The 115,343-nt window shown below is 63.8% G+C and carries 98 protein-coding genes, 1 tRNA gene, 2 rRNA genes and 4 pseudogenes (2 of these 105 running past the window's edge); 69 read left to right on the forward strand and 36 right to left on the reverse strand.

The features are described from left to right. From Q9316_RS03110 to Q9316_RS03125, 4 genes are all read left to right on the forward strand, one after another. Positions 1 to 1,479: ribosomal RNA gene (locus Q9316_RS03110) — 23S ribosomal RNA — on the forward strand (it extends 1,317 nt beyond the left edge of the window). Between the two features lie 186 nt (positions 1,480 to 1,665). Next, a 5S ribosomal RNA gene (rrf, locus tag Q9316_RS03115) occupies positions 1,666 to 1,780 on the forward strand. A gap of 199 nt (positions 1,781 to 1,979) precedes the next feature. Beyond that, positions 1,980 to 2,056, forward strand: a tRNA-Met gene (locus tag Q9316_RS03120). 334 nt (positions 2,057 to 2,390) lie between these two features. After that, entirely contained in the window at positions 2,391 to 2,675 is a 285-nt protein-coding gene (locus Q9316_RS03125; RefSeq protein ID WP_306033798.1) for a hypothetical protein, read from the forward strand. A gap of 132 nt (positions 2,676 to 2,807) precedes the next feature. Here the strand turns inward: Q9316_RS03125 and Q9316_RS03130 are convergent. The 3 genes and pseudogenes from Q9316_RS03130 to Q9316_RS03140 form a co-directional block, all read right to left on the reverse strand. After that, positions 2,808 to 3,911: pseudogene (locus Q9316_RS03130) on the reverse strand (recombinase family protein); the annotation flags it as partial. Positions 3,912 to 3,937: 26 nt separating this feature from the next. Continuing rightward, positions 3,938 to 4,801 (reverse strand): recombinase family protein, encoded by an 864-nt coding sequence (locus tag Q9316_RS03135; protein ID WP_306033799.1) that lies wholly within the window; start codon positions 4,799 to 4,801, stop codon positions 3,938 to 3,940. Between the two features lie 158 nt (positions 4,802 to 4,959). Beyond that, positions 4,960 to 5,757: a hypothetical protein gene (locus Q9316_RS03140; protein ID WP_306033800.1), complete on the reverse strand. Its 798-nt coding sequence runs from the start codon at positions 5,755 to 5,757 to the stop codon at positions 4,960 to 4,962. Between Q9316_RS03140 and Q9316_RS03145 the strand changes: the two genes are divergently transcribed. Further along, the gene (locus Q9316_RS03145) at positions 5,744 to 6,112 is read left to right on the forward strand and encodes a hypothetical protein (protein WP_306033801.1); all 369 of its coding nucleotides are present in this window, start codon (positions 5,744 to 5,746) and stop codon (positions 6,110 to 6,112) included. The two genes, Q9316_RS03140 and Q9316_RS03145, sit on opposite strands and share 14 nt — an antisense overlap. Positions 6,113 to 6,383: 271 nt before the next feature. Here Q9316_RS03145 and Q9316_RS03150 read toward each other — a convergent pair whose 3' ends face one another. Then, on the reverse strand, positions 6,384 to 6,719 hold the full coding sequence (locus Q9316_RS03150) for a hypothetical protein (RefSeq protein WP_306033802.1): 336 nt from the start codon (positions 6,717 to 6,719) through the stop codon (positions 6,384 to 6,386). A gap of 527 nt (positions 6,720 to 7,246) precedes the next feature. Between Q9316_RS03150 and istA the strand changes: the two genes are divergently transcribed. Together istA and istB are read left to right on the forward strand one after the other, a co-directional pair. Then, positions 7,247 to 8,743, forward strand: coding sequence for an IS21 family transposase (istA, locus tag Q9316_RS03155; RefSeq protein ID WP_431522392.1), 1,497 nt, complete (start codon positions 7,247 to 7,249; stop codon positions 8,741 to 8,743). Next, positions 8,740 to 9,498 carry an IS21-like element helper ATPase IstB gene (gene istB / locus Q9316_RS03160; RefSeq protein ID WP_242218626.1) on the forward strand — a complete coding sequence of 253 codons (759 nt, stop codon included), beginning with the start codon at positions 8,740 to 8,742 and terminating at the stop codon, positions 9,496 to 9,498. Before istA ends, istB begins: the two co-directional genes overlap by 4 nt. A 383-nt stretch (positions 9,499 to 9,881) precedes the next feature. Here istB and Q9316_RS03165 read toward each other — a convergent pair whose 3' ends face one another. The 5 genes from Q9316_RS03165 to Q9316_RS03185 form a co-directional block, all read right to left on the reverse strand. After that, positions 9,882 to 10,862, reverse strand: coding sequence for an ABC transporter permease subunit (locus Q9316_RS03165; RefSeq protein WP_371877947.1), 981 nt, complete (start codon positions 10,860 to 10,862; stop codon positions 9,882 to 9,884). A gap of 26 nt (positions 10,863 to 10,888) precedes the next feature. Next, complete coding sequence (locus Q9316_RS03170; protein ID WP_306033803.1) at positions 10,889 to 12,424, reverse strand: sugar ABC transporter ATP-binding protein; 1,536 nt, start codon at positions 12,422 to 12,424, stop codon at positions 10,889 to 10,891. A gap of 64 nt (positions 12,425 to 12,488) precedes the next feature. Continuing rightward, positions 12,489 to 13,424, reverse strand: a complete 936-nt coding sequence (locus tag Q9316_RS03175) for an ABC transporter substrate-binding protein (RefSeq protein ID WP_306033804.1) — start codon at positions 13,422 to 13,424, stop codon at positions 12,489 to 12,491. Positions 13,425 to 13,575: 151 nt separating this feature from the next. Beyond that, a complete protein-coding gene (locus Q9316_RS03180) occupies positions 13,576 to 14,358 on the reverse strand; it encodes a class I fructose-bisphosphate aldolase (RefSeq protein ID WP_306033805.1) in 783 nt (260 codons plus the stop codon). A 283-nt stretch (positions 14,359 to 14,641) separates the two neighbouring features. After that, positions 14,642 to 15,418 (reverse strand): GntR family transcriptional regulator, encoded by a 777-nt coding sequence (locus tag Q9316_RS03185; protein ID WP_306033806.1) that lies wholly within the window; start codon positions 15,416 to 15,418, stop codon positions 14,642 to 14,644. Between the two features lie 286 nt (positions 15,419 to 15,704). On the opposite strand from Q9316_RS03185, the gene Q9316_RS03190 reads away from it, so the two are divergent. From Q9316_RS03190 to Q9316_RS03220, 7 genes are all read left to right on the forward strand, one after another. Then, positions 15,705 to 17,069: an ABC transporter substrate-binding protein gene (locus tag Q9316_RS03190; RefSeq protein ID WP_306033807.1), complete on the forward strand. Its 1,365-nt coding sequence runs from the start codon at positions 15,705 to 15,707 to the stop codon at positions 17,067 to 17,069. Positions 17,070 to 17,141: 72 nt separating this feature from the next. Continuing rightward, complete coding sequence (locus tag Q9316_RS03195) at positions 17,142 to 18,068, forward strand: carbohydrate ABC transporter permease (protein WP_306033808.1); 927 nt, start codon at positions 17,142 to 17,144, stop codon at positions 18,066 to 18,068. Further along, positions 18,065 to 18,886, forward strand: a complete 822-nt coding sequence (locus Q9316_RS03200; protein WP_306033809.1) for a carbohydrate ABC transporter permease — start codon at positions 18,065 to 18,067, stop codon at positions 18,884 to 18,886. Before Q9316_RS03195 ends, Q9316_RS03200 begins: the two co-directional genes overlap by 4 nt. Then, positions 18,883 to 19,914 carry an alcohol dehydrogenase catalytic domain-containing protein gene (locus tag Q9316_RS03205; RefSeq protein WP_306033810.1) on the forward strand — a complete coding sequence of 344 codons (1,032 nt, stop codon included), beginning with the start codon at positions 18,883 to 18,885 and terminating at the stop codon, positions 19,912 to 19,914. The genes Q9316_RS03200 and Q9316_RS03205 overlap by 4 nt, the downstream gene beginning before the upstream one ends. 26 nt (positions 19,915 to 19,940) lie before the next feature. Continuing rightward, positions 19,941 to 21,302, forward strand: a complete 1,362-nt coding sequence (locus Q9316_RS03210) for an FGGY-family carbohydrate kinase (RefSeq protein WP_306033811.1) — start codon at positions 19,941 to 19,943, stop codon at positions 21,300 to 21,302. A 33-nt stretch (positions 21,303 to 21,335) separates the two neighbouring features. Next, entirely contained in the window at positions 21,336 to 22,430 is a 1,095-nt protein-coding gene (locus tag Q9316_RS03215; protein ID WP_306033812.1) for an ABC transporter ATP-binding protein, read from the forward strand. Between the two features lie 19 nt (positions 22,431 to 22,449). Beyond that, entirely contained in the window at positions 22,450 to 24,138 is a 1,689-nt protein-coding gene (locus Q9316_RS03220) for a dihydroxyacetone kinase family protein (protein ID WP_306033813.1), read from the forward strand. Positions 24,139 to 24,293: 155 nt separating this feature from the next. Here the strand turns inward: Q9316_RS03220 and Q9316_RS03225 are convergent, their stop codons facing one another. Then, a complete protein-coding gene (locus tag Q9316_RS03225) occupies positions 24,294 to 25,268 on the reverse strand; it encodes a sugar-binding transcriptional regulator (RefSeq protein ID WP_306033814.1) in 975 nt (324 codons plus the stop codon). 129 nt (positions 25,269 to 25,397) lie between these two features. Between Q9316_RS03225 and Q9316_RS03230 the strand changes: the two genes are divergently transcribed. The 16 genes from Q9316_RS03230 (at position 25,398) to Q9316_RS03305 (ending at position 42,904) form a co-directional block, all read left to right on the forward strand. Then, positions 25,398 to 26,345, forward strand: coding sequence for a sugar ABC transporter substrate-binding protein (locus tag Q9316_RS03230; protein ID WP_306033815.1), 948 nt, complete (start codon positions 25,398 to 25,400; stop codon positions 26,343 to 26,345). A 67-nt stretch (positions 26,346 to 26,412) separates the two neighbouring features. Next, positions 26,413 to 27,927, forward strand: coding sequence for a sugar ABC transporter ATP-binding protein (locus Q9316_RS03235; RefSeq protein ID WP_306033816.1), 1,515 nt, complete (start codon positions 26,413 to 26,415; stop codon positions 27,925 to 27,927). Beyond that, positions 27,924 to 28,913: an ABC transporter permease gene (locus tag Q9316_RS03240; RefSeq protein WP_306033817.1), complete on the forward strand. Its 990-nt coding sequence runs from the start codon at positions 27,924 to 27,926 to the stop codon at positions 28,911 to 28,913. The genes Q9316_RS03235 and Q9316_RS03240 overlap by 4 nt, the downstream gene beginning before the upstream one ends. Positions 28,914 to 28,959: 46 nt before the next feature. Continuing rightward, complete coding sequence (locus tag Q9316_RS03245; protein ID WP_306033818.1) at positions 28,960 to 29,988, forward strand: thiamine pyrophosphate-dependent dehydrogenase E1 component subunit alpha; 1,029 nt, start codon at positions 28,960 to 28,962, stop codon at positions 29,986 to 29,988. After that, positions 29,985 to 30,962 carry an alpha-ketoacid dehydrogenase subunit beta gene (locus Q9316_RS03250; RefSeq protein WP_306033819.1) on the forward strand — a complete coding sequence of 326 codons (978 nt, stop codon included), beginning with the start codon at positions 29,985 to 29,987 and terminating at the stop codon, positions 30,960 to 30,962. The genes Q9316_RS03245 and Q9316_RS03250 overlap by 4 nt, the downstream gene beginning before the upstream one ends. Continuing rightward, positions 30,959 to 32,521 (forward strand): acetoin dehydrogenase dihydrolipoyllysine-residue acetyltransferase subunit, encoded by a 1,563-nt coding sequence (locus Q9316_RS03255; RefSeq protein ID WP_306033820.1) that lies wholly within the window; start codon positions 30,959 to 30,961, stop codon positions 32,519 to 32,521. Before Q9316_RS03250 ends, Q9316_RS03255 begins: the two co-directional genes overlap by 4 nt. Positions 32,522 to 32,530: 9 nt before the next feature. After that, the gene (locus Q9316_RS03260; protein ID WP_226923296.1) at positions 32,531 to 32,866 is read left to right on the forward strand and encodes a carboxymuconolactone decarboxylase family protein; all 336 of its coding nucleotides are present in this window, start codon (positions 32,531 to 32,533) and stop codon (positions 32,864 to 32,866) included. A gap of 31 nt (positions 32,867 to 32,897) precedes the next feature. After that, entirely contained in the window at positions 32,898 to 34,406 is a 1,509-nt protein-coding gene (locus Q9316_RS03265; protein WP_306033821.1) for an FGGY-family carbohydrate kinase, read from the forward strand. Next, on the forward strand, positions 34,403 to 35,173 hold the full coding sequence (locus tag Q9316_RS03270; protein ID WP_306033822.1) for an SDR family NAD(P)-dependent oxidoreductase: 771 nt from the start codon (positions 34,403 to 34,405) through the stop codon (positions 35,171 to 35,173). Before Q9316_RS03265 ends, Q9316_RS03270 begins: the two co-directional genes overlap by 4 nt. A 14-nt stretch (positions 35,174 to 35,187) precedes the next feature. After that, entirely contained in the window at positions 35,188 to 35,943 is a 756-nt protein-coding gene (locus tag Q9316_RS03275; protein WP_306033823.1) for an SDR family NAD(P)-dependent oxidoreductase, read from the forward strand. A 563-nt stretch (positions 35,944 to 36,506) separates the two neighbouring features. Next, on the forward strand, positions 36,507 to 37,490 hold the full coding sequence (locus Q9316_RS03280) for a sugar phosphate isomerase/epimerase family protein (protein ID WP_306033824.1): 984 nt from the start codon (positions 36,507 to 36,509) through the stop codon (positions 37,488 to 37,490). Between the two features lie 37 nt (positions 37,491 to 37,527). Further along, complete coding sequence (locus tag Q9316_RS03285; protein WP_306033825.1) at positions 37,528 to 38,586, forward strand: sugar ABC transporter substrate-binding protein; 1,059 nt, start codon at positions 37,528 to 37,530, stop codon at positions 38,584 to 38,586. 68 nt (positions 38,587 to 38,654) lie between these two features. Continuing rightward, positions 38,655 to 40,190: a sugar ABC transporter ATP-binding protein gene (locus Q9316_RS03290; protein WP_306033826.1), complete on the forward strand. Its 1,536-nt coding sequence runs from the start codon at positions 38,655 to 38,657 to the stop codon at positions 40,188 to 40,190. Further along, the gene (locus Q9316_RS03295; RefSeq protein WP_306033827.1) at positions 40,183 to 41,157 is read left to right on the forward strand and encodes an ABC transporter permease; all 975 of its coding nucleotides are present in this window, start codon (positions 40,183 to 40,185) and stop codon (positions 41,155 to 41,157) included. Before Q9316_RS03290 ends, Q9316_RS03295 begins: the two co-directional genes overlap by 8 nt. Continuing rightward, complete coding sequence (locus Q9316_RS03300) at positions 41,154 to 42,026, forward strand: MurR/RpiR family transcriptional regulator (RefSeq protein ID WP_306033828.1); 873 nt, start codon at positions 41,154 to 41,156, stop codon at positions 42,024 to 42,026. The genes Q9316_RS03295 and Q9316_RS03300 overlap by 4 nt, the downstream gene beginning before the upstream one ends. Then, positions 42,023 to 42,904, forward strand: a complete 882-nt coding sequence (locus Q9316_RS03305; RefSeq protein ID WP_306033829.1) for a PfkB family carbohydrate kinase — start codon at positions 42,023 to 42,025, stop codon at positions 42,902 to 42,904. The genes Q9316_RS03300 and Q9316_RS03305 overlap by 4 nt, the downstream gene beginning before the upstream one ends. Before the next feature lie 163 nt (positions 42,905 to 43,067). Here the strand turns inward: Q9316_RS03305 and Q9316_RS03310 are convergent, their stop codons facing one another. The 6 genes from Q9316_RS03310 to Q9316_RS03335 form a co-directional block, all read right to left on the reverse strand. Next, positions 43,068 to 43,907: an IclR family transcriptional regulator gene (locus tag Q9316_RS03310; RefSeq protein ID WP_306033830.1), complete on the reverse strand. Its 840-nt coding sequence runs from the start codon at positions 43,905 to 43,907 to the stop codon at positions 43,068 to 43,070. Positions 43,908 to 44,002: 95 nt separating this feature from the next. Then, the gene (gene dapA, locus Q9316_RS03315) at positions 44,003 to 44,908 is read right to left on the reverse strand and encodes a 4-hydroxy-tetrahydrodipicolinate synthase (protein ID WP_306033831.1); all 906 of its coding nucleotides are present in this window, start codon (positions 44,906 to 44,908) and stop codon (positions 44,003 to 44,005) included. 68 nt (positions 44,909 to 44,976) lie between these two features. Beyond that, positions 44,977 to 46,746 carry an ABC transporter permease subunit gene (locus Q9316_RS03320; RefSeq protein WP_306033832.1) on the reverse strand — a complete coding sequence of 590 codons (1,770 nt, stop codon included), beginning with the start codon at positions 46,744 to 46,746 and terminating at the stop codon, positions 44,977 to 44,979. 4 nt (positions 46,747 to 46,750) lie between these two features. Next, positions 46,751 to 47,851 carry an ABC transporter ATP-binding protein gene (locus Q9316_RS03325; protein ID WP_306033833.1) on the reverse strand — a complete coding sequence of 367 codons (1,101 nt, stop codon included), beginning with the start codon at positions 47,849 to 47,851 and terminating at the stop codon, positions 46,751 to 46,753. 73 nt (positions 47,852 to 47,924) lie between these two features. Further along, positions 47,925 to 49,007 carry an ABC transporter substrate-binding protein gene (locus Q9316_RS03330; protein WP_306033834.1) on the reverse strand — a complete coding sequence of 361 codons (1,083 nt, stop codon included), beginning with the start codon at positions 49,005 to 49,007 and terminating at the stop codon, positions 47,925 to 47,927. 71 nt (positions 49,008 to 49,078) lie between these two features. Beyond that, the gene (locus Q9316_RS03335; protein ID WP_306033835.1) at positions 49,079 to 50,509 is read right to left on the reverse strand and encodes an FAD-binding oxidoreductase; all 1,431 of its coding nucleotides are present in this window, start codon (positions 50,507 to 50,509) and stop codon (positions 49,079 to 49,081) included. A 218-nt stretch (positions 50,510 to 50,727) separates the two neighbouring features. Between Q9316_RS03335 and Q9316_RS03340 the strand changes: the two genes are divergently transcribed. The 3 genes from Q9316_RS03340 (at position 50,728) to Q9316_RS03350 (ending at position 54,008) form a co-directional block, all read left to right on the forward strand. Continuing rightward, positions 50,728 to 51,876, forward strand: coding sequence for an alpha-hydroxy acid oxidase (locus Q9316_RS03340; protein WP_306033836.1), 1,149 nt, complete (start codon positions 50,728 to 50,730; stop codon positions 51,874 to 51,876). Positions 51,877 to 51,971: 95 nt separating this feature from the next. Beyond that, on the forward strand, positions 51,972 to 52,760 hold the full coding sequence (locus tag Q9316_RS03345; RefSeq protein WP_306033837.1) for an IclR family transcriptional regulator: 789 nt from the start codon (positions 51,972 to 51,974) through the stop codon (positions 52,758 to 52,760). A gap of 219 nt (positions 52,761 to 52,979) precedes the next feature. Continuing rightward, entirely contained in the window at positions 52,980 to 54,008 is a 1,029-nt protein-coding gene (locus tag Q9316_RS03350) for an amino acid ABC transporter substrate-binding protein (protein ID WP_371877948.1), read from the forward strand. A gap of 138 nt (positions 54,009 to 54,146) precedes the next feature. Here the strand turns inward: Q9316_RS03350 and Q9316_RS25645 are convergent. Then, a pseudogene (locus Q9316_RS25645) lies at positions 54,147 to 54,452 on the reverse strand (pyrroline-5-carboxylate reductase dimerization domain-containing protein); the annotation flags it as partial. Positions 54,453 to 54,918: 466 nt separating this feature from the next. Between Q9316_RS25645 and Q9316_RS03355 the strand changes: the two are divergent. From Q9316_RS03355 to Q9316_RS03400, 10 genes and pseudogenes are all read left to right on the forward strand, one after another. Beyond that, positions 54,919 to 55,500 (forward strand): annotated as a pseudogene (locus tag Q9316_RS03355) (ATP-binding cassette domain-containing protein); the annotation flags it as partial. 224 nt (positions 55,501 to 55,724) lie between these two features. Then, entirely contained in the window at positions 55,725 to 56,573 is an 849-nt protein-coding gene (locus Q9316_RS03360; protein WP_306033838.1) for an urease accessory protein UreD, read from the forward strand. Positions 56,574 to 56,583: 10 nt separating this feature from the next. After that, positions 56,584 to 56,886, forward strand: a complete 303-nt coding sequence (locus Q9316_RS03365) for an urease subunit gamma (protein WP_306033839.1) — start codon at positions 56,584 to 56,586, stop codon at positions 56,884 to 56,886. A gap of 18 nt (positions 56,887 to 56,904) precedes the next feature. Further along, a complete protein-coding gene (locus Q9316_RS03370; RefSeq protein ID WP_306033840.1) occupies positions 56,905 to 57,492 on the forward strand; it encodes a HupE/UreJ family protein in 588 nt (195 codons plus the stop codon). Between the two features lie 2 nt (positions 57,493 to 57,494). Beyond that, on the forward strand, positions 57,495 to 57,800 hold the full coding sequence (locus tag Q9316_RS03375; RefSeq protein ID WP_306035193.1) for an urease subunit beta: 306 nt from the start codon (positions 57,495 to 57,497) through the stop codon (positions 57,798 to 57,800). Next, entirely contained in the window at positions 57,800 to 59,512 is a 1,713-nt protein-coding gene (gene ureC, locus Q9316_RS03380) for an urease subunit alpha (protein WP_306033841.1), read from the forward strand. Before Q9316_RS03375 ends, ureC begins: the two co-directional genes overlap by 1 nt. A gap of 11 nt (positions 59,513 to 59,523) precedes the next feature. After that, positions 59,524 to 59,988 (forward strand): urease accessory protein UreE, encoded by a 465-nt coding sequence (gene ureE / locus Q9316_RS03385; RefSeq protein ID WP_306033842.1) that lies wholly within the window; start codon positions 59,524 to 59,526, stop codon positions 59,986 to 59,988. Then, positions 59,972 to 60,643, forward strand: a complete 672-nt coding sequence (locus Q9316_RS03390) for an urease accessory protein UreF (protein WP_306035194.1) — start codon at positions 59,972 to 59,974, stop codon at positions 60,641 to 60,643. The genes ureE and Q9316_RS03390 overlap by 17 nt, the downstream gene beginning before the upstream one ends. Before the next feature lie 29 nt (positions 60,644 to 60,672). Beyond that, positions 60,673 to 61,284 (forward strand): urease accessory protein UreG, encoded by a 612-nt coding sequence (gene ureG / locus Q9316_RS03395; protein ID WP_306033843.1) that lies wholly within the window; start codon positions 60,673 to 60,675, stop codon positions 61,282 to 61,284. Between the two features lie 467 nt (positions 61,285 to 61,751). After that, positions 61,752 to 62,237 (forward strand): hypothetical protein, encoded by a 486-nt coding sequence (locus tag Q9316_RS03400; protein ID WP_306033844.1) that lies wholly within the window; start codon positions 61,752 to 61,754, stop codon positions 62,235 to 62,237. Between the two features lie 158 nt (positions 62,238 to 62,395). On the opposite strand, the gene Q9316_RS03405 is transcribed toward Q9316_RS03400, so the two are convergent. Continuing rightward, positions 62,396 to 62,674, reverse strand: coding sequence for a DUF1905 domain-containing protein (locus tag Q9316_RS03405; RefSeq protein ID WP_306033845.1), 279 nt, complete (start codon positions 62,672 to 62,674; stop codon positions 62,396 to 62,398). A gap of 176 nt (positions 62,675 to 62,850) precedes the next feature. Here Q9316_RS03405 and Q9316_RS03410 point away from each other — a divergent pair, with 176 nt between their 5' ends. From Q9316_RS03410 to Q9316_RS03420, 3 genes are all read left to right on the forward strand, one after another. Next, complete coding sequence (locus Q9316_RS03410) at positions 62,851 to 63,093, forward strand: hypothetical protein (protein WP_306033846.1); 243 nt, start codon at positions 62,851 to 62,853, stop codon at positions 63,091 to 63,093. Positions 63,094 to 63,527: 434 nt separating this feature from the next. Further along, positions 63,528 to 64,535: a hypothetical protein gene (locus Q9316_RS03415; protein WP_306033847.1), complete on the forward strand. Its 1,008-nt coding sequence runs from the start codon at positions 63,528 to 63,530 to the stop codon at positions 64,533 to 64,535. A gap of 322 nt (positions 64,536 to 64,857) precedes the next feature. Beyond that, positions 64,858 to 66,162: a hypothetical protein gene (locus Q9316_RS03420; RefSeq protein ID WP_306033848.1), complete on the forward strand. Its 1,305-nt coding sequence runs from the start codon at positions 64,858 to 64,860 to the stop codon at positions 66,160 to 66,162. A 495-nt stretch (positions 66,163 to 66,657) separates the two neighbouring features. Here the strand turns inward: Q9316_RS03420 and Q9316_RS03425 are convergent. Beyond that, positions 66,658 to 67,847, reverse strand: a pseudogene (locus Q9316_RS03425) (IS3 family transposase). A 93-nt stretch (positions 67,848 to 67,940) separates the two neighbouring features. Beyond that, positions 67,941 to 68,870: a LysR family transcriptional regulator gene (locus tag Q9316_RS03430; protein WP_306035195.1), complete on the reverse strand. Its 930-nt coding sequence runs from the start codon at positions 68,868 to 68,870 to the stop codon at positions 67,941 to 67,943. A gap of 170 nt (positions 68,871 to 69,040) precedes the next feature. Here Q9316_RS03430 and Q9316_RS03435 point away from each other — a divergent pair, with 170 nt between their 5' ends. The 8 genes from Q9316_RS03435 to Q9316_RS03470 all read left to right on the forward strand — a co-directional run bounded on the left by Q9316_RS03435 (position 69,041) and on the right by Q9316_RS03470 (position 76,591). Further along, positions 69,041 to 70,249, forward strand: coding sequence for an ABC transporter substrate-binding protein (locus tag Q9316_RS03435; protein WP_306033849.1), 1,209 nt, complete (start codon positions 69,041 to 69,043; stop codon positions 70,247 to 70,249). Between the two features lie 14 nt (positions 70,250 to 70,263). Next, positions 70,264 to 71,046, forward strand: coding sequence for an ABC transporter ATP-binding protein (locus Q9316_RS03440; protein WP_306033850.1), 783 nt, complete (start codon positions 70,264 to 70,266; stop codon positions 71,044 to 71,046). Between the two features lies 1 nt (position 71,047). Beyond that, on the forward strand, positions 71,048 to 71,740 hold the full coding sequence (locus Q9316_RS03445; RefSeq protein WP_306033851.1) for an ABC transporter ATP-binding protein: 693 nt from the start codon (positions 71,048 to 71,050) through the stop codon (positions 71,738 to 71,740). Positions 71,741 to 71,747: 7 nt separating this feature from the next. Next, complete coding sequence (locus Q9316_RS03450) at positions 71,748 to 72,635, forward strand: branched-chain amino acid ABC transporter permease (protein ID WP_306033852.1); 888 nt, start codon at positions 71,748 to 71,750, stop codon at positions 72,633 to 72,635. 58 nt (positions 72,636 to 72,693) lie between these two features. Then, positions 72,694 to 73,620, forward strand: coding sequence for a branched-chain amino acid ABC transporter permease (locus Q9316_RS03455; RefSeq protein WP_371877988.1), 927 nt, complete (start codon positions 72,694 to 72,696; stop codon positions 73,618 to 73,620). 108 nt (positions 73,621 to 73,728) lie between these two features. After that, entirely contained in the window at positions 73,729 to 75,321 is a 1,593-nt protein-coding gene (locus Q9316_RS03460; RefSeq protein ID WP_306033854.1) for a GMC family oxidoreductase, read from the forward strand. A 68-nt stretch (positions 75,322 to 75,389) separates the two neighbouring features. Continuing rightward, on the forward strand, positions 75,390 to 76,268 hold the full coding sequence (gene mmsB / locus Q9316_RS03465; RefSeq protein ID WP_306033855.1) for a 3-hydroxyisobutyrate dehydrogenase: 879 nt from the start codon (positions 75,390 to 75,392) through the stop codon (positions 76,266 to 76,268). Positions 76,269 to 76,357: 89 nt separating this feature from the next. After that, complete coding sequence (locus Q9316_RS03470; RefSeq protein WP_306033856.1) at positions 76,358 to 76,591, forward strand: serine hydrolase; 234 nt, start codon at positions 76,358 to 76,360, stop codon at positions 76,589 to 76,591. Between the two features lie 63 nt (positions 76,592 to 76,654). Here Q9316_RS03470 and ocd read toward each other — a convergent pair whose 3' ends face one another. Beyond that, positions 76,655 to 77,716 carry an ornithine cyclodeaminase gene (ocd, locus tag Q9316_RS03475; RefSeq protein WP_306033857.1) on the reverse strand — a complete coding sequence of 354 codons (1,062 nt, stop codon included), beginning with the start codon at positions 77,714 to 77,716 and terminating at the stop codon, positions 76,655 to 76,657. A gap of 28 nt (positions 77,717 to 77,744) precedes the next feature. Then, positions 77,745 to 78,665: an arginase gene (rocF, locus tag Q9316_RS03480; RefSeq protein ID WP_306033858.1), complete on the reverse strand. Its 921-nt coding sequence runs from the start codon at positions 78,663 to 78,665 to the stop codon at positions 77,745 to 77,747. 119 nt (positions 78,666 to 78,784) lie between these two features. Between rocF and Q9316_RS03485 the strand changes: the two genes are divergently transcribed. Continuing rightward, positions 78,785 to 79,222, forward strand: a complete 438-nt coding sequence (locus Q9316_RS03485; RefSeq protein ID WP_306033859.1) for an Lrp/AsnC family transcriptional regulator — start codon at positions 78,785 to 78,787, stop codon at positions 79,220 to 79,222. A gap of 10 nt (positions 79,223 to 79,232) precedes the next feature. Here the strand turns inward: Q9316_RS03485 and Q9316_RS03490 are convergent, their stop codons facing one another. Beyond that, positions 79,233 to 80,339 carry a hypothetical protein gene (locus Q9316_RS03490; protein WP_306033860.1) on the reverse strand — a complete coding sequence of 369 codons (1,107 nt, stop codon included), beginning with the start codon at positions 80,337 to 80,339 and terminating at the stop codon, positions 79,233 to 79,235. A 133-nt stretch (positions 80,340 to 80,472) separates the two neighbouring features. Beyond that, positions 80,473 to 83,457 (reverse strand): autotransporter outer membrane beta-barrel domain-containing protein, encoded by a 2,985-nt coding sequence (locus Q9316_RS03495; RefSeq protein ID WP_306033861.1) that lies wholly within the window; start codon positions 83,455 to 83,457, stop codon positions 80,473 to 80,475. A gap of 240 nt (positions 83,458 to 83,697) precedes the next feature. Here Q9316_RS03495 and Q9316_RS03500 point away from each other — a divergent pair, with 240 nt between their 5' ends. From Q9316_RS03500 to Q9316_RS03515, 4 genes are all read left to right on the forward strand, one after another. Further along, entirely contained in the window at positions 83,698 to 83,949 is a 252-nt protein-coding gene (locus tag Q9316_RS03500) for a glycine zipper domain-containing protein (RefSeq protein WP_306033862.1), read from the forward strand. A 155-nt stretch (positions 83,950 to 84,104) separates the two neighbouring features. Continuing rightward, a complete protein-coding gene (locus tag Q9316_RS03505; protein ID WP_306033863.1) occupies positions 84,105 to 84,338 on the forward strand; it encodes a hypothetical protein in 234 nt (77 codons plus the stop codon). A gap of 11 nt (positions 84,339 to 84,349) precedes the next feature. Then, positions 84,350 to 84,496, forward strand: coding sequence for a hypothetical protein (locus Q9316_RS03510; RefSeq protein WP_306033864.1), 147 nt, complete (start codon positions 84,350 to 84,352; stop codon positions 84,494 to 84,496). A 105-nt stretch (positions 84,497 to 84,601) separates the two neighbouring features. Beyond that, positions 84,602 to 86,176, forward strand: coding sequence for a phospholipase D-like domain-containing protein (locus Q9316_RS03515; RefSeq protein WP_306033865.1), 1,575 nt, complete (start codon positions 84,602 to 84,604; stop codon positions 86,174 to 86,176). On the opposite strand, the gene Q9316_RS03520 is transcribed toward Q9316_RS03515, so the two are convergent. After that, positions 86,074 to 87,006, reverse strand: coding sequence for a lysylphosphatidylglycerol synthase domain-containing protein (locus tag Q9316_RS03520; protein WP_306033866.1), 933 nt, complete (start codon positions 87,004 to 87,006; stop codon positions 86,074 to 86,076). The two genes, Q9316_RS03515 and Q9316_RS03520, sit on opposite strands and share 103 nt — an antisense overlap. A gap of 85 nt (positions 87,007 to 87,091) precedes the next feature. Between Q9316_RS03520 and Q9316_RS03525 the strand changes: the two genes are divergently transcribed. From Q9316_RS03525 to Q9316_RS03555, 7 genes are all read left to right on the forward strand, one after another. Beyond that, a complete protein-coding gene (locus tag Q9316_RS03525) occupies positions 87,092 to 87,817 on the forward strand; it encodes an endonuclease/exonuclease/phosphatase family protein (RefSeq protein WP_306033867.1) in 726 nt (241 codons plus the stop codon). 277 nt (positions 87,818 to 88,094) lie between these two features. Next, positions 88,095 to 89,240 carry a polysaccharide biosynthesis/export family protein gene (locus tag Q9316_RS03530; protein WP_306033868.1) on the forward strand — a complete coding sequence of 382 codons (1,146 nt, stop codon included), beginning with the start codon at positions 88,095 to 88,097 and terminating at the stop codon, positions 89,238 to 89,240. 230 nt (positions 89,241 to 89,470) lie between these two features. Next, entirely contained in the window at positions 89,471 to 91,066 is a 1,596-nt protein-coding gene (locus Q9316_RS03535) for an LTA synthase family protein (protein WP_306033869.1), read from the forward strand. A gap of 36 nt (positions 91,067 to 91,102) precedes the next feature. Continuing rightward, on the forward strand, positions 91,103 to 92,341 hold the full coding sequence (locus tag Q9316_RS03540) for a capsule biosynthesis protein (RefSeq protein WP_306033870.1): 1,239 nt from the start codon (positions 91,103 to 91,105) through the stop codon (positions 92,339 to 92,341). Positions 92,342 to 92,578: 237 nt separating this feature from the next. Next, entirely contained in the window at positions 92,579 to 99,964 is a 7,386-nt protein-coding gene (locus Q9316_RS03545; RefSeq protein ID WP_306033871.1) for an SDR family NAD(P)-dependent oxidoreductase, read from the forward strand. A 5-nt stretch (positions 99,965 to 99,969) separates the two neighbouring features. Then, positions 99,970 to 101,355, forward strand: coding sequence for an aminotransferase class I/II-fold pyridoxal phosphate-dependent enzyme (locus Q9316_RS03550; RefSeq protein WP_371877949.1), 1,386 nt, complete (start codon positions 99,970 to 99,972; stop codon positions 101,353 to 101,355). 1 nt (position 101,356) lies between these two features. Continuing rightward, positions 101,357 to 102,148: an SDR family oxidoreductase gene (locus tag Q9316_RS03555; protein ID WP_306033872.1), complete on the forward strand. Its 792-nt coding sequence runs from the start codon at positions 101,357 to 101,359 to the stop codon at positions 102,146 to 102,148. Here the strand turns inward: Q9316_RS03555 and Q9316_RS03560 are convergent. The 5 genes from Q9316_RS03560 to prmB form a co-directional block, all read right to left on the reverse strand. Next, on the reverse strand, positions 102,145 to 102,828 hold the full coding sequence (locus tag Q9316_RS03560; RefSeq protein WP_306033873.1) for an MOSC domain-containing protein: 684 nt from the start codon (positions 102,826 to 102,828) through the stop codon (positions 102,145 to 102,147). The genes Q9316_RS03555 and Q9316_RS03560 overlap by 4 nt on opposite strands. Beyond that, on the reverse strand, positions 102,825 to 103,319 hold the full coding sequence (locus tag Q9316_RS03565; RefSeq protein ID WP_306033874.1) for a redoxin family protein: 495 nt from the start codon (positions 103,317 to 103,319) through the stop codon (positions 102,825 to 102,827). The genes Q9316_RS03560 and Q9316_RS03565 overlap by 4 nt, the downstream gene beginning before the upstream one ends. A gap of 130 nt (positions 103,320 to 103,449) precedes the next feature. Next, positions 103,450 to 104,166 (reverse strand): hypothetical protein, encoded by a 717-nt coding sequence (locus Q9316_RS03570; protein WP_306033875.1) that lies wholly within the window; start codon positions 104,164 to 104,166, stop codon positions 103,450 to 103,452. A gap of 34 nt (positions 104,167 to 104,200) precedes the next feature. Next, the gene (locus tag Q9316_RS03575; protein ID WP_306033876.1) at positions 104,201 to 104,776 is read right to left on the reverse strand and encodes a MarR family winged helix-turn-helix transcriptional regulator; all 576 of its coding nucleotides are present in this window, start codon (positions 104,774 to 104,776) and stop codon (positions 104,201 to 104,203) included. A gap of 174 nt (positions 104,777 to 104,950) precedes the next feature. Further along, positions 104,951 to 105,868, reverse strand: coding sequence for a 50S ribosomal protein L3 N(5)-glutamine methyltransferase (gene prmB, locus Q9316_RS03580; protein ID WP_306033877.1), 918 nt, complete (start codon positions 105,866 to 105,868; stop codon positions 104,951 to 104,953). Between the two features lie 102 nt (positions 105,869 to 105,970). On the opposite strand from prmB, the gene Q9316_RS03585 reads away from it, so the two are divergent. Then, a complete protein-coding gene (locus Q9316_RS03585) occupies positions 105,971 to 106,774 on the forward strand; it encodes a pseudouridine synthase (protein WP_306033878.1) in 804 nt (267 codons plus the stop codon). A gap of 87 nt (positions 106,775 to 106,861) precedes the next feature. On the opposite strand, the gene Q9316_RS03590 is transcribed toward Q9316_RS03585, so the two are convergent. Next, complete coding sequence (locus tag Q9316_RS03590) at positions 106,862 to 107,224, reverse strand: DUF982 domain-containing protein (RefSeq protein ID WP_306033879.1); 363 nt, start codon at positions 107,222 to 107,224, stop codon at positions 106,862 to 106,864. Positions 107,225 to 107,397: 173 nt separating this feature from the next. Here Q9316_RS03590 and Q9316_RS03595 point away from each other — a divergent pair, with 173 nt between their 5' ends. Then, the gene (locus Q9316_RS03595; RefSeq protein ID WP_306033880.1) at positions 107,398 to 108,675 is read left to right on the forward strand and encodes an efflux RND transporter periplasmic adaptor subunit; all 1,278 of its coding nucleotides are present in this window, start codon (positions 107,398 to 107,400) and stop codon (positions 108,673 to 108,675) included. A gap of 10 nt (positions 108,676 to 108,685) precedes the next feature. Beyond that, entirely contained in the window at positions 108,686 to 110,629 is a 1,944-nt protein-coding gene (locus Q9316_RS03600) for a MacB family efflux pump subunit (protein WP_306033881.1), read from the forward strand. Here the strand turns inward: Q9316_RS03600 and Q9316_RS03605 are convergent. The 5 genes in view from Q9316_RS03605 to Q9316_RS03625 are tightly spaced (at most 12 nt apart) and all read right to left on the reverse strand, a layout consistent with a single transcriptional unit that may run on beyond the window. Beyond that, positions 110,616 to 111,989, reverse strand: coding sequence for an FGGY-family carbohydrate kinase (locus Q9316_RS03605; protein WP_306033882.1), 1,374 nt, complete (start codon positions 111,987 to 111,989; stop codon positions 110,616 to 110,618). The two genes, Q9316_RS03600 and Q9316_RS03605, sit on opposite strands and share 14 nt — an antisense overlap. Next, positions 111,986 to 112,300 carry an L-rhamnose mutarotase gene (gene rhaM, locus Q9316_RS03610; protein WP_306033883.1) on the reverse strand — a complete coding sequence of 105 codons (315 nt, stop codon included), beginning with the start codon at positions 112,298 to 112,300 and terminating at the stop codon, positions 111,986 to 111,988. Before rhaM ends, Q9316_RS03605 begins: the two co-directional genes overlap by 4 nt. After that, a complete protein-coding gene (locus tag Q9316_RS03615; RefSeq protein WP_306033884.1) occupies positions 112,300 to 113,310 on the reverse strand; it encodes an ABC transporter permease in 1,011 nt (336 codons plus the stop codon). Before Q9316_RS03615 ends, rhaM begins: the two co-directional genes overlap by 1 nt. Beyond that, the gene (locus tag Q9316_RS03620) at positions 113,307 to 114,296 is read right to left on the reverse strand and encodes an ABC transporter permease (protein WP_306035197.1); all 990 of its coding nucleotides are present in this window, start codon (positions 114,294 to 114,296) and stop codon (positions 113,307 to 113,309) included. Before Q9316_RS03620 ends, Q9316_RS03615 begins: the two co-directional genes overlap by 4 nt. Before the next feature lie 12 nt (positions 114,297 to 114,308). Further along, positions 114,309 to 115,343 carry the 3' portion of a sugar ABC transporter ATP-binding protein gene (locus Q9316_RS03625; protein ID WP_306033885.1) on the reverse strand. It continues 504 nt past the right edge of the window, so only the last 1,035 of its 1,539 coding nucleotides appear in the window; its start codon lies beyond the right edge, outside the window; it ends in the stop codon at positions 114,309 to 114,311.

Raw genomic sequence — 115,343 nt, forward strand, 5'->3', positions numbered from 1 at the left:
GGTGAGAGACCCTCTCGCCGAAAGACCAAGGGTTCCTGCTTAAAGTTAATCTGAGCAGGGTTAGCCGGCCCCTAAGACGAGGCGGACACGCGTAGTCGATGGGAACCACGTTAATATTCGTGGGCCTGGTGGTAGTGACGGATTGCGTAACTTGTTCAGACTTATTGGATTGTCTGGGCGGGGAAGCGGTTCCAGGAAATAGCTCCACCGTATAGACCGTACCCGAAACCGACACAGGTGGTCAGGTAGAGCATACCAAGGCGCTTGAGAGAACTCTGCTGAAGGAACTCGGCAAATTGCACGCGTAACTTCGGAAGAAGCGTGACCCCATGCTACGCAAGTATTGTGGGGTGGCACAGACCAGGGGGTAGCGACTGTTTATCAAAAACACAGGGCTCTGCGAAGTCGCAAGACGACGTATAGGGTCTGACGCCTGCCCGGTGCTGGAAGGTTAAGAGGAGAGGTGCAAGCTTTGAATCGAAGCCCCAGTAAACGGCGGCCGTAACTATAACGGTCCTAAGGTAGCGAAATTCCTTGTCGGGTAAGTTCCGACCTGCACGAATGGCGTAACGACTTCCCCGCTGTCTCCAGCAGAGACTCAGTGAAATTGAATTCCCCGTGAAGATGCGGGGTTCCTGCGGTTAGACGGAAAGACCCCGTGCACCTTTACTATAGCTTTACACTGGCATTCGTGTCGGCATGTGTAGGATAGGTGGTAGGCTTTGAAGCGCGGACGCCAGTTTGCGTGGAGCCATCCTTGAAATACCACCCTTATCGTCATGGATGTCTAACCGCGGCCCGTCATCCGGGTCCGGGACAGTGTATGGTGGGTAGTTTGACTGGGGCGGTCGCCTCCGAAAGAGTAACGGAGGCGCGCGATGGTGGGCTCAGACCGGTCGGAAATCGGTCGTCGAGTGCAATGGCATAAGCCCGCCTGACTGCGAGACTGACAAGTCGAGCAGAGACGAAAGTCGGTCATAGTGATCCGGTGGTCCCGCGTGGAAGGGCCATCGCTCAACGGATAAAAGGTACGCCGGGGATAACAGGCTGATGACCCCCAAGAGTCCATATCGACGGGGTTGTTTGGCACCTCGATGTCGGCTCATCGCATCCTGGGGCTGGAGCAGGTCCCAAGGGTTTGGCTGTTCGCCAATTAAAGCGGTACGTGAGCTGGGTTCAGAACGTCGTGAGACAGTTCGGTCCCTATCTGCCGTGGGTGTAGGAATATTGACAGGATCTGTCCCTAGTACGAGAGGACCGGGATGGACATATCTCTGGTGGACCTGTTGTCCTGCCAAGGGCATAGCAGGGTAGCTATATATGGAATGGATAACCGCTGAAGGCATCTAAGCGGGAAACCAACCTGAAAACGAGTATTCCCTTGAGAGCCGTGGAAGACGACCACGTTGATAGGCCGGGTGTGGAAGCGCAGCAATGTGTGAAGCTTACCGGTACTAATCGCTCGATTGGCTTGATCGTTCTCATTGAATATGCTCATCTCAGGGCAAACGCGGAGCGTTTGTCCCGACAAGACGAAGGCGAAAGCATTCGTCCGGTTGACGTCCAAAGACGTGTTCACAGACTAAACAAACGAAGGCATCCGGTTATTGCGCACGCAAAACACCGACCCTTCTACCAGCTTCTCAATTGATTGCCCTTAGCCGACCTGGTGGTTATGGCGGGGTGGCCGCACCCGTTCCCATTCCGAACACGGCCGTGAAACGCCCCAGCGCCAATGGTACTTCGTCTCAAGACGCGGGAGAGTAGGTCGCTGCCAGGTCTGCTAAAGGCAATCAACGTTCCTGCAACGCAGGATACATCTTCTCGACACACCTTCGGCCCCGCCGAAACTCAAGGGCCGCTCAAAGCGGTCCTTTCTGTTTTGAAAACCTCGACAAATGTCAGGGCCGAGCACAACAACGGTATTTTGCCAAAGGCAAAAACCGGCGGTATTTTGCCAAAGGGCAAAAACCTGGTAACGCGGGGTGGAGCAGCCCGGTAGCTCGTCAGGCTCATAACCTGAAGGCCGCAGGTTCAAATCCTGCCCCCGCAACCAACGAAACTTGCAAATTCGCCCACTCGGGGTATTTGCGACGAAGCTCCTCCTCATATGAGTCGAGGAGCTTTTTTTGTTTCTGCTGCGTGTCGATCTCCCCAGCTTCCAGCTTCTCGATGAAGTCCGCATGCACTTCGGCGACGAAGCGGCGCTCCATCAGGTCCAGCACGTCCATTTGCGCAAGGATGGATGAGATCAGGCCGTGGACTTCGAGGGTAGCCGGCTGGTGGCCCGGGGTCTTGCCGATTACCACTTTCTGCACCAGTGAGCGCACAATCGGCATCACCTGACGCTTGGCATCGTCGTTTTTGCCGCGACGCGCCTGCAGGAAGAAATGGCGCATGCGCAGTTCCGTTTGGGCGGGATTGTGACGCTGCTTCAATTCCTCGATCTTCGCCCGCATGTCCGGCTCGGACGTGGTGAAAGCGTCGATCTCCCTTGCCAGGGCAACACGCTGGAGCTCGATTTGATCGAGGGTATCGTCGAGCGCGGCGAGAGGAGGGCGGCCTTGCATGGCGCGGTCGGAGATCTGCTGGATGATGCTCTTCTGCTTGCGCTCCAACTCGTTCAGTTCGCGCGTCATCTGCTCGCGCTCGGCTTTCGGACGGCGAAGCTTTGATGTTTCCTGTTCGATCACCTTTGCTGACATGGTGTCGAACATCCCCAGGGAGAAGAAGGCGGCCGGCAGACAATCGAGAACGCGGCTCTCCAGTTCCTGGCGGGTAATGGTCTTGCTGTTGCTGCAGCAAGTTCCGCCGAGCTCGTCGATCGGCAGGCGCTTCTTGCGGTTGGTGCAGCTATAGCGGTCCTTGCCGCTAATGGCGTAAGGGCCGCCACATTCCGCGCATTCGAGCAGGTGACTGAGCAGGTATCCCGGGCGGTGCGTTGCATTCAGCCGGTTACTCTGCCCGAAATCAAACAGTTCCCCGACTTCTTTCTGGCGTTCCTTTACCCGCTGCCACAGTTTGTCGGAGACGATGCGCATCTCCGGCACGTCCGTCAGCACCCACTCACTTGCATCGTTGGCGCGCGCGGTGCGGCGTTCAGTCTCCGGGTTCTTGCGGTAGTTGCGTTTGTTCCAGACCATGCGACCGATGTAGCTCTCGTTGTTGAGAATGCCCGTGCCACGGCTGACGTGACCGCGGATGGCTGTGTCGCGCCACTTGCGGCCGCGCGAGCCCGGGATGCCCTCTTTGTTCAAAAGCTGGGCGATGTCGCGTGGTGACATGCCGTCGGCATAAAGCGTGAAGATGCGGCGAACGATCTCGGCCTTCGCAGGTTCGATCTCGCGCAGGCCTTTGATCCGATCACCATTCACATCGCGCTGTTGCGAGATCATGTAGCCATAGGCCAGGCAAGTGGATGCCTTGCCCTTGCGCACGGCGGTCTTCATTCCCTCCCGGGTCCGGTAGCGGATCTGCCCGACAAGCTCGTGACTGAGCATGGCGCGGAACGACATTTCCATGTCCGTTACCGGGGTGCCGGCGTGGACCGTCCAGAGGTCGACATCGCGATAGCGCAAATCCTTGAGAATCTTGTGGCTGTGCTCAATGTCGCGCGACAGTCGATCGACGGTCACGCAGAGCACGACATCAATGCGGTCGCGCTTCACATGCGCCATCAAGTTCTGGATGCCGGGGCGGAGCTGGTAGCTGGTTCCGCTGATGGCGGCATCGGAATAGCTCTCCACGAGCGTCCAGCCCTGCTTGACGATGAACGCCTTGCCGAGTTCGATCTGCGTTTCGATCGACACCTCGTCTTGGCGGTCGGTAGAGTAGCGCGCATAAAACAGGACATTCTTGGTCATTTGCGGAATCCCATATCTATTAATCTCTTCGTGAATACTGGCCGGCATTGCCGGCCAGTTCGTTTGCAGTGGGCTCAGCTCTGCTGCTTGCGGCGCCCTGCCAATCCTGCAGCGCGCTCGGCTGCGGCATCCTGGCGATCCTTCACGCGGTCCCAGAGTTCATCGCTGACGATGCGCAGTGCCGATACGTAATGGTAGTCATCGTCGCCCGCCTGTTTACACGCGCCGATGTAAGCCGGGTTGTTGAGGATCCCGGTTTCGCGAGCGCGGTTGCCGCGGATCGCAGCGTCGCGCCAGATACTGCCGCGGGGACCGGCCACGCCTTCCGCATTGAGGAGAGCAGCGATCTTTGTCGGTGCCATCCCCTCGGCATACATACCGAAAATGCGGTGGACGACGTCGGCGGCAACCGGATCGACGATCTTGAAGCCGAAGATGCGCTGGCCGCCCGCATTGCAGGCGCCGGAATAGCGGTAGCCGAATGGAAGGGGCGCGAAGTGTTTCTCTTCGCGCAGGTCATCGGGCACGTGGGCACTGTGGCTGCCCATGGCAAACATCTTGCTGCGGTCGCTGATATAGTAGTCGGACAAGTTCCGGGCGGTGATACGCTCGCCGGGATCGGCGGCCCAGAGTTCGATGCGCTTGTCAGCGAGTTCGCTCAACAGTCGGCTGGCGATATCAAATCGCGAGCACAACCGGTCCAGCGTATGGCAGAGGACGATATCGACCGTCTCGCGCTCGATATGTGCGAAAAGCTTGCGCACGCCGGGCTGCGCCATGAAGACGACTTCGCCGATATCCTCGTCAGCATAGGACTTTGCGAAGGTCCAGCCATTCGCCTTGATGAAGCGGTGCCCGTAGTAGAGCTGCGTTTCGAGGCAGGCATTGATTTGGTCGCCGGCGGAATGGCGTGCATAGAACAAAACGTTTTTGGCCATGGAGTGATCTCCGTTCGAATGGGCGAAGGCGGGGGACATGGTAACCGGCGGCGGGGGGACTTGAGAGCCCCGCAGCGATGCCAGATCATCATGCTCTGGCGGTTGGCAGGTGTTGGCGGCAATAATTGCCGCGATTAGAAGCGGCTCCTGAGCGCTGGTCAGTAACCCATCGTGGCGCGGTAGGCCGCGGCCGCATCGGTGTTGCCGCCAATCCAGCCATGCTGCTGAAGCTTGAGCAGGCTGTCAGCGACGCCATCGCGCGCGCCGCACCACGTCCAGCCGGAGTCGTCGGGGCGAATGATGAAGACTTCGGTGGCTGTCACCTTGATCCGCATTGCGCCGGTCTCCGCCTTGACGGCTTCGCGAAACAGGCGGTCCAGTTCCTTGATCCGGCGTTTCTGCTCCGTCGTCAGGTGCGCCGGCTGGACGCGGGACGGGGTCCTCGACGGGATCTGCGTCGCGGGGATGCGGTGGGTGAGGACGAACACACGGTGCACTTTCTTGCGCCGCGAGCGTGCCCGGTCGATATCGACCATCAAGCCGTTATTGGTCACGTCGCAAAACAGCTCGCCACTGATCGCGACGCGGTGGTTCCCCAGAAAAACGATGCAGGGATGGCTTTGCTGAATTCCCGTCCTGGCTTTGAGGTACGCAGCAAGGGTCGGACGACGTTCGAAGTCGTGCCATTCTCCCGCATAACCCAGCAATCGCAAGGTGCTCTCGATCTCGTCGTCGCTTGTCGTTGTGATCGCAGGAGTGCGGCGGCGGTCTACCCAGCCTGCGCCGTGACGGACGAGCCGCACGGCATCCCGGACGCGGGACATCGATGCGCCCGTGATGGAGGCCATGGCCACTGTGCCGGAATACAGGCGGGATTTGGTGTCGTTGTCGACGTCGTGGAGGTGGTGCGTTTTAACCGCAACGATGGCAGACGGATGCTGGATGATATTCGACATGGAATCTCCTTGTGCGCGTGGATCGTCGTCGCTTGCGACGGCGATCCACGCGGAGAACTTCCTCGCGCATGCGGCCGGTGCAGATTCCGAGACCGGAATCGTCCTTGCACTCGATGTCCCGGGACGGCTGGATCGTGGCGCCGTCGACATGGATAACGTGAACCATGGGCGCCTCCTTTCCGTTGCGGGCTGGCCTGTTGAACACTTGTCGGCGCCAATAGCGCACAAAGCGCGGCACTTCTCAAGCGTCCTCATCTGTATGGCTTTCGATGCCAGTTTGCCGAAAATTACCGGAATTCCCGAAATGGCACGGCCGGATTCATTGATCTGCGGGGAAACGCCATCACCGACCTAAACGGCGGTAAGTCATTGTTAAGAATAGAGTTATGAAATCTGTGGCTGATGTGCAACACGCTTGTTACCGCGACCTTCCGTCAATCGTGGATCGAGTGCCGGTCCCCTCATACCCTGTGAAAATGGTCGAAACATTCGATTCAGGATAAACGGCGTTTAACCGAGTAATGGGGGGAGGTGTCGTAGAGATTGCAAACGCCGTTAGGCGTTCCCATGGCAGCGTTTGGATGACCAGGGGCCGGGACCGCAGTTGGCAGGTCGAACGAAACCGCTCAGCCGCCCTCGTCGGCACCGTCAGGATAAAGCAGATGGGGCTTGCGGCGGAAGGGCCAGTCGCCATCTGCGTACTTCTCGACGAGCTCATCGACGACGGTGCGGGATGCGCGTTCATCGAAACCCTGCCGAACAAGCATCTCGATGACGAGAGACCGAAAGGCTTCCAGCGCATCGTGGCTCCCCTTCGCCACCATGCTCGAAATCGACATGAACAGTGCCGTGCGGGCCACATCGTCTCGTCCGGGGCGCTTGGCCTTTCTGTCGGCATCGCGCAGCTTCTGCTGTCGCTCGCGCTGCTTGCTGTTGCGGATCTCTTCGGACTTCGCTGGCATGCACTCTTCCCTATCAGGTCTCCGGCTACCGATGCCAGACCGTTGTCGCCACAGCAACGCCGTTTGCATGGAATCGGAAATCCCGGTTTATGAATCGTTTTTTTGGGGTTCTGAATCAAATGATCGCAATTTGAGATCAATTGCGGGCACGTTGAGACAGATCGAGATAAGCTGGCGAGGGACAAACGACGGTCGTGAATCAAATGAACAGCGTTTGGAATCAAAAATATCGAACCTTGAATCAAATGAGCGCAATTTGTCTCGACGTGCGGACACGTTGAAATAACCTGTGGGCAAGCTTGCGGAAATCGCCAGCGGTTCGTGTCGCGCTTGCGCCTGCAGGGCCATCTCCATTCCGGACTATGAGGCGGCGACGAACCAAAAACTTCCCGGTGGGGACATCCGTGAGAGCGGCGGTGCAAAAGTCGGCCACGGTAGCGGCGGCATAATGCTGCTGCGGGCGGAGTAAAATCCGGCCACCTATCTTCCTTCTGCAATGATCGCAGGAGGGACAGGGGATCTACACCGTGGAACTATATCTGAAGGTTCGTCTGGCTGTTTCGGAAGGGATGACGCAGCGTCAGGCGGCGAAGCATTTCAACATATCGCGCGACAGCGTGGCGAAGATGGTGTCGTATTCGACGCCACCCGGTTACCAGCGGCGATCACCGATCCGGCGTCCGAAGCTGGATGCGTTTGTTTCGACGATCGAGCATTGGCTCGACGAGGACCTGAAGGTGCCGCGCAAGCAGCGGCATACGGCCAGGCGGGTATTTGACCGCCTGCGCGACGAGTGCGGGTTCACCGGCGGCTACACGATCATCAAGGACTACATGCGCGAGCGGGATCAGCGCCGGCAGGAAGTGTTCGTGCCACTTGCCCATCCGCCGGGCCACGCGCAGGCCGATTTCGGCGAGGCGATGGTGGTGATCGGCGGTGTGGAACAGAAGGCCCGCTTCTTCGTGCTGGATCTTCCGCATAGTGATGGCTGCTATGTTCGGGCCTATCCGGCGGCGGTGGCCGAGGCCTGGGTGGACGGTCACATCCATGGATTTGCCTTCTTCGGGGGCGTGCCGCAGTCGATCGTCTACGACAACGACCGTTGCCTGGTCGCAAAGATCCTGCCCGACGGTACACGCAAGCGGGCGGTGTTGTTCAGCGGCTTCCTGTCCCACTACCTGATCCGGGATCGCTATGGGCGGCCGGGAAAGGGCAATGACAAAGGGAATGTCGAGGGCCTTGTGGGCTACGCCCGGCGCAACTTCATGGTGCCGATCCCGCAGTTTGCGACATGGGATGCGTTCAACGCCTTTCTGGAGGAGCAGTGCCGCAAACGCCAGCGCGACAGGCTGCGCGGCGAGAGCGAGACGATCGGCGAGCGCCTGCAGCGGGATCTGGCGGCCATGCGTCCATTGCCGACATCACCCTTCGATGCCTGCGATCAGGCCAGCACCAGCGTAACGGCCCAGTCCCTGGTGCGCTACAAGACCAACGACTATTCCGTGCCGGTCGCCTACGGTCATCAGGACGTCTGGGTGCGGGGCTATGTCGACGAGGTGGTGATCGGCTGCCGTGGCGAGATCATTGCTCGCCATCCGCGGTGCTGGGATCGGGAAGACGTCGTCTTCGACCCTATCCACTACCTGCCGCTGATCGAGCAGAAGATCAATTCCCTGGATCAGGCCGCCCCTCTGCAAGGCTGGGACCTGCCGGAAGAGTTCGCTACGCTGCGCCGGCTGATGGAAGGCCGCATGGCCAAGCATGGTCGGCGGGAATACGTTCAGGTTCTGCGCCTGCTGGAGAGCTTCGAGCTCGCCGACCTGCATGCGGCGGTGAAGCAGGCAATCCAGCTCGGCGCAATCGGATTCGATGCGGTCAAGCATCTGATCCTGTGCCGGGTCGAGCGACGGCCACCTCGACTGGACCTGGCGATCTATCCCTACCTGCCGAGGGCGACGGTCGAGAAGACCTCGGCGAAAGCCTACATGCGGCTTTTGTCGTCTGATGCGGGAGAAGCGGCATGAGCACCGAAGCACCCGAGATACTGCTTGCCCACTATCTCAAGACCCTGAAGCTGCCGACCTTCCAGCGCGAGTATCAGAAGCTGGCCCGGTTATGCGCCACCGAGGGCGTCGACCACATCGACTACCTGTTCCGGCTTGCCGAACGGGAGATGATCGAACGCGATCGCCGCAAGGTCGAACGCCGGATCAAGGCGGCCAAATTCCCTGTCGTCAAAAGCCTCGACAGCTTCGACTTCACAGCCATCCCCAAGCTGAACAAGATGCAAGTGCTGGAGCTGGCACGTTGCGAGTGGATCGACCGCCGCGAGAACGTGATCGCTCTCGGCCCCAGCGGCACGGGCAAGACGCATGTCGCACTCGGCCTCGGACTGGCGGCCTGCCAGAAGGGGCTGTCCGTCGGCTTCACCACGGCCGCCGCCCTGGTCAGTGAGATGATGGAGGCGCGTGACGAGCGGCGTCTGCTCCGTTTCCAAAAGCAGATGGCAGCCTACAAGCTGCTGATCATCGATGAGCTGGGCTTCGTGCCGCTGTCCAAGACCGGCGCGGAATTGTTGTTCGAGTTGATCTCCCAGCGTTACGAGCGCGGTGCGACCATGATCACCAGCAATCTGCCTTTCGACGAATGGACGGAAACCCTGGGGTCCGAGCGTCTGACCGGCGCCCTGCTCGATCGCATCACCCACCACGTCAACATCCTCGAGATGAACGGCGACAGCTACCGTCTCGCCCAAAGCCGCGCCCGAAAGGCCGGCTGACGCCTTCTCTGAAAATCGCCGCGCGCGCCTGAGACCCCCGCTCGGGCTACGCCCTCCCGGCGGTCTCAGGCGCGCGCCAAGGTGGCCGACTTTTGCTCCGCCCCGTGGCCGGTTTTTACTCCGCCGTTGACACTTGTGTCATTTATTGAACAAAAACAACAACAGACGCCGTCTCTTGAGATTCTTGTGCGACACGTATGACCGTGTCGCGATTGTAATACGTCGTAGACTTAGGTTTTCAGCGCGGCCATAGCGCAATTGACAATCATATCAGATACTTGGCCGAGCCCTTGTAAGGACACGCTGGTTCGGCTCCTTTCAAGATTCTCAAAGCCTCGCGAATGTCTGAGCCATCATGCCTTCCTAACTGTGGTGTTTGGAGGTCAAGTGCGGCCCCCCTGCAGCCTGAAGCGATCAAGCGCCACAGCAACGATGATAACAAGGCCCTTAATGATGTATTGCCAGATATCGGAAACACCGACGAGGATGAGGCCGTTCGAGAGCACGGCTATAATCAGCGCTCCGACTAGCGTCCCCCAAATAGAGCCCACGCCGCCGACAAAGCTGGTGCCGCCAAGGATAACAGCTGCAATCGCATCAAGTTCATAGGCCTGGCCGAGCTGGAGACCATTGGCTGCGTAGAGGCGCGCGGCGGACATCACACCACCGAGACCTGCGAGCAGGCCGGACACAGCGTAAACGAAAAGAAGCACCCGCGGAACCTTGATGCCTGTCAGGCGGGCCGCTTCGGGATTGCCGCCGATGGCGTAAATCCAGGTGCCGAGGACTGTTCGTTTCAAGACGAACCAGGATACGACGATGGTAAGGAGCGCGATAACCGCCAGCCAGGGAATCCCGAGCAGCGAGCCATTCCCGATGAAATCAAAGGGCAGGTCGGGATTGAAGACGGTCGTGTCATTACCGAGCAACCGGGCGACGCCACGAATGGCGGTCAGCGAGCCAAGCGTCACGATGAACGGAGGCAGGCGCAGGCCCGAGATGATGGCTCCGTTTGCGAGGCCGCAGATGAGTCCGACCCCTAGTGCGGCGGGAATTCCGAGCATCCCGATATCCGGGACCAGTGAGACGATGACCCCGACCATCGCGGCCGCTGCCAGCGTCGAACCAACCGACAGATCGATCCCGCCTGTCAGAATGACGAATGTCATCCCGGCGGCCAGGACGGTGTTGATCGAGGCCTGCTGCAGGACAATCGTGAGATTGTTGACGGAGATGAAGCGGCCGCTCAGGAGATGGAATCCCAGGATCAGCAGCACCAGAACCGGCAGCATCCCCAGGGCGGTCATTGTCGCCCGCAGGTTCGCGCGCTTGATCTCGTCGGTCCCGCTCTTTGTCATCGACATCGTCTCCTCCGTTTCTCACATCTGCGTCAGGCTGCTTTCGAAGAACCTGTCGAGAGCGTCATTATGTGTTCCTGGGAAATCTCGCCGGCTGCATCTGGCAGCACCTCGCCGACGATCCGGCCTTCGCGCATGACCAGAACCCGGTCGCTGATGCCGATGATCTCGGGGAGGTCGCTCGATATGACGACGACTGCGACGCCGCTGGCGGCAAGCCCGTCGATGATCCGGTAGATTTCCGATTTTGCGCCGACATCCACGCCGCGGGTCGGCTCATCGAGGATGACGATCCTCGGTTCGCCGGCGAGAATCCGCGCAATCAGTGCCTTCTGCTGGTTCCCGCCGGACAGGGACCCGACATTCAACGATGTCGACTTTGCCCTGATCGAAAGATTGCTGACGGCAGCATCGGCACGCTCCTTCGAGCGGATGGAATTCAGCACGCCGCCTTTTCGCGCGTCCTGCACGATGACGGAGATGTTGATGTTCTGCTCGATAGACATGTCCAGGAAAAGGCCGAGCCCTTTTCGGTCTTCCGTCAGGTAGGCGATGCCGGCGTCCAGGGCCTCACGCGGGTTATTCACTTCGACCTGACGCCCCGCAACCGAGACAGTTCCGGAAAGGCGTGGATCTGCTGCGAAGATCAAACGCGCCAATTCGGTTCGCCCGGACCCCACCAGTCCGGCGATCCCGAGTACCTCTCCCTGGTAAGCGTCGAACGAACAATCGATGGCCCGCTTGCCGTCACCGACATTCCGGACGCTCAACATTGGGTCGCCTCTGCGGGAATGCCCGTGTTTTTTCTTGTAGAAGGAGGTCAGATCCCTGCCGACCATCATGGAGACGAGGCGCTCCGCGGACAACTCCGCCCTGATCAATGTGCCGACGTATTTTCCATCGCGCAGCACGGAGACGCGATCGGCGAGGCGGTAGATTTCCTCCATCCGGTGGCTGATATAGATCGCTGCGATGCCTTGCGCCTTCAAAGCCGCAATGACCTCGAAGAGCTTTTCCGTTTCGCGCGATGTCAACGATGTCGTCGGTTCATCCATCACGATGATCCGGGCGTCGGCCGCAAGGGCTCGCGCGATCTCGACCATCTGCCGTTCACCGAGCGACAGGTTCGAAACGCGCTCCGTTGCTGAGAAGGATGCCCCCAGCTGCTGTAGGATCGGCTCGGAGCGTTGCAGGATTGCGCGATTGTCCGTGATGCCGAACCTTCGCGGTTCAATTCCAAGAAAGATATTCTGGGCAACCGTCAGGTTAGGCGCCAGCGACAGTTCCTGATAGATGACGGCGATCCCGCCAGTGCGGGACGCGATCGGGTCACCCATCGACAGCGGGTTTCCCGCAAGCAGGATTTCCCCGCCGGCGTCCGGGGTGTAGGCGCCCGACAGGATTTTCATGAGGGTCGACTTGCCCGCGCCGTTCTCTCCCATCAGCGCGAGGGTTTCACCCGCTGACACGGTGAGCGAAACATCGCTCAACGCCCGCGTCGCCCCGAAGGACTTGCTGATACCCCGCATCTCCAGAAGTGGCGCTTCGCCGATGGTTGACGCGCTCATGAACCCTCCCCTGTCCATTGCGATAGAAAAAGGGGCGGCGCCTCTGCACCGCCCCCGCGCAAGATCAGCGCTTGGCGTCCCAGCCGACGTATTCGTTCACATTGTCCTTGGTGACGAGCGTCGTATCGAGGAGCGTGATTTCCTGGTCGGGCTTCTTCCCGTTCAGCAGGTCGACGGCGAGTTCGGCTGCCTTCTTCGCCATGCCGTACGGATCCTGAGAGGACGAGGATACGATCAGGCTGTTGCCGCTCTTCAGCGACGCAACGATGTCGGGCGAGCCATCGACACCGGCGATGATCATCTCCGACCGGTTCAACTGCTTGGCGGCAAGATCGGCGCCAATAGCGGTCGGATCGTTGGCACCGAACACCGCATCGATCTTCTCGTAACGGGTGAGGAGCGCCTGCATGACGGCGAGGCCACCTTCGCGCGAGGCCTTGCCGTCCTGGTTGTCGGAGAGGATCTTGATGTCGGGATACTTGGCAAAAGCCTGCTGGCAGCCCTTCACGCGATCCATGATTGAAGAGATCGGCGGGCCGTTGATGATGACGACGTCGCCCTTGCCCTTGAGGCGTTCGGCAAGATCGGTGCAGGCAAGTTCGCCGGCCTGAACGTTGTTCGTCATGACGGTCAGGTCGGAGCCGGCTGCGGAGACGTCCATCGCCGCTACGACGGCGCCGGCTGCCTTGGCCTTTTCGATGAACGGTTTGACCGCGACGGCATCAACCGCGTTGATCATGACGATCTGGGCGCCGCCGGCGATGAAGCTGTCGATCTGGGATGCCTGCTTGTTGAGGTCGTAGTCCGCGCCGACGACGGTGACGGCTGCGTCGGCGTTCTTGGCCTTCAGGCCATCTTCCGCGCCCTTGATCAGGGGAACGAAGAACGGATTTCCGAGCGTGCCGACGGTGATGCCGGCATTGGTGAGCTTGTCCTGAGCAAACGAAGACGCGGGGATGCTCATGATCGCGACCGTTGCGAGCAATGCAAGTTTTTTCATGTAATTCTCCTCCTTAAGACCATGAGATGGAAACGGACCACTCCTCGTCCGTTTTGTCCGCACAATGCGAACTGAGTATCGCGGCAATGCGCGTATGAGGGATCGCGAAGGCACAGCTTCGCGATCGCGTGTTCAAAAGAGAGGCCAGGAATTAGTCCTGGAACGTCACGTTGCGGGTGAGTTTCGCGATCTCGGCCATCGTCTCTTCGCCCGAATTGCGGTCGCGCTGCCAGATATTCCGGCCGACGATGACGCCTCGGGCGCCGCCACGCAGCGTCTGGGCAACGGCGTCGATGGTTTCCGACGGCGGGCCAGACAGCGGGCCGCCGGCGATGACCAGCGGAACCTTGAGTTCTTCGGAAAGGCGCTTCGTGCGCTCCTCGCCGGGGAAGGCGATCTTGATGATGTGCGCGCCGAGATCATAGGCGATGCGGGCGACCTTCTCCTCCTGGACGATCACTTCCTCCGTGCGCGGCGCGCCCATGATGACCGGTTCGAGAACGAGGGGAATATCCCAGCGATCACAGGCCGCGATGACCTTGCCGACGCGTGCGCACATCTGGGTGCGCTCATAGCGCGACATGTTCCACGGGAAGAGCATCTTGACGGCGTCGACACCCATGCGGACAGCTTCTTCAACGGTCGTGATGAGGTCGTGGGAACCGCCGCCGTCCAGCTCACGGAATTCGTAATAAGTGTCGATCGTGAGGACACGCGTGAGCTGCGGGTTGGCCGCGAAGAATTTCTCGGTCTGCTTGACCTGACCGGGGGTCATCATGAAGCCGGTCACGTCATTGTTTGCCCATGCCGCGAACGGCGCGGACGGCGTCTCCAGGCCCTCGATACGGTCGAAGATGAGGCCGTGGTCAACGGGCATGATGATTGCGGCGCGGTTGCTCGGCAACGTGCGACGAAGACGATATTCCATCGACATGAGATTTTTCCTATTTTCTTGGACGGGCATTGCCGTCCCGTTGGCGCTCCACCCTAGCCTGCCGACAAATCTTGTACGGACAAGACGGACGATACGTATCTAGGCTTCGAATTTGGGAAGTGTCAAGCGGCAAATGCCGCGTCACAGCACAGGAGAAGGTGCGCAACGAGCAAACACAAAGCGCCGCGCAGGACGATCCACACGCGGCGCAAGGAAGGATTGCTTACGAAATCATAGGCTTGAGGCGTCGACGAAAATCCGCCGCGTCAGGTAGACGTAAAATCTACTCAGCGTCGCCGACGGTCGAATTGTCGTCCGTTTGAGCCTCAGCATCGACAGAGACCGTGACGACATCGCTTCGGACAAAGGACCGATAGAAATCGAAGACCCGTCCAGCTTCGGAACGAGACTTAGACTGTACGAACAGAACGGGCGCACCGCGCGCCAAACCAAGTTGGGTCGCCACTTCTGCTGGTGCGCCAACCGCGGCAACCTCGCGCCGAGCGGCAAAAATCGAGAAACCGGCGCTCGCCAGGGTCTGGTTCAGGGATGCCTTGCCCTCAAGAACCGGTTTTCCGATTAGCAAGGCGCCGATGTCGGCCGGTAGATAGTTTGTCGAGTGCATCGCTGCCTTGCCATCCATATGGCGTAGTCGCTCGAGGACAAAGCCGCTTTCTCCGCGCGGGAGGCCGAGCCCTTCTGAAGCGAAATCGGGAAGGGCTTCGAACTCCGCGCGCAACACCGATGTCTCAATGGTTCGATCGGGGGAGTGCGCTTCTGTTTCCAGAAAGCCTTGTGTTACCTGGAGTTTCCATTGGTTCTCGGCAGGATCCGCGACAAAGGCGCCCCGTCTCGGTACCAGCTTGATCAAACGCTGCTGCTCGAGCGCCCTCAGCGTTTCGCGCACAGTCGAGCGCGCAAGGTCGAAGGACCGGCAAAGTTCGGTCTCGCCTGGCACACGGTCACCGATCGCGTATTTTCCGGTCTTGATGTCCGCTTCAATGATGCGGGCGAGCTGGAGATAATACGGCTCGGCTGAGGTTCGGTCGATATTCTGCATGACGTTTCCTGACTCTGTCCGAACAAAACCTACACCGGGAGGCGCAATCCGTCCATCGGTCAGCTTGTTTTCAGTTTCGGCAGGCTTGTTGTGCGCGTTCTGATAGAGAAATGGAGCGTGAGTCCAGATACCAAACAATTTCGTTGACGGAGTGTGAATCTTTTTGTACGTACAGAACATACAGACGGAACTCTAGTGGAGAGAGCCCGGCTGTCGCCCCGGTGAGCGTTCGTCGGCGCGTTGGGTTTCGACAATCGTGTCGGAATTTTTGGGAGAGGAAGTCATCATGTCTACGACTAAGTGGCGATCGGCCGTGGCCGGTTCGCATGTGAGCACGCTTGCCCTGTCGGTCGCCCTCGGGCTGTTTACAGTCCAGCCGGGTCATGCTGAGGAGGTGACCCTGACGGTTGCGCTTGCGGCAAATCCGCAGATGGAAACGGCCGCCAAGCTGATCGACAACTTCTATGCCAAGTATCCTGATATCAAGGTCAAGTTCCAGACGCTTCCCGAGAACCAACTGCGTCCCACCGTCCTGAAGGACGTCGCGACCAAGTCCGGCCAGTTCGACGTCGTCATGATCGGCGCCTACGAGGTGCCCCTTTGGGCGGAAAAGGGCTGGATCACCAACCTCAGCAAGGAATACGTCGCCAAGGACACGGAATGGAAGGCTGACGACCTGCTGACCCCGATCCGCGACCTCGTTTCCTTCAAGGGCGATATGTACGCGACGCCGTTCTACGGCTCGTCGTCCTTCATGTTCTACCGGAAGGATCTCTTCGAGAAGGCCGGCCTGACCATGCCGGAACAGCCAACCTGGGACCAGGTCGCCGAATTCGCCGCCAAGCTCGACGATGACGCCAACAATGTCTCGGGCATTTGCCTGCGCGGTATTCCGGGCTGGGGCCAGAGCCTCGCGCCGCTGACGACCGTCATCAATACCTTCGGCGGCCGCTGGTTCGACGAAAACTGGCAGCCGCAGCTGAGCTCCGAAAAGAGCAAGGCGGCGATCAACTTCTACGTCAACCTGCTCAAGGACCACGGCCAGCCCGACGCTGCCAAGGACGGCTGGCAGGAATGCCTGCAGCTCTTCACGCAGGGCAAGACCGCCATGTGGTACGACGACACGGTATTCGCCGGCCCGGTGATCGATCAGGCCAATGACGAGGTCAAGGGCAACGTCGGTTTCGCGCTCGCGCCGATCAAGGAAAAGCCCGGCTCGGGCTGGCTGTGGGCATGGGGGCTCTCTATCCCGACCACCAGCAAGCATCAGGATGCGGCCTGGAAACTCGTCTCCTGGCTGACCAGCGAGGAATACATCAAGCTTGCCGGCGAGAAGGCCGGATGGGGCACGGTTCCTCCGGGCTCGCGCACGTCGACCTACAAGCTGGCGGAATACGAAGCAGCGACGAAGGACTATGCTGATCTGACGCTCAAGTCGATCAATGCCGCCAACCCGCTGAAGCCGACAATCGATCCGGTGCCCTATACCGGCGTTCAGTATGTCACGATCCCCGAATTCGAGCAGATCGGCGATTTCACCTCCCAGCAGCTCGCCGGCGCGATCAGCGGGCAGATGAGTGCCGACGATGCCATCGCGGCAAGCGAGGAGAAGATCAAGGAGATCATGGAGGACGCCGGCTACATCAAGTAGCCGTGTCCCGGCGGGCCGTCGTCCTCCCGGCGGTCCGCCAAAACTCCAGTACTGTTCTCGCGGATCAAAATCATGACATCGACTTCGCTATCGAGCGGGACCCGGATAAAAACCCGCAGCAATTTCGCCAAGGGCTGGTGGGACCGGCTGCCGCTTCTTCCGGCGCTGTTCCTCGTGCTCTTGGTCACGCAACTGCCCTTCGTCATCACGCTCTACTACAGCCTACAGCGCTGGAACCTCGTTTCCACCAATGCGCCACGTTTCGTGTGGTTTCGCAACTTCGTCAATGCCGCCGGTGATGCCGTCTTCCTGAAGGCGATTGCCAATACGGCGATCATCACCTTCTCGATCGTTATCGCGTCGATCCTCATCGGCGGGCTGCTCGCCGCCGGCCTGAACCGCGAGTTCCGTGGCCGCACGATCGCCCGGACGCTGGCCATCACGCCGTTCTTCATCATGCCGGTCGCCGCCGCCCTGTTCTGGAAGACCGGCGTTTATGACCCGACCTTCGGCATTCTGGGCTGGATCACCGATGACATCGGTATCGGCCGTATCAACTGGATCAGCCAGTACCCGAAGCTTACCATCATCATCCTGACGACTTGGCAGTGGTCGGCCTTCTCGCTCCTGATCCTGCTCGCCGGCATGCAGTCGTTCCCGACTGAAGTCGCGGAGGCTGCGCAGGTCGATGGGGCAAGTCGCTTCTATACGTTTCGCCGCCTCATGCTGCCGCACCTGCGCCCCTTCATTGAACTGACGGGCCTGCTCGTTGCGATGTATGTGCTCGAAAACTTCGCCGCGATCGTCATTCTGACCAATGGCGGACCGGCCTACGCGACCACCAACCTGTCGTACTACGTCTATCTGGAGGCATTCAGCGCCTTCGACCTGGGACGCGCCTCGGCCTTCGGCATGATCTCGCTGGCGCTTGCCATGGCGCTGACCATCCCGATGCTCCGCGTCGTCTCCGGCATCTTCAAAGAAGGAGGCCGCGCATGAGCCGCCGACACAAGAGCCTCCTCGATCCGCTCCTGACCGTTCTCACCTGGGCGGGGACGCTCGTCATGTTCGCCCCGATTGCCTGGATGATCCTGACGAGCTTCAAGACCGAGCAGGACGCGGTCAGTTATCCGCCGAAATTCTTCTTCACACCGACTCTCGAACACTATCGTCGGATTTTCGAGAACGATTTTGCGTCCTTCGCAACGGTGTCCGTCCTTGTCACGCTGGTCTCCACCGCGATCGTTATGGTGCTGGCCGTGCCTGCCGCCTATGCTCTGACGGTCCGGCCCGTTCCGAAATGGCGGGACGTCCTGTTCTTCTTCATCTCGACCAAGATGATGCCGATCGCGGCGGGGATCGTTCCGATCTATCTGGTTGCTCGATCCTTCGATCTCCTGAACACGTCGACCGTCCTGATCATTCTCTACACATCGATGAACCTGCCGCTGGCGATCTGGATGATCCGCTCGTTCATGGTCGAGATTCCGCATGACGTATTCGATGCTGTCGAGGTTGACGGGGCAGGGCGTGTGCGGGAAATGGTTCAGATCATCGTGCCCCTGATCAAGCCCGGCCTCGCATCGACCGCCCTGCTGTGTGCGATTTTCGCCTGGAACGAATTCTTCCTCGCGGTCAATCTGACGACGACGGTCAGCACGCTGCCCGTCTTCCTGCAGAAATTCCTGAGTTTCGGCCAGCTCTACACCGCGCAGGTTGCAGCCGTCGCGACCTTGATCAACATCCCGGTCGTCGTGGCGGGATGGTTGGCCCAGAAGAGCCTCACCCGAGGTCTAACATTCGGAGCAGTAAAATGAGCTTGGATAGCCTCTTCGGTGGCGCACCCAATGGCAAGATGCAGGCCGTCCGCATCACCCAGGATCACAAGATCAGTGTGATCGAGACCACGATACCGACCGTGACCGACGACGAGGTTCTGGTGAAGCCTTCCTGCTGCGGCATTTGCGGAACCGACCTTCATATTCTCAAGCACGGCTTCGTCGGCACCAACTACCCGGTGATCCCCGGCCACGAATTCGCCGGGCATGTCGTCGCCGTTGGCAAGAACGTGCGGAACGTCAAGGCCGGTGACTTCGTCGCCGTCGATCCCAACGTCGTCTGCGGCACCTGCCGCTGGTGCCAGTCCGGGCGGCCGAACCTTTGCCTCCACCTGACGCCGATCGGTGTCGGTCGGGCGGGTGCGGCGGCGGGGTACGTCGCGGTTCCCGGCCGCAATGCCTTCAAGGTGAACGAGGCGATCGGTGCTGACGTTGCGGCGCTCATCGAGCCGCTGGCCTGCGCACTTCACGCTGTCGATTCCTCGCAGGGGATCAAGGATCGAGAGGTTCTGGTTCTCGGTGGCGGCACGATGGGTCTGCTGATCGCTATCGCCGCGAAGCATTCGGGCGCCGGAAAGGTGACGCTCGCCGATCCCGCCTCCGCCAAACTCGACATCGCTTTGAACGTCGGCGTCGATGCGGCCGTTCATCCCCAGGAGCTTGGCGCCGAACGCTTCGATGTCGTCTTTGAAGCAGCCGGCGTTCCCGCCGCCCTCAAGCAAGGTCTCCAGCTCGTCGAGAAGACGGGTGCTTTCGTCCAGGTCGGTGTTCACGACGAACATGCCGAGGCATCCTTCGTGCCGTTCAAGCTTTACGAACACGAACTCCGTTTCATCGGCTCGAACTCCTGCGCCGACAAGTTCGGTGCAGCCGTGGACCTCATGCCCGATATCAGGGAGAAGGCGAAGTTGCTGATCGGCGAGAGCTTCCAGGTATGGGACTTCGATACCGCGGTCCAGAGCATGCAGGCGGGCAATTCGATCAAGACGCAGCTTCACTTCGCTTGAATGCGGCCTGATCCGGAGGAACGTGCATGCTAGTGTGTGGTGTCGATATCGGGACGACCAATCTCAAGGTCTCGATCGTGGACGAAACAGGCGTCTCGAGATGGACTCGGGCCGTACCGACACCCCGCGTTGCACCCTCTGCGGCCTCAGACGTCAACGCGACCGTCCTCCTTTCCGCGATCGAAGGCCTTATCGTCGAGGGATGGACGGCAGTTGGTGGCGGCAAGCCGCTGTCCGCCATCGCGACGACCGGTGTCGGCGAGGACGGAATACTCGTAGACGAAGCGCTCAAGCCTTTGTGCTTCGCGATCCCGTGGCACGACCGTTGTGCCGTTCACGAGGCGGCTGAAATCCGAGAGAGCGCAGCAGCGACGACACGCGCTGGCATCGAGATGGAGCACACCAGAACGGGCGCAAAGTGGCTTTGGCGCCGTCGACACAGTCCAGCATTGTTCGCCGGCCGAAGCGTATGGATCGCTCTCACCGATTATCCGTCCGTCGCTTGGACAGGTCGACCGTTCATCAGCGAGACCCTTGCGTCCCGAACCGGCTGCTATGATGTCGGCCGTCGGGAATGGAACGAAGCGCTTTTGCAAGTCTGTGGCGCTCCGGATCTGCCCGAAATCCTCAAGGCCGGAGAAATCGTCGGCACGGTCGGGCCCGGACCTTTGAAGTCATCGGGCGCGGTCGGAAGCGATACCATCGTCGTCGCCGGCGGGCATGACCACCCAGTCGCTGCCGCCATGATCCAGCGGTTCGACCCGAAGGCACGGGTCGATTCCATCGGGACGGCGAATGTCGTCTATGGCGAATCTGCGACTTTCGCTCTCGACCGCTTCGACCAATATTTGGCCTTCATGGTGCCGGTACAAGCGAAAAGCGGTGTCGCCTGCCTTGGGGTTTTCGAATTCTCTGCGGCCGTCCAGGGTTTGAAAGCGAGGGGCGTAGACATTCGCGCTTTCCTGGATTTGCCGAAGTTGCCCGGCGCGCCAAGGTTTTTTCCCACACCACAAGACCTGCCGGCCCGACCTGATGCTCGTGCCGTCCTCGAAATGGCCGGTGTAACAGCGCGACGGATGTTCAGTCACATGCGGCAGGCAGGGGTAGAAAGCACACCGATCTACGCGACCGGCGGCTGGAGCCGGTCACGCAGCTTGCTGGAACTGCGGGCGAGCATATTCGGTGTGCCCTTGAACGTCCTGAGCGAGCAGGAACCGGCGGTCATCGGCGCGGCGCTCCTTGCCGCCGAGGGCCTGGGCGAGGGCGTGGATTTCACGACCGGCGTCACGGCGCAGACGATCGACCCCGATCCGCGTTGGGCCGAATTCTATCAGGAAATGTATAGGGCGTCCTTTGACGCCGCAGACGGTCAGGCCAACGAGCTTTGAGGCCGGCTCGATCCAGGAACATGGGAGGAAGTTATGTCGGTAATTGCAATTGAAAACCTGAACAAGTCCTTCGGCGCGTTCAACGCGGTCGACAACCTGAACCTCACGACGGAGGATGGAGAGTTCGTCGTTCTCGTCGGCCCGTCCGGCTGCGGCAAGACGACGACGATGCGCATGATCGCAGGGCTCGAAGGCTCGACCTCCGGCGCGATCAGGATCGATGGCGAAGACGTGACGGACCAGACGCCGTCCGAGCGGGATGTCGCCATGGTCTTCCAGAACTATGCGCTTTACCCGCACCTCACGGTCTATGAAAACATGGCCTTCTGCCTGAAGGTCCGGAAGTGGCCGCAGGACAAGATCGATGCGCAGGTGCGCAAGACCGCCAAGGCACTGGACATCGAGAGCTTGCTCGAACGCAAGCCCTCGGCCTTATCCGGCGGTCAGCGGCAGCGCGTAGCGCTGGGCCGCGCCATCGTTCGCGAGCCGCGCGTGTTTCTGATGGACGAACCCCTGTCGAACCTCGACGCAAAGCTGCGCATCGAGATGCGCGCCGAGATCGTCAAGCTTTGCCGCCGCCTCAAGATCACGACCTTCTACGTTACCCATGATCAGTTGGAAGCCCTGACGATGGGGCACCGTATCGTGGTTATGCGTGGTGGCATCGCGCAGCAGATCGACACGCCGCAGAACATCTACGACACCCCGGTGAACACGTTTGTCGCTGGCTTCATAGGCAGCCCGCCGATGAATTTCATCAAGACCGTCGTAGAGAACGGCGCACTCGTCGCAGAAGGCGTCCGACTTGTGCCCGGCGGGGCTGTGGCGGACGCACTGCGGAGCCGAACGGGCACTCTGATTGCCGGAGTCCGTCCCGAGCATCTTACGCCCCAAACCGGGGGGAGCGGAGGCGTTGACGGCACGGTCAAGGGGCGGATCGAACTGATTGAGCCGCTTGGATCGCAGGTGATGATTCAGGTTTCGATAGGAGGCGATCTCATCTCAGCTCAGTTCGAGCGCGGTCCGGACATCGAAGTCGGCAAAGAGGTGACCCTCGTGCACCGGCCCAACAGTATCCACGCGTTCGATTCCGCAAGTGAGCGCTCCGTCCTCGCTGCGGCCAACTGAGCGTTCTAGGGAGATAGTCATGAAGAAGCTGATCAACGATCCGTCCACTGTAGTTCGTGACATGTTGGAGGGCGTAGTCGCGCTGAGCCCTTCGGCGGTACTGCTTGCCGACGAGAACGTGGTGATCCGGTCCGGTCTTCCCGAAAGTGGAGCCCGGAAGGTCGCGGTCTTGTCGGGCGGTGGCAGCGGCCACGAGCCGGCCCATGCCGGCTACGTCGGTGGCGGTATGTTGACGGCAGCGGTTGCCGGTGACGTGTTCACTTCTCCCAGCACCGATGCGGTCCTGGCCGGCATCCGCGCATCGGCGGGACCGGCCGGGGCGCTGGTCATCGTCAAGAACTACACGGGTGACCGGCTGAACTTTGGCCTTGCGGCGGAGCTTGCGCGGGCGGAAGGCATTCCGGTCGAAATCGTTGTCGTCGCAGATGATGTAGCGCTGAAGGACACGGTTCCGGCCGAACGCCGGCGTGGGATCGCCGGGACGTTGCTTGTTCACAAGCTTGCCGGGGCTGCGGCGGAGCAGGGTCTGTCTCTCGAAGAGGTCGCAAGGATTGCGCGTTCCGCCGCCGAGAATCTGTCCTCTATGGGAATCTCGCTTGGCTCTTGCACCCTGCCTTCGGTCGGCAAGCCGGGCTATGTTCTCGGTGAGCAGGAGATCGAAGTCGGCCTTGGCATCCATGGAGAGCAAGGCGTGCGCCGGATGTCGATCGCCTCGGCGGACGAGTTGACCGCGCTCGTCCTCCAGACGATTGAAGCCGATGGCAAGCTCAAGCGTGACGACCGGGTAGTGCTGCTAGTCAACGGCCTTGGTTCAACTCCGCCGATGGAACTGTCGATCGTCGCTCGCTCGGCGGTCGCGTACCTCGAAGGCATGGGGGTCACGGTGGAGCGGGCGTGGGCCGGAACCTTCCTTTCCGCTTTGGATATGCCGGGCTTCTCGCTTTCCGTCATGCATGTCGACGACAAGGCTCTTGCGTTTGTGGATGCCCCGACCGGTGCGGGGGCTTGGCCAAGAGGAGGGGCGGTGAACCGCAACCGTGTACTTCAGTCGACAACGGTCGAGGAACTTGTATCGTCCCCAACGAAGATGACGGCGGCCGGGGAGCGCCTCCGGCGAGCCACCGCAGTCGTGGCGAAGGCGTTGATCGCTTCCGAACCGCAATTGACGGAGTTGGACAGCATTACCGGCGACGGCGATCTCGGCGCCAGCATGACGCGGGGCGGCGAAGCAGTCCTGGCGCTTCCGAAGGAGAGCTTCGGTGACTTTGCCGAGGGACTGATGGCGATAGGTAGTGCAATGCGCAAGGCGATTGGCGGCAGCTCTGGCCCATTCTACGCAACCGGCTTGCTGCGGGCCTCCCGCCAGCTTGCCGGGGTCGAGCAGCCGACGGCCGCGCAGATGGCCGAGGCCTTCGTCGCGGCTGTCGCGGCGGTCTCGGACCTCGGTGGAGCAAAACCGGGTGACCGGACGATGATCGATGCGCTGCATCCGGCTGCGCAGACGTTCCAGGACAAGCTCGCCGAGGGGCTTGCGGTCGACGAGGCCTGGAAGGCGGCAGTCGAGGCTGGCATTGCTGGCGCCGAGGCAACCAAGACGATGAAGCCACGCCTCGGCCGGGCAAGCTATCTCGGTGAACGTGCCGTCGGCTATCCCGATGGCGGAGCAGTCGCCGTCAGCATCTGGCTAAAGGCGATTGAATCCGTGTGAGGTGGGGCTTTCACGCTCAAAAGGTTCGGTATCGAGAGGGGCGCCGTCGAGCGCCCCAAATCTATTTCAGGCGCATGCAGGTAGACAGTAGAAGGCTACCGCATTCCTGAACTCCCTCGGCAAGGTGACTTCAAGAGAAATTCCATCCTTGTCGCCTATTCGAGTAACGCAACCGCTTCGGCCGCATCGCCGTCAATAATCAGGCCATTGACGATGCCGCTCCTGAGCAGCGCCTTGGCCGCCTCGGCCTTCTCCTGTCCTGCGATCAGAAGGATCACCGGCAAGGTCTTCAGTTGCTCGAAACCGAGCGCAATGGTTCGCTGATTGAGATCGTGATCCACCTGCCTGCCGTCCCTGTCGAAGAAGATGCCGTTCGTATCGCCGACGGCGCCGGCGGCCCGCAGGCTTTCCAATTCGGCCTTGCTGATCATGCCTTGGCTTCGCAGCAGGGACTCTTCCGTCAGTTCCCCCGCGCTGATGATGCAGACCGATGCCGTTTCGGCAATCTCCATCGCCTTGACCACCGAGCGCTGGGACAACAGGACGCGCTTGTCCTCGACCGAGTCGGCGATGAAGGGAACCGGCAGGAAGAAGCCCTGCGCCCCGGTGCGGCGGGCAAGGTTATGGACCACCTCGAAGGGATTGTAGGCGTTGTTCGCCGTCAGCGACCCCATGACCGAGATGAAGCGGGCATGGGGTGCGCGCACGCCCGCGAGGTGCAGGGTCATCTGTTCGATTGTTCGCCCCCAGCCGGTTCCGACCGTGATGGTGTCATTCTCCGCCAGGAGCGTCTTCAGGTGGTTGGCCGCGGCCACGCCGACCGCACGAAAGGCGATCTGTCTGCGGATATCGCTGTCGGCGGGAGAGGCGTCATGGAAGCCGAAGGCCGGTGTGGAGATGCAGAAGTCGAGACCGAACCGGCGGCTGAGCAGGTCCTCGATGGGCAGCACGCCGACGCGCTGGTGATCGATCGATATGCTGACGAGGCCGCTTTCCCGCGCTTCCGACAGCATCTTGTTGACCCGCGCGCGCGTCAGGCCGAGCCGGTTCGCAGTCATCTCCTGATTGAGGCCTCCGACATAGTAGTACCAGGCCGCGCGGATCATCAGTTCGTCGTCTTCCAGGGGCATGAGTCGTCCTTTCGAGTACAAATGTAATTTTGTTTGACATTTGTCTCAATGCATATTCTACTCTTCCCATTCGCTTTGAACGCGAATGAGGGAACGGGTCAATCATCGATCCGTATTGGAGGAAATCACATGTCTGGAATGTGGAGGAAAGCGGCGCTCGCCGCCGCTGCAGGATTTCTGTTGTCTGCCGTCAGCGCCAGCGCGATGAACCTGGCCTGGGTGCATGCCAATGCCGCCGCCCAGTCGGAGCAGCGCGTCAAGGCCGGCTTCGATGCGTGGCTGAAGGAAACGGGCAAGGACTGGAACGTCAGCCTGCTGGACAGCGGCGGTTCGGGCGAGCGCACGGCCTCGAACCTTCAGGATGCGGCCTCGCGCGGCGTCGACGCCATCATCATCACCATGGCGGACCTGCGCGCCTCGCGCGCGGCGCTCGATGCGGCGATCAAGGCGAACATCCCGGTCATCACGGTCGACAGCGGTTACATTCCGGGCGTGCTCGTCGACATCACCACCAACAACTGGGCTATGTCCTCGGATGTTTCGCCCTATCTGCTGAACGAACTGGGCGGCAAGGGCAACATCATCTTCCTGCGCATGGCCGAACACCACGGCACCCGCAAGCGCGGCGACGTCATGGAGACGATCCTCAAGGAATATCCCGACGTAAAGGTGCTGGCCGAGCACAATATCGACTACACCGCCTTCTTCGAGGATACGACCTCGACCATGCAGGACTATGCGTCCCGCTTCGGCGAAGAGATCAATGCCGTCTGGGCGCCCTGGGACGAGCCGGCGCAGGCCGCGATCAACGTGCTCCAGGGCGCAGGCCTCAGGAACGTCAAGGTCATCGGCATCGACGGCCATCCGAACGCCGTCGCCGAAGTGTGCAAGCCGGACAGCCTGATGATCGCCACGGTCAGCCAGCCCTTCGAGAAGATGGGCGCGCAGGCGGGCGAATGGATCGAGGCAATCGTCGAGAAGAAGGAAGACCCGGCCAAGGTCATCCCCTCGAAGACCGTCTACATGGACGCCCCGCTCGTCACCAAGCAGAACTGCGCGGACTTCCTCCCCAAGTGACCGCCAGGCCGGCCCGCTTTCGCGGCGGGCCGGCACCCTTTCACGAACAGGTTTCCTGGAGAGACGGATGTCCGTCAGCCTATCCGACATCGTGATGCAATATCCCGGCACGCGTGCGCTCGACGGGGTCAGCGTCGATTTCCGCTTCGATGAGGTGCATGGCCTCATCGGCGAGAACGGCGCCGGCAAGACGACGCTGGTCAGCATTCTCAGCGGCTCGAAGCAGCCGACGGCTGGCCGGATCGCGGTCGACGGCACCGAGGTGACGCTTGCCAGCGCGGGCGACGCATTGCGCAAGGGCATCGCGCATGTCTCGCAGGAAGGCAGCCTCGTGCCGGCCCTCGGCGCCGCACAGAACATTCTTCTCGGCGACGAGCCGCGCCTGGCGCTCGGCATCATCGACAGGCGCGCGCTGAAGCGTCGCGCCGCCGCGCTCATGGCGCAATGGTTTCCGGACGTATCCATCGATCTCGACGCGCCGGTGGAAAGCCTGCCAATGGCCGACCAGAAGGTCATCGAGATCGTGCGGGCGCTGCGCAGCGATATCCGCCTGCTGATCCTCGACGAGCCGACGGCGACCCTGCCCTCGCGCGAGAAGGAAAACCTCTGGGGGATCATCCGGTCGCTTCCGGCGCGCGGCATCGGCATCGTGCTCATCAGCCATTTCCTCTCCGAGGTGAAGGCGCTCAGCGACCGCATCACGGTGCTGCGCGATGGCCGCCATATCGCGACCCGGCCGGCCGGCGAAACGACGGAGGCGCAGCTTGTCGACTACATGCTGCAGCGCTCGGGCAAACCCGTTGCAGTGGAGGCCGAAGCCGCCCGCGAACGTCAGCCGGGCGAAACGGTCTTCGCTGCGGAGGGCTGGCGCGCCGGCAATGTCCATGTCGACCGCTTCGCCATCCGGGCGGGCGAGATCGTCGGGATGATCGGTCTCACCGGCGCCGGGCATTTCGGCTTTGCCCGCTCGATCTATACCGGCGAGGGCGTCGTTGCCGGCCAAGCCCTGTTCAAGGGAGCGCCGCTCGGGCGCATTGACGCGCGCCGGATGCAGAAGCAGGGCGTCGCCTTCATTCCCGACCAGCGCATGGAAAACTCCCTCGTCGCCGACTGGGAGGTGCGGGAGAACCTCGCCATGGTCCATCCCGCGCATGCCGCCGTCGGCGACCTCGGTGTCCTGTCGCCGGCAAGGGAAAGGCGCGAGGCCGCGTCGGTCATGGCGCTGCTCAACGTCAAGGCGCATTCCAGCGCCCAGATGGTTAAGGACCTCAGCGGCGGCAACAAGCAGAAGGTGTCCATCGGCAAGTGGCTCTACGGTGCCGATGCCCGCTACAGCCTGATGATCTTCGTCGAGCCGACCGAGGGCGTCGATATCGGCGCCAAGCGCGAAATCCATACGCAGATCCGGCGGCTGGCGGCGCAGGGCGCGGCGATCATCGTCACCTCGTCCGACCTCATGGAAATCGCGGAGGTCGCCGACCGCGTCATCCCCTTCGTCAACGGCCGGGCCGGCGGCGAGATCGCCCGATCCGACTTTTCCGAAAACCGTTTCATTTCCGCCATGGCAGGAGTGCTCCCGTGAACGCTGCATCCCCCACCGCCGAAGCCAGGGAGGCGTCGTCCAGCCGCATCCGCAAGGACTGGCTGCTTCGCTACAGCACGCTCCTCGTGCTGGTCCTGCTTTTCATCGGCTTCGCGCTGAGCGTCGACCGTTTCCTGACGGCCACCAACCTTCTCAACATCGTTCAGCAGATTTCCATGCTGACGATCGTCGGGGCCGGACTGACCTTCGGTTTCGCGGCGCGCGAGATGGATCTTTCGGTCGGCTACATGGTCGGCCTGTCGGGCATCCTCGTGCCGCTGATGCTGGTCTCCGGCGTTCCGCTACCCGCCGCGCTTCTGGCCGGTGTCGGGGCGGGCCTGCTGGTGGGAACGATCAACGCCGCGCTGGTGACACTCGTCGGCGTGCCGTCGCTGATCGCGACGCTGGCGACCGGGTCCATCCTCTACGGCATCAACTTCCTGACGACCGGCGGGCGGGCGATCTATGGCGGCCTTCCGGAGACCTATCTCTGGTTCGGCCAGGGCCAGCTCCTCGGCGTGCCGGTCCTTGCCTATGCCATGGTTCTCTTCGTGGCGCTGGCATGGTTCGTGATGGAGCGCACGATCTTCGGCCGCTACATCTATGCCGTCGGCGGCAATCTGAAGGCGGCCGAGCTGTCCGGTGTCAACGGGCGCTTCTACCGCGCCGCCGGGCTCATCGTGTGCAGTCTCTTTGCCGCCGTCGCCGGTGCGCTGCTCGCCGCCCGCCTCGGCTCCGGCCAGCCGAATGCGGGGGAGCGCTACCTGCTCGACGGCCTCGCCACCGTGTTCATCGGCATGACGATGTTCCGTCCGGGCACGGCGACGGTCGCCGGCACCTTCTTCGGCGCCCTTTTCATCGGGGTCATCAACAACGGCCTCAACCTCATCGGCATGGACACGTACATCCAGAGCATCGTCAAGGGCCTGATCATCCTCGTGGCGGTCGCCATCGTGTCGCGCACGACGAAGCTCAAGCTGCTCTGATCACAGCCGGTTCAATCTCAACATTGCAAGCAACAGGGAGGGACGCGTGGGCGCTCCTGTCAATTCCAACCTTCTCGAACTCTACAGGACCATGCGGCGCATCCGCACCTTTGAGGAACGGGTCGGCGAACTTTTCATCCGCGGCCAGTCGGCCGGCTCCATGCTGCATCTGTCGATCGGCGAGGAATCCAGCGCCGCCGGCGTCTGCGCCGCCATGAGGCCGCAGGATACGTTCACCACGCATCACCGCGGCCACGGCATCTTCCTCGCCCGCGGCGCCGATCCGAAACAGATGATGGCCGAGATCGGCGGCAAGGAAACCGGCTACTGCAAGGGCAAGGGCGGCTCGATGCACATCGCCGACATGGCGCTCGGCCATCTCGGCGCCAATGCCATCGTCGGCGGCGGCATTCCGGCCGTCGTCGGGGCCGGCCTGTCGAGCAAGTATCTGAAGCAGGGGTCGGTCTCCGTCGCCTTCTTCGGGGACGGCGCCATGCAGCAGGGCATCCTCTACGAGAGCATGAACATGGCGGCGCTCTGGGACCTGCCGGTGCTCTTCGTCTGCGTCAACAACCAGTACGGCATGGGCACTCGCATCGACCAGGCCACGCGCAGCAGCCGTTTCGACGAGCGCGCCAGGGCCTTCGGCCTCAACGGCGCCGTGGTGAATGGTCTCGACGTCGAGGAGGTGGAAACCGCGGCCCGCTGGCTGGTGGACGATGCCCGCGCCGGCAAGCCCGGTTTCCTGTCCGTCGAGGTCTACCGCTTCTTCGGCCATGCCCGCATGGACAAGAGCCCCTATCGCAGCGAGGCCGAGGAGATCGAGGGCCGCAAGAAGGACCCGGTCCTCTTCGCCCGCGAGAAGCTGATCGCGAACGGGCTGGAAACGGACGTCGCGCTTGAGGCGATGGACAAGGAGATTGCCGCCGAAATGGACGCGACGATCGACTTCGCCGTCGAATCCAGAGCGCCGGCGCTCTCCTCCATGTTCCGCGACGTCTACGCCGTCGGGGAGCCCGAGCCGGAGCCGGTCGGCGTCCGGATCGACCGTGTACTTGCCAGGGATGACGCATGATGACCTCCACCACCTACCGAGACGCACTCCGCAAGGCGCTGGACGATGCGATGCATGAAGACGAGACGATCGTGGTGATCGGCGAGGAGGTCGGCCGCTACGGCGGCGCCTACGGCGTCACGAAGGATCTCATCAAGACGCACGGGCCGCAGCGCCTGATCGACACGCCGATTTCCGAGCCGGCGATCATCGGCGCCGCCGTCGGGGCGGCGATGACGGGCCTGCGGCCCGTCGCCGAACTGATGTATGTCGACTTCCTCGGCATGACGATGGACCAGCTCGCCAACCAGGCCGCCAAGATCCGCTACATGTTCGGCGGACAGATCGGCGTGCCGATGGTGCTGCGCACGCAGGGCGGCACGGGCCGCTCGGCCGGCGCACAGCATTCCCAGAGCCTGGAAGCCTGGGTCATGCACACGCCCGGCTTGCGCCTCGCCATGCCGGCGACCGCGGCCGATGCCTATCATCTGCTGCGCCAGAGCCTGACGAAGCCCGATCCGGTCGTCTTCATCGAGCACAAGGCGCTCTATACCCGCAAGGAAGAGGTCGATTTCGATGCCGAACCCCTGCCGTGGGGCAAGGCCGCCGTGCGCCGTCACGGCAAGGACCTCGTGATCGTGACCTATTCCCGGCAGGTGTTCCATGCGCTGGACGCCGCGGAGGCGCTCGCCCGCAAGGGGATCGAGGCGACCGTCATCGACCTTCGCACCCTCAATCCGCTGGATTTCGATACGGTGCGGGAACATGTCGAGCGGCTCGGAAAGGCGCTGGTCGTATCCGAAGGCGTGATGACGGCCGGCGTCGCGGCGGAGCTTGCAGCGCGCATTTCGGAAGAATGCTTCGATTTCCTGGAGCAGCCCGTCGTGCGCATGGCAGGGGAAGACATCCCGATTTCCGTTTCGCAGGACCTCGAATCCGGCAGCGTGCCCTCTGCCCGCTCCATCGCCGACGTTGCGGAAAGAATGCTGTCATGACGGAACGCATCCTGAAGATGCCCCGCCTCGGCGAGACGATGGACGAGGGCAAGGTCGTCGGCTGGCTGATTTCGCCGGGCGACAGCTTCAAGCGCGGCGACCCGATCCTCGAAATCGAGACGGACAAGACGATCGCCGAGTTCCCGGCGCTCGGCGACGGCCGTCTCGAGGAGATTCTGGTCTCGATCGGCGACATGGTGGAGGTCGGCAAGCCGCTGGCGCGCATCGACATCGGCGACGGCCCGGACTGGACGGCGGAAGAGGGCGACGAGACAGGCCCGACGCCCGACGCCACGAACGACGCCGGTGGCTGGATCGAGATCGATCTTGCCATGCCGCGTCTCGGCGAGACCATGGAGGAAGGCCGCATCGCCAAATGGCTGAAGGCGCCCGGAGAGCGCTTTGTCCGCGGCGAGGCGATCCTCGAAATCGAGACGGACAAGACGATTGCCGAGTTTCCCGCGCTGCATGATGGCCGGATGGTCGCCATCCTGCGCGGCGAGGGGGAGATGGTGACGGTCGGGGAACCTGTCGCGCGCATCGAGGCTCCGGCCGATCAGGTCGCGCCGGCCGCCGAACGCCCGGCCCCGGCGGCCCAGCCGGAAACGGCTGTATCCGCCGCCCCTGTTCACATGGCAGCGCGAAGGGAAGGGCGTGTGCGGGCGACGCCGCTGGCGCGCCGGCTCGCCCGGCGTCATGGGCTGGATATCGCGGCCCTCCCCGGGACCGGACGGCGCGGCCGCATCGAGAAAGGTGACGTCCTTGCCGCCGCCGGCAGCGGCCCAGGCCAGTCGGACGTGCGCTTTGCCGCGCTTCGCCGCGGGCGCATGGCCTATTCGGACAGCGGCGCGGCTTCCGGCCGGCCGGTCCTTCTCCTCCATGGTTTCTCGGGAGACCGTACGACCTGGGCCGCCGTCGCCGCCGGCCTGAAGCGCGCCGGCCGCCGCGTCGTCGCCCCCGATTTGCCGGGCCATGGCCTGACCGACATTGATGCGCGGGATGCATCGGACCTCGCGCAGGATCTGCCGGAGTTTCTCGATGCGCTCGGCATCGCCGAGGTCGACGTCGTCGCCCATTCCCTTGGGGCGGTGGCGGCGCTGGACCTCGCGAATGCGGCGTCTGGGCGGGTCGGCTCGCTTTCCCTCATCGCGCCGGCCGGTCTCGGTTCGCAGATCGACGCCGATTTCGTGCGCGGCATGGCGCAGGCAAACGCACCGGGCGAGGTCGTCCATCTTCTGCGGCGCCTGTCCGTCAACGCAGTGGATCTGTCGGAAGCGGCCCTGGCCACCCTTGCGAAGGATCTCGCGCGGGGTCGGCTTGTGGCGCTTGCCGGGGCCGTCACGGGGGCGTCCGGCCAGAAGGTCGACGGCCTTGCCGCGATAAGCAGGCTGTCCGGCACGATGCCCGTCCGGGTCCTCTTCGGTCTCGAAGATCGGATCATTCCCTGGCAACACGTTCTAGCGCTGCCACCCACCGTCGCGATCCATCTTCTGGCGCGCTCCGGCCACATGCCGCAGTGGGACCAGAGCAAGGACGTGCTCGAAATCCTGACCGCCTGAGGAGGCACCATGGCCGATACGATGGAAAGACTGAAGGATGCGCAAAGGCGCATCGGCACGCTCGCCAAGGCGAGCCCCGAACTCTTCGGCGGCTTTGCCCGCGTCAGCAAGGTGGCGGCCAGCGCCGGCACGTTCAGCGCCGCGCAGAAGGAACTGATGGCCGTGGCGATTGCGGTTGCCAAGGGGTGCGAGGACTGCATTCTCTATCATGTCGACGCGGCCCTGAAGCACGGCGCAAAGGAAGCGGAACTGATCGAGGCGCTGGAGGTAGCGATCGAGATGGGCGGCGGTCCGGCCGTCATGTACGGCGCGAAAGCCTTGGAGATCATGCGTTCTCTTCAATAGCACCGAGGAGACGTCTGCCGGGAGGAGAAACATGGCCTATTTCCTGACTGCCGACGGTGGCACCGAAAGCCTCCGCGCGCGCGTTTACGATCTGTCCGGCACCTGCCTTGGCAGCGCCGCGGTGGCGTATGAGACGAAGTTTTCCGCGGGCGCGCGCGCGGAGCAGGACCCTGAGGACTGGTGGCGGGCGTTCGTCGCCGCGGCCCGGCAGGCGATCGAGACGGCGCGGGTCGATCCCGCCGCCATCGCGGCAATCACGCTCGCGACCACGAGCTGCACGGTCGTCGCGCTGGATCGAGAGGGCAAAGCGCTGAGGCCAGCCATCATCTGGATGGACGTGCGCGCCAGCGCGGAGGCCGAAGCGGTTCTGGCGACCGGGGACGGGGCGTTGATCTCCAACGGCGGGGGACGTGGACCGGTCTCGGCGGAATGGATGATCCCGAAGGCGCTCTGGATCGCCCGCAACGAGCCGGAGGTCTTTGAAAAGGCCCATACGATCTGCGAATACCAGGACTTCATGACCTTGCGGCTGACGGGCGAGCGCGCCGCCAGCCTGAACAATGTCACGTTGCGCTGGCATTACCAGACCGACCGCGGCGGCTGGCCCGTCACCTTGGTCGAAGCGCTGGGCCTTGGCGCGCTGCTCGACAAATGGCCGCACCGCATCGTGCCGCCAGGCGGCGTGATCGCGAACCTTTCGGGCAGGGCGGCGGATGAACTTGGCCTTTCGACCCGGGTGAAGGTCGTGCAGGGCGGGGCGGACGCGCTGATCGGCATGATCGGCCTCGGCGTCGCGCATCCAGGCCAGCTCGCCCTCATCACCGGTTCCTCGCATCTGCAGTTCGGCGTGACGGAATCGGCGGTTCACGCGCCGGGCATCTGGGGCACCTACCGGGACTGCGTCTATCCCGACCGCTACATCGTCGAGGGCGGGCAGACCTCCACGGGCTCGATCATCGCCTGGCTCGGTCGTCTGATGAACGGCACGATGGACCTCGAGGAGCTGAACCGGAGGGCGGCGGCGCTGGAGCCGGGTTGCGACGGTCTCCTCGTGCAGGATCATTTCCAGGGCAACCGCACGCCCTATACCGATCCGCTTTCGCGGGGCGCCATCGTCGGCCTGACGCTCGCCCACGAGCCGCATCACATCTTCCGGGCGATCATGGAGGGCATCGGTTTCGGCACGCGCGCCATTCTCGACTCCATGGCCGCCGCCGGCTACCGCGGCACGGAAATCACCGTGGGCGGCGGCGCCGGAGCCTCGGATCTCTGGCTGCAGATCCATGCCGATACCGCAGGCCTGCCGGTTTGCGTGCCCGCCTCGCGCGATGCGCCCTCCGTCGGCTCGGCCGTCCTTGCCGCCCATGGCGCGGGCCATTTCGCGAGCATCGACGACGGGATCGCCGCGATGGTCCGGCCGGGCAAGCGCATCGAGCCGCGCGCCAGGGAAATGGCGCTCTATGACGATATCTACCGGCAGTATCTGGCGCTTTATCCGGCCCTGAAGTCCGTGCGCGGGCAGGAAGGCGGTGGCGCATGAGCGACGCGGATTTCCGGCTCGACGGAAGGCGGGCCGTCGTGACAGGGGCGGCCCGCGGCATCGGCCGGGCGATTGCCGAGCGCCTGGCGCGCGCGGGCGCCGAGGTCCTCGTGGCCGACCGGGACGAGGCGGAAGGCGCGGCGACGGCCAAGGCCATCGCCGGCGCAGGCGGGAAGGCGGCCTTCATCGCCCTCGACGTCACCGACCCTGAAGGGGTGGCGCAGGTGGTGGAGACCATCTACCGCCAGCACGGCGCGGTCGACATTCTCGTCAACAATGCCGGTATCGTGCGCAATGCGCCGGCGGCCGAGATGAGCCTCGACGACTGGAAGTCGGTCATCGACATAGACCTCGGCGGGGTCTTCCTCTGCGCGCAGGCCTTCGGCCGGCGCATGGTGGCGGACGGGCGGGGAGCGATGGTCAATATCTCGTCGATGTGCGGCGAGATCGTGGTCCAGCCGCAACCCCAGGCTTCCTACAACGCGGCCAAGGCGGGCGTGAACCTGCTCACCAAGTCGCTCGCCGTCGAATGGGCGAAAAGCGGCGTGCGCGTCAACGCGGTCGCGCCCGGCTATATCGGGACGGAACTGACCTTGCGCGGCCGCAGCAATGCCGAATGGTTCGAGACCTGGATGCGGATGACGCCCATGGGGCGTCTCGGCGATCCCGGCGAAATCGCCAATGCCGTCCTTTTCCTGGCTGCCGATGCATCGAGCTACATCACCGGAACGGTGCTGGCGGTCGATGGCGGCTATACTGCCCTGTAATCACGGAGACCCTCATGACTGCTTCCCAGCGTACTGCCCTCGTTACCGGCGCCAGCCGCGGCATCGGTGCGGCCATCGCCGTCGGCCTTGCCCGACGCGGCTACGACGTTGCCCTGAACGACATCGCGCGGCAGAAGGATACCCTTTCCGGCGTCGCTGCCGAGATCGAGGCGCTCGGCCGCCGCGCCGTGACGGTTCTCGCCGATGTCAGCGACAGGGCGGCCGTCGAGACCATGGCGAAGGCGGCCATCGAGGCCTTCGGCCACATCGATGTCGTCGTCAACAACGCCGGCATCCTGATCGCCGGCGACGTGGACGGGCTGAAGGAGGAATACTGGGACAGCGTCATGGACGTGAATGCCAAGGGCACATTCCTCGTCATCCAGTCGCTGCTGCCGATAATGAAGGCACGCCGATACGGCCGCATCGTCAACATCGCGTCGATCGGCGGCAAGCACGGAGCGCCCTCGCAGGCGCACTACTCGGCCTCGAAGGCGGCGGTTATGGGCTTCACGCGCGTTCTGGCGCAGGAGGTGGGCGTCGACGGGATCACCGCGAACTGCGTCTGCCCCGGCATCATCCTGACGGCCATGGGCCGCGTGAACCTCGACGATCCCGAAATCCGCAAGAGCTGGCAGGACAAGACCGCCATGCGCCGTATCGGCGACCCGGAGGACGTGGTCGGCGCCGTCGCGTTCTTCGCGTCCGACGACGCGGCATTCGTCACCGGCCAGACGCTGAATGTGGACGGCGGCATCGTCTTCAGTTGATATTCTGCACATGCGTCGCCGGAAGTTCGTGACCGTCTACTCGCCTGCGCCGGTGAGGCCGGATACTCTTCGCCTCATAATGGAAGAACCTATCACGCTGGCCATGATGGGCATCGCCAACGGTGTCGCCACGTGGATTTTCGGCGACCTCACTCTTCTGCGGCGGCAATCTCGAAGCTGTACCAATATTACTCCTCCAGACGATGGTGCTCCGCAGCATCGGCCATATCGTGTTGCGGCTTTCGCGTCGATGCGGACGGTCATCCGTCTTCATTCGAACTGGTCTCTATGTAGACCATCTCGTCCACGACGTAGCCTGTCGTTAGGAATCCCGGTTTCGAGGGACGTGCCGCAATAAATCGGCTCGTCCTCCGCTGTAGCTTATCCACCACCTGCGAGCGGTATCACAAGCGTTGCCCGGCGTTGAGTTTGCCCGCCGCATGAGCATCCATGATCCGTGTTTGGAAGCGGCCCTCCCAAAATGGGCGGCGCAGGCTCGCTCGTGTATTGACAACTTTACAAGAATACGGCAATTAGTAAAGTAATGAATAGCGGAGATTGTTATGGCCATCACTCGTTTTGCGACACGACTCAATTCCTTCGGCTCGGCCCCGCATTTGGCATGGCCCGATCAGAGTGGCAAACCCACATTCATGCAGATGGCAGAGCGCGCTTCCAAGGCTGAAGGCCTTACGGATGTGGATCTCAACTATCCCGATCATGTTTCCAGCGATCCTGTGGCGCTCGGCCTCCGCATCGGCGATCTCGGCCTCAACGTCAACGGCCTTGCGATGCGCTACTATACCAATCCGGGCTTCAAAATGGGCGCCTTCACAAATCCGTCTAAATCCGTGAGGCGGGAAGCCATCGACCTCACCAAGCGCGGGATAGACGCAGCCCGCGCGATGGGCGCTAACCTCATGACCCTTTGGCTCGGTCAGGACGGCTTCGACTACAATTTCCAGCTTGATTATGCGCAGGCGTGGGACTGGGAGATCGAAGGCATTCGCGAGGTCGCCGAGCATGATCCGGAATGCCTGATCAGCATCGAATACAAGCCTGACGAGCCGCGCGCGCAGGCGCTTCTACGCGACGCGGCCACGACGCTGCTGGCGATCCAGGATGTCGGCGCTCCCAATCTCGGCGTCACGGTGGATTTCGCCCATTCCCTCTATTGCGGCGAGCAGCCGGCCTATGCCGCGCATCTGATCCATCGCCGCAGCCGTCTCCTCGGCGTGCATCTCAACGACGGCTATGCCAAGCGCGATGACGGCCTGATGGTTGGCGCGGTTCATATGCGCTCGACGCTCGAACTGCTGCGCCAGATCCGCCGCGACGGTTACGACGGGGCGCTTTATTTCGACACCTTCCCCGATGCGAGCGGGCTCGATCCCGTCGCCGAGTGCGAAGCCAACATCGCCACGGTGAAGCGTCTGCTTTCCGTCGCCGACCGGCTCGATGCCGACAACCGGCTCGGCGACGCGCTCGCCCGTCAGGACGCCGTAGCAAGCATGCGGATCGTCAACGAAGCCCTGATCGGGGCTTGAGCACCAATACCCAGCAACCACCAAAGGAGGAAATGGAATGGGCATTCGTCTGAAATCTCTCGTCGGGGCCTGCGCTTTCGCGCTCGTCGCCGGTCTGGCGCACAGCCAGGATCTGGCGCCTCTCAACTCGGATACCGAACAGGACCGCATGGACTGGACCGAGCTCGAAGCCAAGCTCGGCGCCTTCCCGAAGCTGCCGGACGGCACCAAGGCTGGCGGCGTTTCCAAGACGCTGACCAACGAATACTGGCGCTCGCTCGGTGAGGGCTACCAGAAGTTCGCCGACAAGGCGGGCGTCACTGTCGCCTATCAGGCGGCGCAGAGCGAGGGCGACCAGCTCGGCCAGCTCACCATCGCCGAAGGCATGGTCACGCAGGGCTACAACGTGCTCCTCGTCTCGCCGCAGACCGACGCGAATCTCCAGCCGGTGCTGGAACAGGCCAAGGAGGCCAACGTGCCGGTGCTGAACGTCAACGATGCGGTCATCCCGCAGGCCGAGCACTATGTCGGCAACGTCCAGCGCGACAACGGCGTGCGCGTCGCCAAGTGGTTCATCGAGAACCGCAAGGACGGCGGCAAGGTGGCGATCATTGAGGGCCAGGCTGGCGTCTACGCCGCGGTGCAGCGCACGGACGGCTTCAAGTCGACCATCTCGGAAGGCGGCAAGTTCGAGGTCGTCGCAAGCGTTCCGGGCAACTGGGATCGCCAGCAGTCCTACGACGCGGCGACGAACATCCTCCAGCAGCATCCGGACCTGATCGGCTTCTACTGCAACAATGACGGCATGGCGCTCGGCGTGGTCGAGGCGGTCAAGGCCGCCGGCCTGCAGGACAAGGTCGCCGTGTTCGGCACGGACGGCATTTCCGACGCCTATGCCTCGATCAAGGCGGGCGAATTGACCGGCACGGTCGACAGCTTCCCGGTCCTCACCGGCGAAGTGGCGATGGAAGTGGCGCTGCGCCTCGTCGCCGGCCAGACGATCCCGCGCGTCGTCTCCACGCCGCAGGCGCTGATCACCAAGGACAATCTCGCCAAGTACCAGGGCGAGGGCGTCGATGTGCGCGCCGTGCTGATGCAGGACGCCGCTGGCAAGTAACGCAAAAAGGGACCGGCTCGTGCTTCGAGCCGGTCCTGCTCCATCGGGACGCGGGAAGAGGGACCGATATGGCAACGACCGCAAGACTGAAATTCACCGGCATCACGAAGACCTTTCCCGGCGTGAAGGCGCTGACGGACGTGTCCTTTGATGTCCTGCCGGGCGAGATCCACGCGCTTCTCGGCGAGAACGGCGCGGGAAAGTCGACGCTTCTGAAAATCCTGTCCGGCGTGCAGCGCGCGACGAGCGGTGAATTCTACGTCGATGGCATCGTTACGCAGTTCCGTCGCCCGGAAGATGCGCGTGCTGCCGGCATCGCGATGATCCATCAGGAACTTCAGCAGGTGCCGAACCTGACGGTCGCGCAGAACATGTTCCTCGGACACCCACTGAAGCGTGTCGGCGGCTTGCTGGTCGACCGGCGCGAGCAGGAACGGCGCGCGGCCGAGGCTCTGGCGATGATCGATCCCTCGATCGACCCCGCCCGTCCGATCCACGAATTGAAGGTGGCGCAGCGCCAGATCGTCGAGATCGCGCGGGCGTTGCTCGACAATTCGAAGATCATCGCCATGGACGAGCCGACCTCCAGCCTGACGCCATCGGAATTCGAAAGCCTCGCCGTCATCGTCGAGAAGCTTGCCGCCTCTGGCGTTTCGATCATCTACGTGTCCCACAAGATGGACGAGGTCTTCCGCATCTGCCATCGTGGCACGGTCATGCGCGACGGGCAGGTGGTCGGCGTCGCCGATCTGCGCACCGCGCGGCAAGAAGACGTCATCGCCATGATGGTCGGCCGCGAACTGATGCACGAGGAGCATCATTCCCATGCGAAGGACGAGGTGCGCCTCGAAATCCGCGATCTTTGCGCGGCGCGGACGCATGTGCGCGATGTCTCGTTCGACGTGCGCCGCGGCGAAGTCCTCGGCATTGCCGGCCTCGTCGGCTCCGGCCGCACTGAGCTGCTGCGCCTCCTCGCCGGCGTCGATCCCATCGCCAAGGGAAGCGTCAAGTTCGACGGCAAGGTCCTGGACCTCGCCAATCCGCGCGCGGCCATAGCCGCCGGCATTGGCCTTCTGCCGGAAGAGCGCAAGCGCGAAGGCATCATCCCGATCCGGCCGGTCTCGACCAACATGGCGCTGCCTTCACTTGGAAAATTTTCCACCGGTGGCATCGTGCGCCACTCCGGCATCCGTAAGCGCGCCGAGGAGCTTTTGAAGCGCGTCAACCTGCGTCCCTTCCAGATCGACCGCCCGATCAAGCTGTTCAGCGGCGGCAACCAGCAGAAGGCCATCATCGCCCGATGGCTCGCCGCCGGCTCGCAGGTCCTGCTGTTCGATGAGCCGACGCGCGGCATCGACGTCGGCGCGAAGTCGGAGATCTATCACCTCATCGAGGAGCTTGCGGCGGAAGGGCGCACCGTCATCGTCGTCTCCTCCGAACTGCCGGAGGTCATGCGCGTCTCCGACCGGGTCTTGGTCATGCGCAACGGCCGCATCGCCGCCACGCTCGCCCGCGCCGCGCTCTCGGAGCAGGCCATCGTCATGCACGCCGTCGGCGAGACCGGCGGAAACACCGAAACCAAGCAGGAGCATCGTCATGTCTGATATCGCCTCGAACGCCCCTGCGCGTTCTTCCCGGCTGTTTTCCTCCATCTCCGTCCGCGACGCGGGAACGCTGATCGGCCTCGTCATCATCATGGCCGTCTTCGCCGTGCTGGTGCCGGGCTTCATCTCCGAGCGGAACCTGATCAACATCCTCCAGCAGTCGAGCATCAATGCGTGCCTGGCACTCGGCATGACGCTGGTCATCATTTCCGGCGGCATCGATCTTTCGGTCGGCCCGACGGCGGCGATCGCGGCCGTCATCAGCGCGACGCTGCTCGTCGCGGGGTATCCCATTCCATTGGCGATCATCGCCGGACTCGGCATCGGCGTGCTCTGCGGCCTCGTCAACGGTGTGCTGGTCGCCTATGTCGGGCTCCAGCCGTTCATCGTCACGCTCGGTACGCTCAGCACCTACCGCGCCATCGCGCTGATCTATACCGGCGGCAATCCGGTTCTCGGCATTCCGCCGGGTTTCCGGTCGATCTTCAATGGATCCCTCTTCGGGATTCCGAGTTCCGTCGTCATCGTCACAGCTGTCGCGCTGGTGGCATGGGTGCTTCTGAAGAAGACGCCCATCGGCGAATACTTGCTGGCTGTCGGCGGCAATGAGGAGGCGGCCTATGTCTCTGGCGTGCCGATCGCGCTCACCAAGGTCACAGCCTACGTGATTTCCGGAACGCTTGCCGCACTCGCCTCACTGATCCTGATCGGCCGCCTCGGCGCTGCCGAACCGATCCTTGGCAACCTCTGGGAGCTTGACGCCATTGCGGCGGCGGCCATCGGTGGCGCGTCTCTCATGGGCGGGAAAGGCTCCATCATTGGCACCATCCTGGGTGCGATCATACTAGGCGCGATGCGGAACGGTTTGACGTTGATGAACGTGCAGGCTTTCTATCAACTGCTCGCAACCGGTCTTATAATCCTTGTCGCGATGATGATCGATCGCATGACAAGGGGACGTGGATGAATCTGGAAACCGACCTGAAAGCCGTTGGACCGCGCATCAGGATGATGATGCCGAACCTGACCCCACTGGAGGCGCGCGTGGTGGAGACCGTCTTCGCGCTTCGAACCTTCGATGACGAGACGTCACTGAAGGAGATCGCCAGTGAGGCGGGCGTTTCCGAGGCCATGGTCGTGAAGATCACCAAGAAGCTCGGCTTCGCCGGCTACCGTGAATTTCGCAGCGCGGTCGCTCAATACAATCGTCTGCCGACGGCGGAAATGCACCAGGAGCTTTCGCTGGAGGACACCTCCCGGGAGATCGTCCAGAAGGTGTTTCGGACGTCGATCCAGGCGCTGGAAGAGACCTTGGCCATCATGGACATCGAGGCCTTCGACCGGGCGGCCGATCTGATCTACGGCGCGCGTCAGCGCGATTTCTACGGCGTTGGCGGCTCCGCGCAGATCGCTCGGGACGTGGCGCACAAGTTCCTGAGGATCGGCGTGCGCTCAAGCGTCTACGACGACTCGCACATGATGCTGATGTCGGCGGCGCTGCTTGGCTCCGACGACGTCGCCATTGGGTTTTCTCATTCGGGCAACACGGTCGCGGTCATCGAGGCGATCCAGCTTGCCCGCCGCAATGGTGCCCGCACCATTGCGATCACCAACTACAATGCTTCGCCGCTCGCGCAGCATGCGGATGTCGTTCTCTGTTCAACCGCTCAGGGCTCGCCTCTGATGGGAGAAAACGCCGCCGCCCGCATTGCGCAACTCAACATTCTCGACGCCATCTTCGTCGCCGTCGCCCAGCGCGACTATAAGGCCGCCGAGCGCGGGCTTGCCAAGACGATGTCGGCGGTCGCCTCCAAGCGCAAGGACAAATTCCTATGACCATCGCAGCCCCTTCCGTTGTCGTGTTCGGTAGCCTTCACTACGATATCATCGTGAAGGGGCCGCACCGCCCCAGGAAGGGTGAGACTGTGGCTGGCTCCGCCTGGTATCCGAAATGCGGGGGCAAAGGTGGGAACCAGGCGGTTTCCGCGGCAAGACACGGCGTGACGTCTGCCATGATCGGCGCGGTCGCCGAAGATTCCTTCGGCAATGCCCTGAAGGCGAACCTCGATGCGCATGGCGTAGATATTCGATCGGTAAGGACGGTCGCGGGCGAGGGGTCCGGCATGAGTGTTGCTATCTTCGACGCGGAAGGCGACTATGGCGCAGTGATTGTTTCCGGCAGCAATCTCGCTCTTGGCGAGGAGGACGTCTCGGCCGCAGCGGAGCTGTTCGTGGGCGGCTCCGTCCTTGTTCTGCAGAACGAGGTGCCGGATGCGGCGAATGTGCTTGCGGCACAAGCGATGAAGAAGGCCGGGGGGCGTGTCGTGCTCAATGCAGCGCCTGCCCGGTTGCCCTCACCCGAACTGGCGGCACTTGTGGACGTCGTCGTCGTCAACGCGGTGGAGGCGGAAGAGCTTGCCGAAGTACCGGAAGTGAATTCCCTCGATACGGCCTTGGCGGCTGCTCGCATTCTGGCCAAACATTATCCCGCCGCCGTTGTCACTGCCGGCGGTGATGGTGTGGCTTTCGTGCAGTCCGACGGCTACGAGGCGAAGATTCCTGCGATCAAGGTCGAGCTCGTAAGCACCCACGGCGCCGGCGACGAGTTCATCGGCGCGCTCGCAGCCGAACTGGCGCGGGGCGCAACGTTGGAGCGCGCGGTGAATAGCGGCAACGAAGCTGCTGCCCGCCTGGTCAGCTCACCTCACGCGTGATCGGCCTAGGCTTGAATTCGTTGCCTTGTATTTAAGAGAGAAACTTGCGCCTTAATCCCATGGATTGGCGTTACGCCCAGAAATATTAATCGCTTAGAAACTTGCCTCGGTAGAGCGCCGTCGGTTCGATTCCCATCAAGAGCCCAACGAAGAAACTCCGTCCTTATGGTGTAAAGAGGGTGAACTTAGTCGTCGAGATGGAGGTCGCCGCCACCTGCACATGGTGGGCAAGCTCGGCCTCGACGCGCTCGACGGTCCAGCGGGTGGTGGGCGCGGCGATGTTGACGGCGGCTACGGCCCGGCCATGGTCGTCGGTGATGGCGGCCGCGACGGAAATGTCGCCGAGCACCGTTTCGTTGGCGACGATGGCGTACCCTTTCTCGGCCGCCTCCTGGATGCGCGCGCGCAGGAGGCCCTCGTCCGTCACCGTGGAAGGCGTCAGCGGACGAAGATCCGTCTGGGAGAAAACCTCGTCCTGCTCGGCGCCAGTGCGTCGCGACAGGATCACGGTTCCCGACGCCGTGAAGAGCGCCGGCAGGCGGCTTCCCACCATGATGTCGACATTGACGAGATGCTGGCCGGGGAAGCGGCCGACATAGACGATCTCGGGACCGTCGAGTTCCTGCAGGTTGGCGGTCTCGCCGACGCCGCGGCTGATCTGAAGGAGATAGGGCGCGGCCTTGTGCAGCACCTCATGAGCGTGCAGGTAATTGTAGGCGAACTGCAGGACCCGCGAGGTCAGGGCATAGTTGCGGCTGTTGTGCGCCCGGCGCAGGTAGCCGAGCGTCTCCAGTGTATAGACCAGCCGCTGGGCGGCGCTGCGGTCGAGGCCCGCGGCCTTGGCGATATCGGAGAGCGGCATTTGCCGGGCCGGCCCGTCGAAGGCGTGCAGGATGCGGAACATCTTCTCCGACGACCCCACGAACAACGAAGACTGCCTCGGATCGCCTCCATCAGACTTCGTCTCTTCCTGTGTCGCCGGGATATCGGCCTTGCGTGCCATGCTGGTCTTCCGTTCTCGTCGTCCTGTCGAACGCGCTGTTTCGGATATGGCTGTAAACCCAGCCATATCCGTTGTCCACCGGCGCGGAAAACCTGTCAGGTGGCCTTTTCGAGGCGTTCGAGCAGGCGCCCGTATTCGTCGCGCAGGGCGTTTCGAAGTTCGTCCTTCGGCTGGCGCAGCGGCATCAGCATGCGCGGTGCGTCGATGCCGATCATGTCCATCACCGATTTCATCGGACCCGGATTGGTTTCGGCGAAGGCGAGGTTCATCAATGGGATGAGCTCACGGTGCAGCGCCAGCGCTTCCTGCGTCCTGCCGGAGGAGGCGAGATCGAACAAGCGTCGCCAGGTGCGGGGCAGGAGGTTGGCCGTCACCACGATGCCGCCCTTTGCGCCGGCCGTGACATGCAGCGGAAACAGCGAATCCTCGCCGCTCAGCACCGTGAAGGATGGATCGACGCCGGCGACGACGCGCAGGTAATGATACATGTCCGTGTTGCAGGCCTTCATGCCGATGATGCGCTCGTGACGCGACAATTCGTGCAGCACTTCCGGATCCACGGCGATGCGGGTGCGGTAGGGGATCTCGTAGATGAGGATCGGCAGCGGCGAGTTGTCGGCATAGCGCAGGAAATAGTCGCGGATGCCGGCCTGCGTCGGGTTGGTGTAATAGGGCGTGATGACGAGGAGGGCATCCGCGCCGGCGCTGGCGAAATCCTTGCCGGCGTCGAGCGCATCGTGGAAGCCGGTGTCGAGCACGCCGGGGATGACCGGGCCGGCGCCGGCCATGGCCTTGGCGCTCATTTCCACGAAGCGGTTGCGCTCGTGGCGCGACACGGCGCCGTATTCGCCGGTGCCGCCGAGCGGAACGACGCCGTCGATGCCCTGCTGCTTCAGCCAGGTAAACAGTGCGTCTGTCGCCTTGACGTCGATCGTGTCGTCGGCCTGAACCGGCGTGACGATTGCCGGAAGGATGCCGTGGAGGCCGGTGGAGTCGAGCATGGAAATTCCTTTCTTTCAAAGGGTTGGAAGGGTGCGGCGGCCCGGCACTGGGCCACCCTGGAACTGGATCACCGAGCCAGGCTGCGCCGGCGCATGCGGTCGGCGGTGAAGATCAGCACCGAGATAAAGGCAAGCAGGCAGGTGGAGACCGCCGCGATGACCGGCGAGACCTGAAGCGTCACCTCGTCCCAGAATTGCTTGGGCAGCGTGGCGTTAAGGCCGCCGGACGAGAAAAGCGCGATGGTCAGCTCGTCGAAGGAGGTCGCGAAGGCGAAGAGGAAGGCCGAGAACATGCCCGCGGCAAGGATCGGGAAGGTCACGTAGTAAAGGCTCTTCGCCGGGCTCGCGCCGAGGCTCTGGGCTGCGAGGTCGAGGCGCGTGTCGTAGTTGCGCAGTACGGCCACCATGGTCATGACCACATAGGGAACGCAGACGACCGTATGGCCGATGATGAGGCCGAGCGAGGTACCGACGAGGTTCAGTTCCGCGAAGACGTAGAACAGGCCGACGGCGATGATGATGCGCGGAGCGACAATCGGCGACAGCACGAAGGCGAGCAGCGCCGCCTTGCCGCGGATATTGGCGCGGGCAAGGAGGAAAGCGGCCGGTACGCCGATCAGCATGGACAGGATGCCGGTGCCGAGCGCCACCGTCAGCGAGCGCCACAGCGCCTGCGTCCAGACCGGCGTGTTCCACATCTGCGCATACCATTCCATGGTGAAGCCGGAGGGCGGCCAGTTGAGGCCGGCCTGGCTGAAGGAGATAGGCACCATCAGGAAGGCGGGTACGCTGATCAGCACGAGGATCGTCCACACGAAGACGGTCAGCGGCCATGGCGTCTTGCCGGCGTCCGTGCTCTTGCCGCTGCCTGGCATGAGGCCGATCAGCGCGTCACTGGCGTCGCCCACCATGGTCAGCACCTTGCCGCCGGCACGGCGCGCGGCTGTGTCGCGGTTGGCGCTGGCGGCGGCCGTCTCGCCGGTCAGCGAGGCAAAGCCGAAGATCCGGTCGTAGATGATGAAGACGATCAGCACCACGATGAGCAGCAGCACCGAGATCGCGCCGGCCAACCCCCAGTTCAGCGTCTGCTGCACCTGGTCGATGATGAGCTGGGTGATCATCGTCTCGAAGCGGCTGCCGAGCAAAGCCGGCACGATGAAGAAGCCGATGGCGGTGACGAAGACCATGATCGCGGCGGCTGCGACACCTGGCATGGAGAGCGGGAAATAGACCGTCCAGAAGGCCGCGCCGGGACGCGCGCCGAGCGTCGAGGCGGCGCGCGGCAGGTTGCGGTCGATGTTCTCCATCACGGCGAGCATGGTCATGACGGCGAGCGGCAGCATAGCATGGACCATGCCGACGAGTACCGCGCCGAGGCTGTAGATGAGGTTGACCGGTCGGTCGATCACACCCACAGACAGCAGAAACTGGTTGACGACGCCGTTGCGGCCGAGGATCACCACCCAGGCGAAGGCCCGCACCAGGAAGCTCGTCCAGAAGGAAAGGAGCACCAGGAAGATCAGCCGGCCCTTCATGCGCGGGCTGGCGGTGGAGATGAGATAGGCCACGGGATAGGCGAGCGCCACGGAGAGCAGTGTGGTGATCAGCGAGATCTTCAGCGTGATCCACAGGACCCGCAGATAGAGGTCGGACGCGAAGAGCTGCCTGTAGGCGGCGAGCGAAAAACCCTCCGCATCGACGAAGCTGAGCGAGAGGAGCTTTCCGACTGGATAGACCAGGAAGCCGACAAGCAGCAGCAGGAGCGGCGCGATCATCAGCCAGTTCTTGAGCCAGCCCGGCATCGGCGCGGAGCGGGTGCGGTTGGAAGCGGCGCTCATCGGCTCAGGCCCTCGCGCTTTCCGGGATCGCCACGGCGTCCGTGCCGTGCCAGGCGAGCGCCACGCGGTCGCCCATGCGGAAGGTCTCGCCGCTCGCGCGGGTCGGGAAGGCGGCGACCAGATCGGGAAGTCCCTCTTCGGCGGCCTTCATGTAGACCTTGGTGAGGCTGCCGGTCACCATGACGTCGGTGACGGTTGCCTGCAGCTTGGCTCCGTCCGCGGCGCCCGCCGGGGCGATGGAAAGATTCTGCGGGCGGATCATGATGTGTACGGTCGCGCCCGGTGCGAGCCGGCCGTCGGCAAGCGCACGGCCCCTGACGCCGTTCACGCCGATGGCCACGGCGATTTCACCGCCCTTGACCGCCTCGACCTTCGCCGGCAGGAGGTTCGACTCGCCGAGGAAGTCGGCGACAAAGAGAGTTTGCGGGCGGAAGTAGAGGTCGCCCGGCGTGCCGAGCTGCTCGATCCTGCCCGAATTCATCAGGCAGATGCGATCCGACATGGTCATCGCCTCTTCCTGGTCGTGGGTGACGTAGATGATCGTCGCGCCGAGCTCGCGGTGAATGCGCTTGATCTCGAGCTGCATGTGCTCGCGCAGCTTCTTGTCGAGCGCGCCGAGCGGCTCGTCCATCAGGATGATCGAGGGCCGATAGACCATGCAGCGGGCCAGCGCCACGCGCTGCTGCTGGCCGCCCGAAAGCTCCCTGGGGTAGCGCTGGGCGATATGCGGCAGGCGGATCATCTCCAGCGCCTCGTGCGCGCGGCGCTTGGCCTCGCCGGCCTCGACCTTGCGCATCTTCAGTGGGAAGGCGATGTTTTCCAGGATGGTCATGTGCGGGAAGAGCGCATAGTTCTGGAAGACGACGCCGATGTCGCGCAGGTGCGGTGCGCTGTAGGTCACATCGTCGCTGCCGATCAGCACCGCGCCGCCGTCAGGCCGCGCCAAGCCCGCGACAAGGCTGAGAAGCGTCGTTTTTCCCGAGCCGGACGGCCCGAGCAAGGTAAGGAATTCGCCGTCTGCGACGATGAGGTCCGTCTCGGCGAGTGCGACGAAATCCCCATAGTGCTTGGAGAGTTTCTGCACGGTCAGGCTGGATGACGACATGGGGTGCCCTGCTGAAGAGAAAAGAGAGGGACGTGGCCTGCGCCGCGCGCAGGCCACGGTGCGGATCAGCCGATCAAGTAAGCAGCCAGCTGTTGTAGCGCTCGATGACGGCGGCCTGGTTGTCGAGCCAGTACTTGGCGTCGATCTGCACCCCGCTCTCGATGTTGTTCGGGAAGGTCGGCGAATCCTGCGCGACCTTAGGGTCGATCATGTCGAAGGCGGCCGGCTGGGTGACGCCGGCGGCGAAATATTCCATCAGCGCGGCCTGGCGCTTGGCGTCGGAGGCGAATTTGGTGAACTCGCGGCAGGCGTCGGCGTTGGGCGTGCCGGCGAGGATCGACCAGCTATCGAGGCCCCAGATGTTCTGATCCCAGACAATGCCGACCGGCGCGCCGCCGGCGCGGGCGGACTGGGCGCGCGAGACCCAGGTCGGGATGAGATCGACTTCGCCGGAGGTCAGCATCTGCTCCACCTGCGCGCCGCTGGTCCAGAAGACGTCGATGTTCTGCTTGATCGTGTCCAGCTTCTTGAAGGCGCGGTCAATGTCGCAGGGATAGACCTCCTTGGTGGAAAGGCCGTCGGCCAGCAGCGCCTGCTCGATCGTGTCGAAAGGGTGCTTGCGCAGCGCCCGGCGGCCTTCGAAGCTCTCGGCATTGTAGAAATCGGCCCAGGATTTCGGCGCTTCGCGACCCTCGAAGACATCCGTGCGGTAGGCGAGGACTGTGGTATAGACGTTGTTGCCGACACCGTATTCCGACATGTACTGCTTGGGCATCGTGGCGATGACCGGGTCGCTTTCGAGGCCGTGCGGCTCCAGGTACTTCTTGTCGCCGGAGGTCAGCATCAGGATGGCCGGCTGGCTGATCTTGGCCATGTCCCACGTATAGGAACCGGCATCGACCATCGAGCGAATCTGCGCGGTCGGCTCGGCATTGGCCTGGACACCCACAACCTCGATGCCCGTCGCCTCCTGGAACGGCTTGTAAAAGACGGCGCCATAGGCCTTGGTGTAGATGCCGCCGTCATCGCGCACGACGATGCGCTTGCTCTGAGCGCGCGAGGGCGTCCAGACTGCGGGGGCGGCGAGCGCGGCGCCGGCAATGGCGGTGGTCTTGAGAAGCTGGCGGCGCGACCAGCCCTGATTCAGAATGCTCATTTCAGTTCTCCTCTTGCACTGTTGATCGTTGGAGCCGGTATTGCCGCCGGCACGGTTCTGTCGCCGCCGGATCAGGCGTCCGGCGGAATGAGGCGGCCTGGGTTGAACAACCCCTTCGGGTCCAGGGCGGCTTTGACGGCGCGCATGAGCGCAAGGTCCGCGGGGCTCTTGTAACGGGCCATTTCCTTCAGCGAGACCTGCCCGACGCCGTGCTCGGCGCTGAACGTGCCGCCGAGCGCATGGGCGGCATCGTTGACGGCATGGCGGATCGCTTCCGCCAGCGCGTCTCGATCCTCCAGTTTATCCCACTGGTCGAAGGTGAAGAAGGGAATGAAATGGACGTTGCCGTCCCCCATATGGCCGACGACGACCAGTTCGGCCTTGGGCGCGAGCGCCCCCACGGCGGCGCTTGCCGCGCGGATGAAGTCGGCGGTCGCGGAAACAGGCACGGCGCAGTCGGTGGTGAGGCCTATCCCGCCTTTCTTGTTGGCCTCCGAAACGCTGTGGCGCACCTCCCACATGTCGGCGCGCTGACGTTCGCTCGCGGCGATGACGGCGTCGGCGATGAGGCCGTCATCCAGCGCCTGCGCGAGGATGCCCTCGAGTGTGGCGTCGAGGTCGTCGTTGCCGCCGGTGTCGGAAAGCTCGATCAGGAGGTGCCAGTCGTGTGCGTCTTCCAGCGGCGAGCGTCGCTGCGGCACATGGCGCACGACGAGGTCGAGCTGGTTGCGGTTCATCAGCTCGAAGCCGGAGAGCTTTGCGCCGTCGCGCTCCTGCACCAGCGTCAAGAGCCGCACGGCGGACTCGGGATCGGCAAGGCCCGCCCAGGCGACGGCGTGGCGCGTCGGGAGCGGGTGCAGTTTCAGCACGGCGGCGGTGACGATGCCGAGCGTGCCTTCCGAGCCGATGAAGAGATGTTTCAGGTCGTAGCCGGTATTGTTCTTGCGCAGCGCCGTAAGGTTCGTCCATACAGTACCGTCCGGCAGAACGACTTGGAGGCCGAGCACGTTCTCGCGTGTATTGCCGTAGCGTAGCACCGAGGTGCCGCCTGCATTGGTGGCGATGGTGCCGCCGATCTGGCACGACCCTTCCGCGCCCAGGCTGACGGGATAATAGCGGCCCGCCGCACGTGCCGCCTCCTGGACATTGGCGAGCATGCAGCCTGCCTCCACTTCCATCGTGTTGTTGACCGGATCGACTTTGCGGATGCGGCGCAGGCGCTCCAGCGCGACGATGACGGGCGCGGGGCCTTCGGCTGCCGGGACCGAACCGCCGACCAGGCCCGTGTTCCCGGCCTGGGGAAGGACCGGCACGCCGTGGCGCGCGCAGCAGGCGACGATGCCGGCAACCTGTTCGGCATTGGCCGGACGGGCGACGCACAACGCCTTGCCGCGATATCGGCCACGCCAGTCCTCGGTAGCAAAGGCCATTGCCGCCTCGTCGGTCGTCACCGCGTCGATACCCACTAGGTCCGCAAGGTCTTCAAGGAGGGTCCTGATCATTTCTCTCCCATCTAATCGTATTTCGATTATAGTAATTGAAATACGATAACCGATAACAACCGCCTTGACAAGGTCCCTCTCATGTTCCGCAGAACGGTCGGGAAAGGCGGCGATAGGACTCGCTTTCGCGTTGACAGAACTGCATGACAAATCGTATTGAAATCTAGTAGAATTGCATTGCGATTATTCTTTTGCGTGGTTCGAACTCTGGTGGAAATATGAAACCGCTCAACGTCGCCGATTACCGCCTGGCCGCAAAACGACGGCTACCCCGTGGCATGTTCGAATATATCGACCGTGGGACGGAGGATGAGGTGGGGTTGCGGGGCATCCGCACGGCGCTCGACATGACAAGGCTCAATCAGCATGTTCTGAATGATGTTTCCGTGCCCGACACGTCGACGGTGATCTTCGGAGAAAAGCTGCCGCTGCCGGTCATCATCTCGCCGACGGCTGTTGCGGGGCTCGTCTGGCATGATGGCGAGGTGCAACTCGCTCGCGCCGCACGGGCGGCGGGCATTCCCTTCTGCGTTGCGACACAGTCGATGACCTCCATGGAGGACATCGCGGCCGGCGCGGCCGGCGCCAATCTCTGGTTCCAGCTCTATGTCTTCGAGGATCGCGGCCTGACGCGCGATCTCCTGCGGCGCGCCAAGGCGCTCGGCATCCGCAACCTGCTTTTCACGGCCGACACGCCGCGGTCGCCGAAAAAGGAATGGAACACCCGCAACGGCTTCGGCATCCCGATCAAGCCGTCGCTGGCCGGCGGACTCGATCTCCTCGCGCATCCGCGCTGGTCGCTTGCCGTGATGCTGCGCTACGTGATGACGACGGGCGTGCCGACCTATGCGCATTATCCGCCAGCATATCGCACCAGCGTCACACGGGCCGCGGTCTGGGACAATGTCAAGCTGGCACGGCGACTCACCTGGGACGACTTCGCCGAGGTCCGCCGGGAATGGGACGGCAATCTGATCCTCAAGGGCGTGCTTTCCCCTGATGACGCCGAGCGCGCGCTGTCGCTCGGCGCCGATGGCGTCGTCGTCTCATGCCATGGCGGACGCAATCTCGATTCCGCCCCGATGGCACTCGACGCCCTGCCGCGGATCGCCGATGCGGTCGGCGGGCGGATGACCATCCTTGCAGACAGCGGCGTCCGCCGGGGTAGCGATATCGTCAAGTACATTGCGTCGGGCGCGGACGCCGTGCTCGTCGGCCGGGCGCCCCTTTACGGGACGGCGGCGGGCGGGGAGAAGGGCGCAAAGGCCGTGATCGACATCCTGCGCGAGGAACTCGACCATTGCATGGCCTTTACGGGGCGCTCGCGCCTCTCGGAGATCACGCGCGAGGCGATCTGGCGGCCCTGACCGGCGATCTTCACACCTATCTCGCCTCGTCCTCTCGACGCGGTGCCGGCGGGCAGGCATTGTCGGCGCGTGGGCCGAACGGAGTGGATGGACGCATGACTGAACATAAGAAGGATACGGATGATCACCTGCTGGTCGGCAGCGTCGTCAAGGCTTTCCGTGTTCTTGAAGCGTTCGATCGTCAGCACCGTGGCATGGGCTTCTCGGAAATTTCCCGCGTAACGGGGCTTGAGAAGAGCGCGGCGCAGCGGGCCGCCCATACGCTCTGGCGCCTCGGCTATCTCGACAAGGCGCCGGGCTCCGGCGAATATCGGCTGTCGCTCCGTTGCCAGGATATCGGCACGCGCTTTGCGGAGGCCAGCCGTATCGTCGACGCGGTCGCCCCCTATATCACGCTGCTGAGGCGCAAGACCCAGGCTTCTGTGAACCTTACCATGCTCGACCGCACGGAAACGGTGTTCGTGCAGCGGCACACGACGGTCGACATGCTCGGCAACAAGCTCGGCGTGCGCGCCCGCCTGCCGGCCTATTGCACGGCGACCGGCATCGCCATGCTGTCGCGATTGCCGGACGCGGAGGTCGAGGCGATCCTCGCCGAAAGCGACCTGAAACCGCATATGCCCAACACCGTCTGGCAGGTCGACGAGATCATGGCGCGCATCCGTATGGCGCGGCAGCAACGCTTCGCCTTCGGCATAGAGGAGGATATCGCCAGCGACATCACCCTCGCTTGCGGCTTCACCGACCCGGCGACCGGAGACGTGGCGGCAATTGGGCTTTCCTATTTCAGCGGCACGACGACGGCGGCGGAAGTGCAGGCGCAGGGGCGCGACCTCCTGATCAGCGTCGTCGACAATCTCGCCCGCGAGCTTGTCGACGGCTGACGGCTGACGGCATTTTCTCTCATCTTGCGATTTTGAAAGAGTGACCTGAACGTGTTCCACGACCACGAACCTGGCGTCTGTCGCGCTATGTTAATTACAATGCAATTGTAAATAAACGTATTGTAATTTGTATGATTTGCTATACGATCATACGCGTGAGGCGAGGGCATATGGACGCGCCCGCGAACCGAGAAATCACGACAAAAGGGGATCTGCGCTGTGAAGAAAATCGCGATGTGGGGTGCGGCCTGCTGGACCGTGCTCGCTATGGCCGGTGCCGCCTCGGCAGGCACGCTGGAGGACGTCAAGTCGAACGGGGTTCTCAAATGCGGTGTGACGACCGGCAATGCCGGCTTCTCCGCGCCGGACGAGAAGGGTGACTGGGAAGGCTTCGATGTGGACTTTTGCCGCGCTGTCGCCGCGGTCGTGCTGGGCGACCCGACGAAGGTGCAATTCACGCCGCTCTCGGCAAAGGACCGGTTCCCCGCGCTCCAATCCGGCGAGATCGACATCCTGTCGCGCCAGACGACCTGGGTACTGAGCCGCGAGGCGAGCCTTGGCTTCCTCTTCGGGGTGGTGACCTACTACGACGGCCAGGGCTTTCTTATCAACAGCAAGAAGATGCCCGACGTGACGTCGGCGACGCAGCTTGGCGGCGCGACCATCTGCCTGCTTGCAGGCACCACGACGGAGCTGAACATCGCCGACTACTTCAAGGCGAACAAGCTGGAATATTCGCCGCTTGTCTTCGAGAAGATCGAAGAGGCCAAATCCGCCTACGACGGCGGCCGTTGCGACGTCTATTCCGACGACCAGTCGAACCTCTATAGCGCTCGCCTCTCGCTTTCGGCGCCTACTGATCACGTGGTCCTGCCGGAAATCATCTCCAAGGAGCCGCTCGGCCCCGTCGTGCGCCAGGGTGATGACCGCTGGTTCAACATCGTCAAATGGACCCATTTCGCCATCGTGCAGGCCGAGGAGTTCGGCATTACCCAGGCCAATGTCGAGGAGATGAAGAATTCTCCCAATCCGGAAGTCAAGCGCCTGCTCGGCATGGAAGCGGATGCCAAGCTCGGAACCGACCTCGGCCTGACGGAGGACTGGGTGGTGCGCGTCGTCAAGGCCGTCGGCAACTACGGCGAGGTCTTCGACCGCAATATCGGCTCGGGGAGCCCGCTGAAGATCGCGCGAGGCCTGAACGCGCTGTGGACCGACCACGGCCTCCAATACGCCATGCCGGTTCGCTGAAAGCTGTGGTTTCGGGAGGCAGGCAGCCCGCCTCCGGTCTCGTGCCTGCTTCATCTGTCGGGCGGATTGTCTCCCGCCCAGCTCGATCGCCCGTCGATGCGCTGAAGCCGTCGCCTCTCGTATCAAGCTTTGCAGGGCCTCTCCTCCCATCAGAAGGTTCAGTGCGGCCTCCGCCGTGCCGCCGGGGCTGGTGACCTGCCGGCGCAGGTCGGATGGTGCCATCTCTGTCGCCATGGCGAGTGCACCGGCTCCGTCAACCGTTTCCCTGGCAAGGGCAGGGGAGAGCTTCGGAGGCAGACCCAGTTCTATACCGGCGTCAGCGAGGCATTCTACGAGATAGAAGATATAGGCGGGGTCGAATCCGGAAACAGCGGTTGCCGCGTCGATCGCCGCTTCGCCTTCGACCCGGTGCACTGCCCCGTTTGCCGACAGGAGGTGCGTCACGCTTGCGATCTGCGCCTGGCTTGTCCGTTCGTTCGCGGTGATCTTCGCGGGATATCTGGCCGTCGCGAGGATGGATTAACCGGAATTCCAGCGCAACTTCCTCAACCTCAACCTCAACCTCAACGTCGACGTCGACGTGCCGATCAACCATTCCGAGATCGACGCGGCGCCGATGCGGCTGCTGCTCGGCTTGGCGTTCCGGGCCTTTAGCCTGTTCTCCATGATCATGTTGGAGTAGGTGCCCCCCAGCGCAGGTCACTGGGCAGAGCGGTGACGGTGATGTGTAGGATCGCGCGCGAGCGCCTTCGCGAGGTGCGCATCGTCGATGACATAATTTCGCGTACAGGCTACCACACGCCCGGGAAGATGAGGCCAACGTGACGGTCGAGAATCCGATTTGCATTGCGGCGTGGCACAGGCGCTGTGCGCGACTTGTTGACCGCCTGTGTGGGAAAACGTCATCTGAGTGCTTAGCCGCAACGGCTTGGACAAGTTGAGCCTGCTGCGGGCCATCACCGGCGAGCAGCCGCTCTCCTTCGGCAGCATCGCTTTCAACGACATGAATCTGGACAGCATGACGCCCTCCTACCGCGCCAAGCAGGGCATTGGCTACGTGCCACACGGCCGGAGATCTTTCCGCTGCTGCCGGCCAGGAAAACCTCGAATCCGGTTTTGCGCCCCTGAAGCGCTCTGAGCGCTTTATCGCGAACGAGATTTTCATCCTTTTCCCGGTGCTGCACACCGTGCTGAGCCGATGTGGCGGTGACCTCTCGTGTGGACATCAGCGGCTTGCCATCGGCCAGGCACTTGTCACGCGACCCTGATTCTGGACGAGCCTACGGCAGGATTTGACCATCGATCATCAAGGATATCGGCCGGGCGATTTGCTATCTGCTCGAGACCACCGGCATGGTCATCCTGCTCATCGAGCAAATATTTCGACTCTTGCCGCGAACTCGCCGATCACGTCTGCATCATGGATCGCGGCGAAATCGCGCATCAAGGGTTGGTCGAGACAATCGAAGCCCGCCAGCATCTCACGGCATGACGATGCTGAAAGATGAAGCTTGTGCAGATGCCTAATTTTAGTGCGGCGATCTTTCGCGCGGAGGTGGCCGCGGCTTTCGGTACGGCCAATTGCCAATAGTTCAGTTGCGACAAAGATGGCATGGCCCTTGCATCGTGGCTGAGACAATCAGCGGGGCTGTAGGATATGATGGGCGATTTCAACAGAGCATGTATATGTGATCACAGCGCCGAACGGGACCGCCGGTGATCGCGTTTCCCGCTCCGGATGTGTCGGATGGCTCGGCCGTGCCGGTGCGGATGCAGCGCGCGGAGGGCAGTGCGCAGCTTGCGTTTCATCGACGGCACGGCGCGACGCGGCTGAAGACACTCTATCAGGACGGCTGCCTCAAGATCCGCCTGCCGAGGTACTTGCCCGGTTCGCCGCCGGAAGCGATTCTGATCAACACGGCGGGCGGGCTTGCGGGCGGCGATCGGGTCGCCACCGAAGTCGACATCGCCGGCGCCACGGCAGCGACGATCACCACGCAAGCCTGCGAGCGGGTCTATCGCTCTGCGGGCGAGGCGGCAACGGTGAGTAACAGGCTGACGGTCGGTGCTGGAGGCTGCCTTGCCTGGCTTCCGCAGGAAGCTATCCTCTTCAATGGCGGGCACCTTTCGCGTCGGCTGGATGTCGATCTTGAAGGCGATGCCGAGCTGGTGGCGGTGGAGGCGGTGCTGTTTGGTCGTGCCGCCATGGGAGAGACCCTTTCCCATGGTGTGCTGCACGACCGCTGGCGCGTCCGCCGCGATGGCAGGCTGGTGTTCGCCGAAGACTTCAAGGTTTCCGGCGATATCGCCGCCCAGCTTGCCCGGCCTGCCGTGCTTTCCGGCCACGCCGCCATGGCGACCGTCCTTTATGCGGCACAAGAGCCCGAGCGGCTGCTCAACGCCGTCCGAACAACGATCGGCCCGGCGGGCGGTGCGAGCGCTTGGAACGGCAAGCTGTTGATACGCCTCGCCACGGCCTCGGGCCTTGCGCTACGCCAGCGCCTCGAGCCGCTTCTCTCGCTTCTGCTCGCCGGACGGCCGCTGCCGAAAGTCTGGCAATTATAGGAACAGGCCCATGAACCTTACCCCCCGTGAAAAGGACAAGCTGCTGATCGCCATGGCCGCCGTAGTGGCGCGCAAGCGGCTGGAGCGCGGCGTCAAGCTCAACCATCCCGAGGCCATCGCGCTGATCACCGATTTCGTCGTCGAGGGCGCGCGCGACGGCCGGCCGGTCGCCGACCTGATGGAGGCGGGCGCGCATGTCGTCAGCCGCGACCAGGTGATGGAGGGCATCGCCGAGATGATCCACGACGTCCAGGTGGAAGCGACCTTCCCCGACGGCACCAAGCTGGTGACCGTGCACCAGCCGATCCGCTGATCTTTGAAGGGCAAGCACATGAAAAGACTGATCCTCACCCTGCTCCTGACCGGCGCGGCCGCAAGCCCCGCCTTCGCCCATCTCGATCCGGCCGCACACGGTTCGCTCAGTGCCGGTTTCTCCCATCCGCTGACGGGCGCCGACCACCTGCTCGCCATGGTCGCTGTCGGCCTCTGGGCCTCGCTGATCGGCGGGCGGGCGCTGTGGGCCGTGCCCGCCGCCTTCGTCGCGGCGATGAGCGCCGGTTTCCTTGCCGCGCTCGGCGGCCTCGGCCTGCCCTTAATCGAGCCGGCCATTGCTGCTTCCGTCGTGGTGATCGGTCTTCTGGCGCTCGTCGCGCTGCAGGTGCCGACGGCGGTCGGCATGGCCGTGGTCGGCTTCTTCGCTCTGTTCCATGGCTATGCCCACGGCCTGGAGCTCGGCGGGGCGAACGGCCTTGGCTTCATGGCCGGCTTCGTCGCGGCGACCGCGCTGCTGCATGGCGCGGGCGTGGCGCTGGGCCTCGGCATCAGCGCGGTGGGGGGCGGACGCGCCGGCCGCATCGCGGCGCGGCTTGCCGGCGGGCTGACGGCGCTCGGCGGCCTGTGGCTCGTCGCGGGGGCATGAGCATGATCCCGGGCGAAATCCTCACCATCGAGGGCGACATCGTGCTGAATGCCGGCGCGAAGACCGTGACGCTGACGGTCGCCAATACCGGCGACCGCCCGGTGCAGGTCGGCTCGCACTATCATTTCTTCGAGACCAATCCGGCGCTCGCCTTCGACCGGGCGCTGGCGCGGGGCATGCGCCTCGACATCGCCGCCGGCACGGCAGTGCGCTTCGAGCCGGGGCAGGAGCGCGTGGTGCGGCTCGTGCCGATCAGCGGCAAACGCGAAATCCATGGCTTCCGCCAGCACGTGATGGGGAAACTCTGATGGCCGCTCACCTTTCCCGCGCCGCCTATGCGCAGATGTACGGCCCCACCGTGGGCGACCGCGTGCGCCTTGCCGATACCGAGCTCTTTATCGAGGTCGAGAAGGATTTCACCGTCTACGGCGAGGAGGTGAAGTTCGGCGGCGGCAAGGTGATCCGCGACGGCATGGGCCAGAGCCAGGCGACGCGCGCCGAAGGGGCAGTCGACACCGTCATCACCAATGCGCTGATCGTCGACCATTGGGGCATCGTCAAGGCGGATATCGGCCTGAAGGACGGGCGGATCGAGCGGATCGGCAAGGCCGGCAATCCCGATACCCAGCCGGGCGTCGACATCGTCGTCGGCCCCGGCACTGAGGTCATCGCGGGTGAGGGGCGCATCCTGACGGCCGGCGGGGTCGATGCACATATCCACTTCATCTGCCCGCAGCAGATCGAGGAGGCGCTGACCTCGGGCGTGACCACCATGCTCGGCGGAGGAACCGGGCCGGCGCACGGCACGCTCGCCACCACCTGCACGCCGGGGCCGTGGCATCTGGCGCGGATGATCCAGTCCTTCGATGCCTTCCCGATCAATCTCGGCCTCTCCGGCAAGGGCAATGCCTCGAAGCCTGCGGCGCTCGTCGAGATGATCGAGAGCGGGGCCTGCGCCCTCAAGCTGCACGAGGATTGGGGCACGACGCCCGCCGCCATCGACAACTGCCTCGCGGTCGCCGACGACTACGATGTGCAGGTGATGATCCACACTGACACGCTGAACGAAAGCGGCTTCGTGGAAGACACCATCGCCTCCTTCAAGGGCCGCACCATCCATGCCTTCCACACGGAAGGGGCGGGCGGCGGCCATGCGCCCGACATCATCCGCGTCTGCGGCCTTTCCAACGTCATCCCGTCCTCGACCAACCCGACGCGGCCCTACACGAAAAACACCATCGCCGAGCATCTCGACATGCTGATGGTCTGCCACCACCTGTCGCCGTCGATCCCCGAGGATATCGCCTTTGCCGAAAGCCGCATCCGCAAGGAGACCATCGCGGCGGAGGACATTCTCCACGATATCGGCGCCTTCTCGATCATTTCCTCCGACAGCCAGGCGATGGGCCGCGTCGGCGAAGTGCTGATCCGCACCTGGCAGACCGCGCACAAGATGAAGGTGCAGCGCGGGCGTCTGCCTGGCGAGAGCGGCGACAATGATAACCTGCGCGTGCGCCGCTATATCGCCAAATACACGATCAACCCGGCTATCGCACAGGGGCTGTCGAAGCATGTCGGTTCCATCGAGGCCGGCAAACGCGCCGATCTCGTCCTGTGGAACCCGGCGTTCTTCGGCATCAAGCCGGATATGGTTCTGGTCGGCGGCACCATCGCCGCGGCACCCATGGGCGATCCGAATGCCTCCATCCCGACGCCGCAGCCGGTACACTACCGGCCGATGTTCGGCAGCTACGGCCGGGTTCCTGCGCTGTCTTCCGTCACCTTCGTCAGCCAGGCGGCGTTGGATGGCGGACTGAAGGCGCGGCTCGGCGTGACCAAGGACATGGTGGCGGTCGAAAACACCCGCAGCGGCCTTTCCAAGGCGTCGATGGTGCTCAATGATGCGACACCGCATGTCGAGGTCGATCCGGAAACCTATGAAGTACGCGCGGACGGAGAGCTTTTGACCTGCGAGCCCGCCACCGTGCTGCCCATGGCGCAGCGCTACTTCCTGTTCTGAGAGAGATCGTCTTGCCCTATCGCTCCACCGAAATCCTGCCGCCGGGCGCCGGCGGCGACCGCCTGCCCATCGACGTGGTGGTGCTGGCGCACGACCAGCGCCACATCCGCCGCAAGCTCTTGCACATGCAGCATGACGACGTCGTCATGCTGGACCTCAAGGCGCCGGTCCTGCTCGCCCATGGCGACCTCATCCTCACCGAGACGGGCGAGACCATCGAGGTGATCGCGGCGGAGGAACTGCTCTACGAGGTGACGTCGAGGGATGGGCTGCATCTCGTCGAACTCGCCTGGCACCTCGGCAACCGCCATCTGCCGGCACAGATCGAGGTGGCGCGCATCCTCATCCTGCGCGACCACGTCATCCGCGACATGCTGGCGGGGCTCGGCGCCTGCGTCCGCGAGATATCCGAGCCCTTCCATCCGCTGCGCGGCGCCTATCACGGCCACGGGCATCATCATCATGGCCATGGCTGAGACGGTCGTTCTTCTCCGGCTGATGACCTGGCTGTCACCGGCCTTCCCTGTCGGCGCCTTCTCCTATTCCGGCGGGCTGGAGCAGGTGGTGGCCGATGGCGACGTGGGGGATGCCGACACCTTGCGGGACTGGCTGGAGAGCCTCCTCGCGCACGGCAATCTCTGGAACGACGCGGTGCTCTTCGCCGAGGCGCATCGCGCCGCAGGCGACGCGGGCCGGCTGGCGGAGGTGGTGGAACTCGCCGAAGCCCTGGCGGGCTCGGCGGAGCGGCATCGCGAGACCATGCTGCAGGGCGAGGCCTTCCTCGCGGCGGCGGCAAGCTGGCCGCATCCGATCCTCGCGGGCCTCGGCGGGGCGGCGGCCTATCCTGTCGCCGTGGGCGCGGTCGCGGCCGCCCATGGCGTTACGGCGGAGGCAGGGCTTGCCGCCTATCTCCATGCCGTTTTGTCGAACCTAGTCTCGGTCGCCATCCGCTGCGGCGTCGTCGGCCAGCGGCATGGCGTAGCGGTGCTGGCGACGCTGGAGGCGCGGATCGCCGCGCTGGCGGCGGCCGCCGCTCGCTCCACGCTCGACGATCTCGGCTCCACGACCATGCGGGCGGAGATCGCGAGCCTCAGGCACGAGACCCTGCCGACACGGCTCTTCCGCTCATGAGCGGGCATTCAATCCCAAGGGAGGTTTCAATGACATCGAAGAACGGCCCCTTACGCGTCGGCATCGGCGGCCCGGTCGGTTCGGGCAAGACGGCGCTCACCGAAAAGCTCTGCAAGGCGATGCGCGAGCTTTATTCCGTCGCCGTCGTTACCAACGATATCTACACCAAGGAGGATGCCGAGGCGCTGATGCGCATGCAGGCGCTGCCGTCCGACCGCATCGTCGGCGTGGAGACCGGCGGCTGCCCGCACACGGCGATCCGCGAGGACGCCACGATCAACCTGCAGGCCATCGCCGATCTCAACCGCCGGTTTCCCGATCTCGACGTGGTCTTCATCGAATCGGGCGGCGACAATCTCGCCGCCACCTTTTCGCCGGACCTCGCCGACCTGACGATCTACGTCATCTCCGTCTGCCAGGGGGAGGAAATCCCGCGCAAGGGCGGGCCGGGCATCACCCGCTCCGACCTCCTCGTCATCAACAAGAAGGACCTCGCCCCCCATGTCGGCGCCGATCTCGAAGTGATGGAACGGGATGCGACGCGCATGCGCGCCGAACGCCCCTTCGTTTTCTCCGACATGAAGCGCGGCGACGGCGTCGACCGCATCGTCGATTTCCTTCGTGTTGAGGGCGGGCTGTGAGGTTGCAGTCCTTCGCGGCCTGAAAGGCTTGCGAGATCATCCCAACGGCATCGTCGGTACCATGTCAACAATCTGAAGACGCTTGGCCTTGTTTGCGACTGAGCCAGCCCGAGTCGTCCTGGAACGCGCAGATATGGCGATCGTCGATCCGCTTATGGTCGACGGCTTTTGAACGAGCTGTGGTCCTCCGGCCGTTCGAGCCGACGGTATATTTCAGTAGACGGCCCACATGCCCGTGCCGTCGTCGCGGAGACCGTGTCGCGTTTCGGTGTGCGGAAGCTTCGGCCTTTTCGTCATGATGTGCCCTCGGGATACGATAGCGCGATTTGGTAGCGGCGCAATAGCGTGCAGCGGCTTACGGGATCGAAACCAGTCAGCGGGATACCGCCCAGCACTAGCTCTTTTTGCCGAATTGCATCGTTGCCCCGGTGAGCGCCACAATCGGGTGCCCATGGGGAGGCTTAACCATGATCAAGCTCGCTCTATTCGCGGCAATGTGCGCCCTTGTCCCGTCAGCTTGTCTTGCCGGACCGCTCGCCGTCGCGGTCGCAATATACGAGTTCTACGATAATGCGATCACCCAAGGCCGCGCCTGGCAAGACCAGCAGAATTGGGGAAGGATGAGTTCCTGGCGTGCAGGTGGACGCGTCTTCATAGGAAACCTCACCGACGGCGTCGTGACGTTCTCATTTGTAGACGAGGACGAGGAATGCGAGTCTTTACAGGAAACGTTGCAGCCGGGAGGGTATGTGACGCTTTGGTGCGATGGTGGCGGCAACGGGATCATGCACTATTACATTTCCTTCGCCGGGAAGAGTTATCACCTGGAAGGCTGGAAACACTACTCTTTTGAACATAGCGCTCAAATTGCTGCAACGGATCTGTTTTTTGCTGGCACGGCGGATGAATTGATTCAAAAGCGCGATGGGTGGGCCCGTGCGGCTGGCCGGTGAAGAGTAGCCGAGCGGAAGGCGGTTCCAGGGCAGAACACCACCAGCAGGCTATCAGCCAGCGCCTCGGCTCTTGAGAGGGGCACCGACGCTCCCGCACGCTCGCTGGGGGCCGTGTCTTCGAAGAGTGGTGCCCGGCGATCAATCTCGGCCGAGCAGGCTTATGTGATCCGCTCGACAAGCGTAATCGTCACGCGGTCACCAGGTTGCTTTCCTATCGATCGTAAAATCTCCGACTTGAGTGGGAGCTTGTGCGTCCCGTCACCTAGGGCCATGAACGAGGTTTGGAAAGGCACGCCTTCGGCGGTCGCGCGAACCTTTACCAACCCTCTGGTTCCGAAAAATTCGGCGGAGTGGGGCCAGACTACGTAGCACCAACCGCCCTTGGCAGGACTTTGCTGTATCGTGACTTCGAAAGATTGGTCGAGGCTGTATGGCATGGTGGGTCTCCTAGACGGTTTATCTCTAGGACGCGCGGAGGTTCATGGATCCGACAGCAAGCATGAAATTTCATAGGGAAGAGCCCCGACAAGCCCACCCATAAATGGGCGCTGCGGGCGGAACATCGCGACGGCATCTTTGTTTTCAATGAATAACGAAAACAAGGGAGGACGAGATGTTTCAGGCATCTCTCGGCGGCGGCTTCGGCGCGCAAGGATACGGGCTGCGCGCGTCGATAAGTGCCGCGATCGCGTACGATGAGCTATGCGCTCAGCACCAAATCGAACTTGTCTTTGAGCCAAATGCGGTAATCATCCACGGACGTATCCCGGCCAATGTGGCGCGTCGTGTGCGAACGATCATCGGTGAGGTTGCCGGTCCAATCCCCGTCTGGGATCGATCGTTTTGGCTTGATTGACCCCGGCGTACAGCACGTGTCCGTTAACAATCCGGCGCGCTTCTGCGTGCAAAAGATAACCATTCATAAATAGAAGGCCTTCGCAGACCGGACGGGCGCGCGGCTGCGCATCGTCACGCAGTTCGGTTTCGACGCGGAAAAGACCATCGCATGGGCGGAAAACCTTCTCCGTCTTGGGCTCGACATGCCTGTTCACATCGGTGTCGCCGGGCCGGCGAAGATCTCGACGCTCATCAAGTACGGAACGCTGTGCGGGGTCGGCAATTCCCTTTCGATGCTGACACGCCACGCGGGCAACCTCATGTCGCTGGCGACAGGCTACACTTGCACTCGCAGTTGATAGCAGGATTTTGTTTCGGTAGAGATATATGACGCGGAAACTCATGTTTCGTGTCGACAACAAGTTCACGTTGGCTACAGGGGCGCCCTCGCATATGATCGATACAACCACAGTCCTCGACATCGAAGCTGACCTCGGCCTGACGATGCTGAGAGCGCGGGCAATTGAGGGATCTCGACCGCATGAGACGGTGCTGGATGGCCTGATCATTCATCTGCCTTGGGGGGACGTCGAGGCAGTCAAGGTCGAGTCCGGTTTGCGCTTTACCTTGTCGGCGGATGATCGCGATAGGCTTTTTCTGTTGCAGGAAGTGGTCGACAAACGGCTCGATCAGGCCGGGATTGCGCTTGATCGGCGATGGTCACTCAATGATCTGGGCGGGCTTCCGCCGAACCTCGCTTTCACAAAAGTCGATGCGGTCTACCGGCTATCTCCCTCTTACTATCGCGTGCGACTAGGCGACACGGATCTCAGCCGTTTCTTTCGTGATGGTCTCCATTTCCGTCTGCTCTTCGGGCCTGACCTTCATCCCGGCGCTTGGCCCACTATCGGTTCGGATGGTCGTATCGAATGGCCCGGTGGTATCACGTCTTGGCACCGCCCCGTCTACACTGCACGAGTCGTAGGGGATATTCTCCCGATCGCAGATTTTGGCAAGACCATTGCCGCTGATCCCATACTCCTCCGCCAAGCGCGACAGCGGCGTTGTCCACACCGCGCCGTAGAGTTCCTCTCGTGTCATCGTCGTCGGTTGTGTTGGACGTGGCTTTGGCGAGGCTTGCACTGGATCTTCGACAGGGGGCACAAGAACCTGTTGCGTATCAACGGACACGGAACCAGCATCTGGGTGAGCTTCGACATATTTCAGTTTGCGCTTAATGCGCGGCTTCTCGGTATCCAGAATAAGTGGCTCGAAACATCCAGTTGGTGTTGGCGGCAAAGGCGGCTGCTCGACAGGCTTTCCGAACTCCTTTCGTATCCAATGTCCGGGCGATGGCGTTGGAATATCGGCGCGTCGCAGCAACGCGCTGAGATTGCCCGTAGTCGTCCCGAGTTCGACAACCAAGTGCGAGATGGGCTTGGACCAAACGCGGTCATATAGCTCTTGGCGGGTGAAGTGGTGTTCCATGGCAAGGAGAATATGTGGGTCATTAAGAAAAAGGGATGAACGGCGTCATTTAGAACAAAAAAAGAACGCAAGGCAACCTAGGTCGTCCCAAAATTCACTATTCGACAGAACGCAGCATCCCTATGTAATGGAGTGGTAGTTCGTCGAGGGAACAACCGCGATAGGCGAGCGGACGCCGGAGCAATGGCAGTTGGACGCTTTCGGTCAGGTCAAGCTTGGCTGCATGCAATGGGGCTCGCTGAATGACGGCGCTTGCTACGACATCTGTTACAGTAAGAGGGAGTAAGTTTTGGGAATGAAGGTATTTTGGTCCTGGCAGAGTGATCGCGATCAGACGCTCCACCATTATTTTGTCCGTGATGCCCTGAAAGAGGCCTGTAAGCTGATTGCCAGCGATCCCGATTACGAGGAAGCAGAGCGGCCAGAAGTCGATCACGACATGAAAAACGTGCCAGGCACGGAGGACATCGCCTCCACCATCCTGGCCAAAATCGCTTCAGCAAACGTCTTTGTCGCAGACATGACGCCGGTCGGCGTCACTGACCCGGCCGCCCTGCAGCCGGGTGTTCCGGAGGGAAAACGCTCCGAGCCGAAGTATCTCCAAAACCCGAATGTCATGTCGGAGCTCGGCTATGCCGAGCGCGCCGTTACTACGGGCCGTATCGTTCTGGTCGCCAATGCAGCGCACTATCCCGGTCCAGAGGCGCTGCCTTTCGACTGGCGCCACCGCAGTGGTGCCAAGACCTACAAGCTTGCCGACGGCGCGACCAAGGCGGAGATTACAGAGGAAAGGAAGCGGTTCGCCAAGGTCCTCAAGGACCAAATTCAACCGATCCTCGCAGCGCAGGTACCCGCACAGTCGGCGCCTCCTGCGATCGCTTGGCAGCCAGCCAGCGGCGACGATCCTGCCATCTGGAAAGGCGCCGAGAAAAATCTGGAATTCCGCAACGGTTCGATGGGCGAGCCGCAGCGCCACGTCAAGCTGCACTCTGGCCGACGGATTTTCGCCCGTATAGCTCCCGCGCAATGGACGCCACCGCCGCGCAGCGACCTCGAGTCACGGATCTCGAACGTCGGCCTCCACATCCGCAGCCGCGATGGCGACTGGGGACTCAATCGAGACGGCGCCTTGTCGGTCTGGGGGCGTATCGAATCCGAGCGCAACGAGATGGACGTCTGGAACGCCACGCAATGGTTCCAGCAAACCGGCGAACTTTGGGCAGTCAACTGCAACAGCTTCAGTGAACATGAGGGCAAGACGTACTTCTCGTCCGCGATCCCGTTCGGGCAGCTCGATGAATTCCTTCGCAAAGGCATCGTGGCGATCCGCGAGATGGGCGGCAAAGGGCCTATCGGTATCAAGCTCGGAGCAACCGATCTCAGCCAGACTGTTCTCCCCGATCCCTACAGGAACTTACGTTACGAAGACGTCGCGAGCCACGCTGCAGCGGAGCAGGAGGCGGAAGACTGGACCCCAGGTGTACGCCGCGAGCTCCTCCTTCGGTTCTGGAACGAGCTGCGGGATGCCTACGGGCAGCCACCGATGGACATGGACGAGTTCGAGCGCGCCGCTGAAATCCGGCCACTAGAAAAGCCATAGCACGCGCCGGAGATAGCCGCTTCAGAACGATCGCCCGGACCGACGCTTCCACGTCCGCAGTCCGGGCGGCGCCACTTTCGTGAACCCGGTGTTCTCGCTCGCGAAACAGATTTTTGGCCTCGAACGAACACATCGCCGCGAGCCTATGCTAACGACATCTGATCACCGGAACTGGCGAACAGTGCGGATCGAAAGAGCCGTCTTATCTCGCCGGGACCAGCCGCGTGTGCCGTCTAACGCACCAGCAGTCACTATTGTCCATCAGCGTGATGAGGTCGTCGGAGGCCGCGACTTCTGAATCGGATGGAGTTGTATGAGCAGACCGGCGTAAAAGCTTCACGCCACCGCCCGAAAAAGCCCGATACAATGCTCGGCGGCGCGAAACTCCAGCATTGCAGTAGGCCTAGGCGAAGATCGCAAGTTAAGATGAAATCCTGCCCCCGCAACCAATGCCAAAAAGCCCCCGTCGCAGAAATGCTCGGGGGCTTTTGGCGTTCAATGGGCAAAAGGACGCCAAACGCACTCCGCCGTCGCCCGCCTAATGACCTGAGCCCCGACTTCCCTCCAGTTTTTGGGAGAGTCTTGGGTTTTCAATCTGGCTTCATGCGGCCTGTTTTCCATAGCCATTTTCATTGCGAACTCGCTGGGAGTGATGTTGCCCAGCGATGAGTGCGGTCTGTTTCTATTGTAATCCTCCTTCCATGCGGGGATAGCGGCTCGTGCGTGGGCGAGCGACGAGAACAGGGTTTCGTTGAGGCATTCGTCTCGAAAGCTGCCGTTGAAGCTCTCGAAGAAACCGTTCTGTATCGGCTTGCCGGGGGGCGATGTAATGCCACTCGACACTTGTTTCCTGGCGCCATTTGAGAACGGCCATACTGGGCATCTCCGTGCCGTTGTCCGAGACGATCGTCTTCGGCTTTCCCCGTCTGGCGATGAGGCTGTCCAGCTCGCGAGCAAGCCGCGCGCCCGACAAGGATGTGTCTGCGATCAGGCACAGGTATTCCCGGGTGAAGTCGTCGACGACAGCCAGAACACGGAAGCGGCGACCATCCGTGAAGGCATCGCTGACGAAGTCCAGGCTCCAGCGCTCGTTGGGGCGTGACGGCAAAGCCAGGGGACGCCTCGTCCCTAAGGCCCGTTTGCGACCGCCGCGCTTGCGCACCGTCAGCTTCTCCTCCCGATAAAGCCGCCTGAGCTTCTTCAGGTTCATGACGATCCCTTGCCGGTCCAGCATGACGTGGATGCGCCGATAACCGAAGCGGCGGCGCTCCGACGCAACCTTCTTCATCGCCTCCCGAATGGCCGTATCGTCAGGCCGCACGCTGCGGTATCGCATGGTGGACCGATCAAATGACAACACCTCGCACGCCCGACGCTGGCTCACCCCATGCTGCGCACAGACATGAGCCACCGCATTCCACTTCACATCGGGCGTCACCATTTTTTGAGGCCACGTCCTTCAGGATCGCATTGTCCAGCATGGTCTGGGCGAGCAGTTTCTTTAGCTTGGCAGCGCCTTCAATTGCGGGCTCGGAAACGTCCATCCCGCCATACTTCGCCATGTATTTGTAGAAGGTTGCATCCGAGATGCCGTGCTTGCGGCAGACATTGGTCGTCTTCGCACCCACCTCCTGCTCCTTAAGCATCCCGATGATCTGTTCTTCCGTGAACCGGGAACGCTTCATGTCGTCCATCTCCTCAATGTGACGGACTCTACCAAAATTTGGAGCAAGTTCAGGGGCACAGGTCAGCGGGCAAGGGCCGTCCGGCGATTGGCGTTATCGCCGGTGGTCGTCGTCGAGTTCCCGGAGGAAGGAGGGCATGTTCGAGCGAACGATCCTGAAGAGGAAGTCGATCACCATTTTCACCCGCGGCACATTGCGCAGGTCATGGTGGCAGATCAGCCAGTAGGTGCGCCGAAGCTCGATCTCGTCGGCAAGGGCGATCTGGAGTTCGGGGTGCTGCTTGGCGACGAAATGCGGCAGGATGCAAAGGCCAAGATCGTTCCGCGTCGCCGTCAACTGGGCGAAGATGCTGGAGCTCTGGAAGCGCGCCTTGATACCGGGGTGAACGTCGCCGAGATAGTCGAGGCCCGGCGCGAAGATCATGTCCTCGATGTAGCCGATGAAGGGATGCTGGAGCAACTCGTCACGGTTTCGAATCGGACCGTTCTGCTCGAGGTAGCGGCGGGAGCCGTATACATGCAGGCTGTAGTCGGTGATCTTCTCGTAAAAGTATGGGCCGGCTTTCGGCGGGTCGAGGGAGACCGCAAGATCGGCCTCCTTGCGCGAAAGCGACATGATCTGCTGGATCGTCACCAGTTCGAGCGCGAGGTTCGGATAGCTTGCCGTGAAGTCACGCAGCTGGTGGGTCAGGAAGAAGTTGGCGAACCCTTCGGGCGCGCTCAGGCGGATCACCCCGCGCTGTGCGGTGGCGCCTCCGGAAATTTCCGCCTGAAGCCTGTCCGTCTCCGCCTCGATCTTTTCGGCCGTATCGACGAAACGCTGGCCTATCGAGGTCAGGACATAGCCGCGCGGGTTGCGCTCGAACAGCTTCACCTTCAGCGCAAATTCCAGCCGGTCGATACGGCGCGACACGGTGGCGTGGCTCGTTCGCAGCTGTCGGGCGGCCGTCGACAATTGTCCCGTCCGGGCGACCGCCAGGAAGTACATCAGGTCGTCCCAGGTGAATTGCGGGTAAGCCGAGATGGGTGCCTCCTCTGTTCAAAAATGAACAGACCCTGTTTGCAATTAATTTCAAACGGGCCTTGCGTCAATCGGGCTTTTTGGGAAACTGGCGGCGGGAGGGTCGCTGTCGGGAGAACGGTCGGCCAATTTTTGAACAGATCGCATTTCCAATAATCTCGGGGAGGAGATACATGCGTAAGAGTCTCATTGCGTCCACAGCCATCCTGCTCTCTATGGGTACGGCTGCTAGCGCCGCCGACATATCCGACGGCAAGGTCAAGATCGGCATTCTCAACGACCAATCCGGCGTCTATGCCGATTTCGGTGGCAAGTGGTCCTACGAAGCGGCGAAGATGGCCGTCGAGGACTACGGCGGCAAGGTGGCCGGTGTACCGGTCGAGGTCGTCACCGCCGACCACCAGAACAAGGCCGACATCGCCTCCAACATCGCCCGCCAGTGGTACGACACCGAACAGGTCGACAGTATCATGGAGCTGACGTCCTCGTCGGTCGGCCTGGCGGTCCAGGCGCTTTCCAAGGAAAAGAAGAAGATCACCATCAACACCGGCGCGGCGACGACCGAGCTGACCGGCAAGCAGTGCAGCCCCTACGGCTTTCATTGGGCTTATGACACCCACTCGCTTGCCGTCGGTACGGGCGGCGCGCTTGTGAAGCAGGGGGGCGACAGCTGGTTCTTCCTGACGGCCGACTATGCCTTCGGCTATTCGCTGGAGGAGAACACGTCGAACTTCGTCAAGGAGAATGGCGGCACCATCGCAGGTTCGGTCCGCCATCCGCTCGCCACGACGGACTATTCGTCGTTCCTCCTTCAGGCCCAGTCGTCCGGCGCCAAGGTCATCGGCCTTGCCAATGCCGGCCTCGACACCGCCAACGCCATCAAGCAGGCAGCCGAGTTCGGCATCGTTGCCGGCGGCCAGCGCCTTGCGGCGCTTCTCTTCACGCTCGCCGAAGTTCATGGCCTCGGCCTTGAAGCGGCCCAGGGCCTGACGCTCACCGAGGGCTTCTACTGGAACCGCGACGAGGAGTCGGCAAAGTTCGGCAAGCGCTACTTCGACCGTACCGGCCGCATGCCGAACATGGTCCAGGCGGGCACGTATTCCGCCGTCACCCAGTACCTCAAGGCTATCGACAAGGCGGGTACGGACGATGCCGATGCCGTTTCCAAGGCGCTGCACGAAATGCCGGTCAACGACGTCTTCGCCAAGAACGGCACGGTCGCAGCGAACGGCCGCATGATCCACGACATGTACCTGCTCGAGGTGAAGAAGCCTGGCGAGAGCGATGTCGCATGGGACTATTTCAAGGTCCTGGCGACCATTCCCGGCAAGGACGCTTTCATCGATCCGGCCAAGAGCGGCTGCGATCTGGTCAGCCAGTAAGTCTGGGCTCAAATATGGCTATGTCTGAACGACAGACGCAGCCGGATCCGCGGGTGGTACTTTCCGCCCGCGGCCTTCGGCGCGATTTCGGCGGCTTCTCTGCGGTGAAGAACGTCGATCTCGATGTCCATCACGCCCGCGTTCACGCCCTGATCGGGCCGAACGGTGCCGGCAAGACGACCGTCTTCAACCTTCTGACGAAATTCCTGCAACCGACGGCAGGCACGATTACGCTGCTTGGGACCGACATCACAAACATGCCGCCGGACAAGGTCGCCCGCATGGGCCTGGTCCGATCCTTTCAAATTTCCGCGGTCTTCCCGCATCTGACCGTGCTGGACAACGTTCGCGTGGCGCTGCAACGTCCGAACGGTCTCGCCACGCAGTTCTGGAAGCCGATGGCGTCGCTGAACAGCCTGAACGCCCGCGCCGACGAGCTGATTTCCATGGTCGGCCTCGACCGGTGGCGCAACGGCGTCGCTGCCGATCTGTCCTACGGCCGCAAGCGTGCGCTGGAGATCGCCACCACGCTGGCGCTCGATCCGAAGGTGCTGCTGCTGGACGAACCGATGGCCGGCATGGGGCAGGAAGATGTCGGCGTCATCGCCAGCCTCATCACCGAACTTTCCAAGGACCGCGCCATCCTGATGGTCGAGCACAATCTCACTGTCGTGGCCAACATCTGCCATCACGTCACCGTTCTTCAGCGGGGGGAGATCCTGGCCGAGGGCGACTATGCCGCCGTCAGTCAGAACGAGCAGGTTCGCGTCGCCTATATGGGCACGGAGGAGGCCTGACATGCTAGAGGTCAAGGGCCTTAACAGCTGGTATGGCGAGAGCCACGTCCTGCACGGCGTCGACATGACGGTGCGCGAGGGGGAGATGATCACCATTCTGGGCCGCAACGGCGTCGGCAAGTCGACGACGCTGCGCACGATCGTCGGCATCCTGCGCGAGCGGAAGGGGCAGATCCTTTTCGACGGCAAGGACATGATGAACGTGCCGTTGCACAAGACCGCGCATGCCGGCATCGGATTCGTGCCGGAGGAGCGCGGCATCTTCGCCACGCTGACTGTAGAAGAAAACCTCATGCTGCCGCCGGTGGTCGCCAAGGGCGGCATGTCGCTCGACGAGATCTACGAGCTCTTCCCGAATCTTGCCGAACGCCGCACCAGCCCCGGCACCAAGCTGTCCGGGGGCGAGCAGCAGATGTTGGCGATGGCCCGCATCCTGCGCACCGGCGTGAAGATGCTGCTTCTTGACGAACCGACCGAGGGATTGGCCCCGGTCATCGTGCAGCGCATCGGCGAGGTGCTGAAGAAACTGAAGGAGCGTGGCATGACCGTGTTGCTGGTCGAGCAGAACTTCCGTTTCGCCAGCAAGATCGCCGACCGCTTCTACCTGATGGACCATGGCCAGATGGTGGCGGATTTCCCGGTGTCGGAACTGCACGACCAGATGCCGATGCTCCACAAAGTTCTGGGGGTCTGACTGCGCGATGACCATGATTTTCGGAATTCCGGTACAGGCGCTCCTGGGACAATTGCTGATCGGCCTGATCAACGGTTCGTTCTATGCGCTTTTGAGCCTCGGGCTCGCCGTCATCTTCGGCCTGCTTCGCGTGATCAATTTCGCCCACGGCGCGCAATACATGCTGGGCGCCTTCGTCGCGTTCCTGCTGCTGCAGTATTTCGCAGTCGGCTACTGGGCCGCCCTCATTCTCGCGCCCGTCATCGTCGGGCTCCTCGGCGCGGTCGTTGAACGCACCATGCTGAGCCGCCTCTACAATCTCGATCCGCTCTACGGCCTGCTCTTCACCTTCGGCCTGGCGCTGACGATCGAGGGAACCTTCCGCTATCTCTTCGGCGCTTCCGGCCAGCCCTACGCGGCGCCGCCTTTGCTTGCGGGCGGCACCAACCTCGGCTTCATGTTCCTGCCGAACTATCGCGGCTGGGTCGTCGTCGTCTCGCTGCTCGCCTGCCTGGGAACCTGGCTGTTGATCGAGAAGACCAAGCTCGGCTCCTACTTGCGCGCGGCGACGGAGAACCCCGTCCTTGTCCAGGCTTTCGGCGTCAACGTGCCGCTGCTCCTGACCTTTACCTATGCGCTCGGCGCGGGGTTGGCGGCCTTCGCCGGCGTGCTGGCGGCGCCGGTCTACCAGGTCTCGCCGCTGATGGGCACCAATCTCATCATCGTCGTCTTCGCGGTGGTCGTCGTCGGCGGCATGGGATCCATCATGGGGGCGATCGTCACAGGCTACATGCTCGGTATTGCCGAGGGCCTAACCAAGGTCTTCTATCCGGAGGCCTCCAACATCGTTATCTTTGTGATCATGGCGATCGTACTTCTGCTGCGCCCCGCCGGCCTGTTCGGAAGGGATGCGTGACATGGTGGAGCTTTCTGAAAAAATGGCGACGAATGTCCAGCCGGAGCGCAATGCCTCCATGATCCAGGTCGGCTTGCTGGTTGTGGCTGTGGGCTGCCTGGCCGCGGCCCCGCTGTTCCTCTACCCGATCTTCCTGATGAAGCTCTTGTGCTTTGCGCTGTTCGCCTGCGCCTTCAATCTGCTGCTCGGCTATACCGGGTTGCTCTCCTTCGGCCACGCCACCTTCTTCGGCGGCGCGGCCTATTTCACCGCGCATGCGATGAAGGAATGGGGCGTCACCCCCGAGGCCGGCATTCTCATCGGCGTCGCGGGCGCGGCGCTGCTCGGCCTGGTGGTCGGGTTCTTCGCCATCCGCCGGCAGGGCATCTATTTCGCGATGATCACGCTGGCGCTCGGGCAGATGTTCTACTTCTTCTGCCTTCAGGCGGCCTTCACGCATGGCGAGGACGGCATCCAGTCGGTGCCGCGCGGCCATCTGTTCGGCCTGATCGACCTCAGCCGGCCGACCAACATGTACTACTTTGTCCTGGTCGCCTTCCTGATCGGCATGGCGATCATCTGGCGCTTCATCAACTCGCCTTTCGGCATGATCTTGAAGTCTATTCGGGAGAACGAGCAGCGCGCGATCTCGCTCGGCTATTCGGTTGGCAACTACAAGCTCGGCGCCTTCGTCATGTCGGCCGCGCTCACGGGGCTTGCCGGCGGTCTCAAGGCGCTGGTGTTCCAGTTCGCCACGCTCACCGATGTCGGCTGGCAGATGTCGGGCGAAGTGATCCTGATGACGCTGCTCGGCGGCATCGGCACGATGATCGGACCGGTCGTCGGCGCCGGCCTGGTCGTAACGTTGCAGAATTACCTCGCCACTTCCGACTTCCCGGTCACGATCGTCACCGGCATCGTCTTCATGGTCTGCGTGTTGCTTTTCCGCCGCGGCATCGTGGGAGAGTTCTACGCCTCGCGACTGGGCAAGAAGCTCGGCTTCTAGGCGAACCCTCTGGGATAGGGTGCCGGAAGCCGGCTCCCAAGAAATGGAACGGAGACACCCCCTGCGGCGCCGAACGGCACGCCGGAAGGACCCTGCTTGGAGTTCGACATGGAACAGTTCGACTACATCATCGTGGGTGCCGGCAGCGCCGGCTGCGTTCTGGCCAACCGGCTGTCGGCGAAGCCCGGCAATCGCGTGCTGCTGCTGGAAGCCGGTGGAAGCGACAACTATCACTGGATCCACATTCCCGTCGGCTATCTCTATTGCATCAACAACCCGCGCACCGACTGGTGCTTTTCCACCGACAAGGAAGCGGGCCTCAACGGCCGGGCGCTGAACTATCCGCGCGGAAAAGTGCTCGGTGGATGCTCGTCGATCAACGGCATGATCTACATGCGCGGCCAGTCGCGCGATTACGACCTGTGGCGCCAGCTTGGTTGCACCGGCTGGGGGTGGGACGACGTGCTGCCGCACTTCCGCAAGTCGGAGGATTTCTACAAGGGGCCGAGCGACATGCACGGCGAAGGCGGAGAATGGCGCGTGGAGAGGGCGCGCGTGCGCTGGGCCGTGCTCGACGCCTTCCAGAAGGCGGCGAGCGAGGCCGGCATACCCGAGACCGAGGACTTCAATCGCGGCGACAATGAAGGGTCCGGCTATTTCGACGTCAATCAGCGTTCGGGCATCCGCTGGAACACGTCCAAGGCCTTCCTGAAACCGGCACGCAACCGGCCCAATCTGACCATCCTCACCAAGGCGCATGCGCGGCGCCTGATTGTCGAAGGCGGTGACGTCAGGGGCGTCGAATTCCAGCACCAGGGTATCGCAAAACGGGCGTATGCGGCCCGGGAGACCGTGCTTTGCGCCGGCGCGATCGGCTCCCCTCATCTCCTCGAACTCTCCGGCATTGGCCAGGGCGATGTCCTGAAGAATGCAGGCATAGAGGTCACAAAGGATGTGCGCGGCGTTGGCGAAAACCTGCAGGACCATCTGCAGCTTCGACTGGTCTATAAGGTCACCGGCGTGCCGACATTGAACGAGAAGGCAAGCACGCTGCTCGGCAAGGCGTCGATCGGGCTCGAATATCTGGTGAAGCGCTCCGGCCCCATGGCGATGGCGCCGAGCCAGCTCGGCATCTTCACTCGCTCCGGGCCGGACAAGGAGACGCCCGACCTGCAATATCACATCCAGCCGGTATCGCTTGAGAAGTTCGGCGAAGGCGTCCATCCGTTCCCGGCGATGACTGCGAGCGTCTGCAATCTGCGCCCCGACAGCCGCGGCACGGTCCATGTCAAAGGGCCTGACTTTGCCATGCAGCCGCAAATCCGCCCGAACTATCTCAGCGAACAGAGCGATCGTGACGTGGCCGTCAGCGCAATCCGCCTGACCCGCCGCATTGCGCGGCAGCCTTCCTTCGCCCGCTTCAAGCCGGTCGAATACAAGCCCGGCCTCTCCTTCGAGACCGACGCGGACCTCGAAAGAGCGGCGGGCGACATCGGCACGACGATCTTTCATCCGGCCGGCACCTGCAGGATGGGTGCCGATCCGGAAAGTGTCGTCGATCCGCAATTGAAGCTGCGGGCGCTCGGCAGGCTTCGCATCGCCGATGCCTCCGTCATGCCGCGCATCACCTCCGGCAACACCAATTCGCCGACGATCATGATCGCGGAGAAAGCCGCCGCCATGATCCTGGCCGAGAGGTGAGGCCGGCGATTTCCGCGCTGGCCGTGCTCGCTCCGCAATAACACACATGCCACGAAGGACTGTCAGAAATGGCGTACATCGCATTCATCGGACTGGGCAATATGGGCGGCCCCATGGCTGCAAATCTTGTCAAGGCCGGGCATCGGGTTTCCGGGTTCGACCTTTCCGAAACCTCGCTCGCTGCCGCTGCGCTGACCGGCGTCGATCCGGTCACCACCCTGACCGAGGCCGTGACGGGGGCGGAGATCGTGATCACCATGCTGCCGAAGGGCGAGCATGTCGTTGCCGTTTGGGAGACGCTGGCAGGCGTGGTTAGCGCGGGAACCCTCCAGATTGACTGCTCGACCGTGGATGTCGAGAGCGCGCGCAAGGTCCATGGCATCGCCCAGGCGGCCGGGTGCCTCTCGCTGGACGCACCGGTTTCCGGCGGCACGGGCGGTGCGGCCGCCGGGACGCTCACCTTCATGGCCGGCGGCTCGGCCGAAGCTTTCGCCGCCGCAAGGCCGTTCCTGGAGGCGATGGGCAGGAAGATCGTGCATTGCGGGGCGGACGGCGCCGGCCAGGCGGCGAAGATCTGCAACAACATGATCCTCGGCATCTCCATGATCGGCGTCAGCGAGGCCTTTGCGCTGGGTGAAAGGCTTGGCCTTTCCCATCAGGCTCTGTTCGACGTGGCTTCGGCATCTTCCGGCCAATGCTGGTCGCTGACCTCCTATTGCCCTGTCCCCGGTCCCGTTCCGTCCTCGCCCGCCAACCACGAATACAAGCCCGGCTTTGCCGTTGCCCTGATGTTGAAGGATCTCCTGCTTTCCCAGGAGGTTGCCGATGCGTGTGGGGCCACGACGCCGCTCGGCGCGGCCGCGGCCGAATTGTACAGAACCTTCGAAATGGAGGGGAACGGCGGCCGGGATTTCTCCGCCATCATCGAGATGCTGCGGCGACAATAGGAGCGTCGGGGCGTTCGATGTCGGATAGCGCGAGCGTCACTCGTCCTTTGCGCATCGAGACATCTTGCAATTGTCGAAGAGAACGAGAGATGGAACTCAATCGGCGTGAAACACTCGGATTGCTGGACGCTTCGGGCGCGGCGATGATGCTGCCGGAGGCCGCGCGGACCATCGGCTGGAGCGGCGGCTTCGGCACCAAGTGGCAAAGCGATCCGGCAAAGCGGCTGACGACGATCCTCCTGACCCAGCGCATGTTCGACGGCCCCAAGCCGGTGGCGATCTTCAACCGGTTCGAGCAGGATGCAAGGGCATTGGCCGGCTGAGCAGGCGGCCGCGTCCGCCCGGCTTTGTGCGTCGAAGCCGGGCGGAAATGCGTTCTGACTGCGTTACGCCGCCGCCATCTTCGCTTCGCAGCGCAGCAGCATGCCGTAGAGATCGCGGGGCTCGTCGGGGTCGGCGAGGAGGTCGAGCTCGGTGAACATCTCGAACTGCGCGATCTTCTCGCGCACGTAGCGCAGGGCCGAGAAGTCCTCGATGGCGAAGCCCACACCGTCGAACAGCGTGATCTGGTCGGCGCTCCTGCGGCCTTCCGTCTCGCCGGTCATGACCTGCCAGAGTTCGATGACGGGATGTTCGGCCGGCAATTGCTGGATTTCGCCTTCGATGCGCGTCTGCGGCGGATATTCGACGAAGATGTCCGAGCGCAGCAGGATGTCCTTGCTGAGTTCGGTCTTGCCGGGGCAGTCGCCGCCCACCGCGTTGATGTGCACGCCGGGGCCGACATGGTTGTCGGAGAGGATCGTCGCATATTGCTTGTCGGCGGTGACGGTGGTGATGATGTCGGCGCCCTCGACGGCCTCCTCGACGGAGGAGCACTCCACGATGGTGAAGCCGAGGCCGGCGAGGTTCTTCGCGCATTTGTGGATCGCCGCTGCGTCGATATCGTAGAGGCGGAGCTTGTCGATCCCGAGAAGCGACTTGAAGGCGCGGGCCTGGAATTCGCTCTGCGCGCCGTTGCCGATGATCGCCATCGTACGGGCGTTCGGGCGGGCGAGGTATTTCGCCGCGACTGCCGAGGTCGCCGCGGTGCGCAGCGCGGTCAGGATCGTCATCTCGGTCAGGAGCATCGGGTAGCCGTTGCCGACATCCGAGAGCACGCCGAAGGCCGTCACGGTCTGCCGGCCGTCGCGTGTGTTCTTCGGATGGCCGTTGACATATTTGAAGCCGTAGAGCGTTCCGTCGCTCGTCGGCATCAGCTCGATAACGCCTTCCTGTGAATGGGAGGCGACGCGCGGGGTCTTGTCGAAGACCGGCCAGCGGCGGAAGTCCTCTTCGATCGTCGCCGCCAGTTCCGTCAGGAACCGGTCGATGCCGACCTTCAGCACCAGCTTCATCATGTGGTCGACGCTGACGAACGGCACCACGTTCAATTTCGGTTCAGTGTTCATTTTCCCTCCAACCAAAGAACAGCCGTACTCAGCCTGCGCGGGTCGGGCGATCCATCACCCGCTTGCCCATCAGGCTGGCAACAAGATCGACGAGGAGCTTTGCGGTCTTGCCGCGCTCGTCGAGGAACGGGTTGAGCTCGACGATGTCGAGGCTCGTCACCAGGTCGCTGTCATGGAGCATTTCCATGATGAGGTGCGCCTCGCGGAACGTCGCCCCGCCCGGCACCGTGGTGCCGACGGCCGGCGCGATATCCGGCTCCAGGAAATCGACGTCGAAGCTCACATGCAGCAGCCCGTTGACGGCGCTGACGCGCTCCAGGAACGTGCGCACGAGGACGGCGACGCCATGCTCGTCGATCACGCGCATGTCGTGCACGGTAATGCCGGTTTTGCGGATCGCGGCCTGCTCGGCGGGATCGACGCTGCGAATGCCGATCATGCAGACGTTTTCCGTCGGCACGGCATGGGCGAGCGCGGGGAAGTAGCCGTCGAAGCCGGTCTGGCCGGTATAGTAGGAGACGGGCGTGCCGTGCAGGTTGCCGCTGACGGTCGATTCAAGGCTGTGGAAGTCGGTGTGTGCATCCAGCCAGAGCACGAAGAGCGGCCGGCCGAGTTCGGCGGCGCGCCGTGCGAGACCCGGAACGGTGCCCGCCGATATGGCGTGGTCGCCGCCGAGGAAGATCGGCATGCCGGCCTTGCTGTGCTCGTAGGCGGCAGCAGACAGCGCCTCCACCCAGGCGACCGTCTCGCCGAGATGGTGCACCGCCGCGTTCGGATGCGGCATCTCCTCGAAGGCGCGGGGAACGAGGTTGCCGGTATCCTTCACCGTGTGGCCCAGTTCCTCCAGCGCCGTGTGAAGGCCGGCGATGCGCAGGGCGCTTGGGCCCATCTCGCAGCCGAGTTGTCCCGCACCGATTTGCAGGGGCGCTCCGATCAGCGTGCACTCCATGATGTACTCCCGTTTGTTTTCCCCGACTCTAGAAGCGCCGGATGGCAGAATGAATATTGAATTTTGGCATGTCGGAATAGCATATTGATCATATTGGCAAGCGTGGGAGCCAAATTGGCATGGACGAACTGGACCAGAAGATCGTGACGCTGCTGCGCGGCAACGGACGCCGCAGCGTTTCGGACCTTGCGATCGAAGCCGGCGCGTCACGGGCGACCGTGCGGGCGCGCATCGAGCGGATGGAGGAGGACGGCACCATCCTCGGCTATACGGTGATGCTGCGCGCCGATGCCCTGGAGGATGTGGTTCGCGGGGTGATGATGATCGAGATCGAGGGTCATGTGACCGATCGCGTCATCCGGACGCTGGGCGGCTTTGCGGAGATTTCGCAGATCCATACGACGAACGGCCGATGGGACCTGCTGGTTGAGCTCAGCGCCTCGAGTCTCACCGAGTTCGACGCGGTGCTGCGCAAGATCCGCCTCGTTCCCGGCATCACCGGGAGCGAGACGAGCCTTCTCCTGTCGACGCCGCGGTCGACGAAGGCAAAGCTGTAGCCGGTGTTTGCTACTTCCAGCTCTGATAGTCGGCGGCCGTGCAGCCGAAGGGGGCCAGGCCATCGCCGAAGCGCTTCTGCAACTGGTCGCAGCCCCAGCGGTTGAGGGCCTCCGGCATCATGTTGTTGATGTCCATTCCCGGCGAATTGTACTGCGAGGGCGCGCTGGTCACGTACCAGAGCCAGTAGCCGAAAAAGCCGCCGACGATGAGCGCGAGGACAAGGAAGAACAGGCCGAGCCGCCGTGCGAACGAAAGACCCTTCTTTGCCGGGGCCGTGAGCGGTGCTGCCATCGGCTGGCCGCCGGCAGAGGATGCGGCTGCCAGGATCGGGGCGAGGGCTTCGGCGCGTTCCTGCTCGGTCATCTCGATGCGCTCCAGGCGATCGTCGAGAAGAACCGGCAGGGAGGTGTCGCCATGCCAGACCGCCAGCGCAACAGCGTTGCTGCCGGCATCGCCGACGATGATCGGTTCCTGCCCGGCCTCGAACCGGGTAAAGGCGACGCGCTTGGTCTTCCGCTCGCTCACCCGGTCGGCATAGGTGATCGCCAGGCGGTTGCGCTTGTTGTCGACCGCGGTGATTTCGACCGGGACCGGCGTGAGGACAGCCGGATGTTTTAACTGCCCGCGCACACGCAGGATGCGCAGGGCAAGGAAGATCATCACCAGCGACCCGCCGCCGAGCAGAACGGCGAAGACGGCCAGCGTGACGATCCGGTTCCACAGCATGTCGAGGCCGAGGCTGATCGTGGCGAGGTCCGGCTTGTCGGCGGAAATCACGAGGCCCGTCTCATAGTCGCCGGAGTGGAAGTCGACGAACATGATCTCGACGTCCTTCTCATAGCGTTGGCCGCCGTGCTCATAGGCGAGATCGACCTCGCAGGTCGTGAAGACGGCCTTGCGCGTCTTGCAGCTGCCGTTGATGTCGCCGTTCTCGATGACGAGCGGATTCTGGCTGATCTTGTAGTCGCGCAGGATCCCCGGTCCCTCGGCCACCACCATGAAGACGGCGATCGCCAGGAGGATCGGCGTGGAGAAGTAGTAGGCGAGCGGCGTGGAGATAACCCCGCGCTTCAAGGTGAGAGGACGGGTGGGAAGCTTGATGGTGGGAAATGCCATGATCTACCTGAAAAAATATGTCGTCTATCGTGCGTATCTGCACGTTGGAGACGGCGGTAGCCACCCTTTCATTCGAAAAAATTTGCGTAGTGCAGCGCGTCCTAGGTGGGGGCAGGGATAGATTTGCCCGCGCCTAGAACTTCACCAGCAGGTTCGCCTGTGCAGCGTTCGACCGCAGGCCTTCGGCGAATTCGCCCGAATAGGTCAGCGTAAGGCGGGTGGATTTGGAGAGCTTGGCGGAGACGCCGGCCTTTACCACCACCGCGTCGCGCGGCATCGCCACCCCTTCGATGAGGAAGGGTGTGCCGCCCGCGAAGGCGAAGCGGGAGGATGGCGTCAGGTCGCCGGCGGCGTGCCGCCAGCCCAGCATGCCCGAGAGGGTGACGGGCAGGCCGTCCGTCGGCAGGTCCGCCGACCAGCGCAGACCCACGGTCGATATCGCCACATCGTCCGAACTGCCGGCCGCCGACAATGCCGCAGCACCGCCGCCTTCGCTGAAGTCGTCCGTACGGAGATTGACATAGGCAAGGTTGGCGAAGGGCTGGAGCGTGACGTCGTCCATATCGAACGTCCAGGAAACATCCCCGAAAACCTGCATGGTGGCGCTGGCATAGTCTCCCGTCAGCCGATCGGCGAAGGTGCCGAAGGCGACGTCGCGCCGGACCGATGCGTCGTTCCGGCTGTAGAGCGCGCCACCGGTTATATCGAGCGGCCCGACGTTGCCGGAAGCGTAGAGCCCGACATGGTAGGAATCCGCGTCCGCCTGCGGTTGCAGGGATAGATGGCTGTAGCCGACCAGGCCGCCGAGGCGCCATTGGTCGGAAACGACGGCATCCGCCCCGAACACGCCGCCGGCAACGCGGCTCTCGATGCCCTTGGCATTGCCGTCGTCCGAGAAGCGGTTTGCGGCAAGGAAGCCGGACGTCCAGAACGTCAGCGCTTCGCCCTGTGCGGAACGCCGCTCGCCGGACGTGGTCATCCGGTCGAGGATCGCCTCGCGCGGGAAACGGCTCTCCCAAAGCAATTCGCTCTTCAGGGAGGCGTGGACCTCGCCGCTTAGCTGCGGGAACGCGCCGGCGGCGCTTTGCGCGTCGAGCGGCAGAACGGCCAGGAAGAGCGGATTCGTCGCCCCGAGGGATTCGACGGCGGCTGCGGTCGCGCGGCCGTTCGCGGTTTCCGCGATGTCGGAGAACCGCACATCGTTGCGGTCGAGCGCCAGATCGATACTCGTCGCGCCATAGGTCAGCGTCGGCGACAGGAAGGCGAAGTCGCTCGCAATGCTGTCGAAGGTGCCGGTGATGCTGCCGGCGGTCAGGATCGTGTAGTCGTTGGTCAGGCCGTAGCTGCCGCTTGCGGCGCGAAGTTCCAGCGTGCCGCCGTCGATGACGAGCGCACCGGATGCGTTCACCCGGTCGGAAAGCCCAGGAGCACCGATCTCGACCTCGTAAATCGATCCGGACCGGAATGTCACGTCCCCGTTGACGGCCAGCGTCTGGATGCCCGGCCCGGGCGAAAGCACGCCGCCCGCATTGACGGTCAGCCCGCCGGCAACGCCGCTGCCGGTCAGGAGGCCGCCGTCGAAGATGTCGATCACGCCCGCGACCGTCCCCTGGTTGGTGAACGTGCCGCCCGTGACGGTTGCCGTCCCGCCGATCGTGCCGGTGTTGGAGAAGGTGCCGCCGGTGTTGACCAGCGCGGCGATCGTCCCGTCACTGGCGGCATCGCCGGCATTGGTGACGGAGCCTGCCGTTGCCCCGCCATTGTTGGTGAAGGTCCCTTGCGCGCCGACATCGACGTCGGCCAGTGCCGCATTGTTGACGACGGTGCCGCCGCGGATCGTCGTCGTGCCGGCGACCGTGCCGCCACCATTGTTCGTGAAGGTTCCGGCATCGTTCTCGAGGGCGGCGATCGTCCCCGCATTCGAGACGGTCCCGGCATTCCGGATCGTGCCGGCCGTCGCGCCGCTGTTGTTGACGAAGGCCGCCGCCGCGGCGACGTCCGCGTCGGTGATGACGAAGTTGTTCGTCACGGTCCCGCCGGAAACTGTCGTTTTCCCGGTGATCGTGCCGCCGGCATTGTTGGTGAAGCTTCCTGCCGTATTGGTCAGCGAGGCGAGCGAACCGGCATTCGAGGCATTGCCGGCATTGGTGATCGCACCGGCGGTGGCGCCGCTAGTGTTGGTGAAGGTGCCGGCCGCACCGACATCGACGTCGGCAAGGCTCGCATTGTTGGTGACGCTGCCGCCGGCAACCGTCGTTTCGCCGGTCACCTCGCCGCCGAAATTGTTGGTGAAGGTGCCGGCATCGTTCTGAAGCGAGCCGATCGTGCCGGCATTGGAGACGGTGCCGGAATTGCGGACCGCGCCGGCCGTCGCGCCGTTGTTGTTGACGAAGGCCGCCGCGGCCGCGACATCGGCATCGGTGATGACGAAGTTGTTCGTCACGGTGCCGCCCGAAACCGTCGTCTTTCCGGTGATCGTGCCGCCGGTATTGTTGGTGAAGTTGCCCGCCGTATTGGTCAGGGCATCGAGCGTGCCGGTATTGTTGGCGGTGCCGGCATTGGTGAGCGTGCCGGCGGCAGCCCCGCTGTTGTTGACGAACGTGCCGCCTGCGGAGACGGCGACGTCGCCGACCGTGCCATTGTTGGACAGCGATGTCGCCGTGCCGACCGCGGCGCTGCCGAGCGTGCCGTTCACCGTGACGTTTCCGCTGTCGAGCGTCAGCTTGCCATTGAGCGTGCCGTCGACGAACAGGTTGCCGCCGTCGAGATCGACGTCTGAATTCAGCACGCCGCCGGCATTGATGCCGATGCTGCCCGATTGGATCGTGCTGCCGTTCGTCACGGTCAGCGCGCCCGTATTGCCGATCGTGACATTGCCGCCGTCGACGCCCAGCGTGCCGATCGTGATGTCGTTCGTCACCTGCGGGGAACCGGTGTCCACAACCGCGGCGTCGCCGGCTTCCGGCAAGGCGGGGTTCCAGTTCGCCCCGTTGCTGAATTCGTTGTCCGCGCTGCCCGTCCATACGGACTGGGCGAGGGAGGGCATGGTCAGGGCGAGGGAGGCCAGAGCCGTGAACAGCCCGAGACGACGGGAACCCGGAAGCAGTTGCTTCATCATTGATCGACCAATGCTTAGCGAACGCCGCCATACATCGGCGGAATAGATCCAATCCCTACCCAAACATGGTTAATGAATGCCTACGCGGTACGCGCTTGCCCCGCCGGGTTCCCGAAGACCGCGTCCGATCTGCCGGTGAATGTGGCGCTCTCCATCGGCACCGATGTCCTCGTGATGGTTGCTGCATGGAACTTATCCCCGGCAGGATAGTTACGACTCGGTCAAAACCGGGAGGCTATCATGAAGAAGATCATCCTTATCGCCTGCATGGGTCTGTCCCTGGCGGCTTGCACGGCAACCGAACGGGGCGCCGGCGTGGGCGCAGCGACGGGCGCGGTCGTGGGCGGCGTTGCGACGGGCAATGTGCGCGGCGCTGCCGTTGGCGCGGCGGTCGGCGGCGTGGCCGGGGCGCTGATCGGCAATGTCGCCGAACAGCCGGGCCAGTGCTACTACCGCGACCGCTACGGCAGGCGTTATATCGACCGCTGCTGAAGTCGGCCGGCTCGAAGACCGGCACAAGGAATGACCTCGCGGGCCGGCGGCGGCTCGGGCTGGGAACCAATCCTCGCTGATCGCCGTTTCTCCCGCGCACTGATGTTCCCGGCGCCCCGCCTGTGAGCGGGGCGTCCTTTTGTTCGAGGATCGCAATGAACGCACATATATCATCGCCGAAGGGGCGGTCGCCGGCCGCGTACACATTGCGCGAACGCTGTCAGGCCATCCAGGGCGCCGTGCGCGATCTGGCCGATCAGGCGATTGCCGACGGCTTCGCGCCGGATGCGGCTTGCAAGATCATCGAGGACGCAGCCCGCCGGCATGCGCGGGCGGACCAGCCGCTTAGCGGCCGCAAGCGTCTTTCCTTCTCGCCCGTCCCGTTCTGAGGATCGCCTGCATGCGCGCCAGATCGAACCTCATAGGAATGTCGCTCCTCGCGACCTTCATCGTCATTTTCGGCTCGATCTTGAGCATGGCGCTGTTTTCGGAGGGTCGGCAGCCGGAGGCCGTGAGCATCGATGCGCTGGCCACCCCGACGCAGTGATCGCAGCGGCAATCGTTCCGGGGCTTCGCGCCGATCGGGAACCAAAACCGTTTCCGCGAATTCCCGCGCTGGATGAGCGACTTCACCAGACAAGGCGGTAAAAGAGTGCGAAACGAAACGTTCCCGTTGCACGGCATTGATAGCGACACTTTTTCCCCCATCGTCCGGCCCGGCCGCAATGCCTGGCGCGTGGCGAGGGCCGACCGGCTGCGCGTGCTCGTCGACGGCCAAGCCTATTTCCAGGCGCTCGAGGGCGTGCTGGAGCAGGCGCGCAAGAGCGTGTGGATCATCGGCTGGGACTTCAATCCGGATATTCCCATCCGGCCCGAAGAACCGGGCTCGCCGACGCTCGGCGCCTATCTTTTGAAGCTTGTGGAGGAGCGGCCGGAGCTCACCATCCGCGTGCTCATCTGGGCGATGGGGCCGGTCTATTCCGGCAAGTCGCTGAAGATGTTCCGCAAGCGGCGCTGGTCCTCCCACCCGCGCATCGTGCTTGCCTTCGACAGCCGCCATCCGCTCCGCGGCTCGCATCACCAGAAGTTGGTCGTGGTGGACGATAGCGTCGCCTTCGCCGGCGGCATCGATCTTACCGCCAAGCGCTGGGACACGACCGATCACCGGGTCGACGATCCCCGCCGCATCCTGCCCTCGGGCGCGCGCTACGAGCCGGTGCACGACATGCAGGTGGCGCTGGAAGGTGAGGCGGCGCGGGCTGCCGGCGACATTGCGCGCCGGCGCTGGCTGTTCGCCACCGACGAGACCGTGGCGGCAGATGACGGGCTGGCGCATGTCCGCCTGGCCGGAACGGCCGTGGACATGGTGAAGGTGGATGTCGCCTTCGCCCGCACCGAGCCGGCGATCCGCGGCCATGAAGCCGCGACCGAGGCGATGGACCTCACCATCGCCGCCCTCAAGTCCGCCCGCCGGCACATCTATATAGAAAGCCAGTATTTCGCCTCCAAAAAGGTCTGCGACGTGCTCTGCGAAAAGCTTGCCGAGCCCGATGGCCCGGAGGTGGTGGTCATCTCGACGCTGAGTTCGCACGGCACCATCGAGCGCCTGGTGCTGGGCGCCAACCGCGACCGGTTCGTCCGGCGCCTCAGCCAGTGCGACAGGCATGGCCGCATGCGCGCCTTCTATCCCGTCGTGCCCAAGCCGGACGGCACGGAGCAGGAGATCATCATTCATTCCAAGCTGGTCATCGTGGACGATGCGTTCATGCGTGTCGGCTCCTCGAACCTCAATCAGCGCAGCGAGGGGCTCGACACGGAACTCGACGTGGCGATCGAGGCGCGAACGGATGCCGAGCGCCAGGCCATCCTCGCGCTGCGCGACAGGCTGCTGGCGGAACATCTGGAAGCGGACCCGCAAGCGTTCGGCGCGGCCGTCCGGGCTGACGGCCTGCTCGGTAAAACGATCGATGCCTTCAATACGCATGCCCGAGGCCTGCGACCCTTCCGGGACGCGCGCGGCAAGGGCGCCGTGGCGTCGGTCATGGGAACCGGGCTCGTCGATCCGATCGCGCCCTGGTGGCCGATTTCGGCCTTGCCGGGCATTGCGCGATCCTTCCTGCGTCGTCAGCTTGCACGGTTGCTGAGGCCTGCCTCCTCGTTCCGTCCGAGCAAGGCCTCGCTGGCGAGCAGCAAGACGAGCCCCAGCGGCAGCGGGATGAAGAAGTAGACGGCGCGGAAGGCGATCAGCGCGCCGATGGACGCCGCGCCGCCGAGCAGGAAGCCGATCGTCGCCTCCAGCACGCCGAGGCCGCCCGGAACATGGCTGACGAGGGCCGTCAGGTTGCCGACCACATAGGCGGCGGTGGTCTCCATATAGCCGACATCGCCGTTCAGCAGTTGATGCAGGCAGGCCGCGACGAAAGCGAAGTTGACCGTCCCGACGAGGATCTGGAGGGCGGCGAGGCGCAGTTCCGGCAGCGCGAACCGCCAGGACCGCACCTTCAGTTCGCCGCGCACGAAGGCGGCAAGCGCCAGATAGGCCGCTCCGAGCGCAAGGCAGGCGATGCCGAGGGCGGCGGACGCGGCCGTTCCAAGCCCCGCGACCTTTCCCGCGGTGCCGGGAAGCAGAAGAAGGCAAAGGCCTGCGAGCGTGATCAGCCCGAGACCCACCGTCACCCCGCAGAAGACGATCAGTTTTGCGATCTCCTCCGCGTCGAGGCCCCAGCGCGAATAGAAGCGATACCGCACCGCGCCGCTGCTGAGCGCCGCGACGCCGACATTGTGGCCGATGGCAAGGCTGGTGAAGGAGGCGAGCGCCGCGCGCGGATAGGAAAGCGGCTTTCCGACATAGCGCAGCGCCAGGAAGTCGAAAAGCGTCAGGCAAAGATAGGAGCAGGCGGCAAAGGCGAGCGCCAGGGCGAAGTTCACCTTGGGAATGGCGGCGAGCGACCCGCGGATATCCTCCCACGAATATTGGCTTAGCGTGCGATAGATCAGCCAGCCGGCGACGAGAACGGCGCAGGCGACAAGCGCGTGGAGGATATGGGTTCGTTTCATTCTCGGCTCTTCCTCATGTGTGGGGCCGGAACGAAAACGAGGCTTTTCGTGTTCCCAAGGCATTGGAAAGAATGGAAGGAAAAGCATGGGCAGCCGGCTCAGGATCATGACATACAATGTGCATAGCTGCTTCGGCACCGACCGAAAGCTCGATCCAGGCCGTATCGCGGAGGTGATTGCCGAATGCGAGGCGGATATCGTCGCGTTGCAGGAGGTGGACGTGGCGCGCGCCCGCAGCGGCGGCATCGACCAGGCGCAGACGATCGCCGAGCACCTGCGCATGGTTTCGCATTTCCACCCGGCGCTGCACCTGGAGGAAGAGCGCTACGGCGACGCGCTGCTGACTGCGCTTCCTACGCGCCTCGTCAAGGCCGAGGGCTTGCCGTCACGCGGCGAGCCGCGCGGCGCTCTCTGGGTCGAGGTGCCGGTCGACAAGATTAGGCTGCAGATATTCGTCACCCATCTCGGCCTGCTCGGTGCCGAACGCGTTCGTCAGACCGAGGCGCTGATCGGGCCGGGCTGGCTCGGCGCCGAAATGGCCGAGGATTCCCGCATCATCTTTGCGGGAGACCTCAACGCCGTCTCCCGCTCGGCGTCCTATCGCCTGCTGGTACGACGCCTGAAGGATGCGCAGGTGGAATCGGGCGGCAGAATCAAGGCCACCTTTCCCTCGCGATTGCCGCTCCTGCGCATCGACCACATCTTCGTCGGCGACGGGATTTCCGTCCGCAATGCCTTCGTGCACGACACGCCGCTCGCCCGCCGCGCCTCCGATCATCTGCCGCTCTGCGCCGATCTGGACATCGAATAATTTGTCGACTGTGTCCCAAATCCACTTGAGGAATCTGTCCGTTTGCGGGTAATGCCGGTCATCCGTCCGTTCTCGAATGGCCGGTGGCGGCAAGTGACTTTTCTCTTTGGTAAGGTTTTTAATTCACTTGTTTCAAAATGGACGGAAACGGAGGGGATCGACATCGATTGAATGTTGATCAACCTCTTCGGCTGCTGTAACCATGCCTCGCAATCCGCGAGGCGACGCAGCGGGCATGATTGAAAGTTGAAAGTGGATGCGATCGTCTAGTCGATTTTTGCTTGTTCCCGCCTCGCTGGCCGCGCTTCTGACGGTATCGGCCTGTACCGTCATTCCGAGTTCCGGTCCGAGTGCCGGCGCCATCGAATCTGGTGCCAAGGCTGCTGAAACGCCCTATGTGCTGGTCAATGTGACCCAGGCCGTTGCCGACATGCTGTCACGGGATCAGGAGCGCCCGCTTTCCGTCGCCTTCGGTTCCGCGCGCAAGCAAAGCTCGTCGCGCATCGGTGTCGGGGACGTCGTATCCGTCGTCATTTGGGAAGCCTCGCAAACCGGTCTGTTTTCTTCCGGTGAAAGTAATACGGGCGCTGCGCAGATTCCTCCGCAGCCCGTTTCGGAAAACGGAACGATCGTCGTTCCCTATGCCGGCGTCGTGCGTGTCGTCGGTCGCTCGCCGCAGGAAGTCAAAGCGGACATCGAAAAGGCGTTGAGCGGCATGGCGGTCGAACCGCAGGTCCTCGTCAACGTCATTACGAACAATTCCAACACGGTCACTGTGACCGGCGAAGTGGCCAGGAGCGGGCTCATTCCCCTGTTGCCCGGCGACAACCGTCTGATGGACGTCATCGCGACCGCCGGCGGTCCCCGCATGGAATCCCATCAGCTTGCCGTGCAGATCACTCGCGGCTCCAGATCGGAAACGATTCCGATGGAGCAGCTCATCTCGGATCCGCGCGAAAACATCTACGTGCAGTCGAACGACATCATCACGCTCATCCGCCAGCCGCGCAGCTTCACCGTTTTCGGCGCGACGATGGCCAACGCATCCGTGCAGTTCGACGAATCCCAGCTCTACCTCAACCAGGCGCTCGCCAAGGTGGGCGGTCTCAACGACGACCGTGCCAATGCGAAGGGCATATTCGTCTACCGCCGCGAGCCGGTCGAGAGGGTACGCGGCATCGCTCCCTCGGCGCGGGCAATGCACGCCGATGGAACGGTCAACGTCATCTATCAGGTCGATCTGAAGGACCCGAGCGGCTTCTTCATCCTGAAGGGCTTCAAGGTCAGCAACGGCGATCTCATCTATATCGCCAATTCCTCGCTCGCCGAGATCCGGAAATTCTCCACGCTCATCAGCACCACCGTATCGCCGATCGTCCAGGGCGCGGCGGTTGCCAACAATATCAGCGATCTCGGCAACTAGCCGGATTTGAGGGCATGGTCTTCCTCGCGACCTTACCGTCCGCGAGGCATCCGGCCCTGCGAGTGATGCCTCGACCACTGCGGTAGTCCGCCTCCGAAGCCGGGCAAACTCCTTGTGCGGGGGTTGCCTGCCGGCGCATAAATTGCCAGAACCGGATGCATAGGGTTCCATTGGCCGTTTTCCATGTGCGCCTGCCTGGGGACAATCACGAAGCGCATGAGCACCGAGCAATGAATTGGTTTGGCAATCCCTGGCAGTTGACGGCCGCCTGTTATGCCTGGGCCTGTACCGTCGTCTATCTGACGGATCCTCTCGCGCTTCCCCGCGCCGTCGCCGCCAGGCACCGCATCGAACGCTCCCCGCTGCGCGCAATCATCGAAACGCTCGCGCGCCTGCCGATCATCGCACTCGTCTTCGCCGGTTTCTTCGCGATTTCCTGGCGCCCGATCTATGCTGCGCAGGGCACGCTGAGCTTCTTCGTCATCTTCACGGCCATCTCGCGCGCCAAGTTCATCTTTATCCGCGAGCCGCTGGTTTTTTCGGACATCGCCCTCGTCGCTGACGTCTTCAAGCACAAGGAGATATTCTACGCGACGAAGCTCAACGTGGTCTTCTGGATTGCTTCCTGTGGCTACGTCTTCGGAGCGTCGGCGCTCTTCTACTATTTCGAACCGAGCATCCTGCCGGATCGCAACCGGCTATTCTGGATCTTTGTCGGCCTGTGCGTCGCGTTCGGTCCGTATGTGCTGCTCTTCGTCAAGCCGATCAACGTGCAACTGCGCAGCATCAGCGAAAGCCTTCTCCAGACCCTTGACGTTTTCGTCAACACAGTCCGTTTCGGCACCTACACATCCGTCGCCTATCATTTCCTCATCTGGGTCGGCACGCGCCGGGACCAGATCGTCGCCGAACTCATGGCGACCCTGCAGCATGCCTTTCATGAGATCGTCCACGCCGATGACGCGGCAGACAGCGAGAGCGCGCCGCTCGTCGTCGTCTGGCAATCGGAATCCTTCTACGACCTGCGTCATTTCGGCATGCCCCATCTCGACCTTCCCAATATCGACCGCCTGCGCGAGCGCGCGGTACAGGCCGGGCGCATGACGAGCGTTTTCGAGGGCGGTTACACGCTTCGCACGGAATTCGCCGTGCTGAGCGGTCTCCAGCCGGACGACGCGCATGTCGATGCGAGCTATCCCTATCTGCGGGCGGCGCACTATTCGGATATCGCCTGGCCCATGCGGCTCAAGCGGGCGGGCTGGCTCACGCATTTCGTCCATCCCTACGAGCGGACCTTCTTCTTCCGCGACAAGGCCATGCCGCTCCTCGGTTTCGACAACATGACCATGCTGGACGGTTTCGCGCACGATCCTTCGGTTGATGGCCCCTATGTCTCGGACGGGAAGCTGACGAAAATGGTCGTCGACATCATCGAGGGCATCGGCAAGGAGCAGTCGGCGCTTGTCTTCGTCGCATCCATGGGCAATCACGGGCCGTGGCTGCCGGGCCGATGCGGCGAGCTGACGGATCCCGTCGAGATCTACACCGAACTGCTGCGCAAGACGGACGAGGCGCTCGGGCACCTGGTTTCCTACCTCGATAGCCTCGACCGCCCCGTCTGGCTGGCTTTCTACGGCGACCATGCGCCCCTGCTGAAAACCCTTGCCGATCCGTTCCCCGATCCGCGCACGGACTACGCCCTGGTGCCGCTGGCCCGGGCGGGGGAAGGGCGGGTGGATGTGCCGGTCGACAAGGAAGAGGCGCCGTGGAACCTGCTCGGCACGCTTTTCACGCATGCCGACGTGCAGCGGCGGAGAGTGCCATGACGCTGGAGACAGTTAAGCCGGGGGCTCCTTAAAAAAATGCGCACCTTCCTCTTCCTGCAAGGGCCGTCGTCCCCGCTCTTTTCCAAATGCGCCGCAGCGTTGGAGGCGCGGGGGCATACCTGTCTGCATATCAACCTCAATGTCGGCGACTGGATCTTCTGGCGCCGGCGCGGCGGCACCAACTATCGCGGCCGGCCGGAGCGCTGGCCGCAATTCGTGCGCGACTTCATGATCCGCAACGGCGTCACCGACCTCCTGCTGCTCGGCGAGGAGCGCCCCTATCACAAGACGGCCGTCGCGGCCGCCAAGGCGCTCGGTATCGATGTCTACGTCATAGAGCTGGGGTATCTGCGGCCCGACTGGGTAACGCTCGAGCGCGACGGCATGTCGTCCAATTCCCATTTCCCCCGCGAGCCGCAGCGCATCCTCGCCGAGGCGGAAGGCCTGCCCGAGCCGGATTGGACGGTCCGCTATCGCCAGAGCTTTACGGTGGAGGCTTGCTGCGACCTTCTCTACAATCTGCCGAACGTCTTCCTCTGGTTCCTCTATCCCCACTATCGCCGGCATGGGCTTTTCCATCCGCTTGCCGAATATGCCGGATGGATCCTCCGGCTCCTGCGTAAGAAAAGGACCGAGCGGGACGCGCAGGAGACCTGCGACCGGTTGCTCGCAAGCGGCCAGCCCTTCTTCATATACCCGCTTCAGTTGCAGACAGACTATCAGTTGCGTGCCCATTCCCCGTTCGCCAGCCAGCAGGAAGCGATCACCCTCGTCCTGGCTTCCTTTGCGGCTCATGCGGCGAACGACGGCCAGCTCCTGGTCAAGCTGCATCCGCTCGACAATGGTCTTATCGATTGGCGGGCTTGTGTAGAGAAGGAGGCGCAGCGCCATGGAATCGGCGGGCGCGTGCACGTCATCGACGGCGGCAACCTCGACCGGTTGATCGACAGCGCGACGGGCCTTGTCACCGTCAATTCGACCGCCGTGCTCGGCGCCTTCAAGCGGCACAAGCCGGTCAAGACGCTGGGCGCGGCGGTGTTCGATACGCCCGGCCTCAGTTATCCCGCTTCGCTCGACGCCTTCTGGGGCAACCCGTATCCCGCCGAGAAGACGCTGGAGGATGCCTTCTTCAGGCTGATTGCCGCGAAATATCAGGTACGCGGCAACTTCTTTTCGGACGCCGGCACCTCTGCCGCGGCCGAGGCGATCGCGCAGCGCCTCGTGGATGAAAAGGAAGGCGACATGGCGGGAGCTGCACAAGGCATCGCCGTGTGACACTCGCCCGAACAGATCGCTCGGCTCAATTTCTCTTACCCATATTTGTGTAGTGTGATCGGCAAATCGCCTTGTTTATGGCACAGTGCGCACTTGCATTGGCGGGCAGGCGTCCTGTATTGGCATTATTATATTAGGACGGCGAACAACTCAGGGTGTAGCCATGCGAGGTCTTCGGAAACAACTGTTTCCCGACAGGCCTTTAGGACTAGGCGATAGTGACGATGTTTGGTGCTCATGACCGTTGAAATTATCGGATATGCCGCTGTTGCTCCGGGAGCCGGTTCCGCTTCGCAGTTGTTCGATCTGCTGCGCCGGGGCGAATGCGCCGTTACCGAAGTTCCCGCGGATCGCTGGGACCGGTCGCGCTTCTGGCATCCCGTCGGCAGCGCCGGCAAGACCTATACGTTCGCGGCCGGCGTCGTCGATGATATCGATACGTTCGATGCGCGTATTTTCGGCCTTTCGCGACGCGAGGCGATGGCGATGGATCCGCAGCAGCGCCTGCTGCTGTCCGTGACCTGGCGCGCCCTGGAGGATGCGAACCTCTCCATCTCCTCCCTGCAGAAAGAAGCGATCGGCGTCTATATCGGCGCGTCCAGTCTCGACGGCGCCAACTTGTCCACGGAAGATCCTGCTGCGGGCGGCCCGTATTTCATGACGGGCAACACCTTGTCCATCGTCGCCAATCGCATCTCGCACATCTTCGGCCTCAGCGGGCCGAGCCTGACGATCGACACGGCCTGTTCGTCCTCCCTGGTCGCGCTCGACCAGGCGGTGCGGGCGCTCAACCGGGGCGAAATCGACACGGCAATCGTCGGCGGCGTCAATCTGCTGATCCACCCGCTGCCGTTCGTCGGCTTTGCGCAGGCGCGCATGCTTTCTCCCGAGGGCCGCTGCCGCGCCTATGACAATGACGCGTCTGGCTATGTGCGCGCGGAAGGGGCGGTGGCCGTCGTCCTGCGCCGTAGCGACAGGGTGGACGCCGCGGGAGACCGCAGCCGTGCCCGCATCCTCGCGACCGGGGTCAACTCCGCCGGCAGGACGAACGGCATTTCTCTGCCCTCCCAGGAGGCGCAGGCACGCCTTCTCCAGACGATCTATGCCGATCCGGCGATCGACCCGAACCATGTGGCCTTCATCGAAGGCCATGGCACCGGCACGAAGGTCGGCGATCCGGCCGAGGTCTGGGCGATCGGCCAGGTTCTCGGCCAGAAGCGCCACGCGCCTATCCCGCTCGGTTCCATCAAGACCAATATCGGCCATACGGAGCCGGCATCGGGCCTCTTCGGCGTGTTGAAGGCCGTCATGGCGCTCGAGCATGATTATCTCCCGGCATCGCTGTTTTTCGATACGCCGAACGATGCCATCGACTTCAACGGCCTCAATGTCAGCGTGACGTCGACGCCGCTGCCGCTGCTGCGCAGCCAGCGCCCCCGCCTTGCCGGCATCAATTCGTTCGGCTTCGGCGGAACGAACGCGCATGTCGTCGTTTCCGATCCGGTTTCCCGTCAGGGCGCTGCCGCGGGCAATGCGACCGAGAGCGGCTACTTCATGGTTTCGGCCCATACGGAAACCGCGCTTCGCACGCTGCTGGAAGACTATCGCGACCGGCTCGCCGGCACGGCGGACCAGGCATCTGCACCGGCGCTCGTTGCCGCCGCGACCGCGGGCCGGACGCCGATGCGCCATCGTTTCGTCACGCAGGTAAGAAAGCCCCGCGACATCGTCGCGGTGATCGACGACCAGCTTGCCGGGCTGGCCGGCATGGCTGCCGCCGTGGGCGAGGCGCCGGTCGGCGAACCCAGGGTCGCCTTCGTGTTTGCCGGCAACGGCGCGCAATGGGCCGGCATGGGTGTAGACGCGCTGCGCACCAACCCGGATTTCCGCCGGCATTTCTCCGCCATAAGCGCGCTGTTCGAGGATCAGATCGGTGAAAAGCTCACGGCGCTCCTCGTCGCAGACGATCTCGCCGAGCGCCTTGCCGATACGCGCGTCGCCCAGCCGCTTCTGTTCTCGATCCAGGTGGCGCTGGCACAATGCCTCATCGGCGCCGGTATCCGCCCGGCGGCAGTCCTCGGCCACTCGATCGGCGAAGTCGCCGCCGCGCATATCGCCGGCGCGCTGTCGCTGGTCGATGCCGTGGCGGTCGTCGCCGTCCGCTCCCGCTGCCAGCACATCACCAAGGGCAAGGGAACGATGGCGGCGGCGCTATGCGGCGAAGAGGCCGCCCGCGATTTCATCCGTCGTAACGGTCTCGACGGCCTCACCGTCGCTGCCGTCAATGCCGGCAATTCCGTCACGATCTCCGGTCCGAAGGACGAGATCGCGGCATTGCGTACCATCGGCCGCCGCCAGAAGCTGGCGGTCCAGCTGCTGGAAATCGACTATCCCTTCCATCATCCGCTGGTCGACGAGGCGAAGGAGGAGTTCCTCCGCACGCTGCCGAAGATCGCGCCGCGGGCGACGGAATACGATTTCATCTCCACCGTGACGGGAGAGCGGATCGACGGCATCGAACTCGACGGCGCCTATTGGTGGCGCAACGTGCGCGAGCCGGTCTATTTCATGCAAGGGGTCGCGCAGGCGCTGGCGCAGGGCTGCAACCTGCTGATGGAAATTTCGCCGAGGCCGATTCTCACCAACTATCTAAAGGATGCCGTGAAGACGAGCGGCGCGCCTGCGCAGCTCGTTCCGACGCTCGACAAGAGCGAGGATACGGGTGATCCGGTTGCGAACTGTATCATCCGTGCCCTGGCGCATGGCGCGGCCCTGCCGCGGGCGCAGCGCAATGCGGTGGTCGACCTGCCGGGCATCCCCTTCGAGCCGGAATGCATGACCGGCACGCCGACCACGGACAGCTACGACCTGTTCGGCCGGCACATGACCCGGCCCTATTCGCTGGCCGGCTGGCGCGCGGACCCGAACAGCTATGCCTGGAAGAACCATCTCGATGCACGCCTCTTCCCGGACCTTGCCGAACACGTCGTCGATGGCCGGGCGATCATGCCGGGCGCCGGCTTCATCGAGATCGCGCTCCAGGTGGCCCAGCAGGCGCTCGGCACCGAGGCCGTGCAGCTCACGAATATCGAGCTGTTGCGTCCGCTCGAACTCGGCGCCACCATGGTCGAACTGTCGACGGTCATCTCTCGGGAAACCGGCACGATCGAAATCCGCTCGCGCGAGCGGCTGAGCGCGGACGACTGGACCCTGCACGTCGTGTGCCGCTGCCAGAAGGTGCTGCCGGCCATGCGCACGCCGGCCCTCGAGGCGCTCGGCCCGCGGGCCGAGGACGTGTCGCCGGAGCGGATCTACACCATCGCATCCTCCTTCGGCCTGGATTACGGCCCGGCATTTCGCCTCGCCACCGGCGTCAGGACCGACCAGCACAAGCGCATCGATGTCGTGCTCTCTCCCGGTGCAGCGCCCGCCCATCCGATGCTGGCCTGGGGCATCAGCCCCATGCTGCTCGACGCTGCCTTCCACGGCCTTGTCGGACTGTTCGACCGGTTTTCGGGCGATGCCGAGGGCGCGCCCTATATTCCGGTCCATTTCGGCTCCGTCGCTCTTCTGGCGACCGGCGTCACGCCGTACCGTGCCCGCATCGAAGTCCAGCGGGTCAGCGCCCATTCCATCAAGGCGCGCTTCGTGCTCGAAACCGAGGATGGCCGGCCCGTTGTCCTCCTGGAGGATTGCCGCTTCCGCCGGACCTGGCTCCAGCAGCACCATACGCCGGCATCGCTGACCTTCCACTACGAGGCGGTGCCCGTCGCGGAGGCCGTCGTCGGCAACCCGTCGCAAACCGCTCCCGCCTTCATGATGACGGCGCCGGAGCCCTCCACGCCGGATGACGCTTCACTTCTCCTCCAGGCCGCGGTGCTGCGGGCCTGCCACGATATCGTGCTGCCCCTCGTGGATGCGGCCGGCCGCTTGTCGCCCGCCGGCCTGCCGGGCGACCGGGCGTTCCAGGATTTCCTGTCCAACGCGCTCTATCTCCTGAGCGAGGCCGGCCTTGCCTCGCAGGGCGACGGCGTATGGACCGTTCAGGCCGCATCCGACCTGCCCGAGACGGGCGAAACCCTGGCCGAATTCACGGCGGAGCGACCTGATCGTGGCGCCGAAGCCGTGCTCCTTGCCGAGATTCGCGCCGGCGTGCTGCGCCATATCGATTACCTGCGGTACGGCGGAACGGATGCGCTGGAGCTTGGCGGCAAGACCATGCGCCAGGCCCTTCGCCTGCATTCGCCGCAGGCCCGCGAGCGCAACGCGCTGGTCTTCGCGGCCGCCGAGAAAGCGGTGGCGGATGGCGCGAGGCACGCTCCTGTCATCGTTCAGGTCGGCGCCACGGCGCCGGGCTTCAGCCGCAGGCTGGCGGATCTTGCTGCCCGCGCCGGCGGCAAGCTGGTCATCGTCGAGCCCTCTGACGACTTGCGGCGCGCGGCGGAGGTCGCCTTCGCGACGAGCGGGCGGGTCACCGTCGCCGGCGCGGCGGATGCGCTGCGCGGCGCCGATGTGATCGTCAGCACCTGCGACCGTCTGCATGCCATGCTGGACGCGGACGAAGCCCTGTCCGGCGCACTTGCCGCGGGGCTTGCAAACGGTGCGCGGCTGCTCGCCGCCGAAACGCCGGCTTCGCTGCTTTACGATTTCTTCTTCGGCCTGACGTCCGGCTGGTTCGCGAACGGCCTGTCGCAGGGCTTCCCCGTCGGCCGCCTTGCGAGCGAGGGGGACTGGAAACGCCGGCTCTCGTCGCTTGGCGCAGAGCGCAATGCGCTCCAGACGGTGCAGCGCCCTTATGGCTCGCTTCTTTTGATCGAGGTTTCTCCGGCCGTCGAAGCTGGCGAGGCAGGCTTGCCGAAGGATACCGTCCCGTTCCTGCCGCTCGGCGCGGTTGCCGGCTCGCTGGCCGCCATGCCGGCGATAGACCTTCACCAGCCGGTGGCGGATCTCGGTGAATCCATCACGCAGGCTCTTGCCGCGGAACTGCTGCTGTACGTCGCGCCGGCGGGTGGCGCTGACGACGAAGCGGCGCTGGCGCGTGACGCCCACGGCCTCTCGAAGATCGTCGAGGCCTTGCAGGCAAGCAACGCGAAGCGCCGGCCCAAGCTCGTGCTTCTCCTGCCCGGCGGCGCGCCGGACGGCGCCCGTGAAGGCGGGGTCGCCCCGTCGCCGCTCTCGACGGGGCTCTGGACCTTCGCGCGCGTGCTCGCCAACGAGTTCAGCGAAGTGGACGTACATCTGGTGGATGCGGGGCCCGACGACTGGCAAAAGGCGCTGGACCTTGCCGCCGCCGGCCACGGCGAACGGGAATGGCGCATCGTCGACGGCGGCAGGCACGCGGAGGCGTTCCGCGCCGTAAGCGGCCCCGTCGCTGCCAGCGATGTCTCCCATCTCGACTTTGCCGCCGCCACCGTGCGTCAGCGCGCGCCCTCGCGCGTCGACAGCCTCTATTGGGAAAGCATGGACCGGCCGGAGCCGGCGGCCGGCGAGGTTCTCGTCGAGGTCGCCGCGGCGGGCCTCAATTTCCGCGATGTCATGTGGGCCATGGGCCTTCTGCCGGAAGAGGCGCTGGAAGACGGCTTTGCCGGCGCCACGATCGGCATGGAGTTCTCCGGCCGCGTGGCGGCAGTCGGCAAGGGTGTGGACGACCTTGCCGTCGGAGACCGCGTGATGGGCATCGGCCCGGCGGCCTTCTCCACGCACACGTCGATCAGGCGCGCCGGCCTGGCGAAGCTTCCCGACGAGCTCGATCTCGTCGCCGCCGCCACGGTTCCCGTCACCTTCCTGACGGCCTGGTACGCGCTGGTCGAGCTCGGCCGCGCCCGGGCCGGCGAAACGCTGCTCATCCATGGCGCTGCCGGCGGCGTCGGGCTGGCCGCGATCCAGATTGCCAAGGTGCTGGGCCTCACCATCATCGGCACGGCCGGCAGCGACGAGAAGCGCAGCTACCTGCGCTCGCTCGGCGTCGACATGGTCTTCGATTCCCGCTCGCTCTCCTTCGTGGCCGACGTGAAGGCGGCAACGGGCGGGGAGGGCGTCGATCTCGTGCTGAACTCGCTGTTCTCCGACGCGATGGAGCGCAGCATCGAGCTGGTCAAGCCGTTCGGCCGCTTCCTCGAGCTGGGCAAGCGCGACTACTATGCCGACCGCAAGATCGGCCTGCGCCCGTTCCGCCGCAATGTCAGCTATTTCGGCATCGACGCCGACCAGTTGCCATTGAAGGCCCCGGCGCTGACGAAGGCCATCTTCGCCGATCTCGGCGCGCTGTTCGCCAAGGGCGATCTTCGCGCCTTGCCTTACCGCACCTTCAAGCATGACGAGATCGCCGATGCGTTCCGCCTTATGCAGAATGCCGGCCATATCGGCAAGATCGTGCTGCTGCCGCCGCAGGCGGGCCAAGACGCCGTGGCCGCGGCGGCCGGCAAGCCGGTCGCGTTCGATCCCGATGGTATCCATGTCGTCGTCGGCGGCATCGGCGGCTTCGGCCTCTCGGCGGCCGACTGGCTGGCGGCGCGCGGCGCAAGACGCCTTGCGCTGGTGACGCGCCGCGGCACGTCCGATGCGGAAACCGACGCCGCCATCGCGGCCTGGAAGAAGCGGGGCATCAGTGCAAGCCTTCATGCCTGCGACGTGACCGATGCGAAGGCGGTCGACACGCTGCTTGCCGGCCTGCGCCGGCAGGCGCCGGTCAAGGGCGTCGTCCACGCCGCCATGGTGCTCGACGATGCGCTCCTGCCGAACCTCACGGAAGAGCGCTTCCGGCGGGTCATCGACGTCAAGGCGCGCGGGGCCGCGATCCTCGACAAGGCGACGCGCAAGGACAAGCTCGATTATTTCCTGATGTTCTCCTCGGCGACGACGATGATCGGCAATCCGGGGCAGGGCAATTATGTCGCCGCCAACGGCTACCTCGAAGGCCTGGCGCGTGCGCGGCGGGCGGAAGGGCTTGCCGGCCTTGCGGTCGCCTTCGGCGCGATCTCCGACAGGGGCTACCTCGCCCGCAACGACGAGGTCGGCGATCTTCTCGCCCGCCGCATCGGCAACACCGCGATGAAGGCGGCAACCGCCCTTGCCATGGTCGAGGCGCATATGCGCAGCGATCCGGGCACGGTCGAGGCGGCCGTGGTCGTCTGCTCGCCCATCGACTGGGCCGCGGCGCGCAACCTGAAGATCGTCGGCACGCCACTGTTCGAGGTCCTGCTGCGCCAGGCAGGCCCCGCCGGCAGCGGCAGCGGCGGCGATACCGTGGACCTGACGGCGCTCGTTGCGGAAAAGGGCGAGGCCGAGGCGCTGGACGCGCTCTATGCGCTGGTTGCCGAGGAGATGGCGACGATCCTTCGGGTTCCCGAAAGCTCGCTCGGCCGCGACAAGGTCCTGAAGGATGTCGGCCTCGACAGCCTCATGGCCGTCGAGCTCGCGCTGAGCTTCAAGGAGAAGACCGGCTTCGATATTCCGATCACCAGCGTGGGCGACACGACGACCATCGAAACCGTCGTCCGCAACCTCTATGAAAAGGTTGCGCGTGCCGAAGAGGCAGAGCACGATGGCGAGGAGATCGATCACGTCGAGGCGCTGGCCGAGCAGCATATGGGGTCGTCCCCGGCCGCATCGAGAGGAAGATGACAAGCATGGACGATACGTCCGCAAGCCGCATGGCGCGGGAGCGCAAGGCCGCGCTCCTGCAGAAGATGCGCGGCGTCTCCGCCATGGATGCCCGCCCGACCGCCGCCACGGCCCCGGCGGAGCGGCCGGTGCCGCGGTTCGAGGACCTGCCCGAATATCGCCAGATCCGAATGCAGGAACTGGCAGGCGAGCTGACGCAGATTGGCAATCCCTTCTACCGGATGCATGATGTCGGCGCCGGCGCGCAGACCGAGATCGACGGCCGCCGCGTCGCGAACTTCGCCTCCTACGACTATCTCGGCGCCAACCAGCATCCCGCCGTGCATGCGCGGGTCCGCGAGGCCATCGATCGCTACGGGATTTCGGCCTCCGCGAGCCGGCTCGTCGCCGGCGAGCGCCCGGCCCACCGCGAGCTGGAGGAAAGCCTTGCCGCCTGCTACGGCGTGGAGGCGGCGGTCGTCTTCGTCAGCGGCTACCTGACGAATGTGACGGTGCTCGGCACATTGCTCGGCCCGGAAGATCTCGTCATCCACGACGAGTTCATCCACAACAGCGCGCTGGCCGGCATCAAGCTTTCCGGCGCCGCCCGGCGCTTCTTCCGCCACAACGATACGGCCCATCTCGAAGAGCTGCTCGTCGATTTCACCGGCAAGTTCCGCCGCATCCTGGTGGTCGTCGAAGGCATCTACTCCATGGATGGCGACGTCGCCGACCTGCCGCGCCTCGTGGACCTGCGCGCCCGCTACGGTTTCTGGCTGATGGTCGACGAGGCCCATGCGCTCGGCGTCCTCGGCGCCGGCGGCCACGGCACCCATGAACATTTCGGCGTCGACCCGACTAAGGTCGATATCTGGATGGGCACCCTGTCGAAGACGACGTCGAGCTGCGGCGGCTATGTCGCGGGCAGCGCGGCGCTGGCGACGGTGCTCAAGGGCTCGGCCGGCGGCTTCATCTACAGCGTCGGCCTGCCGCCGGCGCTGGCGGCGGGCGCCGTCGCGAGCCTCGAATTGCTGGCCGCCGAGCCGGACCGCGTTGCGCGCCTCCGGCGCAACGGGCATCTCTTCCTCGATCTGGCGCGCGAGGCCGGCCTCGATACCGGCCTCAGCGAGGGCCATTCGGTCGTCCCGGTCCTCGTCGGGGATTCGCTACGCGCCGTTCGCCTGTCGAATGACCTGCTTGCCGCGGGGATCAACGTGCTGCCGATCATCCACCCGGCCGTCCCCGAAGGGCAGGCGCGGCTGCGCTTCTTCATCACCAGCGAACACACGCAAGAGCAGATCCGCGAAACCGTGGAGAAGACCGCCGAGCTGCTCGGCGCGCTCGTGCGGGACAATTTCGGCCTCAATTCCATCGACCGCAGCCAGATCGCGCGTCTCATGACGGGTCTCTAGCGTGCGGCACGTGCTCGTGACGGGCGGGTCGAGCGGCATCGGTCTTGCCGTCGCCGGCCTGCTTGTCGAGCGCGGCGACCGTGTTTCGCTGATCGCGCGGGACGAGGAACGGCTCGCGGAAGCCGTCCTGTTTCTGTCCCAAGGCGACGAGGCCCGCGCCGGGCGGATTTTCACCATTTCAGCCGATGTCGGTGATGGGGAGGTGACCGCCCGCGCCGTCGCGCATGCGACCGCCCGCTTCGGTCCGGCGGACGCGCTCGTGGCATCCGCCGGCATCGTCGAGCCGGGCCGTTTCCTGGAGCAGGACGCGGCTGCCTTCGACCGTCAGATAGCCATCAACCTGACGGGCGTCGCCAACAGCGCGCGCGCGGTGCTGCCGGATATGCGCGCGAAGGGCAGGGGGCGGGTGCTGATCGTCTCGTCGGGCGCCGGGCTGATCGGTATTCCCGGCTACAGCGCCTATTGCGCCTCGAAATTCGCCCTGCGCGGCCTTGCCGCCGCCTTGCGGGCGGAGATGGCGCCGGCCGGCATTTCCGTCTCCATCTGCTTTCCGCCGGATACGCTGACGCCGCAATTCGAGCGCGAGCTGCCGCTGCGCCCGCCCGAGGCGCAGGCGATGATGGGACGCGTCAAGCCGCGGGAGGCTGCGATCGTGGCGCGGGCGATCGTCGCCGGCATGGACAGGGGACGGCGGGAAATCCATTTCGGCCTCACGCTGCGCCTGCTCGGCTATTTCGGCCCCTTCGCCGCCTCCTATCTCGATCTGCGTAATGCGTGGCCGAGGAGAGATTAGCCCGAAAGACGGCGCGTCCAGTCCTCGACCTTGTTGCTTTCGAGCCGCCGGACGGCATGGTTGCGCCACCCCTCGGCGAGCCGGTCGAGCGCGGCAATGCCCTCGAGTTCCTTCCGGTTGAGCGGATTGACATAGAAGGTGCGCCAGATACGCGTCAGCGTCCATTCCGGCGCATGGCTTTCGATGCGCACGAGGCCGTCGCCTGGCGCGACGGTGCCGGGTTCGAGCACGCGGTAATACCAGCCCGTCCGCCCGGTCGTCTGCACCGCCCGCGCCATGTCCGCCCGGCCGAAACGCTCGTTCAGCCTCCAGCACGGCTGGCGGCCCTGGCTGACTTCCATTATCGCCGTGCCCAGCCTGAAGACGTCGCCGATCGCGACCGTGTCTTCGGTGAGCCCGACCGTCGACAGGTTCTCCCCGAAGGCGCCGGGAGTGGCGAGCAGCGGATGCGGGCCAAGATCGCGCAGCCAGGCGGCGTAGTGGTCGAACGGATAGTGGTGCACGGCCTTTTCCGGCCCGCCGTGCCGCACGGTATCGCCCTGCATGTCGCCGGCAAATCCGGTTTCCGACAGGGCAAGCGGCCCGGCGACGGCGGTTTTTGCGATGCCGCTCGGTGCGCCCCTGGTTCCAAGCGGCGCGACTTCGCCGATGCGCAGGCTGAGCAGGGGCGTTTCCGTCATGCCCCGGTCTCCGGGACTGGCGCGGCGAGCGCCATCGCGATCCGCGCCCCGACGGCGATGTCGTCTTCCACGCCGAAGACGTGGTGCAGGATCGTGCCGTCGCGCCCGATCAGCACGGAGGACGGCGTGCCGCGCAGCCCGAACCGCCGCATCGTCACGGGAATATCCGATCCCTCCTCGGCAAGATCGACCGCGACGGGGGATTTCAGCCGGTATTCGTGCAGGAAGGCCTGCAAGGTGACCGGCGTCATCGCCGCATGGTGCTCGAAGACGGTATGGATGCCGATGACGGCGAGGTCCGTCTCGGCGAAGACCCGCTCGATGCGCTGGACCTGCGGAATGGCCGTGGCGACGCATCCCGGGCACAGGAGCTGGAAGGCGTGCAGGAAGACCGGCCGGCCGCGAAGGCCGGCAAGTGTCAGCGGCTGGGGCGTGTTGAACCACGCGCTTGCCGCAAGTTCCGGTGCGGGCCGTGATTCAGTGGCAGACATGGCGGCCTCTCCTGCTGGCCGTTGCGCTCAAGGCCCCGATGGGGGTAATCCTTGCCATGTTCTTTCCTTTCATTGCCTGGAGGGGAGGAATTGCCGGCCCGGCGATGGCAGTCGCCGGGCCGGCGCAGGTCTATTCGGCCGGCGTCACCTTGCCCGGCAGGCTGAGATCGCCGGACGCGACCTTGAACACGTTGCTGACGCAGAGCAGCGGCGCATGCAGGTTGCCGTTGACCTTGAGGCCCGCGGTCACGCCGTCATAGGAGGCGCCCGCAATGCCGCCGATCAGCGAGAGCGGGATTTCCACGTCCACCGTGTCGCCTTCGAATGTGGTCGGATAGTCCGGGCTGTCGATCAGGAGCGGCACACCCGGCCATGTCTCCGGCACCTTAGGCTTTGCGCCTTCGGGGATGTCGATCACCTTGAGGCCGCCGCCGCAGGCCTTGTCTTCGGCCAGCACCACCCAGTGCGGGTGCCAGACATGCCGGTTCTTTCCGCCGCGGGCGGCATCGTCGAAATCGGGATGGAAGGTGACGGCGAGCGCGACGATGCCCTGCGCCTTCTCGAAGCCGATATCGCCGCTGTCGAGGCTGGTCGGCCAGACATAGGCATAGACGCCGGAGCCCTCGAACTTGCCCGTCGCATCGGGCTTGTCCTTGCCGGCCTCGCCGCGAACGCGGGTGGTGAAGACGGCCGTGTCGCCCTTTGTCGCGATCGTCGTCTCGATGATGTCGAAGGCGGCCTGAACCGCCTCGGAGGGTTCTGCCTTGATGGAATGCGCGGCGGCCGTCGTCAGCCATAGCGCGGCCATTCCGGCGATGAGGGCGCCGGCTGCATGTCTTGCAAACATGGTGGTCTTCCTTTCGTTTGCCTGGAGGGTTGGATTATCCCGGTTGAAAGGCTTTCCGGGTGGCAGCCCGGAAAGCGGGATCGGCTTCTTCGTGGTCGCGGCAGTCGAGGCGCAGGTCCCGCTGGCCGAAGGCCGCGTCGACGAAATGGCAATGATGGGGACGCGCCGCGTCGGCATGCGCGAAGGGCGCGAAGTGGCGACAGGTGACGCACATGCGCTGGACGGGGATGGCGTCGGTCTCCTGCAGGTGCCGGATCATCTTGATCAGCGTGAGCAGCAGGTCTTCCTGTTCCCGGTCGTAGAGGCAGCCGATGGCCCGTTCGGCAAGCCCGTCGCCGGCATTGGCCGTTTGCAGCACCGCGATGCCGTCCGCCGTCGGCACCACGCGCACCGCGCGCCGGTCCGTCTCCCCCGGCCGCTTGGCGAGATACCCCTTGCGTTCGAGAGCGTTGATCGAATCCGTCGCCGTCGGCTGCGAGACGCCGAGATGGGCGGCGACCTCCTTGACGCCGAGGCCGCCCTCCCGGCGTCCCTCCAGAAGGGTCAGGATCGCAAGCTGCGTTGGGTTCAGGCCGGTCGTCTTCGCCCTGTCCCAGTCGTCGACACGCATCGCCGTCGCTAGCCGCGAAAGTCCTTCACGGATGCGGGCGCTGATCGAAAAGGGGTCCTTCGGCGTCTCCATAAGTAAACAATATAGGATTCCTATATTGTTGCAAGCGCCAAGGACGACAAAGCCCCGGCGATGGACCGGGGCTTTCTGCAACACGGATCGATATGCGGCGTATCACGCCACGCCGAGCGCTTCGGCGGAGATCCAGAAGACGGCATCCTGGGATTCGGCCGTTTCCAGCCAGACGAAATCGAGATGGGGAAATTCGTCTTCGAGGATTTCGCGTCCCGAACCGATCTCGCAGATCATCCCGCCGTCGGGATTGAGGTAATCCGCCGCTTCCGCCAGGATCCGGCGGACGAGGTCGAGCCCGTCCTCACCGCCGTCATGCGCCATGGCCGGCTCGGCGCGGAATTCCGGCGGGTAGCCATCAAGCGCCTCGTGGTCGACATAGGGCGGGTTGGTGATGATCAGGTCGTATGTCCTGCCGGCAAGCGGGGCGAAGAGGTCGCCCTGATGAAGGCTGACCTGGCCCGCGACATCGTGCTCGGCGACATTGAGCTTTGCCACCTCCAGGGCGTCGGCGGAGAGATCGACCGCGTCCACCTCGGCATTGGGGAAGAACTTCGCGGCGAGAACGGCAAGGCAGCCGGAGCCGGTGCAGATGTCCACGGCGCTTTCGACGGCCATGGGATCGGGCAGGAAGGAGGAGCCCTGTTCGCCGAGATATTCGCTGAACAGGATTTCCCCGATATGCGAGCGCGGCACGATCACCCGCTCGTCCACATGGAACCGTACGCCCTGGATATAGGCGCGGCCGGTGAGGTAGGACGAGGGCTTGCGGGTGGTCACGCGCGCCTCGATGCGTGTCGCGAGCAAGCGGCGCTCGGCCGGCAGCAGGCGGGCGTCGAGGAAGGGATCGAGCGCGTCGATCGGCAGGTCCAGCGAATCGAGCAGCAGGAACGCGGCATCATCGCCGGCCGTCGTCGTGCCGTGACCGTAGCTGAGGTCGGCCGCGTTGAAGCGGGAGATCGCATAGCGCCAGTAGTCGCGCAGCGTTACGAGTTCGCTTGTAATATCGTCCTGGGTCAACGGCGTCTCACTTCGATGGAGTTTTTGCTGGACGACCCCGGCTTTAGAATGGCAAGGGCCCCAGGGTCAACCAAGGACAATGTGTCAACCAAGGACGGCGTCATGAAGGGCATCCGCAAACCGTTAAAACCGGTAGCCGGCCGCAAGGCGGCTGCACCCGCCGGCGGCAAGCGGGTAACGCTGCCGCGCGCGCTCTCCAAGCTCGGCTTCTGCTCGCGCACGCAGGCGGAGGAGCTGGTGCGCGCCGGCCGCGTCACCGTCGAAGGCCGCGTCGCCACCGATCTCGAAACCTGGGTCGATCTTTCGAGCGCGGCGATTGCGGTGGACGGCAAGCGCATCGCCGCTGAGGCGCGCGTCTACCTGATGCTGAACAAGCCGCGCGGCCTCGTTACCACGCGGCACGATCCGGAAGGCCGCCCGACGGTCTTCGATTGCCTCAAGCATCTCGACCAGACGCATCTCTCGCCGGTCGGCCGCCTCGACAAGGCGAGCGAGGGCCTGCTGCTCTTCACCAACGACACGGAATTCGCGCAGGCGCTGCTCGATCCCGAGACCCATGTCGCCAAGACCTATCACGTCCAGATGGACCGTATCGTTGGCCGCGAGGTGCTCGACGCCATGGTGGCGGGCGTCAGGCACGACGGCGAACTGCTGCGCGCGCGGCGGGTGCGGACGGTTCGCGAGGGCGACCGGAATTCCTGGATAGAGGTCGTGCTGGACGAGGGGAAGAACCGACAGATCCGCCGCATGCTGGAAGCGCTGGACATCGCTTGCCTGCGCCTCATCCGCGTCGCCATCGGCAATCTGCCGCTGGGCGATCTGGAAAAGGGGACGGTTCGCCCGCTTTCGAACGAGGAGGTCGAAGACCTGCGCCGGCTCGTCGCCTCACCCCGCCGCGTCCGCTAGAGCATTTCCAGCCGAAGCGGCGTCGGATAATGCGGAAAAACAAGAGGCTAGAGCATTTCCGGTGAACCCGAGTTCGCCGGAAGTGCTCTAGGCCGGCCACCAGAAACGCCCGTGCGAAATGGGCGGCGTGTCGTGCAGCACGCCTTCAGCCAAGGCCTGTTGCAGGTCGGTCTCGAACAGGTCGGCGCCGGCAGGGGAGCGCGCCGTCACGAGGGGCAGGTTTGCCTCCCGCACGGCCGTCATGAAGCAGAGATAGGCGGCGCAGCCGCTGACCTGTCCTTTCAGCGCTTTCGCGCAGGATTCCACGGCCGTCCGGTAGGATAATGTCCTTTGCGCCGACCAATGGTCGAGCAGGTAGCGGGCGGCGTCCTCGGTCGTCTGGATATGCGTATAGCTATGCGCGATGCCGTCCGTCTCGATGGTGACGATCTTGTCCCAGGATTGCGCCATATCAGCCTCGTCTTCTTCGCTAAATTAGTGCGGCAAAATCCTTGAGCGAGGCTGGCGGCGGCGCAAAACATTACAGAAATATAATGATCCCAAGGGCTTCTCCTGAAGGGCTTCCGGTGTCACATGTCATTCAAAGGGACGCGAGAGGCACGGCCTCGACCTATGGAACGCCGATGAGCAAGACCGCACGACCGAAAACAGAAGAGAAGGCCGCCGACGCGGCGAGCCCGACGAACGTCACCTTCATGCCCGGCGCCGTGCCGCCGGCCCGCCGCAAGCGGCGTTCGCGCGCCTGGCTGTGGCTGCCGGTCATCGCCATCCTTGCCGGCGCCGGTTATTACGGCTGGCGCGCCTACGCCCCGGCCGAGACGACGACGGCCGTCATCACGCAGGCCGTGGCGCGTGGCGATATCGAGAATGCGGTGACGGCGGTCGGCACGCTGGAGGCGGTGAAGTCCGTCGATGCCGGCGCGCAGGTCTCCGGCCAGCTCAAGGTGCTGCATGTCGCCATCGGCGATACGGTGACGAAGGACCAGCTTCTCGCCGAGATCGATCCCGCCACCATCGAGAACCGCATCGAGATCAACCGGGCCGAGCTTGCCAATCTCCAGGCGCAGCTCGTCTCCAAGAGGGCGCAGCTCACCTTCAAGGAGGCGAACATCGCCCGCCAGCGCAACCTGGTCGCCGGCAGCGCCGCCGCCCAGCAGGCGCTCGACCAGGCGGTCGCCGATCTTGCCGCGGCGGAGGCGGACGTCAACGCCACCGAGGCGCAGATCCGCAAGCAGCAGGCGACGCTGGCCGGCGACGAGGTCGACCTCGGCTATACCAAGATCTACGCGCCGATGGCCGGCACCATCGTCGCCAGCCCTGTGAAGGAAGGCCAGACGCTGAACGCCGCCCAGACGGCGCCGACCATCGTCACCATCGCCGACCTCTCCACCATGACCGTGCGCGCCGAGGTCTCCGAGGCCGATGTCGGCCGCCTCAAGGCGGGCATGGAGGCCTATTTCACGCTGCTCGGCCAGCCCGGCAAGCGCTTCAACGGCAAGCTCCGGCAGATCGAGCCGACGCCGACCGTCGAGAACAATGTCGTGCTCTACAATGCGCTGTTCGACGTGCCGAACTCGGAGGGCGAGCTGATGACGTCGATGAGCGCGCAGGTCTTCTTCGTGCAGGCCGCGGCGCGCGACGTGCTCGTCGTGCCGGCCGGCGCGATCTCGATGACGCGCCCCGAAGGCGGCGGCAAGCCGACGGCGGAAGTGACTGTCGTCACGGCCTCCGGTGCGCGCGAGGCGCGGCCGGTCGAGACCGGCATCCGCAACCGCGTCAGCGTCGAGGTGAAGAGCGGCCTTGCCGAGGGCGATCAGGTCGTCGTCACCGCAGGCGGCGGCAATTCGTCCGGCGGGGACCGGAATTCGCGGCGCGGCATGCGTATGCCGCCGATGTTCTGAGGGCGCGGCCATGACGGCGCTCATCTCGCTTAGGGACGTCACCAAGACCTTCTACAACGGCGACTTCGCCGTGGAGGTGCTGCACGGCATCTCGCTCGATATCGAGGCGGGGGAATTCGTCGCGATCATCGGCCAGTCCGGCTCCGGCAAGTCGACGCTGATGAACATCCTCGGCTGTCTCGACCAGCCGACATCGGGCGACTACCTGATCGACGGCGAGCCCGTCGCCGGTTTCGAGAGCGACGACCTTGCCGCGCTGCGCCGCCGCACCTTCGGCTTCGTCTTCCAGAGCTACAACCTCATCCCGACCGCAAGCGCCCGCGAGAATGTCGAGGTGCCGGCGATCTATGCCGGCCTTCCGGCACGCGACCGGCAGGAACGGGCGGAAGCGCTGCTCGGCTCGCTGAAGCTCGGCGACCGGCTCGATCACCGCCCGAACCAGCTCTCGGGCGGCCAGCAGCAGCGCGTCTCCATCGCCCGCGCGCTGATGAACGGCGGCCGCGTCATCCTCGCCGACGAGCCGACGGGCGCACTCGACAGCCAGAGCGGCGAGGAGGTGATGGCGCTCCTGCGCCGGATGCACGAGGACGGCCATACGATCATCCTCATCACCCATTCGCGTGAGGTGGCGGAAGCCGCCGACCGGCTGATCGAAATCCGTGACGGGCGCATCATCGCCGACCGCGCCCGCAAGGCCCGCCCGTCCGCCGAGGCGGCGGCCGGCCTGCAAAGGGCGGTGAAGGAAGGCTCGGCCGCCATCGCCGATATTTCCGAAGCGATCAAGATGGCTTTCCGGGCGCTCCACGCCAATCTCTTCCGCACCGTCCTGACGCTGCTCGGCATCGTCATCGGCGTCGGTTCCGTGGTGGCGATGCTGGCGATCGGCACGGGCGCGCAGAATTCCGTGCTCGACCGAATTTCCGCGATGGGTTCGGACCTCCTGCTGGTGCGGCCAAGCATGGCGAGTTTCCGCGGTGGCAGCGGCAGTTTTCCCGTAACCCTTGTTCCCTCGGATGCCGACGCCATCCTCGAATTGCCGAACGTCGCCTTCGCCGTGCCGGAAATGACGAGTTCCGTGACCGTGCGCTACGGCAATATCGATTACCAGACGACGGCCAACGGCACGGTGCCGGCCTTCCCGCGCGCGAAATCCTGGGCGGTCGGCTCGGGCGAGTTCATCAATGCCGACGACATGGACACGTATGCGCCGGTGACCGTGCTCGGCCAGACGGTGGCCAAGACGCTGTTTCCCGATGGCGGCAATCCGCTCGGCCAATATGTGCTGGTCAACAAGATCCCCTTCCAGGTGATTGGCGTGATGGCCGAGATGGGTGCGAGCGCCGGCGGCAACGACCAGGACGACGTGATGCTGGTGCCGCTCTCGACCGGCAGCATGCGGCTGTTCGGCCAGCGCAACGTGCGCACCATCACCGTCCAGGTCGAGGATGCCTCCGCCATCGACCTGACGCAGGACGCCATCCAGTCGCTACTCAATAAGCGGCACAAGGCGGAGGACACGCAGATCACCAACATGTCCTCGGTGCGCGAGGCGTTCACCGAGACGTCGAACACCATGAAGCTCTTCCTCGGCTCCGTCGCCGCCATCTCGCTTCTGGTCGGCGGCATCGGGGTGATGAACATCATGCTGGTGAGCGTGCGCGAGCGCACGCGCGAGATCGGCGTGCGCATGGCGACCGGCGCGCGGCGGCGGGATATCCTGCTGCAGTTCCTGATCGAGGCGCTCGTCGTCTCGGCGATCGGCGGCGCCATCGGCGTGGTGCTGGGGCTTTCCATCGGCGGGCTCGCCAAGGTCTTCGGCATGCCGGTCAGCTTCACGGTCGGCCCCGTGGCGCTCGCCTTCGCCTGCTCGTTCCTGACGGGCCTCGTCTTCGGCTACCTGCCGGCGCGCAACGCCTCCCACCTGCAGCCGGCCGTGGCGCTCAGCGCGGATTGACGGCCTGAAGCCAGGCCGCGCGATAGGCGCCCAGCCCGGCGATGACGCGTGGCGCGACCTCAGTTTCCGGTGCCGAAACCGGCTTGATGCCGGTGAGCAGCGAGGCGCCCTGGCTGGTGCCCGTCGAACCGGGAACGGCGATGACGGGGCGCGCCGTCAGCGCGGCCAGGAGAGTGAGATAGAGGCCGTTCGTCGCGAAAGGGCCCTCGACGATCGTCGGTCCCCTGGCGCCGATCAGGCCGAGGCAGGCCTCGTTCATCAGCGCGAGATAGAGGCGGGCCGCGGCCTGGCGCTCGGCGGCGCTTGCGCCCTCGGCATTCACCCATCGCCGTTCATGGCCGGGGAAGGGGCCGGAGCCCGGCGCGACATTCGGCGTGAGCATGCACGCCTTTTCGATCACCACCGGCAGGGCGGCGCGCACGTCCTCCTCCGCGACGTCGCCGATTTCCGCCGACAGGATCTCGAATTCCCGCCCGCCCATGAAGCGGGAGGAGGGCACGGCGCGGCCATAGGCATCGACATTAGCGAGCGTGTCGCGCCGCGGGTCGAGATGGTCGAGATCGCCGCCGACGGCGAAGTTGATCACCCATGTGCCGGTCGAGACGACGGAGAAGGGCGCAGCGCGGGCCACCAGATGCGGCAGCAGCGAGGCGTTGGAATCGTGGATGCCGCAATAGACCGGGACCGAGACGCCGATCACCTCGGCGACCGCCGGCAGCGCCGGGCCGAGCGCATCGAACGCCGGGCGGATCGGCGCCATCAGCGGGCGGATGCCGAGTGTATCCACCAGCGAGGAATAGCCGCCTTCCTGCGGGTTCCACAGGTCGGTGTGGCAGCCGAGCGAGGTCACCTCGTTGGCGGCGATGCCGGTCAGGCGCGCCGCCCAGTATTGCGGATAGGTGACGATGGCCGCCACCCCGGCGAACGCTTCCGGAAAGGCGGTCTTCTGGTAATGCAGTTGCGCGCCGACATTGAGCCCCATCGACAGGCGCGGCGAATGCGTCTCGCCGAAGGGCGGACGGAGCGCGTCGTAGGCGTCACGAATATCCTGCGGATAGTCGTACTCATAGTCGAGCACCGGCAGGGCAAGCCCGCCATCGGCATCGAGCAGCGCGGCCGAGGCGCCGTGCGTGGTGATCGAGATGGCGTCGAAGCCCGGCTTACCGGCGAAACGCCTGAGGGCGTCGAGCGTGAAGGCCCAGAGCGCTTCCACGTCGTAATGCGGGTAGGGGCCATCCTTTCGGACCGCATTGGCCATCCGCGCGACGGCGATCTCGCCGCCCGTCGCGGCGTCGAGCACGACGACCTTGGCATTGGTCTTGCCGATATCGAGGACGGCGATGCGGGAATAAGCGGTCATGGCATGTGGAAGACAGGAACGAGGTCGCTCTGGACGGGGGAATTGTCCGGGTTGGTCTCCATGATATCGGCCATGTGTGCCCACCAGCGCTTCATCACCGGATGTTCGGGCAAAGCCGCCATGGCGTGGTCCTTCGGCCGGGTCAGGACGCCGAAGAGGATGTTGGTCTCCGGGTCGAGATAGATGGCATAGTCGGATGCGCCCGCCTCATGCAGCAGGTCGACCAGCTCGGGCCAGATCTCGTCGTGGCGCTTCCTGTATTCCGCCTCCATGCCGGAATGGAGCTTCATCTTGAAGGCGTGCCGTTCCATCAGGCTCTCCTTGCATGTTTTATCCGGCGCGCAACGATCGGCAGGGCGATGGTGACGATCAGCAGCAGGCCGATGAAGATGGACATGACGATGCCCGGCACGTTGAGCAGGCCGAGGCCGAAGGTGACGAGACCCATGACGAAGGCGGCGATGACGACGCCGGCAATGGTTCCCGCCCCGCCGAGGATCGAGACGCCGCCGAGCACGACCATGGTCACCACCTCCAGCTCCCAGCCCTGCGCGATCGAGGGGCGGGTGGAGCCGAGGCGCGAGGTGAGGCAGACGGCGGCGATGCCGCTCATCAGGCCGGTCAGCAGGAACAGGATGAACTTCACCCTATCGACCGGAATACCGGAAAAGCGGGCGGCCATCGCATTGTTGCCAATGACATAGACCTGGCGGCCGAAATTCGTCCTGTGCAGCAGCACGCCGAAGAGGACGGCCGAGACGAGGAACAGCACGAATTCGAAGGAGAACACCCAGACGACGTAGCCCTGCCCGAAATAGGCGAAGTCGGCGGGATATTTGCCATAGGCCTGGTCGCCGAGCACGATATAGGAGATGCCGCGGAAGAGGCTCATCGTGCCGATGGTGACGACGATGGAGGGCAGTTTGAGGCCGGCGACGAGCAGGCCGTTGAACGCGCCGCAGGCAAGGCCGGTGCCGATGCCGATGGCGACGAGCCCCGGCGTGCCCACGCCCATCTGCACCGCCGCGCCCATGGCGGTGGAGGCGAGCGCGATGATCGCGGCGACGGAAAGGTCGATCTCCCCGGCGATGATCAGGAGCGCCATGGCGAAGGCGATCAGCGCCTTCTCGGTGAAGTTGAACGTCGCGTCCGAGAGGTTCCAGGCGTCGAGGAAATAGGGCGAGGCGAGCGAATTGGCGATGAAGATGACGACCGCCACGCAGAACAGCAGCACCTCCCAGCTTGCGAGCAGCCGCTTCAGCGGCGTGCCGAGCCGGTCGGGAATCTGGCGGCGGGTTTCGCTTGATGTCACGGTGCTCATGCCGGCGTCTCCTTGGCGGCGCGGTCGCGCAGGATGATGCGGCCCTTCTTCTTCTCGGCCCGCGCGTTGAAGACGACGGCGAGGATGATGACGACGCCCGAGATGGCCATCTGCGCGAAGGGCGAAATGCCGATGACGGGCAGGGCGTTCTTGATGACGCCGAGGAAGAGCGCGCCGAGCACGGTGCCGATGACCGTGCCGATGCCGCCGGCAATCGAAATGCCGCCGATGACGCAGGCCGCGACGCTGTCGAGTTCGAAGCCGGCGGCGATGTCGACATAGGCGACCGCATAGCGTGACACCCAGAGATAGCCCGACAGGCCGGCAAGCGCGCCCGACAGCACGAAGGCGAGGAAGCGCGCGCGGCCGACATCGATTCCGGCATAGACGGCCGCCGTCGGGTTGCCGCCCGAGGCATAGGTCGAGCGGCCGAAGGGCGTGCGCGTCAGCACGAACCACATCATCAGCACGATGGCGATGGCGACCCAGGAGAGGATCGGCAGGCCGAGCACCGGCAGGCGCGGCAGGTTGAGGAAGTCGGGCGTCATCTGGTGGGCGTTCACCCAGCTGCCGCCGGACAGCACGAAGGCCATGCCGCGATAGATGGTGAGCGTGCCGAGCGTCACGACGATGGGCGGGATCTGTAGCAGCCAGACGAGGAAGCCGTTGATCGCGCCGAGCGCCGCGCCGATACCGATGGCAAGCACGATGAGCAGCGCCAAGGGCAGGCCGGGATAGGCCGCATCCAGCATGGCGATCGCCATGCCGGTGAAGGCGAGGTTGGCGGCAACCGAAAGGTCGATGGATTTCGTCAGGATCACCGTCATCTGGCCAAGCGCCAGGATGATCAGGATCGACGTGTCGTTGAAGATGTTGGCGAGGTTGCCGGGGGCGGCGAAGCCGGCCGCGCGCGTGGCAAAGCCTGCGATCATCGCGGCGATGATCAGCGCCAGCAGGAGTTCGCGGTTCTTGAAGAGACGCTGCATCATCATCCGCCCCTACGCATTGCCGGTCGCCGCGCGCACCAGCGTTTCCGCCGTCAGTCCCGCGCGATCATGAATGCCGGCCATCAGGCCCTCGCGCATCACCATGACGCGGTCCGACATGCCGAGAATTTCCGGCAGCTCGGAAGAGATCATGATGATCGAGAGGCCTTCGCCGGCCAGTTCCGAGATGAAGGCATGCACGGCCGCCTTGGAGCCGATGTCGATGCCCTTGGTCGGCTCGTCGAGGATGATGACCTTGGGCTTCGTGGCGAGCCACTTGCCGATCACCACCTTCTGCTGGTTGCCGCCCGAAAGCGTGCCGACCGGCACGGAGAGCGCGGCGGCGCGAAGATCCAGCCGCTCGGCATATTTGCGCGCCAGCGCGAATTCGTTGATGGCCTTGAGGAAGCCGCGCGCCGAGGTGCGGGCGAGCGAGGGCAGCGACATATTCTGGTAGATCGGCATTTCCAGCGCCAGGCCATGGCGGCCCCGCTCTTCCGGCACATAGACGATGCCGGCGGCAATGGCGTCTGCGGAGGAGCGGATCGATATTTCGCGACCGTCGAGGAAGGTCTTGCCCGAGGCGGGAACCGTCATGCCGAATAGCGACTGGCAAAGTTCCGACCGGCCCGCGCCGATGAGGCCGTAGACGCCGAGGATTTCGCCGCGCCGGAGATCGAAGGAAATGTCGCGGAATTCGGTGTCGTGACAGTAGCCCTCGACCTTGAAGACGGTCTCGCCGATCGCAACGGCGACCTTGGGGAAGACGTCGTGCACGTCGCGGCCGACCATCAGCCGCACGATTTCCTCCTGCGGTGTCTGCATGAGCCTGCCGCCGCCGACCATGCGGCCGTCGCGGAAGACGGCGTAGTTCTCGGCGATCTCGTAGAGCTCGTCGAACTTGTGGCTGATGAAGAGGATGGCTTTGCCCTGCCGCTTGAGGTTTTCGACGATGCGGAAGAGGTCGTCGATCTCCTTGCGCGACAGCGCTGCCGTCGGCTCGTCCATGATGACGATGCGCGCCTCTACCGAAAGCGCGCGGGCGAT

Source organism: Shinella zoogloeoides (genome assembly GCF_030733845.1).
Classification (GTDB): domain Bacteria; phylum Pseudomonadota; class Alphaproteobacteria; order Rhizobiales; family Rhizobiaceae; genus Shinella; species Shinella zoogloeoides_C.

Bases quoted from the DNA above. Each gene is read 5' to 3' on its own strand.
- Q9316_RS03145 (WP_306033801.1), top strand. From the start codon at position 5,744: ATGATATTCGACATGGAATCTCCTTGTGCGCGTGGATCGTCGTCGCTT.
- Q9316_RS03180 (WP_306033805.1), bottom strand. From the start codon at position 14,358: ATGTCGATGGAATATCGTCTTCGTCGCACGTTGCCGAGCAACCGCGCC.
- Q9316_RS03125 (WP_306033798.1), top strand. From the start codon at position 2,391: ATGGCGCATGCGCAGTTCCGTTTGGGCGGGATTGTGACGCTGCTTCAA.
- Q9316_RS03205 (WP_306033810.1), top strand. From the start codon at position 18,883: ATGAGCTTGGATAGCCTCTTCGGTGGCGCACCCAATGGCAAGATGCAG.
- Q9316_RS03260 (WP_226923296.1), top strand. From the start codon at position 32,531: ATGGCCGATACGATGGAAAGACTGAAGGATGCGCAAAGGCGCATCGGC.
- Q9316_RS03320 (WP_306033832.1), bottom strand. From the start codon at position 46,746: ATGAGCGCCGCTTCCAACCGCACCCGCTCCGCGCCGATGCCGGGCTGG.
- Q9316_RS03230 (WP_306033815.1), top strand. From the start codon at position 25,398: ATGTCTGGAATGTGGAGGAAAGCGGCGCTCGCCGCCGCTGCAGGATTT.
- Q9316_RS03450 (WP_306033852.1), top strand. From the start codon at position 71,748: ATGACCATGATTTTCGGAATTCCGGTACAGGCGCTCCTGGGACAATTG.
- Q9316_RS03560 (WP_306033873.1), bottom strand. From the start codon at position 102,828: ATGACGGAAACGCCCCTGCTCAGCCTGCGCATCGGCGAAGTCGCGCCG.
- Q9316_RS03370 (WP_306033840.1), top strand. From the start codon at position 56,905: ATGAAAAGACTGATCCTCACCCTGCTCCTGACCGGCGCGGCCGCAAGC.
- Q9316_RS03210 (WP_306033811.1), top strand. From the start codon at position 19,941: ATGCTAGTGTGTGGTGTCGATATCGGGACGACCAATCTCAAGGTCTCG.
- Q9316_RS03440 (WP_306033850.1), top strand. From the start codon at position 70,264: ATGGCTATGTCTGAACGACAGACGCAGCCGGATCCGCGGGTGGTACTT.
- Q9316_RS03510 (WP_306033864.1), top strand. From the start codon at position 84,350: ATGCGCGCCAGATCGAACCTCATAGGAATGTCGCTCCTCGCGACCTTC.
- Q9316_RS03550 (WP_371877949.1), top strand. From the start codon at position 99,970: ATGGACGATACGTCCGCAAGCCGCATGGCGCGGGAGCGCAAGGCCGCG.
- Q9316_RS03265 (WP_306033821.1), top strand. From the start codon at position 32,898: ATGGCCTATTTCCTGACTGCCGACGGTGGCACCGAAAGCCTCCGCGCG.
- Q9316_RS03455 (WP_371877988.1), top strand. From the start codon at position 72,694: ATGATCCAGGTCGGCTTGCTGGTTGTGGCTGTGGGCTGCCTGGCCGCG.
- Q9316_RS03445 (WP_306033851.1), top strand. From the start codon at position 71,048: ATGCTAGAGGTCAAGGGCCTTAACAGCTGGTATGGCGAGAGCCACGTC.
- Q9316_RS03185 (WP_306033806.1), bottom strand. From the start codon at position 15,418: ATGCAGAATATCGACCGAACCTCAGCCGAGCCGTATTATCTCCAGCTC.
- Q9316_RS03565 (WP_306033874.1), bottom strand. From the start codon at position 103,319: ATGTCTGCCACTGAATCACGGCCCGCACCGGAACTTGCGGCAAGCGCG.
- Q9316_RS03470 (WP_306033856.1), top strand. From the start codon at position 76,358: ATGGAACTCAATCGGCGTGAAACACTCGGATTGCTGGACGCTTCGGGC.
- Q9316_RS03535 (WP_306033869.1), top strand. From the start codon at position 89,471: ATGAATTGGTTTGGCAATCCCTGGCAGTTGACGGCCGCCTGTTATGCC.
- Q9316_RS03415 (WP_306033847.1), top strand. From the start codon at position 63,528: ATGATCGATACAACCACAGTCCTCGACATCGAAGCTGACCTCGGCCTG.
- Q9316_RS03570 (WP_306033875.1), bottom strand. From the start codon at position 104,166: ATGTTTGCAAGACATGCAGCCGGCGCCCTCATCGCCGGAATGGCCGCG.
- Q9316_RS03175 (WP_306033804.1), bottom strand. From the start codon at position 13,424: ATGAAAAAACTTGCATTGCTCGCAACGGTCGCGATCATGAGCATCCCC.
- Q9316_RS03605 (WP_306033882.1), bottom strand. From the start codon at position 111,989: ATGACCGCTTATTCCCGCATCGCCGTCCTCGATATCGGCAAGACCAAT.
- ureC (WP_306033841.1), top strand. From the start codon at position 57,800: ATGGCCGCTCACCTTTCCCGCGCCGCCTATGCGCAGATGTACGGCCCC.
- Q9316_RS03375 (WP_306035193.1), top strand. From the start codon at position 57,495: ATGATCCCGGGCGAAATCCTCACCATCGAGGGCGACATCGTGCTGAAT.
- Q9316_RS03365 (WP_306033839.1), top strand. From the start codon at position 56,584: ATGAACCTTACCCCCCGTGAAAAGGACAAGCTGCTGATCGCCATGGCC.
- Q9316_RS03330 (WP_306033834.1), bottom strand. From the start codon at position 49,007: ATGAGCATTCTGAATCAGGGCTGGTCGCGCCGCCAGCTTCTCAAGACC.
- Q9316_RS03200 (WP_306033809.1), top strand. From the start codon at position 18,065: ATGAGCCGCCGACACAAGAGCCTCCTCGATCCGCTCCTGACCGTTCTC.
- Q9316_RS03490 (WP_306033860.1), bottom strand. From the start codon at position 80,339: ATGGCATTTCCCACCATCAAGCTTCCCACCCGTCCTCTCACCTTGAAG.
- Q9316_RS03410 (WP_306033846.1), top strand. From the start codon at position 62,851: ATGTTTCAGGCATCTCTCGGCGGCGGCTTCGGCGCGCAAGGATACGGG.
- rhaM (WP_306033883.1), bottom strand. From the start codon at position 112,300: ATGGAACGGCACGCCTTCAAGATGAAGCTCCATTCCGGCATGGAGGCG.
- Q9316_RS03585 (WP_306033878.1), top strand. From the start codon at position 105,971: ATGAAGGGCATCCGCAAACCGTTAAAACCGGTAGCCGGCCGCAAGGCG.
- Q9316_RS03225 (WP_306033814.1), bottom strand. From the start codon at position 25,268: ATGCCCCTGGAAGACGACGAACTGATGATCCGCGCGGCCTGGTACTAC.
- Q9316_RS03335 (WP_306033835.1), bottom strand. From the start codon at position 50,509: ATGATCAGGACCCTCCTTGAAGACCTTGCGGACCTAGTGGGTATCGAC.
- Q9316_RS03255 (WP_306033820.1), top strand. From the start codon at position 30,959: ATGACGGAACGCATCCTGAAGATGCCCCGCCTCGGCGAGACGATGGAC.
- Q9316_RS03285 (WP_306033825.1), top strand. From the start codon at position 37,528: ATGGGCATTCGTCTGAAATCTCTCGTCGGGGCCTGCGCTTTCGCGCTC.
- Q9316_RS03275 (WP_306033823.1), top strand. From the start codon at position 35,188: ATGACTGCTTCCCAGCGTACTGCCCTCGTTACCGGCGCCAGCCGCGGC.
- Q9316_RS03590 (WP_306033879.1), bottom strand. From the start codon at position 107,224: ATGGCGCAATCCTGGGACAAGATCGTCACCATCGAGACGGACGGCATC.
- Q9316_RS03150 (WP_306033802.1), bottom strand. From the start codon at position 6,719: ATGCCAGCGAAGTCCGAAGAGATCCGCAACAGCAAGCAGCGCGAGCGA.
- Q9316_RS03250 (WP_306033819.1), top strand. From the start codon at position 29,985: ATGATGACCTCCACCACCTACCGAGACGCACTCCGCAAGGCGCTGGAC.
- ocd (WP_306033857.1), bottom strand. From the start codon at position 77,716: ATGAACACTGAACCGAAATTGAACGTGGTGCCGTTCGTCAGCGTCGAC.
- Q9316_RS03500 (WP_306033862.1), top strand. From the start codon at position 83,698: ATGAAGAAGATCATCCTTATCGCCTGCATGGGTCTGTCCCTGGCGGCT.
- dapA (WP_306033831.1), bottom strand. From the start codon at position 44,908: ATGCTCGACTCCACCGGCCTCCACGGCATCCTTCCGGCAATCGTCACG.
- Q9316_RS03600 (WP_306033881.1), top strand. From the start codon at position 108,686: ATGACGGCGCTCATCTCGCTTAGGGACGTCACCAAGACCTTCTACAAC.
- Q9316_RS03310 (WP_306033830.1), bottom strand. From the start codon at position 43,907: ATGGCACGCAAGGCCGATATCCCGGCGACACAGGAAGAGACGAAGTCT.
- Q9316_RS03400 (WP_306033844.1), top strand. From the start codon at position 61,752: ATGATCAAGCTCGCTCTATTCGCGGCAATGTGCGCCCTTGTCCCGTCA.
- Q9316_RS03420 (WP_306033848.1), top strand. From the start codon at position 64,858: ATGAAGGTATTTTGGTCCTGGCAGAGTGATCGCGATCAGACGCTCCAC.
- Q9316_RS03290 (WP_306033826.1), top strand. From the start codon at position 38,655: ATGGCAACGACCGCAAGACTGAAATTCACCGGCATCACGAAGACCTTT.
- mmsB (WP_306033855.1), top strand. From the start codon at position 75,390: ATGGCGTACATCGCATTCATCGGACTGGGCAATATGGGCGGCCCCATG.
- Q9316_RS03190 (WP_306033807.1), top strand. From the start codon at position 15,705: ATGTCTACGACTAAGTGGCGATCGGCCGTGGCCGGTTCGCATGTGAGC.
- Q9316_RS03270 (WP_306033822.1), top strand. From the start codon at position 34,403: ATGAGCGACGCGGATTTCCGGCTCGACGGAAGGCGGGCCGTCGTGACA.
- Q9316_RS03615 (WP_306033884.1), bottom strand. From the start codon at position 113,310: ATGAGCACCGTGACATCAAGCGAAACCCGCCGCCAGATTCCCGACCGG.
- Q9316_RS03545 (WP_306033871.1), top strand. From the start codon at position 92,579: ATGACCGTTGAAATTATCGGATATGCCGCTGTTGCTCCGGGAGCCGGT.
- Q9316_RS03215 (WP_306033812.1), top strand. From the start codon at position 21,336: ATGTCGGTAATTGCAATTGAAAACCTGAACAAGTCCTTCGGCGCGTTC.
- Q9316_RS03140 (WP_306033800.1), bottom strand. From the start codon at position 5,757: ATGTCGAATATCATCCAGCATCCGTCTGCCATCGTTGCGGTTAAAACG.
- Q9316_RS03540 (WP_306033870.1), top strand. From the start codon at position 91,103: ATGCGCACCTTCCTCTTCCTGCAAGGGCCGTCGTCCCCGCTCTTTTCC.
- Q9316_RS03575 (WP_306033876.1), bottom strand. From the start codon at position 104,776: ATGCGTGTCGACGACTGGGACAGGGCGAAGACGACCGGCCTGAACCCA.
- Q9316_RS03520 (WP_306033866.1), bottom strand. From the start codon at position 87,006: ATGAAACGAACCCATATCCTCCACGCGCTTGTCGCCTGCGCCGTTCTC.
- Q9316_RS03595 (WP_306033880.1), top strand. From the start codon at position 107,398: ATGAGCAAGACCGCACGACCGAAAACAGAAGAGAAGGCCGCCGACGCG.
- Q9316_RS03305 (WP_306033829.1), top strand. From the start codon at position 42,023: ATGACCATCGCAGCCCCTTCCGTTGTCGTGTTCGGTAGCCTTCACTAC.
- istB (WP_242218626.1), top strand. From the start codon at position 8,740: ATGAGCACCGAAGCACCCGAGATACTGCTTGCCCACTATCTCAAGACC.
- Q9316_RS03435 (WP_306033849.1), top strand. From the start codon at position 69,041: ATGCGTAAGAGTCTCATTGCGTCCACAGCCATCCTGCTCTCTATGGGT.
- Q9316_RS03165 (WP_371877947.1), bottom strand. From the start codon at position 10,862: ATGTCGATGACAAAGAGCGGGACCGACGAGATCAAGCGCGCGAACCTG.
- Q9316_RS03505 (WP_306033863.1), top strand. From the start codon at position 84,105: ATGAACGCACATATATCATCGCCGAAGGGGCGGTCGCCGGCCGCGTAC.
- rocF (WP_306033858.1), bottom strand. From the start codon at position 78,665: ATGGAGTGCACGCTGATCGGAGCGCCCCTGCAAATCGGTGCGGGACAA.
- Q9316_RS03220 (WP_306033813.1), top strand. From the start codon at position 22,450: ATGAAGAAGCTGATCAACGATCCGTCCACTGTAGTTCGTGACATGTTG.
- Q9316_RS03495 (WP_306033861.1), bottom strand. From the start codon at position 83,457: ATGATGAAGCAACTGCTTCCGGGTTCCCGTCGTCTCGGGCTGTTCACG.
- Q9316_RS03235 (WP_306033816.1), top strand. From the start codon at position 26,413: ATGTCCGTCAGCCTATCCGACATCGTGATGCAATATCCCGGCACGCGT.
- Q9316_RS03525 (WP_306033867.1), top strand. From the start codon at position 87,092: ATGGGCAGCCGGCTCAGGATCATGACATACAATGTGCATAGCTGCTTC.
- Q9316_RS03170 (WP_306033803.1), bottom strand. From the start codon at position 12,424: ATGAGCGCGTCAACCATCGGCGAAGCGCCACTTCTGGAGATGCGGGGT.
- Q9316_RS03405 (WP_306033845.1), bottom strand. From the start codon at position 62,674: ATGCCATACAGCCTCGACCAATCTTTCGAAGTCACGATACAGCAAAGT.
- Q9316_RS03485 (WP_306033859.1), top strand. From the start codon at position 78,785: ATGGACGAACTGGACCAGAAGATCGTGACGCTGCTGCGCGGCAACGGA.
- Q9316_RS03300 (WP_306033828.1), top strand. From the start codon at position 41,154: ATGAATCTGGAAACCGACCTGAAAGCCGTTGGACCGCGCATCAGGATG.
- Q9316_RS03135 (WP_306033799.1), bottom strand. From the start codon at position 4,801: ATGGCCAAAAACGTTTTGTTCTATGCACGCCATTCCGCCGGCGACCAA.
- Q9316_RS03620 (WP_306035197.1), bottom strand. From the start codon at position 114,296: ATGCAGCGTCTCTTCAAGAACCGCGAACTCCTGCTGGCGCTGATCATC.
- Q9316_RS03345 (WP_306033837.1), top strand. From the start codon at position 51,972: ATGACTGAACATAAGAAGGATACGGATGATCACCTGCTGGTCGGCAGC.
- Q9316_RS03340 (WP_306033836.1), top strand. From the start codon at position 50,728: ATGAAACCGCTCAACGTCGCCGATTACCGCCTGGCCGCAAAACGACGG.
- Q9316_RS03295 (WP_306033827.1), top strand. From the start codon at position 40,183: ATGTCTGATATCGCCTCGAACGCCCCTGCGCGTTCTTCCCGGCTGTTT.
- Q9316_RS03460 (WP_306033854.1), top strand. From the start codon at position 73,729: ATGGAACAGTTCGACTACATCATCGTGGGTGCCGGCAGCGCCGGCTGC.
- Q9316_RS03195 (WP_306033808.1), top strand. From the start codon at position 17,142: ATGACATCGACTTCGCTATCGAGCGGGACCCGGATAAAAACCCGCAGC.
- ureG (WP_306033843.1), top strand. From the start codon at position 60,673: ATGACATCGAAGAACGGCCCCTTACGCGTCGGCATCGGCGGCCCGGTC.
- Q9316_RS03325 (WP_306033833.1), bottom strand. From the start codon at position 47,851: ATGTCGTCATCCAGCCTGACCGTGCAGAAACTCTCCAAGCACTATGGG.
- Q9316_RS03280 (WP_306033824.1), top strand. From the start codon at position 36,507: ATGGCCATCACTCGTTTTGCGACACGACTCAATTCCTTCGGCTCGGCC.